Below are 114,297 nucleotides of genomic sequence, written 5' to 3' on the forward strand. Positions count from 1 at the left end.
TGCAAGGCGTACCACGAGCAGGTCCGTGAACTCCTGACCGCCGAGGGCGTCGCGTACGAGGACGACGAGAAGCTGGTCCGCGGGCTCGACTACTACACGCGCACCACGTTCGAGTTCGTCCACGACGGTCTCGGCTCGCAGTCCGCGGTGGGCGGCGGCGGCCGCTACGACGGCCTGTCCGAGATGATCGGCGGCCCGTCGCTGCCGTCCGTCGGCTGGGCGCTCGGCGTCGACCGTACGGTCCTGGCGCTGGAGGCGGAGGGTGTGGAGCTCGAACTCCCCTCCACCACCAGCGTGTTCGCGGTCCCGCTCGGCGACGAGGCGCGCCGTGTCCTCTTCTCCAAGGTGACGGAGCTGCGCCGGGCCGGCGTCTCTGCCGACTTCTCGTACGGCGGCAAGGGCCTCAAGGGCGCGATGAAGAACGCGAACCGCAGCGGCGCCCGCTTCACGATCGTCGCCGGCGAACGCGACCTCGCCGACGGTGTCGTCCAGCTCAAGGACATGGAGTCGGGCGAACAGGAGGCGGTGGCGGTCGAGGAGATCGTGACGGTCCTGAAGGGCAAGCTGGCGTAGCCGGGCCTGTGGGACGGACGAAGGAGCGGGTCACTCGAGTGACCCGCTCCTTCCTGTTCGTGCCCTTCGTCTCGTCTCTGCTCGTGCCGAGTGTGTCGTCATGTCAGGGACCGCCCCGTCGGAGCGAACGCTTCGGGACCGTCGGCCGTACATGCTTATGCCCATCGAACGGTGGACGCACAGGAGCGTGCGGCAGAATAGGGCTGCCAGCAGGCCACCACCTCAAGCGACGGAACGGCGTGATGAGCAGGACGACCACGGCAAGCGACAGTGCCTCTTCGACCGGCGACGACGGAGCGGGCGCTCCCCGCAGTGCCGGGGGCTCCCTGGGTTTCGCGCTGCTTCTGGTGATCACCGGTGCGGCGGGGCTGCTCGCGGCGTGGGTCATCACGATCGACAAGTTCAAGCTGCTCGAGGACCCGAACTTCACGCCGGGCTGCAGTCTGAACCCGGTGGTGTCGTGCGGGAACATCATGAAGAGCGAGCAGGCGGCGGTGTTCGGGTTCCCGAATCCGATGCTGGGGCTCGCGGCCTACGCGGTCGTGATCTGTGTGGGGATGAGCCTGCTGGGGCGGGCGCGGTTCCCGCGCTGGTACTGGCTGACGTTCAACGCGGGCACGCTGTTCGGGGTCGGGTTCTGCACGTGGCTGCAGTTCCAGTCGCTGTACCGGATCAACTCGCTGTGCCTGTGGTGCTCCTTGGCGTGGGTCGCCACGATCGTCATGTTCTGGTACGTGACGTCGTTCAACGTGCGCAACAAGTTCCTGCCCGCGCCGTCCTGGCTGCGGTCGTTCTTCGGCGAGTTCACGTGGGTCCTTCCCGTGCTGCACGTCGGGATCATCGGGATGCTGATCCTGACCCGCTGGTGGGACTTCTGGACCAGCTGACAGGCGGCCTGGGCCCTGCTTCACGGGGCCGGGCGGGATTGTCAGTGGGGTGACATAGGGTTTCGACGTGGAGCCCGACCTGTTCACCGCCGCAGCCGAAGACCGCCAGGAGAAGGACCCGTCCAGCAGTCCCCTGGCCGTCCGGATGCGCCCGCGCACCCTCGATGAAGTAGTCGGCCAGCAGCATCTGCTGAAGCCGGGCTCACCCCTGCGCCGTCTCGTGGGGGAGGGCGATCGAGCCCACGGCGGGTACAGCCCTGCCGGGCCTTCGTCGGTGATCCTCTGGGGCCCGCCGGGCATCGGTAAGACGACCCTCGCGTACGTCGTCTCCAAGGCGACGAACAAGCGTTTCGTGGAGCTCTCCGCGATCACCGCGGGCGTCAAGGAGGTACGGGCCGTCATCGACGGCGCCCGCAGGGCGCTCGGCGGCCACGGCAAGGAGACCGTCCTCTTCCTCGACGAGATCCACCGTTTCAGCAAGGCCCAGCAGGACTCCCTCCTGCCGGCCGTCGAGAACCGCTGGGTCACGCTCATCGCGGCGACGACCGAGAACCCGTACTTCTCGATCATCTCGCCGCTCCTGTCCCGCTCCCTGCTCCTCACCCTCGAATCACTCACGGACGACGACCTGCGCGCACTGCTCCGGCGGGCGCTCACCGAGGAGCGCGGTCTCGGCGGCGCGGTCACGCTCCCCGACGAGGCCGAGAGCCACCTGCTGCGCATCGCGGGCGGCGACGCGCGCCGGGCTCTCACCGCCCTTGAGGCGGGCGCGGGTTCGGCCCTCGCCAAGCAGGAGAAGGAGATCACCCTCCAGACCCTGGAGGAGTCCGTCGACCGCGCCGCGGTCAAGTACGACCGGGACGGCGACCAGCACTACGACGTCGCGAGCGCCCTGATCAAGTCCATCCGCGGCTCCGACGTGGACGCCGCCCTGCACTATCTGGCCCGCATGATCGAGGCGGGTGAGGACCCCCGTTTCATCGCCCGCCGCCTGATGATCTCCGCGAGCGAGGACATCGGCCTCGCCGACCCGACGGCGCTGCCCACGGCCGTCGCGGCAGCCCAGGCCGTCGCGATGATCGGCTTCCCCGAGGCGGCGCTCACCCTCAGCCACGCCACCATCGCTCTCGCTCTGGCCCCCAAGTCGAACTCGGCTACGACGGCGATCGGCGCGGCGATGGAAGACGTACGCAAGGGTCTTGCCGGCCCGGTCCCGGCCCACTTGCGTGATGGCCATTACAAGGGTGCGGCCAAGCTCGGTCACGCGCAGGGGTACGTGTATCCGCACGATGTGCCTGGTGGCATCGCGGCCCAGCAGTACGCGCCGGACGCGATTGCCGGCCGGCGGTATTACGAGCCCACGCGGTACGGGGGCGAGGCGCGGTACGCGGACGTGGTCGAGCGGGTGCGGGAGAGGCTGCGGGGCGAAGGCGGGGGCTGAGCGTGGGCTGCCGGGCGCGGGTGCGCTGTGGGCTGGTCGCGCAGTTCCCCGCGCCCCTTCAGGGCGCTACCTCGGCCTGCGCCACTTCAGGGCACGTACCCCGGTCCGCAGCACACCGGGGCACCCTGTAAACTCTCCGAAGCGCTGCGTCTCGCGTCCGGCCCCGGCCGGCACCACCAGAGCGGGACATGCAGCCGGAACCCCGACGCCGCAAGGCATGGGGATCCAGGAGCGTCGCGCACCGTCGATAGGTGTCGCGGGCAGCCCACCACCATCCCGGCTTCCGGGAAGCGGTCGGTGGGCCACTCGCGTGCTGCACGTATGTGCCCAGACCAGGGAGCGGCTGCCTGCCCCGTCCGCACGGACAAGGCGGGTTTCCCCGGCTGCGGATGCGACCTCCCTTAACCCTGGTGAAGCCGTATCCACACAGAACAATGAGGTGTTTGGTTCATGACGAACCAGTCCCGCCCCAAGGTCAAGAAGTCGCGTGCCCTCGGTATCGCGCTGACCCCGAAGGCCGTCAAGTACTTCGAGGCCCGCCCCTACCCGCCGGGCGAGCACGGCCGCGGCCGCAAGCAGAACTCGGACTACAAGGTCCGTCTGCTGGAGAAGCAGCGTCTGCGCGCGCAGTACGACGTGTCCGAGCGCCAGCTCGTCCGCGCCTACGAGCGTGCCGCCAAGACGCAGCTCAAGACCGGTGAGGCCCTGGTCATCGAGCTGGAGCGTCGTCTCGACGCCCTGGTTCTGCGTTCGGGCATCGCCCGCACGATCTACCAGGCCCGCCAGATGGTCGTTCACGGCCACATCGAGGTCAACGGTGGCAAGGTCGACAAGCCGTCGTACCGTGTCCGTCCCGACGACGTCGTGATGGTCCGCGAGCGCAGCCGCGAGAAGCCGCTGTTCCAGGTCGCGCGTGAGGGTGGCTTCGCCCCCGACGGCGAGATCCCGCGTTACCTCCAGGTCAACCTGAAGGCCCTGGCCTTCCGTCTGGACCGTGACCCGAACCGCAAGGAAATCCCCGTGATCTGCGACGAGCAGCTCGTCGTCGAGTACTACGCCCGCTGATCATCCGGCGGACGTAGCACTTCCTGCGTCTCAGCCCGTCGTCTCCCCGCCCTGCACGGTCGGGGAGGCGGCGGGTTCGCGCGTTTCCGGGCCCGGATGCGCGGCGCGCGGCCCCGGCACCACGGCCGGCCGCGATGCGGTGTCCCGCCCGAGCGCCCGCTGAACCGCCTCCCCGGGCTCAAGGCGCGCCCCGGCGGCGACGAACGACTCGAACCGCGTGTCGCCGAGGATCGCCCGGGCGTCCGACGCGCACCGTTCGTGCGGCGCGTTGTAGTGCGCCGAGCCGAACAGCGGCAGCCCCACCGACGCCCAGATCCGGCCGGCCGCGCCCTGCAGCAGCGCCGCCTCGCGCGCGTCCCCCTCCGACACCGTGACGAGTGCCAGCAGCTCGATCGTCAGGACCGTGCCCAGCAGGTCGTCGAACGTGTCCCCGATGACGAGGCACTCGCGCAGCAGCTGCCGTGCCCGCACCAGATCGCCCTTGGTCCACTCCGCGTACGCCAGGACGTACAGCGCGTACGCCAGCGTCCACCGCTCGCCGTGGTCCTCGCAGATCAGCCGCACGTCCTCGCACAGCTCGACCGCCGTGGCGAGATCTCCCCGGAACGCCACGGCCATCGCCAGCTCGACCTGGCCCATCAGCACGCTGCTGTTCAGCTCACCGATCTCCCGGTAGCCGGCGAGGGCCGTCCGCAGGAGTTCCTCGGCGCGCGGCAGATCGTCCGTGACCAGCGCCAGGCAGCCCCTGCGGTGCTCCGCGTACGCGACCGCCGTGGCGTCGCCGACACGTTCCGCCTCGTCGCGGCACTCCTGGAGCGCGGCCAGCGCGGGCACCGTGTCGCCCTGGAGGATCGCCACATAGCCGAGCACCCACAGCGCCTTCAGCCGGGACCTGGCGAAGTCACCGTCCTCGCTCTCGGCGTCGAGCTCCACACTGCGCTCCAGCCAGTGCCGACCCTCCGACAGACGGCCGCAGCCCGCCCAGAAGAACCACAGCGTGCCCGCGAGGTACTGCCCCAGATGCGTCTCGCCCGGCTCCGTCAGACAGAACTCCAGCGCGGCGCGCAGATTCGGCAGCTCCGCCCCGATCTGCGCCGCCACCTGCGCCTGCCGCGGCGAGAACCAGTCCAGCTCGCACCACGTGGCGAGGCCCATGTACCAGTCGCGGTGACGGCGCCGCATCCGCGCGGTGTCGCCCGACGCCTCCAGCCAGTCCGCGCCGTACGCCCTGACCGTGTCGAGCATGCGGTAGCGCACCACGGAGCCCGCCTCCTCGCGGATCACCACGGACTGCGCGATCAGCCCGGACAGCACATCGAGGACCGCTTCGGCGTGCAGCCCGTCCCCACTGCACATGTACTCCGCCGCGTCCAGGTCGAACTGCCCGGAGAACACCGAGAGCCGCGCCCACAGCAGTCGCTCCTGCGCCGTGCACAGCTCATGGCTCCAGCCGATCGCCGTCCGCAGCGTCTGATGCCGCGGCAGCGCCCCGCGCGCGGCGCCCGTCAGCAGCCTGAACCGGTCGTCGAGCCGGTCGAGCAGGTCCGCGGGCGACAGCGCCCGCAGCCGCCCCGCCGCCAGTTCCACCGCGAGCGGCAGACAGTCGAGCCGCCGGCACACCTCGACGACGACCGTCCTGTTCCCGTCGTCCAGGGCGAAGCCGGGCAGCAGCGCGGCGGCCCGGTCGGCGAAGAGCTCCGCCGCGTCCGCCGTACCGAGCGGCGCCAGCGGGAAGACACGTTCCCCTGCGACGGACAGCGGCCTGCGCCCCACCGCGAGGATCCGCAGCCCCGGCGCCGCACCGAGCAGTTCGGTGACGAGTGAGGCGCACGCGTCGACGAGATGCTCGAACCCGTCGATGACAAGCAGGAGTTGACGCTGTCCGAGGTGGTCGAGAAGGACCTCGCGCTGCGGGCGGCTCGTGTGGTCGGTCAGTTCGAGGGCCGCGGCGAGCGCGTACTCGGCCAGGTGCGGCTCGCGCACCGTGGCGAGGTCCACCCGCCGGACGGCGTCGCAGCCCAGGCGTTTTGCGGCCAGGGCCGCCGATCTCGCGGCGAAGCGGGACTTGCCGACTCCGCCGGCACCGGTCACGGTGACCAGGCGGGCCGCATCAAGAGCCCGCGTGAGCTCCGCGAGTTCATCGGCCCGGCCGACGAAGCGGTTGAGCTCGAGGGGGAGGTTGCCGGGCGGGGTGGAACCCTCGGGCCCGTCGGCTGGGCGCAGTTCGCGTCGCATGAGGTACGGAGCGTACTCATGCGTAAGCACTCCGTACAATCGGTACGCGTAACTCCGCCCGCGGTGAGAGGTAATCCGGTACGGAGCGCGGACCCCGGCGCGATAGGCTCGGGAGACGACTTTTCGATGTTCAGGAAGCGGTGCTAAGTGTCCGGTGGAGAGGTGGCCGGGATCCTGGTGGCCGTCTTCTGGGCGATCCTGGTCTCCTTCCTCGCGGTGGCTCTGGCGAGGCTGGCCCAGACGCTCAGGGCGACCACCAAACTCGTGGCGGATGTGACCGAGCAGGCGGTCCCGCTGCTTGCCGACGCCTCCGCGGCCGTGCGTTCCGCGCAGACGCAGATCGACCGGGTCGACGCCATCGCGTCGGACGTCCAGGAGGTCACGTCGAACGCGTCGGCGCTGTCCTCCACCGTCGCCTCCACCTTCGGTGGCCCGCTCGTCAAGGTGGCCGCCTTCGGCTACGGCGTGCGCCGGGCGATCGGCCGCAAGTCCACGGGTGCCTCCGCAGCCGAAGCGCCCGCCAAGCCGTCCCGCCGTACCGTGATCGTGGGCCGCGCCGTCCCGTCGGCGCGGCGCAGCAAGCAGGCCACGCGCAACAACCGGAATAAGAGGGACTGACGCAGCGATGTTCCGCCGTACGTTCTGGTTCACCGCGGGCGCAGCCGCCGGCGTTTGGGCCACCACCAAGGTCAACCGCAAGCTGAAGAAGCTGACGCCGGAGAGCCTCGCCGCGCAGGCCGCGAACAAGGCGATCGAGGCGGGCCACCGCCTCAAGGACTTCGCCCTCGACGTCCGCGAGGGCATGGCCGAGCGCGAGGCCGAACTCGACGACGCACTGGGTCTCAACGCCCCGGTGGACGCCGAACTCCCCGCGCAGCGCCGCTCCGCCGGCATCGACAGTCACGTGAAGAACAACCCCAAGTACCTCGAGAACACGACGTACTCGTACAACCGGAATGAGGACCACTGATGGAGTCGGCTGAAATCCGCCGCCGCTGGCTGAGCTTCTTCGAGGAGCGTGGCCACAAGGTCGTGCCCTCGGCGTCGCTCATCGCGGACGACCCGACTCTGCTGCTCGTCCCCGCTGGCATGGTCCCGTTCAAGCCGTACTTCCTCGGCGAGGTCAAGCCGCCCGCCCCGCGCGCCACATCCGTGCAGAAGTGCGTGCGCACGCCGGACATCGAAGAAGTCGGCAAGACCACGCGCCACGGCACGTTCTTCCAGATGTGCGGCAACTTCTCCTTCGGCGACTACTTCAAGGAAGGCGCCATCAAGTACGCCTGGGAGCTGCTCACCAGCTCCGTGGCGGACGGTGGTTACGGCCTCGACCCGGAGAAGCTCTGGATCACGGTCTACCTCGACGACGACGAGGCCGAGCGCATCTGGCACGACGTCGTCGGCGTGCCCAAGGAGCGCATCCAGCGCCTGGGCAAGAAGGACAACTTCTGGTCCATGGGCGTCCCCGGCCCCTGCGGCCCGTGTTCCGAGATCAACTACGACCGCGGCCCCGAGTTCGGCGTCGAGGGCGGCCCGGCCGTCAACGACGAGCGGTACGTGGAGATCTGGAACCTGGTCTTCATGCAGTACGAGCGCGGCGCCGGCATCGGCAAGGAGGACTTCGAGATCCTCGGTGACCTGCCGTCGCAGAACATCGACACCGGTCTCGGTCTCGAGCGTCTCGCCATGATCCTGCAGGGCGTACAGAACATGTACGAGACGGACACCCTGCGCGTCGTCATGGACAAGGCCACCGAACTCACCGGTGTCCGGTACGGCGAGAAGCACGACACCGACGTGTCGATGCGTGTGGTCGCCGACCACATGCGCACCTCCGTGATGCTCATCGGCGACGGCGTCACCCCCGGCAACGAGGGCCGTGGCTACGTCCTGCGCCGCATCATGCGCCGCGCCATCCGCAACATGCGCCTCATGGGCGCCACCGGTCCGGTCGTCAAGGACCTCGCCGACGTCGTGATCGACACGATGGGCCAGCAGTACCCGGAGCTCATCACCGACCGCAAGCGCATCGAGACCGTCGCCCTCGCCGAGGAGGCCGCCTTCCTCAAGGCCCTCAAGGGCGGCACGAACATCCTCGACACCGCCGTCATCGACACCAAGGCCGCGGGCGGCACGGTCCTCGCCGGCGACAAGGCGTTCCTGCTCCACGACACCTGGGGCTTCCCGATCGACCTCACCCTGGAGATGGCCGCCGAGCAGGGCCTGTCCGTGGACGAGGACGGCTTCCGGCGCTTGATGAAGGAGCAGCGGGAGCGCGCCAAGGCCGACGCCCAGGCCAAGAAGACCGGTCACGCCAACGTCGGCGCCTACCGCGAGATCGCCGACTCCGCCGGCGCCACCGACTTCATCGGCTACACGTCGACCGAGGGCGAGTCCACGATCGTCGGCCTGCTGGTCAACGGCGTCTCCTCCCCGGCCGCCTCCGAGGGTGACGAGGTCGAGGTCGTCCTCGACCGCACCCCGTTCTACGCCGAGGGCGGTGGCCAGATCGGCGACACCGGCCGCATCAAGCTGGACAACGGCGCGGTCATCGAGATCCGCGACTGCCAGAAGCCCGTCCCGGGCGTCTACGTCCACAAGGGCGTCGTCCAGGTCGGCGAGGTCACCGTCGGCGCCCCGGCCCAGGCCGTCATCGACATCACGCGCCGCCGCTCCATCGCCCGCGCCCACTCCGCCACGCACCTCACGCACCAGGCGCTGCGCGACGCCCTCGGCCCGACGGCCGCCCAGGCCGGTTCCGAGAACCAGCCGGGCCGCTTCCGCTTCGACTTCGGTTCCCCGTCCGCCGTGCCCACGGCCGTGATGACGGACGTCGAGCAGAAGATCAACGAAGTGCTCTCCCGGGAGCTGGACGTCATGGCCGAGGTCATGAGCATCGACGACGCCAAGAAGCAGGGCGCCATCGCCGAGTTCGGCGAGAAGTACGGCGAGCGCGTCCGCGTCGTCACCATCGGCGACTTCTCCAAGGAGCTGTGCGGCGGCACGCACGTGCACAACACCGCCCAGCTCGGCCTGGTGAAGCTGCTAGGCGAGTCGTCCATCGGCTCGGGCGTCCGCCGCATCGAGGCCCTCGTGGGTGTCGACGCGTACAACTTCCTCGCCCGCGAGCACACGGTCGTCAACCAGCTGACCGAGCTGCTCAAGGGCCGCTCGGAGGAGCTGCCGGAGAAGGTCTCCACGATGCTCGGCAAGCTGAAGGACGCCGAGAAGGAGATCGAGAAGTTCCGCGCGGAGAAGGTCCTCCAGGCCGCCGCCGGTCTCGCCGCCGGCGCCACCGACGTACGCGGGATCGCGCTCGTCACCGGCCAGGTCCCGGACGGCACCGGCGCCGACGACCTGCGCAAGCTGGTCCTCGACGTGCGTGGCCGCATCCAGGGCGGACGCCCGGTCGTGGTGGCCCTGTTCACGACGGTCAACGGCAAGCCGCTGACGGTCATCGCCACGAACGAGGCCGCCCGTGAGCGCGGTCTGAAGGCCGGCGACCTGGTCCGCACGGCCGCCAAGACCCTCGGCGGCGGCGGTGGCGGCAAGCCGGACGTCGCCCAGGGCGGCGGCCAGAACCCGGCCGCCATCGGTGACGCCGTGGCCGCCGTCGAGCGACTCGTCGCGGAAACCGCCTGATGCGACGCGGCCGCCGCCTCGCGATCGACGTCGGGGACGCCCGGATCGGGGTCGCCTCGTGCGACCCCGACGGGATCCTCGCCACGCCGGTGGAGACCGTGCCGGGACGCGATGTCCCGGCCGCCCACCGGCGGCTGAGGCAACTCGTGGAGGAGTACGAGCCGATCGAGGTCGTCGTCGGACTCCCTCGCTCCCTCAAGGGGGGCGAGGGTCCGGCCGCGGCCAAGGTCCGCGCGTTCACCCAGGAGCTGGCCGCCGGGATCGCCCCCGTCGGCGTGCGGCTGGTGGACGAGAGGATGACCACAGTGACGGCCGGTCAAGGGCTGCGCGCCTCGGGCGTGAAGTCCAAAAAGGGCCGGTCTGTCATCGACCAGGCGGCCGCCGTCATCATCCTCCAGCAGGCACTGGAGTCCGAACGGGCGTCAGGTAAAGCTCCGGGCGAGGGCGTCGAAGTGGTCATCTGATCGCGATACGGTAACGTTCCGCGCGACCGGCGGCGTTCGAACAGCTGCCGCACAGCATCAAGAGGCGGACCGGTTGCCCTGCCACCCAGAAGCGGCCGCCGCCTCGCGGCTTGTAGGGGATCGATGACTGAGTATGGCCGGGGCCCTGGCTCCGAACCGTGGCATCCCGAGGACCCGTTGTACGGGGACCAGGGGTGGGGGCAGCAGGCCGCCGACGGCCGACCTGCCTACGGCGGCCAGGGGCAGTACCACCCTCAGCAGCCGCAACAGCATCCTCAGGCTCAGCAGCAGCCGCAGCAGTACGGAGGCGAGTGGGGCACCGGTCAGCACGACCAGTACGGCCAGCAGCAGTACGGGGGCGGTCAGCAGTACGGCGGTCAGTCGCAGGGTGGCGGTCAGCAGTACGGCGGCCAGTCGCAGGGTGGTGGCTGGGAGACCGGTCAGCACGGCCATGTCCCGTACAACGCCGACCCGGTGGACCCGTACGGCGGTCCGCAGCAGCCTGTCGCGTACGGCGGTGAGCAGCCGGATCTCTACGGCACCCCCGACGCGTACCCGCCGCCGCAGCCGCCCGGCCGGCGCGGGGCCGCCCCGGAAACGGACTGGGACCCGGGCCCCGACCAGGGTGAGCACGCGTTCTTCGCCGGTGGCGGCGATGACGACGGCGACGACGATTACGACGACCCGCGTGACGAGGGCAGCCGGCGCAGCCGCGGCGGCAAGAAGCCGAAGAAGCGGCGCAGCGGATGCGCCTGCCTGGTCCTCACCGTGATCTTCGCGGGCGGCGTCGGCGGCGTCGGCTATTTCGGCTATCAGTTCTATCAGGACCGTTTCGGATCGGCGCCGGATTACGCGGGGTCCGGAAATGGCGAATCCGTTTCCGTGGACATTCCCAAGGGCGCGGGCGGCTATGTCATCGGGCAGCGCTTGAAGGACGCGGGCGTCATCAAGAGCGTGGACGCCTTTGTCTCGGCGCAGGAGCAGAATCCGCGGGGCAAGTCCATTCAGGACGGCGGATACACGCTCGAGAAGGAAATGTCGGCCGCAAGCGCGGTCGAGATGATGCTCAACCCGAGCAGCCGGAACAACCTGATCATTGCCGAGGGCCGCCGTAACGTGTGGGTCTACGAGCAGATCGACAAGCGGCTCGGCATCGCGAAGGGCACGACGCAAAAGGTCGCGAAGAAGGACTACAAGAAACTCGGACTGCCCGCCTGGGCCATGAACGAGCCGAATGTGAAGGACCCGCTGGAAGGGTTCCTCTACCCGTCCAGCTACGGCGTCGCCAAGGGCGGAAAGCCCGAGGCGGTCCTGAAGCAGATGGTGTCGCGGGCGACCGAGAAGTACGAGGCCTACGGCGTCGAGAAGAAGGCCAAGAGCCTCGGCCTCGACAGCCCGTGGCAGCTGATCACGGTGGCGAGCCTCGCGCAGGCCGAGGGCACGAGCCACGACGACTTCCGCAAGATGGCAGAGGTCGTCTACAACCGCCTCAAGCCCGGCAACGAGCAGACGAACGGAATGCTGGAGTTCGACTCCACATACAACTACGTCAAGAACCAGAGCAAGATCGACCTGAGCCTCACCGCGCTGCGCAAGTACGACAACCGCTACAACACGTACTACTACAAGGGCCTGCCGCCCGGGCCGATCGGAAACCCGGGTGAGGAAGCCCTGAAGGGCGCCGTCAACCCGACCAGTGACGGCTGGTACTACTTCATCTCGATGGACGGCAAGACCAGCGAGTTCACCAAGACGAACGAGGAACACCAGAAGCTGGTCGACAAGTGGAACGCGTCGAGGAAGAACTGATGCCGGCAATCAGAAGGGCGGCCGTACTCGGGTCGCCCATCGCCCACTCCCTTTCCCCGGTGCTGCACCGCGCCGCCTACGAGGAATTGGGCCTGACGGACTGGTCCTACGACCGCTTCGAGGTCGACGAGGTCGCCCTGCCCGACTTCCTGGCCGGGCTCGGGCCCGAGTGGGCGGGCCTCTCGCTGACCATGCCGCTGAAACGCGCCGTGATCCCGCTGCTGGACACGATCAGCGACACGGCCTCCTCCGTCGAGGCCGTCAACACGGTCGTCCTCACCGAGGACGGGCACAAGGTCGGCGACAACACCGACATCCCCGGCATGGTCGCCGCCCTCGCCGAGCGCGGCATCGACAAGGTCGAGTCCGCCGCGATCCTGGGCGCGGGCGCCACCGCGTCCTCCGCGCTCGCCGCCCTGTCGCGGGTCTGCGCCGGTGAGATCGTCGCGTACGTCCGCAGCGACGCGCGCGCGGCCGAGATGCGGGAGTGGGGCGAGCGGCTGGACGTGGACGTCACGATCGGGCAGTGGTCGGACGCGGCGCGTGCCTTCACCGCGCCGCTGGTCGTCGCCACGACGCCCGCCGGGACCACGGACACCCTCGCCGCCGAGGTCCCCGAACGGCCCGGAACCCTCTTCGACGTCCTCTACGACCCCTGGCCGACGCAGCTCGCGGCCCGCTGGTCCGGGTACGGCGGAGCGGTCGTCAGCGGGCTCGACCTGTTGGTGCACCAGGCCGTCCTCCAGGTCGAGCAGATGACGGGGCGCGCCCCGGCGCCGCTCGGTGCGATGCGCCGGGCGGGGGAGCGGGCGCTCGCCGGCTGACCCGGGCCGCGTCCGTCCCGGCGTCCGTCTGATGGACCGGGGGCCGGGTCGGGTGCGCGGACGTGGGAGGATCGGGGTGGCGGGCCAGGGCCGCGCACCCGGCCGCGCCATCGCAGTTCGAGGCGCGAGCAAGAGGAGCACCGTTGAGCAGGTTGCGCTGGCTGACCGCTGGGGAGTCCCACGGACCCGCACTTGTCGCGACGCTGGAGGGACTTCCCGCCGGCGTGCCGATCACCACGGAGATGGTGGCGGACCACCTGGCCCGGCGGCGGCTCGGCTATGGACGCGGCGCGCGGATGAAGTTCGAGCGCGACGAGGTGACCTTCCTCGGCGGCGTGCGCCACGGCCTGACCATGGGTTCGCCGGTCGCGGTCATGGTGGGCAACACCGAGTGGCCCAAGTGGGAGCAGGTCATGTCGGCCGACCCGGTCGACCCCGAGATCCTCGCCGACCTGGCACGCAACGCGCCGCTGACCCGGCCCCGCCCGGGTCACGCCGACCTCGCCGGCATGCAGAAGTACGGCTTCGACGAGGCCCGGCCGATCCTGGAGCGCGCCTCTGCCCGCGAGACGGCGGCCCGCGTCGCGCTCGGCGCCGTCGCCCGCTCCTACCTCAAGGAGACGGCCGGCATCGAGATCGTCAGCCACGTCACCGAGCTGGCGAGCGCCAAGGCGCCCTACGGCGTCTACCCGACCCCGGCCGATGTCGACAAGCTCGACGCCGACCCGGTGCGCTGTCTGGACGCGGACGCGTCGAAGGCGATGGTCGCGGAGATCGACCAGGCCCACAAGGACGGCGACACCCTCGGCGGCGTCGTCGAGGTCCTCGCCTACGGCGTGCCGGTGGGCCTCGGCTCGCACGTGCACTGGGACCGGCGTCTGGACGCCCGCCTCGCGGGGGCCCTCATGGGTATCCAGGCCATCAAGGGCGTCGAGGTCGGCGACGGCTTCGAGCTCGCCCGCGTGCCCGGCTCCAAGGCGCACGACGAGATCGTGAGCACGGACGAGGGCATCAAGCGCACGTCGGGCCGCTCCGGCGGCACCGAGGGCGGCCTCACCACCGGTGAACTGCTGCGTGTGCGCGCCGCGATGAAGCCCATCGCGACGGTCCCGCGCGCGCTCGCCACCATCGACGTGGCGACCGGCGAGGCCACCAAGGCCCACCACCAGCGCTCCGACGTGTGCGCGGTCCCGGCCGCCGGCATCGTCGCCGAGGCCATGGTCGCGCTCGTGCTCGCCGACGCCGTCGCGGAGAAGTTCGGCGGCGACAGCGTCCCCGAGACCCGGCGCAACGTGCAGTCGTACCTCGACCACCTCCAGATCCGGTGACCGGCCCGCTGGTCGTACTCGTCGGCCCGATGGGCGTCGGCAAGTCCACGGTGGGGGAGCTCCTCGCCGAGTGGCTCGGCTGCCCCTACCGGGACACCGACGCGGACATCGTGGCCGCCCAGGGCCGCCCCATCGCGGACATCTTCGTGGACGAGGGCGAGGCCCACTTCCGCGCACTCGAACGGCAGGCCGTGCGCGAAGCCCTCGCCGAGCACCCGGGTGTGCTCGCGCTCGGCGGCGGAGCGATCCTCGACGAGTCGACGCGCGCGCTGCTGGCCCCGCTCCCCGTCGTCTATCTGTCGATGGACGTCGAGGAGGCGGTCAAGCGGACCGGCCTCAACACCGCCCGTCCGCTGCTCGCCGTCAACCCGCGCCGCCAGTGGCGCGAGCTGATGGAGGCCCGCCGCCACCTGTACACCGAAGTCGCCCGCGTCGTCGTACCCACCGACGACCGCACCCCCGAAGAGGTCGCTCGCGCGGTCCTCGACGCCCTGGAGTTGAAGAAGGCATGACCGAGCAACAGGTGACCCGGATCCAGGTCGGCGGCACGGCCGGTACCGACCCGTACGAGGTCCTCGTCGGACGTCAGCTCCTCGGCGAACTCGGCGGCCTGATCGGCGACTCCGCCCAGCGCGTCGCGATCATCCACCCGGAGGCGCTCGCCGAGACCGGTGAAGCGCTGCGCGGCGACCTCGCCGACCAGGGCTTCGAGGTCGTCGCCATCCAGGTGCCCAATGCCGAGGAGGCCAAGACCGCAGAGGTCGCCGCCTACTGCTGGAAGGCGCTCGGCCAGTCCGGCTTCACCCGCACCGACGTCGTCGTCGGCGTGGGCGGCGGCGCCACCACGGACCTCGCCGGGTTCGTGGCCGCGACGTGGCTGCGCGGGGTGCGCTGGATCGCCGTGCCGACCACCGTGCTCGGCATGGTGGACGCGGCCGTCGGCGGCAAGACCGGGATCAACACCGCCGAGGGCAAGAACCTCGTGGGGTCCTTCCACCCGCCGGCCGGCGTGCTCTGCGACCTCGCGGCCCTCGACTCGCTGCCGGTCAACGACTTCGTGTCCGGGCTCGCGGAGATCATCAAGGCCGGCTTCATCGCCGACCCGGCGATCCTCGACCTGATCGAGTCCGACCCCGAGGCGGCGCGCTCCCCGCAGGGCCCGCACACCGCCGAGCTCATCGAGCGCTCCATCAAGGTCAAGGCCGAGGTCGTCTCCGGCGACCTCAAGGAGTCGGGCCTGCGCGAGATCCTCAACTACGGGCACACCCTCGCGCACGCCATCGAGAAGAACGAGCGGTACAAGTGGCGGCACGGCGCCGCCGTTTCCGTCGGCATGCACTTCGCCGCCGAACTCGGCCGTCTCGCCGGACGCCTGGACGACGCGACCGCCGACCGGCACCGCACCGTCCTCGAGTCCGTCGGGCTGCCCCTGAGCTACCGCTACGACCAGTGGCCCAAGCTCCTGGAGAACATGAAGGTCGACAAGAAGTCCCGTGGCAACCTGCTGCGGTTCATCGTCCTCGACGGCCTCGCCAAGCCGACGGTCCTCGAAGGACCCGACCCGGCCGTGCTCCTCGCGGCGTACGGCGAAGTGGCCGAATAGCTCCCGCCTTCGGGCACTTCGCGACCTCCCCGGCCGTTCACACAACGGCGGCCGGGGAAGGTACCGTTCGGTAGCGCCTTGTTCGCTGGCGCCAGTTGCCTGTACGAGACGGAGTCGCACCGGATGCAGCACGGAGTGGGTTCGCCGCTGCCGCCGCCCCCTCAGCCGGGGCACGGACCGGCCGCCGGCTGGTCCCAGGCCGGGCATCACACGGGCGCCCACCCGGGCCCCGGACCGGCGGGTCCGCCACCGCCTGCCCCCGGCTTCGCCGGCCCACCCGGCCCCTCGGGCCCGGCACCGCACGCACCCGCGCCGCCCGCCCCGCAGCCGGCCCCGCACACCCAGCCTCCGCAGGGCCGGCCCCCGTACCCGGGCGTCCCTCAGCACGCCCCCCAGCAGTCCCCGCAGCCCCCCTCGCGGGACACCACGGGCCATGTGCAGCTCCCGCCGGGCGGCCCCGTCGCCATGCCGAGCCCGCCGCCCGCCGCGGGCACCGCCGACGCCACCGCCACGACGCTCGCCGTCCTGCTCATCGGCCCCGCCGGCGCGGGCAAGACGAGCGTCGCCAAGTACTGGGCGGACCAGCGCCGCGTCCCCACGGCTCACATCAGCCTCGACGACGTACGCGAGTGGGTGCGCTCCGGATTCGCCGACCCGCAGTCGGGGTGGAACGACCACTCCGAGGCCCAGTACCGCCTCGCCCGCCGCACCTGCGGCTTCGCCGCGCGCAACTTCCTGGCCAACGGCATCTCCTGCATCCTCGACGACGCCGTCTTCCCGGACCGTCCGGTCGTGGGCCTCGGCGGCTGGAAGCGGCACGTGGGTCCCGGCCTGCTGCCCGTGGTGCTGCTTCCCGGCCTGGAGATCGTCCTCGAGCGCAACGCGGAACGCAGCGGGAACCGCCGCCTCACGGATGAGGAAGTCGCCCGCATCCACGGCCGCATGGCCGGCTGGTACGGCTCGGGTCTGCCCATCATCGACAACTCCCAGATGGACGTGCCCACCACGGCCCGCGTCCTCGACGACGTCCTCGCCCGCTCGATCGCGAGCCCGCCCCAGTGGTAGCGGGCCGCGCGGAGCACCCTGGAGAGGCCACCTCGCCGCCCGTCCGGACGCGCTGACCAGGCCGCGCATCTCTGTCACTCGTACGCTCGATTCATGTCAGAGGTGTACGCGGCCCGTAGGGACCGGCTGAGGGAGCGCGCTGCGGCGGGCGGCAGTGCCGCCGCCCTTGTCTCGCGCCCTGCCAACGTTCGCTATCTCGCGGGTGCGGCGCCCCACGGCGCCGTACTCCTGCTGGGCAAGGGCCCCGGTGCCGAAGACGACGTCCTGATGTGCCGGGTGGCGCCCAGCGAGCAGCCGGCCGAGGGGCGGCCCGACGAGTCGCTGCGCGTCCAGGTGCTCGACGCGCCGGGCGGGGACCCCGCCGTGGTCGCCGCCGGCGTCGCGCTGACCCTCGGGGCGGATTCGCTCGCCGTCGAGGAGCACCATCTGACCGTGGCCAGGCACCGGGCGCTCGGCTCCGTGGCGCCCGGGCTGCGGCTCGGCGACCTGGGCAGCGCCGTGGAGCAGCTGCGGCTCGTCAAGGACGAGGACGAGATCTCCTGTCTGCGCATCGCCGCCGAGATCGCCGACCAGGCCCTCGGTGAACTGCTCGAATCGATCCTCGTCGGCCGTACCGAACGCCACCTCGCCCTGGAGCTGGAGCGCCGCCTCGTCGACCACGGCGCCGACGGCCCCGCCTTCCCGACCTCGGTCGGCACCGGGCCGAACTCGGGCCGCGGCGCCCACCGCCCCACCGATCGCCGCGTGGAGGAGGGCGACTTCCTCTCGGTCTGCCTCGGTGCCGCCTACCGCGGATACCGCTGCGAGATCGGCCGTACGTTCGTCATCGGGACCTCGCCCGCGGACTGGCAGATCGACCTGTACGACCTGGTCTTCGCAGCCCAGAGGGCCGGCCGGGAGAGCCTCGCACCCGGCGCCGAGTGCCGCGAGGTGGACCGCGCGGCACGCCACGTACTGGACTCCGCGGGGTACGCGGACGGCCTCTCACAGCTCACCGGACACGGTGTCGGACTCGAAATCGACGAGGAGCCGCAGTTGGCCCCCGCGGCCATGGGTAAACTGGACCTTTGTGTGCCGGTCACCGTCGAACCGGGGGTCCACCTCCCGGGCCGGGGCGGTGTCCGGATCGATGACACGCTCGTCGTGCGCCCCGAGGCGGACGGCGGGCCCGAGCTACTCACCATTACGACCAAGGAGCTGCTCGCGCTGTAAGGCGCGCGTGCCCGGGGTCGTCCATCGTCAGTCCAGGAGATTCCGCAACCGTGGCTTCCACGAACGACCTCAAGAACGGCCTGGTGCTCAAGCTCGACGGGGGCCAGCTCTGGTCCGTCGTCGAGTTCCAGCACGTCAAGCCCGGCAAGGGCCCTGCCTTTGTGCGCACCAAGCTCAAGAACGTGCTCTCCGGGAAGGTCGTCGACAAGACCTTCAACGCCGGCGTCAAGGTCGAGACGGCCACGATCGACAAGCGCGACATGCAGTTCTCCTACATGGACGGCGAGTACTTCGTCTTCATGGACATGGAGACCTACGACCAGCTCATGGTCGACCGCAAGGCCGTCGGCGACGCCGCCAACTTCCTGATCGAGGGCTTCACCGCCTCCGTCGCGCAGCACGAGGGGGAGGTGCTCTTCGTCGAGCTGCCGGCCGCCGTCGAGCTCGTCGTCCAGGAGACCGAGCCGGGCGTCCAGGGCGACCGCTCCACCGGTGGCACCAAGCCCGCCACGCTGGAGACCGGCCACCAGATCCAGGTGCCGCTCTTCATCACCACGGGCGAGAAGATCAAGGTCGACACCCGCACGAGTGACTACCTCGGCCGGGTGAACAGCTAACCGTGGCTGCTCGCAACACGGCCCGCAAGCGCGCCTTCCAGATCCTTTTCGAGGCAGACCAGCGCGGAGTCGACGTCCAGACGGTCCTCGCGGACTGGATCCGGCACTCCCGGTCCGACACCCGGCAGCCGCCGGTCAGCGAGTACACGATGGAGCTGGTCGAGGGATACGCGCGCAAGACCGCGCGTATCGACGAGCTCATCTCGCAGTACGCCGTTGGGTGGACGCTGGACAGGATGCCGGTCGTCGACCGCAACATCCTGCGCCTGGGCGCCTACGAGCTCGTCTGGGTCGACGACACCCCGGACGCCGTGGTGCTCGACGAGGCCGTGCAGCTCGCCAAGGAGTTCTCCACGGACGACTCCCCGGCCTTCGTCAACGGGCTTCTGGGACGCTTCAAGGACCTGAAGCCGACGCTGCGCCGCGACGAGGCGTAGCAGGCAGGCAGCGACAGCCATCAGGCCCGGAGCGGAACACTGATTCAGTGTTCCGCTCCGGGCCTGATGCGTTCCTGGGACGACGTCAGGGCACAAAACGCCGGAGGGGCAGGCCGCGAAAACGCGGGCCCGCCCCTCCGGCGTGACGTTTCTGCCGACTTCTGTCCGTCAGAGGTCGTCGTGTGCGACGGCGCGACGCGCGTCGGCGTCCAGGACGCCCCAGCTGATGAGCTGCTCGGTGAGGACCGAGGGCGACTGGTCGTAGATGACGGCGAGGGTGCGCAGGTCGTCCTGGCGGATCGAGAGCACCTTGCCGTTGTAGTCGCCGCGCTGGGACTGGATCGTCGCCGCGTAGCGCTGCAGGGGGCCCGCCTTCTCCGGCGGGACGTGGGCCAGGCGCTCCAGGTCGAGAACGAGCTTCGGCGGGGGCTCGGCCGCACCGCCCGGCGTGGTGCCCGGCAGGAGCTCCTGCACCGGCACCCCGTAGAAGTCCGCCAGCTCGGCGAGGCGCTGCACGGTCACGGCACGGTCGCCGCGCTCGTACGAACCGACCACGACCGCCTTCCAGCGTCCCTGGGACTTCTCCTCGACACCGTGGAGGGAAAGGCCCTGCTGGGTGCGGATGGCGCGGAGCTTGGCCCCGAGCTGTTTGGCGTATTCGCTGGACATATAGCTCCCGGACGCTGTATCAACGTGCGGCTCCGCCGCGTGGCTGGTAACTCACTGTGAGGTTACGCAGCGTTACTTGGCTGCGTCAAGCCGAGTGGTCCGTTACCGACCTTCCCTCGGAACGGCGTGTCTCGCACCTCCAGGGTGGTGATCAGTGGCGTTGCGGGCCTGGTACCGTGGATGGCGCAAATCCGACGTCCTTTAAGGTCCGTCCCGTGAGGCGGAGAAGGGGGTCCGTTTTTTATGGACATCAGCAGCTCCGATGAGGCACGCCCCGTACTCGAGGGCCCCGACATCGCGCGGGTACTGACCCGCATCGCTCACGAGATCGTCGAGCGCGCCAAGGGCGCCGAAGACGTCGTGCTCCTGGGCATTCCCACCCGCGGCGTCTTCCTGGGCCGCCGGCTCGCGGACAAACTCGAAGAGATCACCGGACGCAAGATCCCGGTCGGCTCCCTCGACATCACCATGTACCGCGACGACCTGCGCATGCACCCGCCGCGGGCGCTGGCCCGCACGGAGATCCCCGCCGACGGCATCGACGGCCGCCTCGTCGTCCTCGTCGACGACGTGCTCTTCTCCGGCCGCACCATCCGCGCCGCACTCGACGCCCTGAACGACATCGGGCGCCCCCGCGCCGTGCAGCTCGCGGTCCTCGTCGACCGTGGCCACCGCGAACTCCCCATTCGCGCCGACTACGTCGGCAAGAACCTCCCCACGTCGCTGCGGGAGACGGTCAAGGTCCAGCTCGCCGAGGAGGACGGACGCGACTCCGTGCTGCTCGGCGCCAAGCGGACCGCTCCGGCCGGCGAGCAGTAGCCACCCTCAGTCGACCCTGAGGGTGCTGCCGCGCGCCCGTATGCCCGAATACTCCTGAACTTTCCTACGGAGCCTCCCCGATGATGCGACACCTCATCTCGGCCGCCGACCTCACCCGCGACGACGCCGTCCTCATCCTCGACACCGCCGAGGAGATGGCCCGGGTCGCCGACCGGCCGATCAAGAAGCTGCCCGCCCTGCGCGGCCGCACGATCTGCAACCTCTTCTTCGAGGACTCGACGCGCACCCGGATCTCCTTCGAGGCCGCCGAGAAGCGCCTCTCCGCGGACGTCATCAACTTCGCCGCCAAGGGATCCAGCGTCTCCAAGGGCGAGTCCCTCAAGGACACCGCGCAGACCCTGGAGGCGATGGGCGTCGACGCCGTCGTCATCCGGCACGGCGCCTCCGGCGCGCCCTACCGCCTCGCCACCTCGGGCTGGATCGACGCCCCGGTCATCAACGCGGGCGACGGCACCCACCAGCACCCCACGCAGGCGCTCCTCGACGCGTTCACGATGCGCCGCCGCCTGGTCGGGCGCGACGCCGGACTCGGCAGGGACCTCGAGGGCAAGCGCATCACGCTCGTCGGGGACGTCCTGCACAGCCGCGTCGCCCGCTCGAACGTCGACCTGCTGCACACCCTCGGCGCCGAGGTCACCCTCGTCGCCCCGCCGACCCTCGTCCCGGTCGGCGTCGAGACCTGGCCCTGCGAGGTCTCGTACGACCTCGACAGCACCCTGCCGAAGTCCGACGCCGTCATGATGCTGCGCGTCCAGCGCGAGCGGATGAACGCCGCCTTCTTCCCGACCGAGCGCGAGTACTCGCGTCGCTACGGCCTGGACGGCGACCGCATGGCGAAGATGCCCGAGCACGCCATCGTGATGCACCCGGGCCCGATGGTCCGCGGCATGGAGATCACCGCCGAGGTCGCCGATTCCGACCGCTGCACGGTCATCGAGCAGGTCGCCAACGGCGTCTCCATCCGCATGGCCGTCCTGTACCTGCTTCTGGGCGGCAACGAGCCCGCCGTCACCCACACCCGTACCGAGGAGAAGTAAGAACCATGAGCAAGATCCTTATCCGAGGTGCGAAGGTGCTCGGCGGCGAGCAGCAGGACGTCCTGATCGACGGCGCCGTCATCGAGGCGGTCGGCACCGGCCTGTCCGCCGAGGGCGCCCAGGTCGTGGAGGCCGGCGGCAAGGTGCTCCTGCCTGGTCTCGTCGACCTGCACACCCACCTGCGCGAGCCCGGCCGCGAGGACTCCGAGACCGTCCTCACCGGTACCCGGGCGGCCGCCTCCGGTGGCTACACCGCCGTGTTCGCCATGGCCAACACCTTCCCGGTCGCCGACACCGCCGGCGTCGTCGAGCAGGTCTACCGGCTCGGCCAGGAGTCCGGCTACTGCGACGTGCAGCCCATCGGCGCCGTCACCGTCGGCCTGGAAGGCAAGAAGCTCGCCGAGCTCGGCGCCATGCACGAGTCCGCCGCCGGCGTCACCGTCTTCTCCGACGACGGCAAGTGCGTCGACGACGCGGTGATCATGCGCCGCGCCCTGGAGTACGTGAAGGCCTTCGGCGGCGTCGTCGCCCAGCACGCCCAGGAGCCCCGCCTCACCGAGGGCGCCCAGATGAACGAGGGCATCGTGTCGGCGGAGCTCGGGCTCGGCGGCTGGCCCGCCGTCGCCGAGGAGTCGATCATCGCCCGCGACGTACTGCTCGCCGAGCACGTCGGCTCCCGCGTGCACATCTGCCACCTGTCCACGGCCGGCAGCGTCGAGATCGTGCGCTGGGCCAAGTCCCGCGGCATCGACGTCACCGCCGAGGTCACCCCGCACCACCTGCTCCTCACCGACGAGCTGGTCCGCTCGTACAACCCCGTCTACAAGGTCAACCCGCCGCTGCGCACCGAGCGCGACGTGACGGCCCTGCGCGAGGCGCTCGCCGACGGCACGATCGACATCGTCGCCACCGACCACGCCCCGCACCCGCACGAGGACAAGGACTGCGAGTGGGCCGCGGCCGCCATGGGCATGGTCGGGCTCGAGACCGCCCTGTCCGTCGTGCAGCAGACGATGGTCGAGACCGGGCTGCTCGACTGGGCCGGCGTCGCCGACCGCATGTCCGTCAAGCCCGCGCAGATCGGCGGCGCCAAGGGCCACGGACGGCCCGTCTCGGCAGGTGAGCCCGCGAACCTGGTCCTGGTCGACGCCGATTACCGTGGAGCCGTGGACCCCGCCGGCTTCGCCTCGCGCAGCCGCAACACGCCCTACGAGGGGCGTGAGCTGCCCGGGCGCGTCACGCACACGTGGCTGCGGGGCAAGGCCACGCTCGTCGACGGGAAGCTCGCGTGACACGACTGACGCAACCACTGGCAGTGCTCGCCGCCGAACAGAAGTCGGCGGACGTGACGGACTGGCCCGACCGGATCGGCTGGATCGTCGGGCTGCTCCTCCTCATCGCGCTCGTCTACTGGCTGATGCGCCAGGGCTGGAAGTGGCGCGGCACCCTCCAGGGCGACCTGCCGCCGCTCTCCACCGCGCCGTCCGCGCCCGGTCCGGCCAGACTTGAGCTGAGCGGCCGTTACCACGGCTCCACGACCGCGGGGCAGTGGCTCGACCGCATCGTGGCGCACGGCCTAGGCACCCGCAGCCGCGTCGAGCTCACGCTCACGGACGCGGGTCTGGACGTCGTACGCCCCGGGGCCACGGACTTCTTCATCCCCGTCGCACAGCTGCGCGAGGCCCGGCTCGACAAGGGCATCGCCGGCAAGGTCCTCACGGAGGGCGGTCTGCTGATCGTCACCTGGAGGCACGGGGACAAGCTGATCGACTCCGGCTTCCGCTCCGACCACGCCGCGGAGCAGGCCGAGTGGGTCGAGACCCTCAACAACATGATCGACACCAGCAGTACGAGCAGCACCAACAGCACGACCATCACGACGGAAGGCACCGCACGATGACGACCTCCACCCGGGGAGCCGCCAACGCTCCCGCCGTACTCGTCCTGGAGGACGGCCGCATCTTCCGCGGCCGCGCCTACGGGGCCGTGGGGGAGACCTTCGGCGAGGCGGTGTTCAACACCGGCATGACCGGTTACCAGGAGACGCTGACCGACCCGTCGTACCACCGGCAGGTCGTGGTGATGACCGCCCCGCACGTCGGCAACACCGGCGTGAACGACGAGGACCCCGAGTCGAAGCAGATCTGGGTCGCGGGCTACGTCGTGCGGGACCCCGCGCGCGTGCCCTCCAACTGGCGCTCCCAGCGCTCGCTCGACGAGGAGCTGCGCAAGCAGGGCGTCGTCGGCATCAGCGGCGTCGACACCCGCGCCCTCACCCGCCACCTGCGCGAGCGCGGCGCCATGCGCGTCGGCATCTTCTCCGGCAACGCGCTGCCCGACGCGGGCACGATGCTCGCCGAGGTGCGCCAGGCGCCCGAGATGAAGGGCGCGAACCTCGCCGCCGAGGTCGCCACCAAGGAGACGTACGTCGTCCCCGCGATCGGTGAGAAGAAGTTCACCGTCGCCGCCGTCGACCTCGGCATCAAGGGCATGACCCCGCACCGGATGGCCGAGCGCGGCATCGAGGTGCACGTGCTGCCCGCGACGGCCACGGCCGAGGACATCTACGCGGTCCGGCCCGACGGCGTGTTCTTCTCCAACGGCCCGGGCGACCCGGCCACCGCCGACGGCCCCGTCGCGGTCATGCGGGAGGTCCTCTCCCGTAAGACCCCGCTGTTCGGCATCTGCTTCGGCAACCAGATCCTCGGCCGTGCCCTCGGCTTCGGCACCTACAAGCTGAAGTACGGCCACCGCGGCATCAACCAGCCGGTGCAGGACCGCACGACCGGCAAGGTCGAGGTCACCGCGCACAACCACGGATTCGCCGTCAACGCCCCGCTCGACAAGGTCTCCGACACCCCCTTCGGCCGCGCCGAGGTCTCCCACGTCTGCCTGAACGACCAGGTTGTCGAGGGGCTCCACCTCCTCGACCAGCCGGCGTTCAGCGTCCAGTACCACCCCGAGGCAGCGGCGGGCCCGCACGACGCGGCCTACCTGTTCGACCGCTTCGTAGAGCTCATGTCTGAAAAGGGAGCCCAGCGTGCCTAAGCGCACCGATATCCAGTCCGTCCTGGTCATCGGTTCCGGACCGATCGTCATCGGCCAGGCCGCCGAGTTCGACTACTCGGGCACCCAGGCCTGCCGCATCCTGCGCGCCGAGGGCCTGCGGGTCATCCTCGTGAACTCCAACCCGGCGACGATCATGACCGACCCGGAGATCGCCGACGCCACGTACGTCGAGCCGATCACCCCCGAGTTCGTCGAGAAGATCATCGCCAAGGAGCGCCCCGACGCGCTCCTGCCCACCCTCGGTGGCCAGACCGCGCTCAACACCGCGATCTCCATGCACGAGAACGGCGTCCTCGAGAAGTACGGCGTCGAACTCATCGGCGCCAACGTCGAGGCCATCAACAAGGGCGAGGACCGCGACCTCTTCAAGGGCGTCGTCGAGGCCGTCAACGCCAAGATCGGCCACGGCGAGTCCGCCCGCTCGGTCATCTGCCACACCATGGACGACGTCATCAAGGGCGTCGACACGCTCGGCGGCTACCCCGTCGTCGTCCGCCCCTCCTTCACGATGGGCGGCGCGGGCTCCGGCTTCGCGCACGACGAGGAGGAGCTGCGCCGCATCGCCGGCCAGGGCCTGACCCTGTCTCCCACCACCGAGGTGCTCCTGGAGGAGTCCATCCTCGGCTGGAAGGAGTACGAGCTCGAGCTGATGCGCGACAAGAACGACAACGTCGTGGTCGTCTGCTCCATCGAGAACTTCGACCCGATGGGCGTCCACACGGGTGACTCGATCACCGTCGCCCCGGCGATGACGCTCACCGACCGCGAGTACCAGCGTCTGCGCGACATCGGCATCGCGATCATCCGCGAGGTCGGCGTCGACACCGGCGGCTGCAACATCCAGTTCGCGATCGACCCGACCGACGGCCGGATCATCGTCATCGAGATGAACCCGCGCGTCTCCCGGTCCTCGGCGCTCGCGTCGAAGGCCACCGGCTTCCCGATCGCGAAGATCGCCGCCAAGCTGGCCGTCGGCTACACGCTCGACGAGATCCCGAACGACATCACCGAGAAGACGCCGGCCTCCTTCGAGCCGACGCTCGACTACGTGGTCGTGAAGGCCCCGCGGTTCGCCTTCGAGAAGTTCCCGTCCGCCGACTCCACCCTCACCACCACCATGAAGTCGGTGGGCGAGGCCATGGCGATCGGCCGCAACTTCACCGAGGCGCTCCAGAAGGCGCTGCGCTCCCTGGAGAAGAAGGGCAGCCAGTTCACCTTCGTCGGCGAGCCCGGCGACAAGGCCGCGCTCCTCGAAGAGGCCGTCCGCCCGACCGACGGCCGCATCAACACCGTCATGCAGGCCATCCGCGCCGGCGCCACCCAGGAAGAGGTCTTCGAGTACACGAAGATCGACCCCTGGTTCGTCGACCAGCTCTTCCTCGTCAAGGAGCTCGCCGACGAGCTGGCCGCCGCCGAGCGCCTCGACGTCGACCTGATTGCCGAGGCCAAGCGGCACGGCTTCTCCGACGCCCAGATCGCCGAGATCCGCGGCCTGCGCGAGGACGTCGTCCGCGAGGTGCGCCACGCGCTCGGTGTCCGCCCGGTCTACAAGACGGTCGACACCTGCGCCGCCGAGTTCGCCGCGAAGACCCCGTACTTCTACTCCTCGTACGACGAGGAGAGCGAGGTCGCGCCGCGCACCAAGCCCGCCGTGATCATCCTGGGCTCGGGCCCCAACCGCATCGGCCAGGGCATCGAGTTCGACTACTCCTGCGTCCACGCCTCCTTCGCCCTGAGCGACGCCGGCTACGAGACGGTGATGGTCAACTGCAACCCGGAGACCGTGTCCACGGACTACGACACCTCCGACCGCCTGTACTTCGAGCCGCTGACGCTCGAGGACGTCCTGGAGATCGTCCACGCGGAGTCCCTCGCGGGCCCGATCGCGGGCGTCGTCGTCCAGCTCGGCGGCCAGACCCCGCTGGGCCTGGCGCAGGCGCTCAAGGACAACGGCGTACCGGTCGTGGGCACCTCGCCCGAGGCCATCCACGCCGCCGAGGACCGCGGCGCCTTCGGCCGCGTCCTCGCCGAGGCGGGCCTCCCCGCCCCCAAGCACGGCACCGCCACCACCTTCTCCGAGGCCAAGGCCATCGCCGACGAGATCGGCTACCCGGTCCTCGTCCGCCCGTCGTACGTCCTCGGCGGCCGCGGCATGGAGATCGTGTACGACGAGACCCGCCTCGCCTCGTACATCGAGGAGTCCACGGAGATCTCCCCGTCCCGCCCCGTGCTCGTCGACCGCTTCCTCGACGACGCGATCGAGATCGACGTGGACGCGCTCTACGACGGTCACGAGCTCTACCTCGGCGGCGTCATGGAGCACATCGAGGAGGCCGGCATCCACTCCGGCGACTCGGCGTGCGCCCTGCCCCCGATCACGCTGGGCGGCTTCGACATCAAGCGCCTGCGCGCCTCCACCGAGGCCATCGCCAAGGGCGTCGGCGTCCGCGGCCTGATCAACATCCAGTTCGCCATGGCCGGCGACATCCTGTACGTCCTCGAGGCCAACCCCCGCGCCTCGCGCACCGTCCCCTTCACCTCGAAGGCGACCGCGGTGCCGCTCGCCAAGGCCGCCGCGCGCATCTCGCTCGGCGCGACCGTGGCCGAGCTGCGCGCGGAGGGTCTGCTCCCGAAGACCGGCGACGGCGGCACGCTGCCGCTGGACGCGCCGATCTCCGTCAAGGAGGCCGTGATGCCGTGGAGCCGCTTCCGCGACATCCAGGGCCGCGGCGTGGACACCGTCCTCGGCCCGGAGATGCGCTCCACCGGCGAGGTCATGGGCATCGACTCGGTCTTCGGCACGGCGTACGCCAAGTCGCAGGCCGGCGCGTACGGTCCGCTGCCGACGAAGGGCCGCGCGTTCATCTCGGTCGCCAACCGGGACAAGCGCACGATGATCTTCCCGGCGCGCGAGCTCGTCGCCCACGGCTTCGAACTGCTCGCCACGTCCGGCACCGCCGAGGTGCTGCGCCGCAACGGCATCAACGCCACGGTGGTGCGCAAGCTCAGCGAGGGCGAGGGCCCGAACGGCGAGAAGACCATCGTCCAGCTCATCCACGACGGCCAGGTCGACCTCATCGTCAACACCCCGTACGGCACGGGCGGCCGCCTCGACGGCTACGAGATCCGTACGGCGGCGGTGGCGCGCAGCGTCCCGTGCCTGACCACGGTGCAGGCTCTCGCGGCCGCCGTACAGGGCATCGACGCCCTCAACCACGGTGACGTGGGCGTCCGTTCACTCCAGGAACACGCGGAACACCTGACCGCGGCCCGCGACTAGCAGCCCACAGAGGGGGACATCGGAAACGGTGTCCCCCTCCGTGTGAGCACCCCGTGTGAGGACACCACCCACGATGTACAAGCTCTTCTTCCACCTCGTCTTCAAGCGCATGGACCCCGAGAAGGCCCACTACCTGGCCTTCCGCTGGATCCGCCTCGCGGCCCGCGTCCCCGTGCTCCGCACGTTCGTCGCCGCCGTCCTCGCGCCCCGCCACAAAGAGCTGCGCACGGAGGCCCTCGGCCTGCGGATGCACGGCCCCTTCGGGCTCGCCGCCGGCTTCGACAAGAACGCCGTCGCGGTCGACGGCATGACGATGCTCGGCTTCGACCACATCGAGATCGGCACCGTCACGGGCGAGCCGCAGCCCGGCAACCCCAAGAAGCGCCTGTTCCGCCTCGTGCCGGACCGCGCGCTGATCAACCGCATGGGGTTCAACAACGAGGGTTCCGCGGCCGTGGCGGACCGCCTGGCGGCCCGCAAGGCCGTCTTCAGGACGACGGTCGGCGTGAACATCGGCAAGACCAAGGTCGTGCCCGAGGAGGAGGCGGCCGCCGACTACGTGAAGTCGACCGAGCGGCTCGCCGCCCACGCCGACTACCTCGTCGTGAACGTCTCCTCGCCGAACACGCCCGGCCTGCGCAACCTCCAGGCCACCGAGGCGCTGCGCCCGCTCCTGACCGCCGTGCGCGAGGCCGCCGACCGCACCGTCACCTCGCGCCGCGTCCCCCTCCTGGTGAAGATCGCCCCCGACCTCGCCGACGAGGACGTCGACGCCGTCGCCGACCTGGCGGTGGAGCTGGGTCTCGACGGGATCATCGCCACGAACACCACCATCGCGCGCGACAGTCTCGGCCTGGCCTCCGACCCGTCCCTCGTGAAGGAGACCGGCGGCCTGTCCGGCGCACCCCTCAAGGCACGCTCCCTGGAGGTCCTCAGGCGCCTCTACGCGCGCGTGGGGGACCGGATCACCCTGGTGGGCGTCGGCGGCATCGAGAACGCCGAGGACGCCTGGCAGCGCATCCTCGCCGGCGCCACCCTCGTCCAGGGCTACAGCGCCTTCATCTACGAGGGCCCCTTCTACGCCCGCACCATCCACAAGGGCCTCGCCGCCCGCCTGAACACCTCGCCGTACGCCACCCTCGCCGACGCCGTCGGCGCCGACGTGAAGAAGGCCCACGCATGACGGTTCTCGAACCCTTCGGCGCCCGCCTGCGCCGCGCCATGGACGAGCGCGGCCCCCTGTGCGTGGGCATCGACCCGCACGCGGCGCTCCTGTCGGCCTGGAGCCTGAACGACGACATCGACGGCCTGGAGCGCTTCACGCGGATCTCGGTCGAGGCGCTCGCCGGCACGGTCGCCGTCGTCAAGCCGCAGTCGGCGTTCTTCGAGCGCTTCGGCTCGCGCGGCGTCGCCGTCCTGGAGCGCGCCGTCGCGGACCTGCGCGCCGCCGGCACGCTGGTGGTCATGGACGCCAAGCGCGGCGACATCGGCTCCACCATGGCCGCGTACGCGGAGACCTTCCTGCACAAGGACTCCCCGCTCTTCTCGGACGCCCTCACCGTCTCGCCGTACCTCGGCTACGGGTCCCTGAAGCCGGCCGTCGACCTGGCCCGCGAGTCCGGCGCCGGACTCTTCGTCCTCGCCCTGACCTCCAACCCCGAGGGCGGCGAGGTCCAGCACGCCGTACGCGCCGACGGGCGCAATGTGGGCGCGACGATGCTCGCGCACCTCGCCGAGGAGAACGCGGGCGAGACGCCCATGGGCTCCTTCGGCGCGGTCGTCGGCGCGACGCTCGGGGACCTGTCCTCGTACGACCTGGACATCAACGGTCCGCTCCTGGCCCCGGGCATCGGTGCGCAGGGCGCGACTCCGGCGGACCTGCCGGCCGTCTTCGGCGCGGCCGCGCGCAACGTCGTCCCGAACGTCAGCCGCGCCGTTCTGAAGGCGGGCCCCTCGGTCGCCGCCCTGCGCGACGCGTCGGTCCGCTTCGCCGACGAGGTCCGCGCGGCGGTCGCCGCCGGCTGACCCGATCCGGTGACGGATTCGCGGCTGTTCGAGGTGCTGAGAGGTGCCGCCGAGGTGCGAAAAGGGTCCTCGCGAGGGCTCGCGGGAGCCTCCTTGACCATTCCGTGATGTTTCAACGGGGCCTCGGGGAGGGGCTCGCACAGGGATCCGGGCAGAAATCCGGGGCTATATGTCTGTAATGTCGGGCTCGACGGAGGCTGACCAGGACTTTTCGTCTGTTCTCGCTGACTCAGGCGGTCCTGGCCGCTAGTCTCCGTCGAGTGGGGGCACCTCCCACGCTCTCAAGTCAGTGGGGGAGAAACGGGCGAGCCCATCGCTCGTTGCTCCCCAGGTGAGGGGCGACTAGGTTCCTCACCGGTCCGTATCCGACAGTTCGACATCCGAGGTGACGTAGGCGTGGCTCTTCCGCCCCTTACCCCTGAACAGCGCGCAGCCGCGCTCGAAAAGGCCGCCGCGGCTCGCCGGGAGCGGGCCGAGGTCAAGAATCGACTCAAGCACTCCGGCGCCTCGTTGCACGAGGTCATCAAGCAGGGTCAGGAGAACGACGTCATCGGCAAGATGAAGGTCTCCGCCCTCCTCGAGTCCCTCCCCGGCGTGGGCAAGGTCCGTGCCAAGCAGATCATGGAGCGGCTCGGAATTTCCGAGAGCCGCCGTGTGCGTGGACTCGGTTCCAACCAGATCGCGTCCCTGGAGCGCGAGTTCGGCAGCACCGGCGCTTAGTTCCGCGGGTCCGGACCGACTGGTCCGGGCACTACGGGACAGCTGGAATAATCGCTGCATGAGTGAACGTCCGCGGCTGACCGTGCTCTCCGGCCCCTCCGGGGTCGGCAAGAGCACGGTCGTCGCTCATATGCGCAAGGAACACCCCGAGGTCTGGCTGTCGGTTTCGGCCACCACCCGCAAGCCGCGCCCCGGCGAGAAGCACGGTGTCCACTACTTCTTCGTCACCGACGAGGAAATGGACAAGCTGATCGCCAACGGCGAGCTGCTGGAGTGGGCCGAGTTCGCGGGCAACCGGTACGGGACCCCGCGCCGGGCCGTCCTGGACCGTCTCGAGTCGGGCGAACCCGTCCTCCTCGAGATCGATCTCCAGGGCGCCAGGCTCGTCCGCGAGTCGATGCCCGAGGCGCAGCTGGTCTTCCTCGCCCCGCCGAGCTGGGAGGAGCTGGTCCGTCGGCTCACCGGCCGGGGGACCGAGGCCCCCGAGGTGATCGAGCGCAGACTCGCGGCCGCCAAGGTCGAGCTCGCAGCCGAATCGGAGTTCGATACGACCCTGGTCAACACCTCCGTCGAGGACGTGGCCCGTGAGCTGCTAGCCTTGATGAGAGTTGTTTGATCTTCGATCTATTTGTGATCTCGAATTCCGCCGGAGCAATCCCGCGTTTCCTTGATCACATGTGATCTTCAATCCCATCGGAAGGCAGAGAGTGTCCTCTTCCATTACCGCGCCCGAGGGCATCATCAACCCGCCGATTGATGAGCTGCTCGAGGCGACCGACTCGAAGTACAGCCTCGTGATCTACGCCGCCAAGCGCGCGCGTCAGATCAACGCGTACTACTCGCAGCTCGGTGAGGGCCTGCTCGAGTACGTCGGCCCGCTGGTGGACACCCACGTCCACGAGAAGCCGCTCTCGATCGCGCTCCGTGAGATCAACGCGGGGCTGCTGACGTCCGAGGCCATCGAGGGCCCGGCTCAGTAAGCAATCAGTTTTTCTCGGCCACAGGCCCGGCAGCGCGACTGTCGGGCCTGTGGTGTGTCATGGAGTCGTACGCCTCCGAGGGGAGTCGTACGTTCCCGAGTGCGGGAATCCGAGTGCGGGGAGGCACGGACCGTGGACAAGCCCAAGGTCGTTCTGGGGGTCAGTGGCGGAATCGCCGCCTACAAGGCGTGCGAGCTCCTGCGCCGGCTGACCGAGTCGGGGCACGACGTACGCGTCGTGCCGACGGAGTCCGCCCTGCACTTCGTGGGCGAGGCGACCTGGTCGGCGCTGTCCGGCAACCCCGTCTCGACCGAGGTCTGGGACTCCGTCCACGAGGTCCCGCACGTGCGCATCGGCCAGCAGGCCGACCTGGTGATCGTCGCGCCCGCGACCGCCGACATGCTCGCCAAGGCCGCGCACGGCCTCGCCGACGACCTCCTCACGAACACGCTCCTGACCGCCCGCTGTCCGGTCGTCTTCGCCCCCGCCATGCACACGGAGATGTGGGAGCACCCGGCGACGCGGGAGAACGTGGCCACGCTCCGCCGCCGCGGCGCCCTCGTCATCGAGCCCGCCGTCGGCCGCCTCACCGGCGTCGACACGGGCAAGGGCCGCTTCCCCGACCCGGTGGAGATCTTCGAATTCGCCCGTCGGGTCCTCGCGCGCGGCGATCTGGCGACCACCCAGGACCTCGCCGGGCGGCACGTCGTCATCAGCGCGGGCGGCACCCGCGAGCCCCTCGACCCGGTCCGCTTCCTCGGCAACCGCTCCTCGGGCAAGCAGGGTTACGCCCTCGCCCGCACAGCGGTCGCCCGCGGCGCCCGCGTCACCCTCCTCGCGGCCAACGCGACGCTGCCCGACCCGGCCGGCGTCGACGTCGTCCACACAGGGACGGCGGTAGAGCTGCGTGAGGCCGTCCTCGAGGCGGCGCCGGAGGCGGACGTAGTGGTCATGGCGGCGGCCGTGGCCGACTTCCGCCCCGAGACGTACGCCACAGGGAAGATCAAGAAGAGGGACGGGCAGGAGCCGGAGCCCATCGCCCTGGTCCGTAACCCGGACATCCTCGCCGAGCTCTCGGCGGACCGGCCGCGCCCCGGGCAGCTCGTCGTCGGCTTCGCCGCGGAGACGGACGACGTCCTCGCCAACGGCCGCAAGAAACTGGCCCGCAAGGGCTGTGACCTGCTCGTGGTCAACGAGGTGGGGGAGCGCAAGACCTTCGGCTCCGAGGAGAACGAGGCCGTTCTGCTCGGTGCGGACGGCAGCGAGGTCCCGGTCCCGTACGGTCCGAAGGAAGTGCTCTCCGACACGATCTGGGACGCTGTCGCCCGGCTGCTGCCCATCGGCGACGCGCGGGCCGTGGAACGGATCTACGACGGCGAGTGAATGCCGCTTTCGCTCCAGCGGAGGTCCCGAACTGCACGAATCTCTTACAATTCGGACATGTTCGCCTCTTCCTAAGAGCGATCGTCGTACCGCAGAATGCAGTGCCGCTGGTCACAGCGCTCCCAAGTGGCGAGACACGTGGTCCAGCGGCCGACACCGACCGATAAACTGGTCGAGGACAACGCCGGGCGCAGCTCCCGGCCGTCCGCAAATGATCAGCCAGCAGCCGCTGCAACCACAGGGAGCGTTGTGTCCCGTCGCCTGTTCACCTCGGAGTCCGTGACCGAGGGTCACCCCGACAAGATCGCTGACCAGATCAGCGACACCATTCTTGACGCGCTTCTGCGGGAGGACCCGACCTCCCGGGTCGCCGTGGAGACGCTCATCACCACGGGCCTCGTGCACGTCGCCGGTGAGGTCACCACCAAGGCGTACGCGCCGATCGCGCAGCTCGTGCGCGAGAAGATCCTCGAGATCGGCTACGACTCCTCGAAGAAGGGCTTCGACGGCGCCTCCTGCGGCGTGTCGGTGTCCATCGGCTCGCAGTCCCCCGACATCGCCCAGGGCGTCGACACGGCGTACGAGTCGCGTGTCGAGGGGGCCTCCCGCGGAGACGAAGAGGACGAGCTCGACAAGCAGGGTGCGGGCGACCAGGGCCTGATGTTCGGCTACGCGTGCGACGAGACGCCCGAGCTGATGCCGCTCCCGATCCACCTCGCGCACCGCCTCTCGCGGCGCCTGTCCGAGGTGCGCAAGAACGGGACGATCCCGTACCTGCGCCCCGACGGCAAGACCCAGGTCACCATCGAGTACGACGGCGACAAGGCCGTCCGCCTCGACACGGTCGTGGTCTCCTCCCAGCACGCGTCGGACATCGACCTCGAGTCGCTGCTCGCCCCCGACATCCGCGAGTTCGTCGTGGAGCACGTCCTGAACCAGCTCATCGAGGACGGCATCAAGCTGGACACCGAGGGCTACCGGCTTCTGGTGAACCCCACCGGCCGCTTCGAGATCGGCGGCCCGATGGGCGACGCCGGCCTGACCGGCCGCAAGATCATCATCGACACGTACGGCGGCATGGCCCGCCACGGCGGCGGCGCCTTCTCCGGCAAGGACCCGTCCAAGGTCGACCGCTCGGCCGCCTACGCGATGCGCTGGGTCGCCAAGAACGTCGTCGCGGCCGGCCTCGCCACCCGGTGCGAGGTCCAGGTCGCGTACGCGATCGGCAAGGCCGAGCCGGTGGGCCTCTTCGTCGAGACGTTCGGCACGGCCGCGGTGGACACCGAAAAGATCGAGCACGCGATCACCGAGGTCTTCGACCTCCGCCCCGCCGCGATCATCCGTGACCTCGACCTGCTCCGCCCGATCTACGCGCAGACCGCCGCGTACGGCCACTTCGGCCGCGAGCTTCCCGACTTCACGTGGGAGCGCACGGACCGCGTGGACGCGCTGCGCAAGGCCGCGGGCCTCTAAGCGGGACCCCGCGGCGGACGACGCCCGCACGTGAACGGCCCTGGACCGGTTCGGTCCGGGGCCGTCGCGCGTCGTCGCCCCCATCGCGGCGGCCGCTGTCAGTGGGGTCTGGTAGGAATTTGGCTGTGAGCAGCGAGAACGGGCAGGGCGACGGCGGTGGTGAGGGTGCGCCGCCCGAGCAGCTTGCGCTGATCCGGGAGAGTGTGCGGCAGGCCAAGGTGCCGCGGGCCAAGCCGCGTACGTGGCGGGGGGCCGCGCTGGCCAAGGAGCTGCCCGTGGCCCGGGTGCTCGTCGACAAGGGCGTGCTGCACCTCGACCGGTACTTCGACTACGCGGTGCCCGAGGAGCTTGACGCCGACGCGCAGCCGGGGGTGCGGGTGCGGGTGCGGTTCGGCGCCGGGAAGCACTCCGTGCGCGGCGGACGCCGCGAGGGGGGCGGGCTGATCGACGGGTTCGTCGTCGCGCGGGTCGCCGAGTCCGCGTACCAGGGGCCGCTGGCCGCCCTCGCGCAGGTCGTGTCGCCCGAGCCCGTGCTCGGGGAGGAGCTGCTCGGCCTCGCCCGCGCCGTCGCCGACCGGTACGCGGGAAGCCTCGCCGACGTGCTCCAGCTGGCCGTCCCGCCGCGGAACGCGCGCGCCGAGAAGAAACCGTCGCCCGAGCCGCTCCCGCCTCCGCCGTCGCCGGACGCGGGGAGCTGGCGGCGGTACGAGCGCGGGCCGGGCTTCCTGGACACTCTCGCGTCCGGCGGCGCGCCCCGGGCCGTGTGGAACGCGCTGCCCGGACCCGAGTGGGCCGACGAAGTGGCGCGCGCCGTCGCCGCGACCCTCTCCGGTGGGCGCGGGGCCCTGGTCGTGGTCCCCGACGGGCGGGCGGTCGCGCGGGTCGACGCCGCGCTGAGCGCCGTACTCGGCGAGGGACGGCATGCGGTGCTGACCGCCGACGCGGGTCCCGAGAAGCGGTATCGCGAGTGGCTCGGGGTGCGGCGCGGGTCGGTGCAGGCGGTCGTGGGGACGCGGGCCGCGATGTTCGCCCCCGTGCGGGACCTGGGGCTCGTGGTCATATGGGACGACGGGGACACCAGCCATGCGGAGCCGCATGCTCCGCAGCCGCACGCGCGCGATGTGCTGCTCTTGCGAGCGGCGCACGACAAGTGTGCTTTCTTGCTGGGAAGTTGGAGCTGCACGGTCGAGGCCGCGCAGCTCGTCGAGAGCGGTTGGGCCGCGCCCCTCATCGCTGGGCGTGAGCAAGTACGGGGCGCCGCACCCCTCGTACGGACCGTGGGGGACGGGGACCTCGCGCGCGACGAGGCGGCGCGGGCCGCGCGACTGCCGACGCTCGCGTGGCAGGTGGTGCGGGAAGGGCTGAAGAGCGGGCCGGTTCTGGTGCAGGTGCCGCGGCGCGGATACGTGCCGCGGCTCGCGTGCGAGCGGTGCCGCGAGCCCGCGCGCTGCCGCCACTGCGCCGGGCCCCTGGAGGCGAGCGAGGGGACCGCCGCCCTCACGTGCGGCTGGTGCGGGCAGGAGGAGAGCGCCTGGCAGTGTCAGGAGTGCGGGGGGTTCCGGCTGCGGGCACAGGTCGTGGGGGCGCGCAGGACGGCGGAGGAGCTGGGGCGGGCTTTTCCGGCGGTGCCGGTGCGCACGTCCGGGCGGGAGCAGGTTCTCGACACGGTGCCGGGGGCGCCGGCCCTGGTGGTGAGTACGCCGGGCGCGGAGCCGGTGGCCGAAGGCGGGTACGCGGCCGCGCTGCTGCTCGACGGCTGGGCGATGCTGGGCCGCCCCGACCTGCGGGCGGGGGAGGACGCGCTGCGGCGCTGGATCGCGGCGGCCTCGCTGGTCAGACCGCAGGGGACGGGCGGCACGGTGGTGATCGTGGCCGAGCCGACGCTGCGTCCCGTGCAGGCGCTGGTGCGGTGGGACCCGGTGGGGCACGCCGTGCGGGAGCTCTCCGAGCGGGCCGAGCTCGGCTTTCCTCCGGTGTCGCGGATGGCGGCGGTGTCGGGTGCGCCCGAGGCGCTCGCCGGGTTCCTGTCGGCGGTGGAACTGCCGGGTGACGCCGAGGTGTTGGGCCCTGTCCCGGTGCCGGACGCGGCGCCGGGACCGTCACGCCGTCCCGGTGCGCCGCCGCCGGGGGAGCACTGGGAGCGCGTCCTGGTCAGGGTCCCGCCCGGCAGCGGCGCGGCGCTCGCGTCGGCCCTGAAGCATGCTCAGGCGGCCCGGATGGCCAGGGGCGGCACGGAGCCGGTACGGGTGCGGGTGGATCCGCCGGACATCGGCTGAGGTGGTGGACGCGGCGCAGGTGGCGCACCCGGAGCGGCCGGTGGCAATCGGCCTCTCCGGGCGCTGCCCCGGAACAACGCGGTGCGCCCCAACACACCTCTGCCTCCCCGTATTTGACGATGTGCGGGGAGGCAGACAGCAGGCGAGGTCAGCCGTTGCGCGGGCCGGGGAAGGCCGTCGGGCGGGGGTCCTCGCGGAGCGCCGCGCTGCCCGCGGTCGGCTGCGTGGGCATGGAGCGGGCGGCGGGTACGGACGGGATCGTCGCCGTGCCGATGGGCACGGGGGGCCGTGTCCCCGCCGTCTCCGTGGCGCGCTCGGCCTCGGCCGCCGCCTGCGCCGCGGCCCTGCGGGCCCCGTACCGGCGGTGCACCGCCTGCTTCGTCACCCCGAGCGCGGAGCCCACGGCGTCCCACGAGAAGCCCAGCGAGCGGTCGAAGTCGACGGCGGCGGTCACCAGGGTCTCGACACTGTCGCGCAGTTCCTGGGCCAGGCGAACGGTCGGGGCGGGAGCGCGCCCGTAGACGACGAAGCCCGCGGAGGGGCCGGAGCGGCGCGGACGGTAGACGTTGCCGAGCTGGGCGCTGAGGGTGCGCAGCGCGTCCACCTGCCGGCGGACCCGCTCGATGTCCCGTACCAGGAGGTGCAGGCTGGCCCGTGCCTGGGCGTCGTGGGTTGCGTGGTCGGCCATGAACAAGCCTCTCGAACCGGCGTTGAAACGGATCGGGCCGCATCTGTGGCCCTTGGTTGGTCAACTCTTCCTTGACCAACGCGCCAGTTGGTGAGGGGTCACGCTGGAGGGGCGTATGCGCATATGCGCAGGGCGCGCGTCCCTGCGTACGCCCCCAGGTGCAGGCGGCCCCGAATATCGGAGGGAATGGGCCGGTGGAACGGTCATAGACTGGTGTGCTGCCCGTCAAGTCCCTGCCCCGAGAGGCCGAAAGACACCTATGAAGCTCGTCTTCGCAGGCACCCCCGAGGTCGCCGTTCCCGCTCTGGACGCCCTGATCGCCTCCGACCGGCACGAGGTCGCCGCGGTCGTCACCCGGCCGGACGCTCCCGCGGGCCGCGGCCGCAGGCTCGTCGCCAGTCCGGTCGCCGAGCGTGCGGAGGAGGCGGGGATCGAGGTCCTCAAGCCGGTGAAGCCGCGCGACGAGGCGTTCCTGGCCCGGCTGCGCGAGATCGCGCCCGACTGCTGCCCGGTCGTCGCCTACGGCGCGCTGCTCCCGAAGGTCGCCCTCGACGTCCCCTCCCGCGGCTGGGTCAACCTGCACTTCTCGCTGCTGCCCGCCTGGCGCGGCGCCGCCCCCGTACAGCACGCGATCATGTCCGGTGACGAGATCACCGGAGCGTCCACGTTCCTGATCGAGGAAGGGCTCGACTCCGGGCCCGTCTACGGGACGGTGACGGAGACGGTGCGGCCCACCGACACGAGCGGCGACCTGCTCACCCGGCTGGCCTTCGCGGGCGCCGGACTGCTCTCCGCGACCATGGACGGTATCGAGGACGGCTCCCTGAAGGCCGTGGCGCAGCCCGCCGACGGCATCACGGTCGCCCCGAAGATCACCGTCGAGAACGCCCGCGTGGACTGGGCGGCGCCCGCCCTGCGCGTCGACCGCGTCGTCCGCGGCTGCACGCCCGCGCCCGGCGCCTGGACCGTCTTCCGCGGCGAGCGCCTCAAGCTCATCCAGGCCGTCCGCGTGCCGGAGCGCACCGATCTCGCGCCCGGCGAGCTCGCCGTCGGCAAGAAGAACCTGTACGTCGGGACCGGCTCCTACGCGGTGGAGCTGCTGTGGGTGCAGGCTCAGGGCAAGAAGCCGATGGCCGCGGCCGACTGGGCGCGCGGGGTGCGGATCGCCCCGGGCGAGCGGCTGGGCGGGTCCGACGTAGGCTGAATGGGTTCGAGCCGATACCAGCAGCGGAGCACCTTTGAACGACCAGCCCGGCCGGCGACCCCAGAAGTCAGGTAAGCCCGGTACCCCCGGGAAGCAGGGGAAGCCGTACCGCCGCCCGCAGAAGGACCCGGTCCGCTATCTCGCCTTCGAGGCGCTGCGGGCCGTGGACGAGCGCGACGCGTATGCGAACCTCGTGCTCCCGCCGCTGCTGCGCAAGGCCCGCGAGAAGGAGGGACCCGAAAAGTTCGACGCCCGTGACGCCGCGCTCGCCACGGAGCTGGTCTACGGGACGCTGCGCCGGCAGGGCACGTACGACGCGATCGTCGCCGCCTGTATCGACCGGCCGCTGCGGGAGGTGGACCCGCCCGTTCTCGACGTGCTGAACATGGGCGTCCACCAGCTGCTCGGCACCCGGATCCCCACGCACGCCGCCGTGTCGGCCTCCGTCGAGCTGGCGCGGGTCGTGCTCGGTGACGGGCGCGCCAAGTTCGTGAACGCCGTGCTCCGCAAGGTCGCGCAGGACGACCTCGACGGCTGGGTGGAGAAAGTCGCGCCCCCGTACGACGAGGACGCCGAGGACCATCTCGCCGTGGTGCATTCGCATCCGCGATGGATCGTGTCGGCGCTGTGGGACTCGCTCGGCGGGGGCCGCGCGGGCATCGAGGACCTGCTGGAGGCGGACAACGAGCGGCCCGAGGTCACGCTCGTCGCGCGGCCGGGCCGGACGACCGCGGACGTCGTCCTGGACGAGGTCGGCGAGGAGTCGGCCCTGCCGGGGCGCTGGTCGCCGTACGCCGTGCGGCTAACCGAAGGCGGTGAGCCCGGCTCGCTCGACCCCGTGCGGACCGGCCGGGCCGGTGTCCAGGACGAGGGCAGCCAGCTCGTGGCGATCGCCCTCGCGAACGCGCCCCTGGAAGGCCGCGACGAGAAGTGGCTCGACGGCTGCGCAGGACCCGGCGGCAAGGCGGCCATGCTCGCCGGCCTCGCCTCCGAGCGCGGCGCCGCCCTGCTCGCCGCCGAGAAGCAGCCCCACCGCGCCCGCCTCGTGGCGAACGCGCTCGCGGGCAACCCCGGCCCGTACCAGGTCATCGCGGCCGACGGGACCCGCCCGCCGTGGGGGCCCGGAACCTTCGACCGCGTCCTCATGGATGTGCCGTGCACGGGTCTCGGCGCGCTGCGCCGCCGGCCCGAGGCGCGCTGGCGGCGGCGCCCCGAGGACCTGGAGGGCTTCGGTCCGCTCCAGCGCTCGCTGCTGACCACCGCCCTCGGCTCCGTCCGGGTGGGCGGCGTCGTCGGCTACGCGACCTGCTCGCCGCACCTCGCCGAGACCCGCGCGGTCGTGGACGACGTCATGAAGCACCACCCCGGCGCCGAACTCATCGACGCGCGCCCTCTGCTGCCCGGCGTACCGGCGCTCGGGGACGGCCCCGACATCCAGCTCTGGCCGCATCTGCACGGCACGGACGCGATGTATCTGGCCCTGATCCGGCGCACCGCCTGATCCGGACGGCACCGCCTGACACGGACACACGGCCGACCGCCGGTCCCGCGCGCCTTCAGGTGCCGGGGCCGGCGGCCTTTCCGGTCTCGCGGATCCGGCTCCCTCACCATGGCACCGGGGCGCTGGAGCGGCATCCGGGAAGCGAGACAGGTCTGGACCGGGGGGAGCAACCGGCGCCGGGCATGGCAGTCTTGGGTCATGGCCGTGCAGATCAACCCCAGCATCCTGTCCGCGGACTTCGCCCGCCTTGCCGAGGAGGCAAAGGCCGTCGAGGGCGCCGACTGGCTCCATGTCGACGTCATGGACAACCATTTCGTCCCGAACCTGACCCTCGGGGTGCCGGTCGTGGAGTCCCTGGCGCGGGCCACGGACATCCCGCTGGACTGCCATCTGATGATCGAGGACGCCGACCGCTGGGCCCCGCAGTACGTCGAGGCCGGCGCCGGCTCCGTCACCTTCCACGCGGAGGCCGCGGCCGCCCCCATCCGGCTGGCCCGCGAGATCCGCGCCAAGGGCGCCCGCGCCTCCATGGCGCTCAAGCCGGCGACCCCCATCGAGCCGTACGAGGACCTGCTCCCCGAGCTGGACATGCTGCTGATCATGACCGTCGAGCCGGGCTTCGGCGGGCAGGCCTTCCTGGACCTCATGCTGCCGAAGATCCGCCGGACCCGGGAGCTGATCAGCAAGCACGGCCTCGAGCTCTGGCTTCAGGTCGACGGCGGCGTCTCGGCCTCCACCATCGAGCGCTGTGCGGAGGCGGGCGCCGACGTCTTCGTCGCCGGCTCCGCCGTCTACGGCGCCGCCGACCCCGCCCAGGCGGTACGTGCACTGCGCACGCAGGCCGAGACGGTGTCGGCCGCCGCGGCCTGGGCATGCGGCCACTGAGCCACGGGAACGTGAACGCCGCCCATCAGGGCAGATCAAGTCCGCCACATCTGCAAGGATGAACGGCGAGTCCAGGTTGTGAACAGCAGTGAGGAGATCGCCGTGTCGGCACTGTCGCCGGGTCGCTCAGCGATGCGGATGGGACCCGCGGAGCTGGTGCAGGCGGCGGCCATGGCCCGCCGCTTCTATCTCGAGGGCAAATCCAAGATCCAGATCGCCGAGGAGTTCGGCGTGAGCCGCTTCAAGGTGGCCAGGGTCCTGGAGACCGCGCTCGAACGTGATCTCGTACGCATCGAGATCCGCGTACCGGCCGAGCTCGACGCGGAGCGCTCCGACGCGCTGCGCGCCCGCTACGGCCTGCGGCACGCCGTGGTGGTCGAGTCCCCGGCCGAGGCCGAGGAGTCGCCCGACCCCGAGAACCTCGGCGAGGTCGCGGCCGACCTCCTGGGCGAGCTGGTCTCCGAGGGCGATGTGCTCGGCCTTGCGTGGGGCCGGTCGACCATCCACATGGCGGCCGCGCTCGACCGGCTGCCGCCCTGCACGGTCGTGCAGCTCACGGGCGTGTACGACGCCGGGACCGCCGAGCGCGGCTCCGTAGAGGCCGTGCGGCGTGCCGCCCAGGTCTCCGGCGGCGAGGCCCACCCGATCTACGCCCCGATGCTGCTGCCCGACCCGGCCACCGCGGCCGCGCTGCGCAGCCAGACGGGCATCGCCCGCGCCTTCGAGTACTTCGACAAGGTCACGGTCGCCTGCGTCTCCATCGGCTCCTGGGAGCCCGGCATCTCCACCGTCCACGACATGCTCAGCGATGAGGAGCGGGCCCACTACGCCTCGCTCGGCGTCGCCGCCGAGATGTCCGCGCACCTCTTCGACGCCGAGGGCCGCCGCGTCGGCCGTGACCTGGGCGAGCGGTGCATCACGGTCGAGGCGGACCGTCTGCGGCGCATACCGGAGGTCGTCGCCATCGCGGGCGGCCAGCGCAAGGCCGCCGCGATCGACGCGGTGCTGAGGTCGGGGCTCGTCACCAGCCTGGTCACGGACACGGCCGCCGCGGACTTCCTGCTCACCGCGGGCCCCACGCCCAAGCCGGCGCTGAACCGTGCCGACCCGGACGGCGTCTGAGGCCCCGGTCCCGTCGCGCGGCGCTCACGTCGTGTGCCGCGCTCACCGGAGGCGGCTGTGGCAGCATCGGCGGCATGCTGCCGCGGCTTCTCACCCGCTTCCTCACCCTCCTCCCGGGGGCGCTGCTCGTCGCCCTCGCCCTGCTGGTCACCGGGTGCTCCGCACAGGACACGCAACAGGACACACGGGCCGCCCCGGGCCGCTCCACGCCCGCCTGGGCGCGGGGCATGGCCACGGTCCCCGAATCCCGGCTCCCCGCACAGGCCCGTACGACCCTCGGCCTCATCGACAAGGGCGGGCCGTTCCCGTACGCCAAGGACGGTTCCGTCTTCGGGAACTTCGAGCGGGAGCTGCCCCGGCAGAGCCGCGGCTACTACCACGAGTACACCGTCCCCACCCCCGGCGAGCGGGACCGCGGCGCCCGGCGCATCGTCACGGGGCAGAGCCACGAGACGTACTACACCGATGACCACTACGAGTCGTTCAAGGCGGTGCTGAGATGACCGGAGGTCCTCCCGACAGGATCCGTGTCCTCGACCTCGAAGGCGTCAAGGACAAGGCCGGGTTCATGGACCGGTGCGTGCGCGACCTGGAGCTGCCGGACTGGTTCGGCCGCAACTGGGACGCGCTGTTCGACGTCCTGACCGATGTCTCCTTCTGGCCCGACGGCAGGGACCAGGCGCTGCTCCTGTCCGTCGTGGGCTGGCGGGCCTACGCCAGTGCCAGGCCCGAGGACTGGGAGACCGCGCTCGATGTGTTCACCGACGCGGTCGACCGCAGGCGTGGCCGGGATCCGAGGCTCGTGATCGCCCTGACCCTTGGAGGATCCGACCACGCCCCCTCCCGACCGCCTGTGTAATCGTCCGTGGGCATGTGGTAGTGGCGGCATGGGACACTGAAGTACGTGCTTTTCCCCCACGGGCTGACCTGCCCGGGGGCCACCTCTGATCGACTGGGATGAGCAGCACGTGCGTTTCCTCAACGACATCCAGCCTGCGTACGACCTGACCTACGACGACGTCTTCATGGTGCCGAGCCGCAGCGCCGTGGGTTCCCGTCAGGCGGTCGACCTCGCTTCCCCCGACGGCACCGGCACCACGATTCCGCTGGTCGTCGCGAACATGACCGCGATCGCCGGGCGCCGCATGGCCGAGACCGTCGCCCGCCGCGGGGGCCTCGTCGTCATCCCGCAGGACATCCCGATCGAGGTCGTCACCGAGGTCATCTCCTGGGTGAAGACCCGCCACCTGGTCCTCGACACCCCCATCGTCCTCGCCCCGCACCAGACCGTCGCTGACGCGCTCGCGCTGCTGCCCAAGCGCGCGCACAACGCGGGCGTCGTCGTGGACGAGGAGCAGCGGCCCGTCGGCGTCGTCACGGACGCCGACCTGACCGGCGTCGACCGGTTCACGCAGCTGACCGAGGTCATGTCCAAGGACCTGCTCCTGCTCGACGCGGACATCGACCCGCGCGACGCGTTCAACAAGCTGGACCACGCCAACCGCCGCTACGCCCCCGCCGTTGGGCCGGACGGCCGTCTCGCGGGCATCCTGACCCGCACGGGCGCCCTGCGCGCGACGCTCTACACCCCGGCCACCGACGCGAACGGCAAGCTTCGCATCGCCGCCGCCGTCGGCATCAACGGCGACGTCGCGGGCAAGGCCAAGCTGCTCCTCGACGCCGGCGCGGACACCATCGTGGTCGACACCGCGCACGGCCACCAGGAGTCGATGATCTCCGCGATCAAGGCCGTCCGCGGCCTCGACCCCCAGGTGCCCATCGTCGCGGGCAACATCGTCGCCGCCGAGGGCGTCAAGGACCTCATCGAGGCCGGCGCCGACATCATCAAGGTCGGCGTGGGCCCCGGCGCCATGTGCACGACGCGCATGATGACCGGTGTCGGCCGGCCGCAGTTCTCCGCCGTCCTGGAGTGCGCCGCCGAGGCGAAGAAGTACGGCAAGCACGTGTGGGCCGACGGCGGCGTCCGTCACCCGCGCGACGTCGCCATGGCGCTCGCCGCCGGCGCGTCGAACGTCATGATCGGCTCCTGGTTCGCGGGCACGTACGAGTCCCCGGGCGACCTCCAGCACGACGCCCAGGGGCGCGCGTACAAGGAGTCCTTCGGCATGGCCTCGGCTCGCGCCGTCAGGAACCGGACCTCCGAGGAGTCCGCGTACGACCGCGCACGCAAGGCGCTGTTCGAGGAGGGCATCTCCACCTCGCGCATGTTCCTCGACCCGCAGCGTCCGGGCGTCGAGGACCTGATCGACTCGGTCATCGCGGGCGTCCGCTCCTCCTGCACCTACGCGGGTGCCAACTCCCTCGCGGAGTTCGAGGAGAAGGCCGTCGTCGGCATCCAGTCCGCCGCCGGTTACGCGGAGGGCAAGCCGCTGCACGCCAGCTGGAGCTAGCCGCTCCGCCGCAGGATCCGGCCCCGCGCCCCCTTCTGGGGGCGCGGGGTTCTGCTTTTTCCGGCAGGAACGCACGCAACGGACGAAACGGACCGCGCAACGTTCGTCCGCACCCGCGCGCACCACGCAACGTTTGTGCGCGCATACGCAAGGTTGCTGCATTACAGCTGGGAACAGAAACCCTTTAGAGTCAACCGCTGTACGTGGCGTGGCGGGGACGGCCTGCTCGGCGGTCCCCGGTCTGTGCGGGCTGTCGTTGCTTGTTGTCCCCGGTGCGCGCCCACCTGACCGGCAGCGATGAAGGAGCCAGCCCGTGCTCGACCACGGCGCACCACCGCGCACCCGAACAACCGAGACCCCCACCCCGGGCCTCGGCGCCAGGCTGATGCGGCGCAAGCCGGTGGAATCCCTGGTCGCGGAGGGTGGCCAGGGCGAAGGCGGCAGTCTGCGCCGCTCGCTCGGCATGTGGCAGCTGACCATGATCAGCATCGGGGCCACGCTCGGCACCGGCATCTTCGTGGTGCTCGGCGAGGCCGTCCCGAAGGCGGGCCCCGCGGTCACCCTGTCGTTCGTGATCGCCGGTCTCACGGCCCTCTTCTCGGCGCTCTCGTACGCCGAACTGGCCGGGACCATACCGGTCGCGGGCTCCTCCTACTCGTATGCGTACGCAACGATGGGTGAGTTGATCGCCTGGATCTGCGGCTGGTGTCTGGTCCTCGAGTACGGCGTGTCGGTCGCGGCCGTCGCCGTCGGCTGGGGCGAGTACCTGAACGAGCTCCTGGACGGCACGATCGGCGTCACGATCCCCGACGCCCTGTCCGCGCCCCCCGGCGACGGCGGCATCTTCAACCTGCCGGCGCTGATCGTCGTGCTCCTCGCGATGGCGTTCCTGCTCGGCGGCGCCCGTGAGTCCGCCCGCGCCAACACGATCATGGTCGCCGTCAAGATCGTGGCGCTGCTGCTGTTCTGCGCCATCGGCATCAAGGGCTTCCAGTCCGGCAACTACGAGCACTTCATGCCGCTCGGCATGGCCGGAGTGAGCGCGGCCGGCGCGACGCTCTTCTTCTCGTACATCGGCTTCGACGCCGCCTCGACGGCCGGCGAGGAGGCCAAGAACCCGCAGCGCGATCTGCCGCGCGCCATCATGCTCTCCCTCGTGATCGTCACCGCGCTGTACGTCCTCGTGGCCGCCGTCGCCGTCGGCGCGCGCCCCTGGAAGCAGTTCAACGACTCCGAGGCCGCCCTGGCCGGGATCATGAAGGACGTCACCGGGCAGTCGTTCTGGGCGACGCTGCTCGCCGCCGGCGCCGTCATCGCCATCGCGTCCGTCGTGCTGACCGTGCTCTACGGCCAGACCCGCATCCTGTTCGCGATGTCCCGCGACGGCCTGGTGCCCAAGGTGTTCTCGAAGGTCCATCCGAAGACCGGCGCACCGCGCGCCAACACGGTGATCGTCTCGCTGTTCTGCGGTGTCCTCGCCGCCGCGATCCCGCTCGGCCAGCTCGCCGACGCGACCAGCATCGGCACGCTCTTCGCGTTCGCCCTGGTCAACATCGCGGTCGTGGTCCTGCGCCGCACACGCCCCGACATGAAGCGCACCTTCCGCGTGCCGCTCTCGCCGATCCTGCCGACGCTGGGCTTCGGCTTCTGCGTCTGGATGATGGGCAGCCTGTCCACCGTCACCTGGGTGGTCTTCGGCGTGTGGATGGCCGTCGGCCTCGTGTTCTACTTCCTTTACGGGGCCCGTCGCTCCCGACTCGCCTCCGCGCCTGCCCAAGAGAAGTGAACCACCTGCCTTGCTGAACGATCTCGACGAACGCATCGTGCACGCCCTCGCCGAGGACGCCCGCCGCTCCTACGCCGACATCGGCCAGATCGTCGGCCTGTCCGCGCCCGCCGTCAAGCGGCGCGTGGACCGGCTGCGGGCCACCGGAGCCATCACGGGTTTCACGGTGAGGGTCGACCCGGCCGCGCTCGGCTGGGAGACCGAGGGGTTCATCGAGATGTACTGCCGCCGCAACACCTCGCCCGAGGCCATCAAGCGCGGCCTCGAGCGGTACCCCGAGGTCGCGTCCGCGTCCACCGTCACCGGTGACGCGGACGCGATCGTCCAGGTCTTCGCCTCGGACATGCGGCACTTCGAGCGGGTCCTGGAACGCATCGCGGGGGAGCCGTTCGTGGAGCGGACCAAGTCGGTGCTCGTCCTGTCGCCGCTGATGCGGCGCTACACGTCGGGCTCGCCCGCGTAACACCGCACTTCGTGGGGCCACCCTGTACGGGCCGCGACCGCGAGCTCACCCGGGCGCGCAACAAATCGCCGTCAGTGGCCCTTGGGGCGCAACGGATCGTAACGGAAGACGCAACAGTCCCGTCTTGTCCCGCCGGCGCGGGGAAACGTACCGTCTTATCCGTTCCTCCTCCCCGTTTCGCACGCTCACTAGGACGCCCATGCCGCCGTTGCGCACCGCCCTGCTCCAGAGCTCCGGCCGCCCCGGGTCCGTCGACGAGAACCTCAAGGTGCTCGACGACGCCGCGGGCCGCGCCGCCGCGACCGGAGCCCGGCTCCTGGCGGCCCCCGAGATGTTCCTGACCGGGTACGCGATCGGCGACGACGTGGCCCGCCTCGCCGAGCCCGCCGACGGGCCCTCCGCGCAGGCCATCGCCGAGATCGCGGCCCGGCACGGCGTCGCCGTGGCCTACGGCTACCCGGAGCGCGACGGGGAGCTGGTGTTCAACTCGGCCCAGCTGATCGCCCCCGACGGCACCCGCCTTGCGAACTACCGCAAGACCCACCTCTTCGGCTGCTTCGAGCGCGACTCGTTCACACCCGGCGACCAGGCCGTCGTCCAGGCCGACCTCGACGGTGTCCGCATCGGCCTCATGATCTGTTACGACGTCGAGTTCCCGGAGAACGTGCGCGCGCACGCCCTGGCCGGCACCGACCTGCTCCTCGTACCGACGGCCCAGATGCACCCGTACCAGTTCGTCGCCGAGTCCGTCGTCCCCGTGCGGGCCTTCGAGAACCAGATGTACGTCGCGTACGTCAACCGGGTCGGCCAGGAAGGCGAGTTCGAGTTCGTCGGGCTCTCCACGCTCGCCGGCCCCGACGGTGTCGCCAGGGCGCGCGCCGGCCGCGGCGACGAGCTGATTTGTGCCGACGTCGACCCCGCCTTCCTGGCCGCGTCCCGTGAGGCCAACCCGTACCTCAGCGACCGCCGCCCGGGCCTGTACACGCCGCTGATCTGAGCCCCGAGCCGCCGCCCCGAACCTTCAGTACCTCAGTTCCCGCAAGGAGTCCGTACCCCATGACGTCCACGGTGCCCAACGCCGTCCAGCACACCGACGCGCAGCCCCCCATCACGATGTTCGGGCCGGACTTCCCGTACGCGTACGACGACTACCTCGCGCACCCCGCGGGCCTCGGCCAGATACCGGCGACCGAGCACGGCACCGAGGTCGCGGTCATCGGCGGCGGCCTGTCCGGCATCGTCGCCGCGTACGAGCTGATGAAGATGGGCCTCAAGCCCGTCGTGTACGAGGCGGACGAGATCGGCGGCCGGCTGCGCACCGTCGGCTTCGAGGGCACCCCCTCCGAGGCCGCCGGGCTGACCGCGGAGATGGGCGCGATGCGTTTCCCGCCGTCGTCGACCGCGCTCCAGCACTACATCGACCTGGTGGGCCTGGAGACGCGGCCCTTCCCCAACCCGCTCGCCCCCGAGACCCCGTCGACCGTCGTCGACCTCAAGGGCGAGTCCCACTACGCCAACACCGTCGACGACCTGCCGCAGGTCTACCGCGACGTCATGAACGCGTGGAACGCCTGCCTCGAAGAGGGCGCCGACTTCTCCGACATGAACCAGGCCATGCGGGAGCGCGACGTGCCGCGCATCCGCGAGATCTGGTCGAAGCTCGTCGACAAGCTCGACAACCAGACGTTCTACGGGTTCCTCTGCGACTCCGAGTCCTTCAAGTCCTTCCGGCACCGCGAGATCTTCGGGCAGGTCGGCTTCGGCACCGGCGGCTGGGACACCGACTTCCCGAACTCCATCCTGGAGATCCTGCGCGTCGTCTACACCGAGGCCGACGACCACCACCGCGGCATCGTCGGCGGTTCCCAGCAGCTCCCGCTGCGCCTGTGGGAGCGCGAGCCGGAGAAGATCGTCCACTGGGCGTACGGCACCTCGCTCGCCGAGCTGCACGACAGCGGGAAGCCGCGCCCGGCCGTGACCCGGCTGCACCGCACCGCGGGCAACCACATCACGGTCACCGACGCCTCCGGCGACATCCGCACCTACCAGGCGGCGATCTTCACCGCCCAGTCCTGGATGCTGCTGTCCAAGGTCGCGTGCGACGACTCGCTGTTTCCGATCGACCACTGGACGGCGATCGAGCGCACCCACTACATGGAGAGCTCGAAGCTCTTCGTGCCGGTCGACCGGCCGTTCTGGCTGGACAAGGACGAGGTCACCGGCCGGGACGTCATGTCGATGACGCTCACCGACCGCATGACGCGCGGCACCTACCTGCTGGACGACGGCCCGGACAAGCCGGCCACCATCTGCCTGTCGTACACGTGGTGCGACGACAGCCTGAAGTGGCTGCCCCTGTCGGCGAACGAGCGCATGGAGGTCATGCTCAAGTCGCTCGGCGAGATCTATCCCAAGGTCGACATCAGGAAGCACATCATCGGTAACCCGGTGACCGTGTCCTGGGAGAACGAGCCCTACTTCATGGGCGCGTTCAAGGCGAACCTGCCGGGCCACTACCGCTACCAGCGCCGCCTGTTCACGCACTTCATGCAGGACCGCCTCCCCGAGGACAAGCGGGGCATCTTCCTCGCGGGCGACGACATCTCCTGGACCGCGGGCTGGGCCGAGGGCGCCGTGCAGACCGCGCTCAACGCCGTCTGGGGCGTGATGCACCAGCTCGGCGGCGCGACGGACGGCACGAACCCCGGCCCCGGCGACGTGTACGACGAGATCGCTCCGGTCGAGCTGCCCGAGGACTGACGGGCGTGCGGGCGCCGGCAGACGCCGGGGCCCGCACCGCTCAGACCCCGGCCTCGCGCGCCGCCGTGTACACCTCGGCCGCGACATCCGTCAGCTCGTCCGCGTCACGGACGAGGCCCTGGAGGTCGATCAGCATCTCCTCGAGGCCCACCGCGCTGTGCGCGACCAGGTCCTCGACGATCTGCGCGACGCTGCCCTGGAACGGGCGGCGGTCGTCGCCCTTGTACGCGTCCCGCGTGTAGACCGTGTTCACCCGCAGCACGCTCTGGATCGGCTCCTTGCGGCCGCGCTCCTCGGCCAGTTCCCGCAGATTCCGCCACTGCTCGGCGAGCTGCTCGGCGCCCGCGGCCCCCGGCATCCAGCCGTCCGCGCGGTCCACGAGCCGGCGCGCGGCCTTCGGGCTGTTCGCCGGCAGGAGCACCGGGATCGGCCCGGCGGGCTTCGGCCCCACCACGGACGGTGCGATCGTCGTCAGCTCGCCCTCGTAACTGACCGGGTCGGGGCCCCACACGGCCTCGAACACGTCGAGCAGCTCGTCCAGGACCTGGCCACGCTTCTCGAACGGGGCCACGGACGCGGCCGCGTACTCGTCGTGGGACCACCCCGTGCCGATGCCCGCGACGACGCGGCCACCGCTCGCCGCGTCCAACGAGGCAAGCGCGCGCGCCAGTTGGAACGGCACGTGCAGAGGGCCGACGAGCACGCTCGTGCCGAGCCTGGCCCGCTCGGTGACGGCGGCGGCCAGAGTGAGGGAGACCAGCGGGTCGGCGACCGAGCGGTACTGGTCCGGCCAGGGCAGGCCCGGGACCCCGTACAGGCCCTGGCGGGCGGGCTCGGGGAACAGGATCCGCTCGAAGACCCACAGGCTCTCGTAGCCGATCTCCTCGGCGGCGCGGGCCACCGCCGGGATGTCGCGCCCGATGTCGTACTGCTTCATCTGGGGGAGGCTGAGGCCGAGTCGGGTCGCCATGCCGGTGCTCCTTCGCGTTCGCATCTGGGATCGCTCGCGTAACTCCTCGTCAACGTACAGCGATGACGAGGGAGTTCCGCGGCGAAGGCGGACGCGTGGCCGGATCAGTCCGGCAGAGGTGTGAGCATCATGCGGCCGACCAGCCCGACTGAGGTGTCGAGGCGCCGGACGAACTCCTCCGTGACGTCCGGGAATTCACGAAGCACCCACAGGGCGCGGGCCGCCGCCCATGCGCCGTCCCTGGCGCGCTCCAGGCTCCAGGAGCCGAGCAGATGGGTGAGGGGATCGGCGATCTGGAGCAGATCGGGGCCCGGCATCAGATCTTCGCGGATGCGCTCCTCCAGCGAGACGAGGAGATCGCCCACGCGGTCGAACTCATCCTCCACGTCGGCCGGTTCGCAGCGAAGCGTACGGCAGGTGTCCACGACGGCGAGCGCCAGATCGTGGCCGATGTGCGCGTTGATGCCCGCGAGCGCGAACTGCAGGGGGCGTACGCCCGGATGGCGCCGGTACTGGAGCAGCGGGCGCCAGCAGGCGGGCGGACGGTGGTCGGGGGAGCGGGTCTCGACGGCTGCCAGATAGCGCTCGGCGAAGCGAACATCCAGCGTGGTCGCGGCTTCGGCGTCGGCGAACCGGCCGCCGTCGATGTGCCGGTCGACCTCTTCCGTGACGGACAGATAGACCCGGTTGAAGACGGCCACGCCGTCGCAGGCGGGCCAGGACGCGGCCAGCTCACGCATCCGGGCCACCACGGCGTCGACCCCGCGCGCGGCGGGCGTGCACTTCGCGAACCGTTCCAACTGCGCCATGGGGGCAGGTTCTCAAGCCTAGGCTGGCGCGCGTGCCGCCAGGCCGGGGGCTTCCCCAGAACGAGGGAACGGGCCGGGCACCGTGCGTGGGGGGAAGGGGAGAACAGCGTGTCAGGCTTACGTGCGCAGCGACTGGCCGAGCGTCGCGCCGAGCGCCGGGGCGCCGCCCGCCGGGGGGCCATGGCGGCGGCCGCGTCGCTGGTCGCGGCGGTCGGCACGGTCGCCGGGATGGTGTCGACGCTCGACGGGCCCGAGGGCGGCGATGTGGCGCGGCCCCGGGTGACGCGGTCGCCCGGCCTGCTTCCGCTGCCGGCCGTACCGACCGCGACATCCGCCTCGGCCTCGCCCGGCGCGTCGCCCTCCCCGTCGGATGCGAAGACGCCGAAGAAGAAGCCGAAGCCCACTCCGAGCGCGTCCACCGGACGGCCCGTGGCGCCCGCCTCCACACGCCTGTACCGGCACACCGACTCCCAGGTGATCGACTGGGTCAGGGCCCACCGCTCGGACCCGCGGCGCCCCCTCATCGAGTCCCGGATCGCCGACCGGCCCGCCGCCGTCTGGTTCGCCGACTTCACGCCCGGCACCATCACGTCCCGGGTGCGCGCGGTGACGTCGAGTGCGGAGCGCGAGGGCCGGGTCCCGGTGCTCGTGCCGTACGCGATACCCGAGCGCGACTGCGGGGGCGCGTCCGAGGGCGGGGCGCCGGACATCGCCGCGTACGACAGCTGGTCGCGGAAGTTCGCGGCGGGCCTCGGCTCCGGCGAGGTCGTCGTGATCCTCGAACCCGACGCGCTCTCCCAGACCGAGTGCCTCTCCGGCGGGCAGCTCGCCGACCGGTACGCGGCGCTGGCCCGCGCGGGCCGCGCTTTCAAGTCCGCGAACCCCAGCGCCCGGGTGTACTACGACGCCGGGCACTCCGACTGGAACCCCGCCGGTACCCAGGCGGCCCGGCTGCGAGCGGCGGGCGCCGCGTCGCCCGCCTCGTCGGACGGCATCTTCACGAACGTCTCCAACTTCAACCGCACCTCCGCCGAAGTGGCCTACGCCCGCCGGGTCCTGGCGGCGATGGGCGGTCCGCCGTCCCTGGGCGCCGTGATCGACACCAGTCGCAACGGCAACGGCGCCCCGGCGAACGGCGCGTGGTGCGACCCCTCGGGCCGCAAACTGGGGCAGGCGCCGACCCTGCGCACCGGGGAGCGCGGGATCGACGCCTACTTGTGGGTGAAGCTGCCGGGGGAGTCGGACGGCTGCAGGGGCGAGCCGGGATCGTTCGCCCCGGACTACGCCTACGACTTGGCGGACTGACCGCCGGAAGCATCGCCGGCCGCTTCGTCGTACGAAGAGGTCCCCTCGTCGAGCAGGGGCTCCTGCGTCTTGAGATGCGCGGGAGCCATGGCGCGCAGCGCGTGGTAGCCGGTGATGACGACGAGCGTGCCGAGGGCGATGCCGCTCAGCGAGAAGTTGTCGGTGAACTTCAGGGAGACATTGCCGATGCCGATGATGATGCCCGCCGCGGCCGGCACCAGATTCAGGGGATTGCGCAGGTCCACCCGGGCGTTCATCCAGATCTGCGCGCCGAGCAGGCCGATCATGCCGTAGAGGATCACGGTGATGCCGCCGAGGACGCCCCCCGGGACGGCGGCCACGATCGCGCCGAACTTCGGGCACACGCCGAAGAGCAGGGCGAAACCGGCGGCCGCCCAGTACGCGGCGGTCGAGTAGACGCGGGTCGCGGCCATCACGCCGATGTTCTCGGAGTACGTGGTGTTGGGCGGGCCGCCGACCGCGGTGGAGAGCATGGAGCCGACGCCGTCGGCGGAGATCGCGGTGCCGAGCTTGTCGTCGAGGTTGGCCCCGGTCATCTCGCCGACGGCCTTGACGTGTCCGGCGTTCTCGGCGATCAGCGCGATCACGACGGGCAGCGCGACGAGGATCGCCGACCACTGGAACGACGGGGCGTGGAAGGAGGGCAGGCCGATCCATTCGGCCTTGCCGACGCCGGACAGGTCCAGGCGCCAGTGGTCGACGGCCTCGGCACCGCCGGACACGGAGTGGATCCGGCCGAAGATCCGGTCGAACACCCAGGAGATGCCGTAGCCGAAGAGCAGCCCGAGGAAGATCGCGATGCGGGACCAGAAACCGCGCAGGCACACCACGGCCAAACCGGTGAACAGCATGACGAGGAGCGCGGTCCACTGGTCCTGCGGCCAGTACGTCGACGCCGTCACCGGCGCGAGGTTGAAGCCGATCAGCATGACGACCGCGCCGGTGACGACCGGCGGCATGACGGCGTGGATGATCCGTGCGCCGAACTTCTGGACCGCGAGCCCCACCAGGAACAGCGCGGCGCCGACCACGAACACCGCTCCGGTCACCGTGGCGCTGGACCCGCCCTGTGCCCGGATCACCGCGGCGACGCCCACGAAGGAGAGCGAGCAGCCCAGGTAGCTGGGCACGCGGCCACGGGTGGCGAGCAGGAAGATCACGGTCGAGACGCCGGACATCATGATCGCGAGGTTCGGGTCGAGGCCCATCAGGACGGGCGCCACGAAGGACGCACCGAACATCGCGACGACGTGCTGGGCGCCGAGCCCGAGCGTGCGCGGCCAGGTGAGCCGTTCGTCCGGGTGCACGACGTCGCCCGGAGCCGGGGTGCGCCCGTCGCCGTGGAGTTTCCAGCGCACACCGAGGTCCATGTGAGTTCTGCTTTCTGTGGTGCTTTTGTGGCTCGAAATGATCGCCGCCATGTTAATGCGCCGTAAGGCCACTTTCGCGCCACGCCCGGCGGCACCGATCTCATCCATGAATCCCTGCCGGAGGCATTGTCACGCCCACCTCGGCGCCCTACGCTCGCACGGCTCGCTCCATGAACGTCGTTCAGATATGTGATGGGAGTTGTGATGCGTGCCCGATCCCGTGTGCGTCTCGGTGCCCTGCTCACCGCGGCGGCCGCCCTCGCCGCCGTGACCGCCGTCCCCGTGTCGGCCCAGTCCGCGACGACCGGCGTGAGCGCCCCGCGTACCGCCGTCCTCGACGGCGAGCGCCTGCTGCGGACCAAGCAGCACCTCGACCACGGCGACCCGCAACTCAAGCGCGCGGTCCGGGACTTGACGGCCCACGCCGACACCTGGCTGGACCAGGGCCCCTGGACCGTCGTCGACAAGCCGAAGCCCGCACCCGGCGGCGACGTCCACGACTATCTGAGCCAGGCCCCCTACTGGTGGCCCTCACAGACACCGACCGCCGACAACCCCTGGGGCTGCCCCTACGTCCAGCGCGACGGCCAGCGCAACCCCGAGGTCGACACCGGGACCGACCGCCAGGACGTGGAGAAGGTCTTCGACTCGACGTACGACCTCGCCCTGGCCTGGTTCTACACAGGCCGCAAGGAGTACGCGGAGAAGGCCGCCACCGTCCTGCGCACCTGGTTCCTCGATCCGGCCACGCGCATGAACCCGAACCTGGACCACGCTCAGTTCATCCCCTGCAAGTACGACGGCCGGGCCATCGGCATCATCGACTTCTCCCAGTCGTACACCAGCGTCACCGACGCCGTCGCCCTCCTCGGCACGGGTGCCCCCGGCTGGTCGAAGGGCGACCGCTCGGCGATGGGGGAGTGGAACAAGGACTTCCTCGGCTGGCTCGTGAACAGCGACTTCGGCAAGCAGGAGGGCGCCGCCGAGAACAACCACGGCACGTTCTACGACCTCCAGGTCGCCGCCCTCTCCTACGCGACCGGCGACACCGCCCTCGCCCGCCGGACCGTCCTCGACGCCCGCACCAAGCGCATCGCCCCGCAGATCGCGGGCGACGGCAGCCAGCCGCAGGAGCTCGCCAGAACCCGCAGCTGGCACTACTCGACCTTCGACCTGGTCGCCTACACCCGGCTCGCCGCGATCGGGCGGCACGTGGGCGTGGACCTGTGGTCGTACCGGGGCCCGGACGGGCAGAGTCTGTTCAAGGCCGTCGACTATCTGCTGCCCGCGGCCACCGGGGCGACGGCGTGGCCGCACCCCGAGCTGGAGTTCCACCGGTTCGCGGCGAGCGACGTCGTGCACGCGGCCGCCGACGCCGGGAGCGCGGCGGCGAAGCGGGCGGTCCCGGATCTGGAGGCGCCGCCCGGCGGGGACCTGTGGGCGCTGCGCCCGGCGGCCGAGCAGCTCGACTCGATCGCGGGCTGAGCGGGTCGCGTCACACCCCGGCCCGGCCGGCTGAGCGTTTGCTTAGTCAAAGGTCGTACGATGGGGCTCTTGTACGTACCGCACCAGGAGCCCCACCCGTGACCGCCGAAGCCCTCGCCCGCCCCGCCCAGTCCCACGGCCGGCTCGTCCCCGTCGCCGTCCACTTCGACGACCTCGACGCGCTCGGCCTGCTCCACAACGCCCGCTACCCGGTGATGGTCGAGCGGGCCTGGACCGCGCTGTGGGCGGAGCGCGGCCTCGTCTTCGAGGGTGACTGGGTGGCGGCCGGCGACTTCTGCAACGCGGTCAAGGAACTGCGCATCACGTACGACGCGCCGGTCGACCGACCCGGCGCGTACGCCGTGCACCTCTGGCTCGACCGGCTCGGCACCACCGGCCTGACGTACGGCTTCCGCTTCTGCTCGGCGGACGGTGGGACGACCTACGCCCACGGCACCCGCGTGCTCGTCCGCCTCGACCCGGCCACCCTGCGCCCCGCCCCCTGGAGCGAGATGTTCAGGACCCTTGGCCGTGAGCTCCTGCGCCCGCAGGACTGACGTCGGCCTGCTTCGTCCGCGTGCGGTCCCCCGTGCGCAGCACCCCCGCGAACACCGCGAGCCCGCACGCCAGGAACGTCACCAGACCGAACGACACCACCAGGCTCGTCGCGTCGGCGACCGTCCCGATCGCGGAAGGGGCGATGAGGCCCGAGGTGTACGTGATGGTGGCGACACCGGCGATGGCCTGGCTCGGATTCGGCCCGCTGCGACCCGCCGCCGCGAAGGCGAGCGGCACGACGACCGCGATCCCGAGGCCCATCAGGCCGAATCCGGCCATCGCGACCACCGGGTTCGGCGCCACCACGACGAGCAGTCCGCCGAGCGCGGCGCCCACCCCGCCGACCCGCACGGTGCGCACCGCGCCGAACCGGTCCACGATCCTGTCGCCGGCGAGCCGCGCCACGGCCATCGTGAGCGTGAACGCGGTGGTGCACGCGGCCGCGAGTCCGGCGGACGTGTCGAGGACGTCCCGCAGATAGACCGCCGACCAGTCCAGGCTCGCCCCCTCGGCGAAGACGGCGCAGAAGCCGACAGCGCCGATCAGCAGCGCCGACCTGGGCGGCAGCGCGAAGCGCGGCGGCGGCTCCTCGTCCTCCGTGGGGCGCAGGTCCAGCACGCCATTGCACGCGATGAAGCCCACGACCGTGAGGGTCGCCGCGGCGAGCAGGTGGTGCAGCCGGGCGTCGGAGCCGAGGTGCGCGGCCAGCGTGCCGGCCGCCGAACCGATGAGGGCGCCCACGCTCCACATGCCGTGCAGGCTGGACATGATCGACCGGTCGAGGCGGTTCTCGACCTCGACGCCCAGCGCGTTCATCGCCACGTCCGACATGCCCGCCGACGCGCCGTACGCGAAGAGAGACACACACAGCACGAGCAGATTCGGCGCGAGCGAGGGCAGGATCAGCGCGAGCGTCCACAGGGCCAGCAGCCCGCGCAGCGCCGTGCGCGCGCCGAACCGGTGGCTCACCCAGCCCGCGAGCGGCATCGCCACCGAGGCGCCGAGCGCGGGGAAGGCGAGCGCGAGTCCCAGCTGGCCGGCGCTGACCCCCGCGTGCTCCTGGATCCAGGGCACCCGGGTCGCGAACGACCCGGTGACCGCTCCATGGACGCAGAAGACGGCCGCGACCGCATGGCGGGCGCGCTTCAACTCCCTTGTCCCGTAACCGACTTCACTCATCCGGCGTGCCCCTCCCGATACCGTCCCCAGGCTGCTGGCGTAAACTATCAGGAACCCTGCCTGATAAATAGTCGGTTTCCCAGCGGTCTCCCCGTACGGCCCCGGTCCCGGCAGCGAAGGCGATCTGGAAGGATCCGCGCCATGCCCGCATCACCGAGTACCGCCAGGGCCATCAACGACCGGCTCGCACTGCGCCTCCTCCAGAGCGAAGGGCCCCTGACCGCCGGGCAGTTGAAGGAACTCACCGGCCTGTCCCGGCCCTCCGTCGCCGACCTCGTCGAGCGGCTCACGGCCCAGGGCCTGATCGAGGTCGTCGGGGAAGCCGGCGCCCGGCGCCGCGGCCCCAACGCCAAGCTCCACGGGATCGTCTCCGGACTCGCCCATCTCGCCGCGCTCGACGTCCGCACCGAGGGCGTCACCCTCACCGTCGCCGACCTGGTGGGCACGGTCCTCGCCGAGGCGTCCGCGCCCATCGACGACGAGGAGGGCACCGGCCCCGCCGTCGAACGGGCCGTCGCCCTGGTCGAGCGCACCGCGAAGGAGGCGGGCGCCGAACGCCTGCACACCGTGGGCATCGGCGCGCCCGGCCTCATCGACCCCGTCACCGGCGAACTGCGCGACTCGTCGGGCCTGCCCGAGTGGCACCGCCGCCTCGTCGCCGCCCTCCACGAACGCCTGCCCGCCCGCGTCCTGGTCGAGAACGAGACCAACCTCGCCGCCCTCGCCGAACAGCGCGACGGCGCGGCCCGCGACCGCGACACGTTCGCCCTGCTCTGGCTCGGCCACGGCATCGGCGCCGCGGTCGTCCTCGACGGCGTCCTGCGCCGGGGGGCCTCCGGCGGCACCGGCGAGATCGGCTTCCTGCCCGTGCCCGGGACGTCCGGACTCCCGTCCGCGACCGGGTGCGACGGAGGCTTCCACTCCCTGGCCGGATCCGCCGCCATCGCCGAACTCGCCCGTGCGCACGGCCTGGTGGGCCCGACGGCCGCACCGGGGGAGCCGGCCGCAGCGGCGCTCGTGCGTGAAGCGGTGCGGGCGGAGCCCGGGACTCCCGCCGCCCGCTTCCTCGACGCGCTCGCCGACCGGCTCGTCCTCGGCGCCGCCTCCGTCGTCGCCGTCCTCGACCCCGGCTGCCTCGTCCTGGGCGGCGAGGTCGGCCGCGCTGGAGGCGACCGCCTCGCGACCCTGGTCGCCGACCGCCTTGCCGCCATGTCCCCCCTGCCCACCGAGGTACGGGCCGGCGCACTCGGCGGCGCCGCGGTGCTGCGGGGAGCGCTGCTCATGGCGCGGGACGGGGCCCAGGACGACCTCTTCGCGCCGACGGACCGCTGAACCCCGCGCACGCACGCCGGTCAGCTCGCGGGGAACCGCCGCGCGAGGAACTCCTCGAACGTGCCCTTGCCCACTGCCCGCTCGGGCGTCAGATGCCCGCCGTCCCGCATGCCCTTGTACGTCTTCCCGGCCAGGCGCACCTCGACGAGCGGCCGGCGCCGATGGCTCGCGCGCAGGTAGGCGCGGGCCAGATCCGGGGCCGTACGCACCTCGGGACCACCCATGTCCGCCACGCGCCCCGCAGGTGCGCCCGTCGCCAACTCCGCCAGGCGGTCGGCCACTTCGGCGACCTCGACCGGCTGGTCGGCGACCCCCGCGGGAAGGAGCATCACCGGCAGCTTGGCCAGCGCCTGAAGTCCCTGGAACACCAGGTCGTGGAACTGCGTCGTGCGCAGCACCGTCCAGCCGAGACCCGACTCCTCGACCAGCTTCTCGACCGCGTGCTTGGACTTGTAGTAGCCGAGCGGCACCCGGTCCACGCCCACGATCGAGATGTACAGCAGATGCGCCACCCCGGCCCGCCCCGCGGCCTCGATCAGATGTCCGGCCGCCTTCTCGTCACCGCCGCGCGGCGTGCTCGCGCAGTGCACGATCGCGTCCACACCCGCGACGGCCTTGTCGAGTCCGGGGCCGCCCTCGCGCAGGTCCACCGCGTACGGCCGCGCGTGCCGGCTGAGCACGCGCACCTCGTGCCCGCCCGCGCGCAGCCGCTCGGCGACGAGCCTGCCGAGCGTTCCCGTGCCGCCGGTCACCAGGATCGTGGTCATCGCAGTTCAGCTCCTTCGTACACCGGACGCTCCACGGTGGAACGTCCCTCGCCAGGTGAGACCGGTGACGGCGCGAAAATGTGACATCGTCCGCGAGGTGCCTCAGGATTCCGCCGGCACGCCGCCCACCTCGGCGGTTGCGATGGTCACGCTCCCACCCCTGGCGGAGGGGGGCGCCCGGAACGCTGGGCGAGTCCCCGCACACGGCCTGTGAGCCAGCCCACAGCCGATCACCCGTTTGGCCCATGCGGGGACGTGGCACACTGGCCCTGTACCAGAAGCAGCGCACTCCGGGGTCGGTGAAAGTCCGAACCGGCGGTTACAGTCCGCGACCCGGCCGCTTCCAGCGGCCGGTTGACCAGGTGAAATTCCTGGACCGACGGTTAAAGTCCGGATGGGAGGCAGTGCGCGGCGGGCGGGCATTCGTGCGCGCCGCCGTCTGTTGCGACGTGTCCTCAGTGACAGGTCTCATGCGGCGTCGGCCTCGGTGTCCTCGCCCGTACGTTCTGTCGCCTGTCGCGACAGTGCCCCGGAGTCCGTGCCCGAAGAGGCAGGAGGACCCGGTGGCCCCCACTTCCGCAGTGCCCGCCCGGCGAGCAGCCGTGCGCCCGCACGCGTCCTTCGCTCCTTCAGGAATCCCCGCCGGCCCTGAGGCGTTGCGCCTCACCGCCACCCTTGTCGGCCCCGCGGCCCCTGCAGCGAAGGAGCACTGAAGTGTTCACCGGAATCGTCGAAGAGCTGGGCGAGATCACTGCCGTCGAGGAACTCGGCGACGCCTCCCGCTTCAGGCTGCGCGGCCCCGTCGTCACGGAAGGGGCCCGGCACGGCGACTCCATCGCCGTCAACGGCGTCTGTCTGACGGTCGTGGAGCACGAGGGCGACGAGTTCACCGCCGACGTCATGGCGGAGACCCTCGACCGGTCGAGCCTCGGCGCCCTCGCGGTCGGCTCCCGGGTCAACCTGGAGCGCCCCACCGCCGTCGGCGCCCGCCTGGGCGGACACATCGTGCAGGGCCACGTCGACGGCACGGGCAGCATCGTCGAGCGCAAGCCGTCGGAGAACTGGGAGATCGTCAAGGTCTCGCTCCCGGCGCACCTCGCGCGCTACGTCGTCGAGAAGGGCTCCATCACCGTCGACGGAGTGAGCCTCACGGTCGTCGACGCGGGCCCCGACTACTTCACCATCAGCCTCATCCCCACCACCCTCGCCCTGACCACGCTCGGCCTCAAGCAGGCCGGCGACCCGGTCAACCTCGAGGTCGACGTCATCGCCAAGTACGTCGAGCGGCTGCTCGGCGACCGTGCCCAGGAGGCGACCAAGTGAGCCTGAACTGGCTGAACTCCGAGGCGTTCACGCTCTTCGGCCAGCACATCATGTGGTCCGACATGATCGGCAACACCGTCGGTCTGGTCGCCCTCGCGCTCGGCTGGCGCCGCTCGATCTGGACCTGGCCCGCGCAGCTCGTCTCCGGCCTCATCCTCCTCACGGCCTTCGCCACCGCCCACCTCTCGGGCAGCGCGGGCAAGCAGCTCGTGGTCATCGTCGTCGCCGCGTGGGGCTGGTGGCAGTGGAACCGCGGCAAGGGGCAGGCCCAGGACGGCTCCCTCGCCGTCCGGTTCGCCACCTGGCGCGAGCGCGGCTACCTGCTGGGCGCCGCCGCACTCGGCACCCTGGCGGTCGGCGGCCTGTTCACCGCATTCCCCACACTGTCGTGGGACCCCTGGCCGGACGCGTACATCTTCGTCGGCACGATCGTCGCCATGTACGCCCAGGCGCGCGGCATGGTCGAGTTCTGGTTCGCCTGGCTGCTCGTCGACCTGGTGGGCGTACCGCTGAACTTCGCCAACGGATTCGCCTTCTCCGGTTTCGTCTACGTGATCTACGGCGCGCTCGTCCTGTGGGGCATGCGTGACTGGTGGCTGCGGTCCCGCTCGGCCTCGCAGCCCGCCCTGGAAGGAGCACCGGCATGACCTCCCACCCGTCTCCCACCACCGCCCTCGACGAGGCGCTGCGCGCCGCCCCTTCAGGCGCCAGCGTCTGGTACAGCACCTCGCACGACGAGGACACCTCGGACCTGTCGCTCGACCCCGTCGAGCAGGCGATCCGCGACATCGCGAACGGCCGGCCCGTCGTGGTCGTCGACGACGAGGACCGCGAGAACGAGGGCGACCTCGTCATCGCGGCCGAGAAGGCCACCCCCGAGATCGTCGCCTTCATGATGAGCGAGTGCCGCGGCCTGATCTGCGCTCCCATGGAGAACGACGAGCTGGAGCGCCTCCAGCTGCCGCAGATGGTCGAGAACAACACCGAGTCGATGCGCACGGCCTTCACGGTCTCCGTCGACGCGGGCCCCGCGCACGGCGTGACCACCGGCATCTCCGCCGCCGACCGCGCCACCACGCTCCAGCTCCTGGCCGGCGGCACCGCCGAGGCCGGCGACTTCGTGCGGCCGGGCCACATCTTCCCGCTGCGCGCCAAGGACGGCGGCGTCCTGGCCAGGAACGGCCACACCGAGGCCGCCGTCGACCTCGCCCGGCTCGCGGGCCTGCGCCCCGCCGGCGCGATCGTCGAGATCGCGGGCGAGGACGGCACGATGCTGCGCCTGCCCGAGCTCATCCCGTTCGCCCGCAAGCACGGCCTGACGATCATCTCCATCGAGGACCTGATCGCCTACCGCCGCTCCTCGGAGCCGACGGTCCGCCGCGAGGCCGAGGTCAATCTGCCCACCGCCTTCGGCGACTTCACCGCGTACGGCTACCGCTCCACGGTCGACGGCGTCGAGCATGTCGCCCTCGTCCACGGCGAGATCGGCGACGGCGAGGACGTCCTCGTCCGGGTCCACTCCGAGTGCCTCACCGGCGATGTCTTCCACTCGCTGCGCTGCGACTGCGGCCCCCAGCTGGAGGAGTCCATGCGGCGCATCACCGAGGAGGGGCGCGGCATCGTCGTCTATCTGCGCGGCCACGAGGGGCGCGGCATCGGCCTGCTCTCCAAGCTGCGCGCCTACGAGCTTCAGGAGCGCGGCCGCGACACGCTGGACGCCAATCTGGAACTCGGCCTGCCTGCCGACTCGCGGGACTACGCGGCGGGCGCCCAGATCCTCGAGGACCTCGGCGTGCGCGGCCTGCGCCTGCTGACCAACAACCCCGACAAGACCGACGCGCTCGTGCGGCACGGCCTCAAGGTCGTCGTCCGCGAGTCCATGCCGGTCCAGGCGGGCGAGCACAACCTCCGTTACCTGCGCACCAAGCGGGACCGGATGGGCCACGACCTGCCCTGGCTGGACGCCCCCGCGTCCACGACCTGCGCGAACCAGTAGCCCGTACCCCTTTCAGACGACATACCGCACACCGAACACAGCACCACACAAGCACTGAGGAGCAACGTGAGTGGCAAGGGCGCACCCGAACTGTCCGTACGCAACTGCGGTGACCTGCGCGTCGCCGTCATCGCGGCGCAGTGGCACGAGAAGGTGATGGACGGCCTCGTGGACGGCGCCCTGCGCGCGCTGCACGAGCTGGGCATCGACGAGCCGACCCTCCTGCGGGTCCCGGGCAGCTTCGAGCTCCCCGTCGTCGCCAAGGTCCTCGCGGGCCGCGGCTACGACGCGATCGTCGCCCTCGGAGTCGTCATCCGCGGCGGCACACCGCACTTCGAGTACGTGTGCCAGGGCGTCACCATGGGGCTCACCCAGGTCACCATCGACACCGGCGTGCCCGTCGGCTTCGGCGTGCTGACCTGTGACACGGAGGAGCAGGCCCTCGACCGCGCCGGGATCGAGGGCTCGAACGAGGACAAGGGCCACGAGGCCGTCACCGCGGCGGTCGCCACGGCGGCCACACTGCGCTCGGTCAGCGAACCCTGGCGCTGAGTGGCCGGGCGCACCCCGTAGTCTTAGGGCCATCATGGCGAACAAAACCTTCGAAGAGCTCTTCGCCGAGCTTCAGCTCAAGGCCAAGAACGGCGACCCCGCGACGTCCCGCACCGCCGAACTGGTGGACAAGGGCGTCCATGCCATCGGCAAGAAGGTCGTCGAGGAGGCCGCCGAAGTCTGGATGGCCGCCGAGCACGAGGGCAAGGAGGCCGCTGCCGAGGAAATCTCGCAGCTGCTGTACCACGTCCAGGTGATGATGGTCGCCCGGGGCATCTCCCTCGACGACGTCTACGCCCACCTCTAGAGCCGGCGCCGGTTCACCGCCGCACGCGGCACGCCCCTCTTTCACGTCTCTCACGCAAAGGAATCCGACCTCATGCTGCGCATCGCCGTCCCCAACAAGGGTTCACTGTCCGGACCTGCGTCGGCGATGCTCCATGAGGCCGGATACCAGCAGCGCAAGGAGTCCAAGGAGCTCGTCCTCGTCGACCCGGACAACGAGGTGGAGTTCTTCTACCTCCGGCCCAAGGACATCGCGATCTACGTGTCGTCGGGCAAGCTCGACATCGGCATCACCGGCGAGGACCTGCTGATCGACTCCGGCGTCAACGCCGAGGTCATCCTGCCGCTCGGCTTCGCCCGCTCCACGTTCCGCTTCGCCGCCAAGCCGGGCACGGTCTCGGGTCTCGAGGACCTCGCGGGCAAGACGATCGCCACCTCCTACGAGGGCATCGTCGGCAAGCACCTCGCCGAGTCCGGCGTCGACGCGTCCGTCGTCCACCTCGACGGCGCCGTCGAGACAGCCATCGAGCTGGGTGTCGCCCAGGTCATCGCGGACGTCGTCGAGACCGGCACCTCCCTGCGCAATGCGGGCCTCGAGGTCTTCGGCGAGCCGATCATGAAATCCGAGGCCGTCGTGATCCGCCGCTCCGGCGCGGCCGGCGAAGAGCCCAAGGTCCAGCAGTTCCTGCGCCGTCTCCAGGGCGTCCTGGTCGCCAGGACGTACGTGATGATGGACTACGACTGCCGCGCCGAGCACCTGGAGCAGGCCGTGGCCCTCACCCCGGGCCTCGAGTCGCCCACCGTCTCGCCCCTGCACAACGAGGGCTGGGTCGCCGTCCGTGCGATGGTCCCCGCCAAGGACGCCCAGCGCATCATGGACGACCTGTACGAACTCGGCGCGCGGGCCATCCTGACCACGGCCATCCACGCCTGCCGCCTTTGAGGACCGCAGTCATGTCCGAAGTCCCCACGCTGCCCGTCACCTTCCGGCCGGCCCGCACCCGGGCCGTCCTGCTCGGCCTCGGCGGAGCGATGTTCGTCACTCTCACGGCCATCGCCCTCATGCTGGGCGGTCTCAACCCGGGCGACCGCCTCACCTTCGTCTTCACCGGGGCGCTCCTCGCCGGCGCGCTCGTCCTGCTCGCCCGGCCCAGGATCGTGGCGGACGACGAGGGCGTCACCGTCGTGAACATCGCCCGCAGCCGCCGCCTGGCCTGGGCGGAGATCGTCCAGGTCACCCTGCGGCCCGGCGACCCCTGGGTGTTCCTCAACCTCAGCGACGGCACGAGCCTGGCCGCCATGGGCATCCAGCCCGCCATGGCCAAGGAACGTGCCCTCACCGACGCGCGTGCCCTGCGCGCCCTCACCGAGGCCCGTTCTGTAGTTTCCGGGGGCTCCGGGCGATCCGGGGAACTTCAGGGCTGACTCAGGGCCGCACGCCCTGACGCTTCCGCCCCTGTCTTGATTAATCTGTTGGCGGGGCGCGCGCACATCGCCGCCCCGCCCCCGAAGACGGGTCCGCCAGGGCCCCGGGGGTTTCCTGCTACCCGAGGAGTGACTCCCTCCGGCGATGGACGGTTCGTCCTGCAGTACATGCGCCGCCCCCTCCCGACATAGCGCGACCGAATTGCGCGTTGTGTGCGCGGAGGCGGCGGCATGACCATCCCCTTGTTGCTCCTCGGAGCGGCATTCCTGCTGATTTTGGCCAACGGCTTCTTCGTGGCGGCCGAGTTCGGCCTCGTCACGGTGGAGCGCGCCGACGCCGAGAAGGCAGCCGCCGACGGCGACCGACGGGCCCGTACCGTCGTGAACGCCCTCAAGGAGCTGTCCTTCCAGCTCTCCGGCACCCAGCTCGGCATCACCATCACCTCGCTGGTCGTCGGCATGCTCGCCGAACCGGCGCTCGCGAAGCTGCTCGCGGGGCCCTTCACCGCCGCCGGCGTCCCGGAAGGCGCCGTCGGAGGCGTCTCCGTCGTCATCGGCATGCTGCTGGCCTCCGCTCTGCAGATGGTGATCGGTGAGCTGGTGCCGAAGAACTGGGCGGTGTCCAAGCCGCTCCAGGTCGCACGGTTCGTCGCGGGCCCCCAGCACGCGTTCTCGCGCCTCTTCCGGCCCGTGATCGCCCTGCTCAACGCCGTGGCCAACCGCGCCGTACGCGCCCTGGGCGTCGAGCCCGCCGACGAGCTGGCCTCGGCCCGCACCCCCGGCGAGCTCGTCTCCCTGGCCCGGCACTCCGCACAGGCGGGCACCCTGGAGCAGGACACGGCGGACCTGTTCGTCCGCACCCTGTCCCTGGGAGAGCTCACCGCCCAGCACGTCATGACGCCGCGCGTGAAGGTCAGCGCGCTCCAGTCCTCGGCGACCGCCGAGGACGTCGTCAACCTCACGCGCGCCACGGGCCTCTCCCGCTTTCCGGTCTACCGCGAGCGGATCGACGAGATCGTCGGCATGGTGCACCTCAAGGACGCCCTCGCGGTGCCCGCCCACGACCGGCTGCGCACCCCCGTGAGCCGCATCGCCCAGGCCCCGCTGCTCGTCCCGGAGACGCTGCCCGTGCAGCCCCTCCTGGAGCGCCTGCGCAGCGAGCAGCCCATAGCCGTCGTCGTCGACGAGTACGGCGGCACGGCCGGGGTCGTCACCCTGGAGGACATCGTCGAGGAGCTCGTCGGCGAGGTCCGCGACGAGCACGACCGCCTCGACCTGCCCGAACTCGCGGTCGCCCCGTCCGAGGACGGCCGTCCCGCGTGGGACGCCGACGGCAGCTGCCGGGTCGACATCCTGCGCCGCATAGGACTCGACGTACCGGAAGGCCCGTACGAGACCGTCGCCGGTCTCGTCGCCGATCTGCTCGGCCGGATCCCCGCGCCCGGCGACCGGGCCGAGCTGCCCGGCTGGCGGCTCGCGGTGCGTCAGGTCGACCACTACCGCGCGGAGCGCGTCCGGATCGTACGGACCGCGGACGCCGCCCAGCCGGCGGAGGCCGCCCGATGAGCGCGCTCCAACTGTTCTTCGCCCTGCTCCTCGTACTGGCCAATGGTTTCTTCGTCGGCGCCGAGTTCGCCCTCGTCTCCGTGCGCCGCAGCCAGATCGAGCCCATCGACAACAAGCGGGCCCGCCAGGTCCTGTACGGCCTGGAGCACCTGCCGCAGATGATGGCGGCGGCCCAGTTCGGCATCACCGTCTGCTCGTTGACGCTCGGCGCGGTCGCCGAGCCGACGGTCGCCCATCTGCTGGAGCCGCTCTTCGAGGCGATGCACCTGCCCGAGGGAATGATCCACCCCCTCGGCTACGCCATCGCACTCGCCGCCGTCGTCAGCCTCCACCTCGTCATCGGCGAGATGATCCCGAAGAACCTCGCGATGGCGGCGCCGGAGAAGACCGCGCTGTGGTTCAGCCCCGGCCTCGTCGCCTTCGCCCGGCTGTGCCGGCCGGTCACCGTCGCCCTCGGCGCCTGTGCCCGGCTCGTGCTCAAGCTGTTCGGGGTCGAGCCGCGGGACGAGGTCGAGGCGGTCTTCACCAGCGTGCAGCTCGGCCGGCTCGTCGAGGACTCCGGACAGGCGGGGCTGCTCGAACCCGAGGCGCAGGAACGCCTGGAGGACGCCCTGGAGCTGGGCTCGCGCCCGGTCACCGACGTCCTGCTCGACCGGTCGTCCCTCGTCACGGTCGGCCCCTCCGTCACCCCGGGCCAGGTCATCGAGCTGACGGGCCGTACGGGATACTCCCGCTTCCCGGTCTGCGCGGAGGGGGGCGCCTTCATGGGCTATCTGCATGTGAAGGACGTCCTCGACCTGATCGACTCGGCGGACCACGACCGCGCGGTGCCGCAGCAGATCTGGCGTCCCATGACGACGCTGCGCGCCGAACTCCCGCTCGACGACGCCCTGACGGTGATGCGCCGCGCCGCGACGCACCTCGCGCAGGTCGCCGACGCCTCGGGCCGGGTCCTCGGCCTGGTGGCCCTGGAGGACGTCCTGGAGATGCTCGTCGGCGAGGTCCGTGACCCCGCGCACCGGGACGCTCCGGCGCCCGGGGCCAGGGTCGCGGAGCCGCGGGCCGAGGCGCCGGAGGAGGCGCTGGCCGGCTGACAGGCGCACATGGCGAAGGGGCGGGTCCCGTATCGGGCCCGCCCCTTCGTCATGTCACATCGCGGACGGATCCTGGGGCCCGCGCCCCGAGAGGACCTCGCCGTACGCCTGCATCAGATCGGGCAGCCGCAGTGTCGACAGGTCGTCCCGCGTCGGCGTCGTCGTGTAGCCCGTCAGCCGCAGGTCCCGGTAGGCGCACGACTTCTCGTACAGCGTCCGCAGGAAGCGGCCGTTGCCGAGCTCGTCGATCCAGCCCTGGTCGACGACGTGCCCGCTGATGGAGCGCAGCTCGTCGAGGGCCTCCTCGTCCCACACGTCACCGTTCTCCGCGGCGAGCACCTCGCCGATCGCGGTGAGTTCGAGGGGCCGGTACGAGGGGAAGTCGACCCGTGTCGTGAAGCGCGAGGACAGTCCGGGGTTCGCCGCGAGGAGGCGGTCCATGCCCTCCGGGTAGCCCGCGAGGATCACCACCAAGTGGTCCCGGTTGTCCTCGGCGCGCTTCAGGAGCACCTGGAGCGCCTCGTCGCCGTACGCGTCTCCCTTGCCATAGCCCGAGTTCGACAGGGCGTACGCCTCGTCGACGAAAAGGACGCCGCCGATGGCCGAGTCGATCAGTTCGTTCGCCTTCACGGCCGTCTGGCCCAGATACTCGCCGACCAGGTCGGCGCGCTGGGCCTCCACGAGATGGTCGCCGCCGAGCAGCCCGAGCGCGTAGAAGACGCGGCCCAGGATGCGGGCCACGGTGGTCTTGCCGGTGCCGGAGGGGCCCGAGAAGACGAAGTGCCGTTTCGGCGGCTGCACGGGCAGGCCCTGCCCGGTCCGCAGGCGCGCCATGTTCAGCTGCGCCGACAGCGCCTTCACCTGGCGTTTCACGGGTTCCAGGCCGACCATCCGCTCCAGCTCGGCGAGTGCCTCCTCGAGGAGCGCGGGGTCGGCGGGCCCGGTGGGCAGCTGCGGCGTGATCGGTACGACGGCCTTCTCGCGGACCGCGTCGGTCTCGGCGGGCACCGCGCCGGGCGGCGGCAGATCGGGCTCGCTCACCTTCAGGTCCCGGCCGTCGCCCTCGTACAGCGGGTCCATCGACTCGGAGCCGTCCAGCATGTCCTGGCCGAGGCCGGTCATGGTGAGGGGACTGAGGTCGGTGCCGTCGCCGAAGTCGCCGTAGCCGTCGCCCTCGGCGATGGCCGCGAGGCGGGCCGAGGTGTCCATGAAGGCGGGGTCCACGCGGTGCACGGCCCGGTACAGGGGGAGCGCGGCGGCGGAGCGGCCGGTGCCCTCGTGCGCGCGGGCCAGCCAGTAGCGCAGCTCCTTGCGCTGGGGCTGCTCGCTCCGGCAGCGCATCAGCGCCGCGGACAGCAGCGGCTCGGCCTGCCCGTACATCTCCAGGCGCACCCGGGCCATCCCGCCGAAGAGGCCGGCCTCGATGCCGAGGAGCCCGTCGTCGAGCAGCGGATCGGTGTGCCGGACCAGCTGCTCCCAGTCCTTGACGAGGTAGGCACGGCAGGCGTGCAGGAACCGCACTTGCGGATCGGCGTCCACGCGCGGCAGCGTCGCCAGCGCCCCGTCCAGGTCCGGGACATGGCGCCCGTCGAGCCAGTGCGACGCGTGCGCGAGGAGCAGATCGCGCGGCCGCTCCAGGACGGGCTGCACCCACCAGCCCAGCCAGTACCAGGAGTTGAGGGTGCGCCGGTGCCGGGTGCGCTGCTCGCCGAACCGGTCGCGGTGCCGGAACATGCGCAGCAGAGCCGTCGTCGTGTCGATGCGTAACGCGTGCAGCCCCAGCCAGCCGTCGGCCATGCCGGGATCCATCCGGACCGCGGCCCGGAACTCCTCCTCGGCCTGCGGATAGGCGCCCATGGTGTAGGCGTCCACGCCACGCACCCAGGCGAGGTCGGCCGGGCCGGGCGAGCCCTGTGTGCCGAAGTCCATCACGTCCCCCACAAACCGTGCCCCCGTGGTGCGCCGCCGGGCCGGTGCCCGCCGGCTCCTGCGCCGAACCGATGTGCTGTGGACGGGAGTTGTCACGGTGCGGGCCGCGAGCCGTCCGTAGGCCGCACCGAAAGGCATCGTACCTGCGCAGGAGTCGTCGGCCGAGGGCGCCGCAGGGCCGGATCCAAGGCGGACGGCGCAGGTGGGGGCGGAGCCGGACGGTGACCGAGGGTGAACGAAACGGGGCTCACCGCACCCCTGAAAGCGTGAACTGGGCAGAACGAAGCCCCCGATCACGGGGGAACAACCGGGGGCTTCGCGTCTGCGGGCGACCCCGTAAGGCCGCACATTCAGAACGTAAGTCCTGTACGGCCCCTCGGTCAAGCCGAGTTGAGGCACTCGCCGAAACTGGCGGAAGGCGTCTCAGGAGCGTTCAGCGCGCTGCCGACGGGCCCTCACGGTGAGTGACGGAAGGCGTCGGAAGTCCGGTCCCGGGAGGCATCTCACGTGCCTCGTAGCCCTGGGGACACTCTCGTACCAATGTCTGAGCGAAGGGGCGCGAGGGGTCGTCGGCGAAGTGCGCGCGCTCCGCACGGATCCAGCCGTCCCAGAACTCCCTCTGCGCCGGTCCGTCCCGCCGCCGCCCTCGTTCCCAGGACACCTCCTCGGGCGTGTCCATCCACAACAGCCCCGCGAGGAAAGGCCGCACGGCCCGCCGGCCCGCGCCCACGCCCTCCATCAGGACCACCGGCGCGGGCGCCAGGGCGCGCGGGGTGCCGAAGCTGCGGGCGTTCCAGTCGTACGGCTCGTACCGGGCGCTCTCGCCGCGGGAGAGCGGATCGATGACCTGCTCGCGCAGCCGCGCCGTCCAGTCGAAGAGGGCGTCGTGGCTGGCGAGATCGTCGAGGTGCAGGACGGGCGCCTGCCCGAGCGCCTCGGCGAGCCGGGCGGCGAACGTCGACTTGCCGGAGCCCGCGTGGCCGTCGACGGCGACCAGCCGGACCGGGCCGCAGGAGGGCGGCAGGGCCCGCAGGGTCGCGGCGAGCCGGGGGAGCGGGAGGCGCTGGAAGGTCATCGCCCGCAAGGGTACGGGAGGTGCCCGGCCGGTTCCCCGCGCGCCGCCGCAGGTCATGCCAGTGGTACAGGCCAATATTGGTAGCGATGACAGGCCCGGAAACGCTGGTGGAAGTCAGCGGGTACCGGCCATAGTTGGCGCACTGTCGTGCACCTCACCCGCCCCTTTACGGATATCTCGTCGACTGGGGGAGCCCCGCCCATGACCCGACCCGAACCTCTGTCCCGCAGAACCCTGCTCGCCGCCGCCGCGGCCACCGCGGGCGCAGCGGCGCTCGCCACGACGGCGGGCACCGCCGTCGCCGGCACCGGCGCCCCGGCGCGCGCTCACGTGGCCCCGCGCCTTGTGGACAACCACGCCTGGACCTCGTACTCGGACTGGCGCTCCGGAACGGAGGCCGGCACCCGCGCGGTAGCCGGGGCTCGCCCCGGGCTCACGCTCGCGACCCCCGAGGGCCGCACCGATTACACGGACCCGCACACAGGCAAGACCGCCACCTGGGAGTACGGCCGGTGGACCTCCCCGGCGCACCGCCTGTCGGTGCCCGCCACGGAGGTCATCGCCTCCTGGAACGCGCGGACACCGGCCGGTACCTGGATCCAGATCGAGCTCCAGGGCACTTACTCCGACGGCGCGGAGACGCCCTGGTACGTGATGGGCCGCTGGGCCGCCGGCGACCAGGACATCCGGCGGACCTCCGTCGACGACCAGACGGACGGCAAGTCCAGTATCTGGACGGACACCTTCTCCATCGACGACGCGGCCTCGGGCCTGCGCCTCGTCTCGTACCGCCTGCGGCTGACCCTGTACCGCGCTCCGGGCTCCAAGGCCTCGCCCCTCGTGTGGCGGCTCGGGGCCATGGGCTCCGACGTGCCCGACCGCTTCTCGGTCCCGGCCTCGACGCCGGGGCTCGCCAAGGAGCTGGACGTTCCGCGCTTCTCGCAGAACGTCCACGCGGGCCAGTACCCCGAGTACGACAACGGCGGCGAGGCCTGGTGCAGCCCCACGTCCTCGCAGATGATCATCGAGTACTGGGGCCGCAAGCCCTCCGCGGACGACCTGTCCTGGGTCAACCCGGACTACGCGGACCCGGAGGTCTGCCACGCGGCCCGCTTCACGTACGACTACCAGTACGAGGGCTGCGGCAACTGGCCCTTCAACGCGGCCTACGCGGCGACGTACAAGGATCTCCAGGGAGTCGTCACGCGGCTCGGTTCGCTCGGTGATCTGGAGACCCTGATCGCGGCGGGGATCCCGGCCATAACGTCGCAGTCGTTCCTCAAGGAGGAGCTGACAGGCGCGGGTTACGGGACGTCCGGACACCTCATGACGGTGATCGGTTTCACCGCGGACGGCGACGTGATCGCCAACGACCCGGCGTCGCCGAGCGACACGGCCGTGCGCCGCGTCTACAAGCGGGCGGAGTGGGAGAAGATCTGGCTCCGTACCAAGAGGTACAACGCCACCGGCAAGGTCGTGTCCGGCACCGGCGGCGTCTGCTACCTGTACTTCCCGGCCCACCCGACCCCGAAGCAGCGCAGCGCGCTCGAGGCGGTCGGCGTCCGCTGAGGAACCTGCCGCGGCCCCTCCCCGCGCGAGGGAGGGGCCGCGGCAGGCGTCGGGCCTGGCACTGCCCCGGTGTCACCGATGTGAGACGGGCGATGCCACGGCGTAGTTGTGCGTGACCAAGCTCTCGTCCACAACCGGCCGAGGCGGTGGCATGGTGGACGGGTCAGTGGGGGGATGCCACTGCCGGACGACCTCAGCGAGATGCCATGACCGCGACCACCGCCACGAACCGCGCCGCCCGGACCCGCACCGGCGGCCCCAAGGACAACGGCCCCAAGATCCTGGAGCACGTCCTCGGCTGGACCTTCGTCGTGGTCCTCGCCATGTTCGTCACGCAGGCCGGACTGATGTGACCCGGCTCTCCCCGGCGCGCGTGAGGCCCTGACGCGACGCGCGAAGGGGCGGGGGACGCCGCGCATCCCCCGCCCCGAGTGCCGTACCCGAGCGGCTAGTTGATCGCCTTGATCAGCTCACCGTTCGTCGTGTCACCGCTGAGCTCCCAGAGGAACGTGCCCCCGAGGCCCTGCTGGTTCTTGTAGTCCATCTTCCCGGCGATGGTGGCCGGGGTGTCGTAGCTCCACCAGTTGTTGCCGCAGTACGCGTACGCGGTGCCGCCGACCGTGCCCGTCGCCGGGCACTTCGACTTGAGCTCCTTGTAGTCGTCGATGCCCTGCTCGTACTTGCCGGCCGCCGGGCCCGTCGCCGTGCCGCCGGGCGCCGCCTGCGTGACGCCGGTCCAGCCGCGCCCGTAGAAGCCGATGCCGAGCAGCAGCTTCGACGCCGGGACGCCGAGGCCCTTGAGCTTGGTGATGGTGGCGTCGGTGTTGTAGCCCGCCTTCGGGATGCCGCTGTACGAGGTCAGGGGCGAGTGCGGGGCGGTCGGCCCCTGCGCGTCCCAGGCCCCGAAGTAGTCGTACGTCATCGGGTTGTACCAGTCGACGTACTGGGCGGCGCCGGCGTAGTCGGTGGCGTCGATCTTGCCGCCGTCGGAGGCGTCGGCCGGGATCGCGGACGTGACCAGCGCGCTGGGGCCGAACTTCGAACGCAGCGCGCTCATCAGGTTCTTGTAGGCGTCGCGCCCGCTCGTGTCGCAGGACAGGCCGCAGGCGTTCGGGTACTCCCAGTCGATGTCGATGCCGTCGAAGACATCGGCCCACTTGGAGTTCTCGACCAGGTCGTAGCAGGACTGGGCGAAGGCGGCCGGGTCCTTGGCCGCGTCGGTGAACCCGCCCGACCAGGTCCAACCGCCGAAGGACCAGAGGATCTTGAGGTTCGGGTGCAGCTTCTTCAGCTTGAGCAGCTGGTTGAAGTTGCCGCGCAGCGGCTGGTCCCAGGTGTCGGCGACGCCGTCCACCGCCTGGTCGGCGGTGTACGCCTTGTCGGTCGCGGCGTAGGAGTCGCCCATCGCGCACTTACCGCCGGTGACGTTGCCGAAGGCGTAGTTGATGTGCGTGAGCTTGTCGGCCGAGCCCGACGTCTCGATGTTCTTGACGTGGTAGTTCCGGTCGTAGACACCCCATTCGGTGAAGTAGCCGACGACCTTCGAACCGGCCGCGGCTTGCTGGGGGCCGGCGTCGTTCAGCGCTGCGGCGGTGCCCGCGGAGGCGAGCAGTCCGGCGCCGAGGACGGCGCAACACGCGGCGGACAGGAGCGCCCGGAAGGAGGCGCGGGGACGGTGCGGTCTGAGCATCGTGTCTCCTCGTGGGGGAGGGGAGCGTGGGGGGATTTGCTGTGGACCTCGGGGGCGTCGTCACGCGATCCGTGTCACGAGTCTTTGGCATGAACGCGTTAAGACGTTGCAGGGAACCTTAGGAGGACTAGACCAGTGGGGTCAATGGTGCGGACCAATGTGCTCGGCTTCCGGTGCGGGCTCCGGAAGCCGCCGGTGAGGGTTCGGCGCAGGCCGCGGCCGCCTCGTCGGCGTCTTTTCGGTATCTTTAAAGTAAGCGGTCGTTAACTGGTGACTGGCCGCCGTCGAACGGGCATACTCAACGGGCCGCAGCCGCTGGTCAGCGCTCGTCCGAGACCCGGAAGGGTGCCCTCGGCGGCGGCTCGAACACGGCGCCGCCGCACACCCCGCGCGCGACCGCCGCAGTGCCCGACAGGGAGGAGAGCGTCGATATGCCCGACCGCGCCCCGCAGCCGGTGGACCGTCAACTGCCCACGGACGAGGCCCGGGATCTGTTCTCGCTCGTACGTGAGCTCGTGCAGCGCGAGATCGCCCCGAGTGCGGCCGAGGAGGAGGACGCCGGACGCTTCCCGCGCGAGACGTTCTCACTGCTCTCCGAGTCGGGCCTGCTCGGCCTCCCCTACGACTCCGGCTTCGGCGGCGGTGACCAGCCGTACGAGGTCTATCTCCAGGTTCTCGAGGAGCTCGCCGCCGCTCGGCTCACGGTCGGCCTCGGCGTCAGTGTCCACTCGCTGGCCTGCCACGCACTGGCCAATTTCGGCAACAAGGAGCAGCGGGCGGAGCATCTGCCCGCCATGCTCGGTGGCGGCCTCCTCGGCGCGTACTGCCTGTCCGAGCCGTCGTCGGGATCGGACGCCGCGTCCCTGCGGACCAAGGCCGTCCGCGAAGGCGACGACTGGGTGATCACCGGCACCAAGGCATGGATCACGCACGGCGGCATCGCCGACTTCTACACCGTCCTGGCGCGCTCCGGCGGCGAGGGTGCGCGTGGCATCAGCGCGTTCCTGGTCCCGGGCGACGCGGAGGGGCTGAGCGCGGCGGCGCCCGAGAAGAAGATGGGGATGAAGGGCTCGCCCACGGCGCAGGTTCACTTCGACGGGGTGCGCGTGAGCGACGCGCGCCGGATCGGCGACGAGGGCCAGGGCTTCGCGATCGCGCTCTCCGCCCTCGATTCCGGGCGGCTCGGCATCGCGGCCTGCGCGATCGGCGTGGCCCAGGCGGCCCTCGACGAGGCCCTCGCGTACGCCACGGGGCGTGAGCAGTTCGGGCGGCCCATCGCCGACTTCCAGGGCCTGCGCTTCATGCTCGCCGACATGGCCACGCAGATCGAGGCCGGCCGCGCGCTCTATCTGACGGCGGCCCGCCTGCGTGACGCGGGCCGGCCCTTCTCCAAGCAGGCCGCCATGGCCAAGCTGATGTGCACGGACACGGCGATGAAGGTCACCACGGACGCCGTCCAGGTGCTCGGCGGGTACGGCTACACGGCCGACTTCCCGGCCGAGCGCTATATGCGCGAGGCCAAGGTGCTCCAGATCGTGGAGGGCACCAATCAGATCCAGCGCATGGTCATCGCCCGGCACCTCGCCGGTCCTGAAACCCGCTGAACTGCCCGGCTCCGACAGGGGACGCCGTCAGCCGGGCCCACTCCGGATCGTGGCGTCCCGGCAGGGTCTTGCCGCGGTCGGCCCAGTGGCTGACCAGGGCGCGGTAGATCGGCGGGTCCGGGGGCGCCGGGCGCTCCGGGGGCGGCGGCTGGGGAACCGATTCTGCGGTGGTGGGGACCAGGAGGCGGCGGCGACGGCCGGTGGCGCTCTGCGTAAGGGGCATGCCCGGGCCAACGCGCCCGCGCCGGGCAGGTCACCGTCCGGGACATGGGGGCGTGAGTTCTAGGGCCTTTCGTTTGGGTCGGGCTGGATCAGGGTCGGCCCCGCGCCCGGCCTGATCCGGCCATTGCCGTGTCCGGGTCGGCGCACGCATCTGGCTCCGGCGGCTCAGCTGACGTACCGTCAACTCCGCCGCCGCCGGGGGCCGCACCCCTCCGGGCGACGTCAACCGCCGTACGCCCAGGGAGGAAACGCGTGGCAGACGACCGCCCCGTCGCACTCGACGAATACCCGGTCCATCAGGTGCCGCTGTCCATGAAGCACGTCGCGACCGGTGACCGCAACGCCTACGACCGGTGCATCTTCCATCTCGTCGACCCCACCGGGGAGTTCCTGCTCATCCTCGGCCTCGGTGTCTACCCGAACCTCGGCGTCATCGACGCGTACGCGACCCTGCGCGTCGGCGACACCCTCCACGCGGTCCGAGCCTCCGACGCCCTGCGCGAGGACGCCCGCATGGAACTCGCCGTCGGCCCGCTCCGGATCCACGTCGAACGCCCCTTGAAGGACTTCGTCCTGAGCTGCGCGGCCGATCCGGACGACCCCGGCGGACTCTCGTACGAGATCAACTGGTCGGCGGCCTTCCCGGCCCTCTGGGAGCCCCACCACACCCAGCGCCGCGGCGGCCGCCTCACCCTTGAGGGCAGGCGCTTCGTGCAGGCCGGGCGCTGTGACGGCCGGCTCCGCGTCGGCGGGCGCGAGGTGTCCCTAGACGGCTGGACCGGCACCCGCGACCGCAGTTGGGGCGTGCGCCCGGTCCCCGGCGAGGAGGGCGGCCGGCTCGCCGAGGAGAACAGGACCGAGGGCTTCCACTGGATCTGGTCACCGGTCCGCTTCGACGACCGCTTCCTGATGGTGATCGTCCAGGAGGACGCGGACGGCTACCGCACCCTCAACGACGCCACCCTCGTCCGCGACGGCCACCCGGACCTCCAACTCGGCTGGCCCCAGGCCGACATCACCTACCGGAGCGGCACCCGCCACCCCGAGAGCGCCGTCGTCCACCTCACCGACCCGCTGTCCCGCAAGCCCGTGGAACTCGGCGTCGAGATCCTCGCCTCGTCCCCGCTGGCCGTCGGCGCCGGATACCCGCCGGCGGACGACTGGCAGCACGGCACCTGGCGCGGCCGCGACTGGACCGACCGCCGCAGCTACGACCTCTCCGACCCCGCAGCCCACCCGCTGGCCGCCTACGGCGTCATCGACCACGCGGCGCGCTTCACCCTGGACGGACAGGTCGGCCACGGCATCTTCGAGCACGGAAGCTTCGGCAGGCACGACGCGAGCGGCTTCACCGGCTACGACTCCGTGGCGCCCTGAAAGGAGCCTGCGATGGCGACAGCACCCAGACCGCGCACCAGCACCCGCGACCCGGAGGAGGTGTCCCGAAGGCTCACGTCCTGGCTGGCCGCCCGGCTGCCGGGCGCCGAAGCGGTGAACGTGACCGTCCCCGAGTCCAACGGCATGTCCAGCGAGACCCTGCTGTTCGACATCGAACACCCCGAACCCCCGGTCCGCGCCTGCGCGTTGAGGCTCGCCGCCGACCCGTCCGCGTACACGATCTTCCCGGACTACGACATGCCGCGGCAGTACCGCACGATGCGGCTCGCCGCCGATCGGACGGGGCTGCCGGTGCCGCGCGTGCTGTGGCTGGAGGAGGATCCCCGGCCGCTGGGCGCTCCGTTCTTCGTGATGGAGCGCGTCGCGGGCCGTGTACCGCCGGACGTCATGCCCTACACATATGAGGGCAACTGGCTGCACGCCGCGACGGACGCCGAGCGCGCACGGCTCCAGGACGCGACCGTGCGGCTCATCGCCCGGCTGCACGACGGAGTCCCGGCGTCCGAGGCCGAGTTCCTCGCCGCACCCGGAAAGGGCAGCGCACTGCGCCGCCACGTCGAGGCCCAACGCGCCTACTACGCCTGGGTGGTGGACGGACTGCCGCCGTCACCGCTCATCGAGAGCGCCTTCGACCGGCTCGCCGAACTCTGGCCCGCCGACGAGGGCGAACCCGTCCTCAACTGGGGCGATGCCCGCATCGGGAACATCATCTACGACGGCTTCGAACCGGCCGCCGTGCTCGACTGGGAGATGGCGGCCCTGGCCCCGCGCGAGGTCGACCTCGGCTGGACCGTGTACCTGCACCGCTTCTTCCAGGACCTGACCGAGAGCTTCGGGCAGGCCGGCCTGCCCGGCTTCCTGCGCCGCGAGGACATCGAGCGCCGCTACGCCCAACTCACCGGCCACGCACCGCGCGACATGGACTTCCACACCCTGTACGCCGCCCTGCGCCACGCCATCGTGATGCTGCGCGTCGCCTACCGGCAGGCGTACTTCAAAGAGGTGGCCGTGCCGGACGATCCGGACACACTGATCCTGCACCACGCCAGTCTGCGGGCCATGGTGCAGGGCAGTTACTGGAGCTGAGGCGTCGTCAGGCGGCTGCGGGCCGCGCCTGCTCGGGGACGCGCAGCGGGCGCGAACCCGGGCCGCCCACGTGCGAGAAGGGCTGCATCCGCCAGTCAAGGCCCTGAGGGAGCGTCAACAGGAGGGCGGTGTCCTGCTCCTGAGCCTTCGTCGAGTCGTCGGCGGGCCGGGCGTCGGCCGCCGGGCGGCCCGTGCCGGCGCAGACCGTGAGGCCGAACGGGTTCCACGGCGAGGCGCACAGCGCGTGCTCGGGCAACTGGTCCTCGTCGGCGAGCAGCGCGATCGGCTGCGCGCAGTCCGGGCAGAACACCCGGTACATCTCGAAGGTGTCGTACTCGTCGAACGCGTCGATGCCGGTGTCCGCCGGTTCGACACCCTCCGGCTCGGGCTCGATCGCCGGCTGCTGCCGACTGCGGGCAGGACGACCGGGACGCTTCACATTCTGCATGGGACTCTCCCCCTCGGGTGGGCCGACAAGGCGCTGCGGCCTCGACCACAGCAAGCACTTCCCGTCCCGTCGTGGGGGTAATCGTGGCACGCGTCTGGACACGGTTCGACAGGTGTGGTCTTCGTCACATGCCGATTGCGGACGCCCGGCGGCAGGTAGGCGTATCCGCCCCCATGGCCCGCTCGGGTATCCCCGGGGATCAAGGGCCCTGTAGGTTCTGCGCCATGGAGGAGCTCGACCGACAGATCGTGCAGCTGCTCGTCAAGGACGGGCGGATGAGCTACACCGACCTGGGCAAGGCCACAGGCCTGTCCACGTCCGCGGTGCACCAGCGCGTGCGCCGACTCGAACAGCGCGGGGTCATCCGCGGCTATGCCGCGGTCGTCGACCCCGAGGCGGTCGGCCTGTCGCTCACCGCCTTCATCTCGGTGAAACCGTTCGACCCCAGCGCCCCCGACGACATCGCGGAACGCCTCGCGGGCGTCCCGGAGATCGAGGCGTGCCACAGCGTCGCCGGCGACGAGAACTACATCCTCAAGGTCCGCGTGGAGACCCCGCACGACCTGGAGAACCTGCTGGCCCGGGTGCGCTCCCTGGCCGGCGTCTCCACCCGCACGACCGTGGTCCTCTCCACGCCGTACGAGGCACGGCCGCCCCGCGTCTGACCGACGCGGGTCCGGCCGCTGCGGGCCCCCGGGTGCGGCCCGGGGGCACGAACGCGGGAAACTGTCCCCATGAGTACGACCCCCACGCCGCCCGCACCGGCCGAGTCCCGCACCTTCCTTCTGCGCGGTGGCGACGTCCACAGCCCCGCCGACCCCTTCGCCACGGCCATGGTCGTCGAGCGGGGGCACGTCGCCTGGGTCGGCTCCGAAGGCGCGGCAGACGCGTTCGCCGAGGGGGTCGACGAGGTCGTCGACCTCGAAGGCGCCCTCGTCACTCCCGCGTTCACCGACGCCCACGTCCACACCACGTCGACGGGGCTCGCCCTGACCGGCCTCGATCTCAGTGCGGCCCGCACCCGGGGCGAGGCGCTCGCCCTCGTCCGCGCCCACGCGGCCGCCCGCCCCACGGACCGGATCCTCCTCGGCCACGGCTGGGACGCCGCCCGCTGGCCCGACGGCGCGCCCCTCACCCGCGCCGAGCTCGACGAGGCCACCGGCGGCCGCCCGCTCTACCTCTCGCGCATCGACGTCCACTCGGCCGCTGTCACCACGGCCCTGCTCGACCTCGTCCCCGGCATCGCGGACCGCCCCGGATTCACCCCCGACGGACCCCTCACCCGCGACGCCCACCACGCCGTCCGCGCCGCCGCCCACGCCGCCGTCACCCCGCAGCAGCGCACGGAGGCCCAGCGCGCGGCCCTGCGGCACGCGGCCTCCCTGGGGATCGGGTCCGTGCACGAGTGCGGCGGCCCCGACATCTCGTCCGAGGACGACTTCACCGGCCTGCTGCGGCTGGCCGCCGAGGAGTCCGGCCCCCGGGTCGTCGGCTACTGGGCCGACCGGGACATCGACCGGGCCCGCGCGCTGGGCGCCGTCGGCGCCGCCGGTGACCTGTTCGTGGACGGCTCCCTCGGCTCGCACACGGCCTGCCTGCACGAGCCGTACGCAGACGCGGCCGCCGGGCACACCGGCACCTCCTACCTGGACGCCCACGCCGTCGCCGCCCACGTCGTCGCCTGCACCGAGGCGGGGCTCCAGGCGGGCTTCCACGCCATCGGGGACGCCGCGGTGACCGCCGTGGCGGACGGCGTGCGCGCCGCCGCCGAGAAGGTCGGCCTCGCCCGTGTCAGGGCCGCGCGGCACCGTGTCGAGCACGCCGAGATGCTGTCGCCGGAAACCATCGCCTCCTTCGCCGAGTTCGGCCTCACCGCTTCCGTGCAGCCCGCGTTCGACGCCCTGTGGGGCGGCGAGGACGGCATGTACGCGGACCGCCTCGGCGCTGAACGGGCCCGCGCCCTCAACCCGTTCGCCGCGCTCCTGCGCGCCGGGGTCCCGCTGGCCTTCGGCTCCGACAGCCCCGTCACCCCGCTCGACCCGTGGGGCACGGTCCGCGCCGCGGCCTTCCACCGCACGCCCGAGCACCGGGTGTCCGTGCGGGCCGCGTTCACCGCGCACACCCGCGGAGGCTGGCGCGCCGTGGGCCGGGACGACGCGGGAATCCTGGTCCCGGGCGCCCCGGCGGACTACGCCGTGTGGCGCACCGAGGAGCTCGTCGTCCAGGCGCCGGACGACCGTGTCGCGCGCTGGTCGACCGACCCGCGCTCCGGGACGCCCGGTCTCCCCGATCTCACGCCGGGGGCCCAACTGCCGCTCTGCCTGCGCACGGTGGTCGGCGGGCGGACCGTGTACGTAGGGCCGGACGAGTGATGTAGGCACGCGCAGTACCGCCGACAGCGGTCCGCCGCACGCTCGCGCGACCTGCGGGTCCTCGGCGCTGACCAGGTGGTTTCCTCAATCACCGCAGATCAAACGGGTGTTGACAGCTGGGCGCGGTCGCCGGGTAGGTTCGGCCGGGTCCACCACTGGACGTCCGACCGGGGAACCTCCGCGCAGTCGATGAACGCCGCTGGGTCATGGGGCGGTGTGCCGCACCAGCACACCGCCACTGGGAGCCAGGCCCAGCACCCGCGCCATGGGGCGCTGGAACGTTCCGGCCGGATGGGGGTCCCTCCCTGCTCCGCGGGAGCACGGGGGAAGGTGCGACCCGGGTGGGGCCCGGACGCTCAGTAGACAACGGCTCTCGGTAGACCCGCAGCCAGCGGTCCCAGGCCGGCCCGAAGGGCACCGGGCCCCGATCCCGCAGTCCCGCGCAGGGCGCCTTACCAGCGCCGACAGGCACCCTCGCTATGGTGGTCCCCTCGTACAGGAGTCTTAAGGGGAAGCTGTGAAAGACGGCGGTGGGCGGCAGTTCGGCCCTCTCGGTACGGCGCTGGTGATCATCCCGACCTACAACGAGGCGGAGAACATCAAGTCGATCGTCGGCCGGGTGCGCGCGTCCGTGCCCGAGGCGCATGTCCTCGTCGCCGACGACAACAGCCCCGACGGCACGGGAAAGCTCGCCGACGAGCTCGCCTCGGGCGACGAGCAGGTGCGGGTCCTGCACCGGCAGGGCAAGGAAGGCCTCGGCGCGGCCTATCTCGCGGGCTTCCGCTGGGGCCTCGAGAACGGCTACGGCGTCCTGGTCGAGATGGATGCCGACGGCTCCCACCAGCCCGAGGAGCTGCCCCGGCTGCTGACCGCGCTGAAGGGCTCCGACCTCGTGCTCGGCTCGCGCTGGGTGCCGGGCGGACGGGTCGTCAACTGGCCCAGGTCGCGCGAGTTCCTCTCCCGGGGCGGCAGCACGTACTCGCGGCTGCTGCTCGACGTGCCGATCCGGGACGTCACCGGCGGCTTCCGCGCCTTCCGCCGCGAGACCCTCGAAGGCCTCGGGCTCGGCGAGGTCTCCTCGCAGGGCTACTGCTTCCAGGTCGACCTCGCGCGCCGGGCGGTCAAGGCCGGCTATCACGTCGTCGAGGTGCCCATCACGTTCGTGGAGCGCGAGCTCGGCGACTCCAAGATGAGCCGTGACATCGTCGTCGAGGCGCTGTGGCGGGTCACCGCTTGGGGCGTGGGGGAGCGCATGGGCCGTGTGATCGGCCGCAAGTAGGCCTGAGCCGCAGCCTCCGTCGATCTTGATCTCCCGCTTACGCCACTCGGGCCGGGGCCCAGGCACACTGGGGGCATGACCACTGGCACACCGCCCCCTTCGCGCCCCGCCACGCCCCGGCGTTCCCGGGTCCGTACGTTCCTGCCGCTCGGTATCGCCGCGTGGCTGGTCCTGGAGATCTGGCTGCTGACCGTGGTGGCGGGCGCGGCCGGCGGGTTCACCGTCTTCCTGCTGCTGCTCGCCGGGATCGTGTCCGGCGCCGTCGTCATCAAGCGCGCCGGGCGCCGGGCCTTCAAGAATCTGAGCGAGACGCTGCAACAGCAGCAGGGCGGCGCGGTCCCGGCAGGCGGGCAGCGCTCCGGGGGCAACGGTCTGCTGATGCTGGCGGGCCTGCTCCTGATGATCCCCGGCCTGATCTCGGACGCCCTGGGTCTCGTCCTGCTCGTGCCGCCCGTCCGTACGGCCCTGAGCCGCTACACGGAGCGGACCATCGAGCGGAAGATGCAGTCGGCCACCCCCGGGACCTTCGGCGACGCGTTCCAGCAGGCGCGGATGCACCGGCCGGACGGCACGGTCATCCAGGGCGAGGTGATCAAGGACGATGAGCGGCCCGCACAGCGCCCCGACGCGGGTCCGCGCCCCCCGATCGCTCCCTGAGCCCGGGCGGGGCTCAGAAGCTCACTGAGCCCCGCCCGGCGCCGGACATGCGAAAAGCCGTGGGCCGGACACACAAGATGTGTGTCCGGCCCACGGCTCTGTTCAGTCGCGCTCCCGCTGCTCCCGAGGGATCAGGCGGACTTGCGGCTGTCGCGCGGATGCACCGCGATGTTCATGGCGCCCGATCGGAGAACGGCGAGCCGCTCCTCGAGGACCTCTTCGAGCTCCTCGCGAGTGCGCCGCTCCATCAGCATGTCCCAATGTGTACGCGCGGGCTTGGCCTTCTTCTCCTCAGGGCCGTCACCGTCGACTAGGAGTGCCTGGGCCCCGCAGACCTTGCACTCCCACTCCGACGGAATTTCGGCCTCCACCGAGAAGGGCATCTCAAAGCGATGTCCCTTCTCGCATGCGTACTCCACGGCCTGGCGCGGGGCCAGGTCGATGCCGCGGTCCGTCTCGTAGCTGGTCACTACCAGGCGTGTACCGCGAAGAGCTCGCTCACTCATGAATCGTGCCTCCCGGGCTTGTCGCCCACAGGACAGGTGTCGCTGTCGTCGTCATCCGGTCAACGTCCGGTCGGCGGTAAAGATTCCCGGTTCCGGGTCATGCGTCGCCGTCGTAGCCGCCCCTTGTTGTACCCACCGGCGCCCGGTTTGTCACATCTGCCAGCAGATGTCACCCAGCGGTTTGCGATATTGACGTGCAGTAACGGTACGCCTGGCAGGCCAAACGCGTACACTACCGGCCTTTGGCCCCAGGTGCTAAATCCGGGTGGGTACGGGATTTCCCGCGTCGCGCACCGCCTGCCTCACCGGAACCCGGGCAAGCAGTGCAAAGCCGATCATGAAGAACGCCACCAGGGACACGATCGCGTCCCTATAACTGCCGGTCAGCTGGTACGCGAGGCCGAAAACGAGCGGTCCGAGCCAGCTCATTCCCCGGTCGCTCATCTCGTACGCGGAGTAGTACTCGGCCTCCTTGCCGGCCGGCACCAGATGCGAAAACAGGGAACGGGACAGCGCCTGCGTCCCGCCGAGGACGAGCCCGATGCCGGCCGCCAGCGCGAAAAACCACACCGGCGCCCCCGACGGCAGGAAGTAACCGGCCCCGATCGTGACCGTCCAGGCGATCAGCGAGCCGAGAATCGTGTTCTTCGCGCCGTACGTGCGGGCGAGGCGCCCCATCGCGAGCGCCCCCGCCACGGCCAGGACCTGGACCAGCAGCACCGCCACGATCAGCGTCGACTGGTCGAGGCCGAGCTCCTCCGAGCCGTACACGGACGCCTGCGAGATCACCGTCTGGATGCCGTCGTTGTAGACCAGATAGGCGAGCAGGAAGGACAGCGTCAGCGGGCGGCGGCGCATGTCGCGCACGGTCGAGGCCAGCTGACGCCAGCCGGGCACGGCGGATGCCTCGCCGTCGACGGGTGCCGTGCGCCGGTCCCGCAGGCGCCGCAGCGGTACGAGCGTGAACGCGCCCCACCACACGCCCGCCGAGGCCAGGCAGATCCGTACCGCCGTCGACTCGGAGACACCGAAGGAGTCGTGGCCGGAGTACAGGACGAGATTCGCCACGAGGACGAGCGCCCCGGACGCGTAGCCGAACGCCCAGCCGCGCGAGGAGACCGCGTCGCGTTCCTCAGGGGGCGCGATCTGCGGCAGATAGGAGTTGTAGAGCACCATCGACATCGCGAGCGAGGCGTTGGCGACGACCAGCAGGAACCCGCCCAGCAGATAGCGGTCCCCGTCCAGGAAGAACATCCCGGCGGTCGCCGCCGCCCCGAGATAGGCCGAGATCGCGAGCAGCGGCTTCTTGCGTCCCGTACGGTCGGCGGCCGCGCCCGCGAGCGGCATCACCAGGATCGAGACGATCACCGAGGCGGAGACGGTGTACGCGAAGAAGGCGCCGGCCCGGACCGGAATCCCCAGGGGGTGCACGAAGCCGTCCGCGTCCGCCGCCGACTTGGCGACCGCCGTCAGATACGGCCCCAGGAACACCGTGAGGACGCTCGTCGAGTAGACCGAGCACGCCCAGTCGTAGAAGTACCAGCCGCGCTGCTCCCGGCGCCGCTGCGCCGCGTCGTCGCCCGCTGTCTGCGCCCGCACGGTGTCGCTGCCCACCCGCGCCCCCTCGCTGTCCCCGTGTCCGGACGCCGCCGGCGAGCCGTCAGGTCCAGGCTCCCCGGTCCTTGAGCACGTCACGCAGCGTCTCGATGTGATCGGTCATGATGCCATCCACGCCGAGGTCGAGGAGTTCACTCATCTGTGCGCGGTCGTTGACCGTCCACACATGGACCTGGAGCCCGCGCGCGTGGGCCGCGCGGACGAAGCGGCGGTCGACGACACGTATCCCCGAATGGGCCACGGGTACTTGGGCGCACACCGCCGAGTCCCGCAGCGCCGCGGGCAGCCCGAGGGACCGCAGCCGCAGGCCGAGCACGCCACGCGTGCCGTACGACGTGGCGAGGCGGGGGCCCGCGAGGGACTGGGCCCTGGCGACCCTGGCCTCCGAGAACGAGCCGACGCAGACGCGGTCCCAGGCGTCCGTGCGGCCGATCAGGTCGAGCAGCGGGAGCAGTGCGGGCTCGGCCTTGACGTCCACGTTCCAGCGCACGTCGGGGAAGGTCTCCAGGAGTTCCTCGAAGAGCGGCACCGGTTCGCGGCCCGCCACGCGCGCGTGGCGCACGTCGCTCCAGGGCAGGTCCGCTATGCGGCCCGCCGCGTCCGTGACCCGGTCGAGCGTCGCGTCGTGGAAGGCCACGAGCGTGCCGTCGGACGTGGCGTGCACATCGGTCTCGATATAGCGGTAGCCGAGGTCCACGGAGCGCCGGAACGCCGCCATCGTGTTCTCCAGGCCGTCGGCCGTCCCGCCGCGGTGGGCGAAGGCCAGCGGTCCGGAACGGTCCAGATACGGATGGCGTACGCGCGTGGTCACCCTGGAAGTATCGCCCCTTCGGGTGACGCGCCGGCAACGGAAGTGGGTGCCTCGGGCGGCGCGGGGGCGGCGAAGACCTTCAGGAACACCTGGGCCAGCGGGCCGATCGCCACGGCGTACAGGAGGGTGCCGACGCCGATGGTGCCGCCGAGGGCGAAGCCCGTCGCCACCACCGCGATCTCGATCGTCGTGCGCGCCAGCCGGATCGAGCGCCCGGTACGCCGGTGCAGACCCGTCATCAGGCCGTCGCGCGGGCCGGGTCCGAAGGAGGCGGCTATGTAGAGGCCCGTCGCCGCGCCGTTCAGGACGATCGCCGCAGCCATCAGCGGGATCCGGATCCCCAGGGCGTGCACATCGGGGACGACGGCCAGCGCGCCGTCCATCGCGATGCCGACCACGAAGACGTTCGAGACGGTGCCGAGGCCGGGGCGCTGCTTGATGGGGATCCACAGGAGCAGCACCAGGGCGCCCACGATGATCGACACAACCCCGATGGAGAGCCCGGTGAGTTCGGCGAGGCCCTGGTGGAGCACGTTCCACGGCTCCAGACCGAGCCCCGCCTCCACGAGGAGACCGGAACTCACGCCGTACAGCGCCAGGCCGACGTAGAGCTGGAAGAGGCGCCGGGTGAGACCGGGGCCGGGTGGCGTGGACGACGCGGACAAGTGGAGCCCCCTGTGGTGGTAGTGGCTTGTCGCATGACACTCTGTGGCTTGGGAACACAGGCCAACCATGGCCAATTCGGGGAAGGTGGACTGGACTCCATGGCTCAGTGGACTTCGGCGGTCGGCGCGGCCCAGCTCGCCCGGCTGCTCACCTCCCAGCAGACGCGCCCCCCGGGCCCCGGCAGCCGCCGCCCGCCCGCCTACCGCGCCCTCGCCGACGGCATCCGCCTCCTGGTCCTCGAAGGGCGTGTGCCCGTCGCGGCGCGGCTGCCCGCCGAGCGCGAGCTCGCCGTCTCCCTGGCCGTCAGCCGCACGACCGTCGCCGCCGCCTACGAGGCGCTGCGCGGCGAGGGGTTCCTCGAATCGCGCAGGGGAGCGGGCAGCTGGACGGCCGTACCGGCCGGAAACCCGCTGCCCGCGCGCGGCCTGGAGCCCCTGCCGCCCGAGGCGCTCGGCTCGATGATCGACCTCGGCACCGCGGCCCTGCCCGCCCCCGAACCCTGGCTGACCCGCGCCGTCCAGGGCGCGCTCGGTGAACTCCCGCCCTACGCGCACACCCACGGCGACTACCCGGCGGGCCTGCCCGCCCTGCGCGAGATGCTCGCCGAGCGCTACACCGCCCGCGGCATCCCGACCATGCCCGAGCAGATCATGGTGACCACCGGCGCGATGGGCGCGATCGACGCGATCTGCCATCTGTTCGCGGGCCGCGGCGAGCGCATCGCCGTCGAGTCGCCCTCGTACGCCAACATCCTCCAGCTCATGCGCGAGGAGGGCGCCCGGCTCGTCCCGGTCGCCATGGCCGAGGGACTCGCGGGATGGGACCTCGACCGCTGGCGGCAGGTCCTGCGCGACGCGGCGCCCCGTCTCGCCTACGTCGTCGCCGACTTCCACAACCCCACCGGGGCGCTCGCCGACGAGGACCAGCGCAGGCAGCTCGTCGACGCGGCGCGCTCGGCCGGCACGGTGCTCGTCGTCGACGAGACCATGACCGAACTCCACTTCGACCACGACCTGGACATGCCCCGCCGCGTCTGCGCGTTCGACCCGGCGGGCTCCACCGTCATCACGGTCGGCTCGGCGAGCAAGGCGTTCTGGGCGGGCATGCGCATCGGCTGGGTCCGGGCGGCGCCCGACGTGATCCGCAGCCTCGTGGCCGCGCGCGCCTACGCCGACCTCGGCACGCCGGTCGTGGAGCAGCTGGCCGTGAACTGGCTGCTCAGCACCGGCGGTTGGGAGGAGGCCGTTCAGCTGCGCCGCAGCCAGGCCCGGGACAACAGCACGGCGCTGGTCGCCGCGCTGCGCCGCGAGCTGCCCGACTGGGAGTTCGACGTGCCGGTCGGCGGTCTGACGCTGTGGGTGCGTGCCGGAGGCCTGTCGGGGTCGCGGCTCGCGGAGGTCGGCGAACGCGTCGGCGTACGGGTCCCCTCGGGGCCCCGCTTCGGGGTGGACGGCGCCTTCGAGGGCTATGTGCGGCTGCCGTTCACGGTCTCCGGGGCGGTCGCCGACGAGGCTGCGGTGCGGCTCGCGGCGGCGGCGCGCCTGGTGCGGGAAGGCGGAGCGTCCGGGGCGGAGCCGCCGCGGACGCTCATCGCATAGGGCCGGTGGGGCCCGGCCGTCACCCCTCGGCGGCGACCGTCTGCACCGTACCCACCGCTTCCACGGCGTGGACCGGCTCGGCCGCTTCGACCGGCTCGGGCTCGGGGCTGTCGTCGCCAGGTGCCGTCCGCTGCGGGAGCAGCCCGAGCACCGCCTGCCGGTGCGCGTCACTCGTCGCGTCGTCGTACGGGTCGGGGGTGGCCGGCACCTGGAGGCGGTGGACGGCGCCCGCGCCGAGGCGCGCGTAACCCCGTCCGGCGGGGACGTCCGGGGTGGGCGTCGTGTGGGGCGCGACCCCGAGGACGTCCTCGATCTGGTCGTACGTGGCCGGGCCGAGCACCACGCGCGCGCGGGTGTGCTGACAGACGGTGTCGGTCAGGGAGTCGAGGCTGTCGAACTGGTCCGCCACGACGACCGTGACGTTGGCCGCGCGCCCGTGCCGCAGGGGCACCTGGAGCAGGGTCTGCGGGTCCTTGCGCCCGTCGGCCGCGGCCAGATGACCGAGGACGCTGGGCCGGTCGAGCAGGATCCACAGGGGGCGGCGGGTGTCGTCCGGCGCGGGGTGGCCGGCCTGGCGCGCCCGGTTCGCGGCGATCAGGCGCCGCTCCGTCTCGTGGGCCGCCCATTCCAGGCTGGCCAGCGCGCCGGCGAGCCCGCACTCGACGGCCAGGACACCGCTGCGTCCGGTGAGGCACGCGTAGTCGCCCGTTCCGTTGCCCTCCACGATGAGGACGTCACCGTGCTGGAGGGCCTGGAGCGCGATCGAGCGCAGGAGTGAGGTGGTCCCGCTGCCGGGGTGGCCGACGGCGAGGAGGTGCGGCTCGGTGGAGCGCATCCCCGTACGCCAGACGACGGGCGGTACGTCGCGCCGCTCGTCGCCGTCACCGAGGGGCAAGGTCCGCTGGGTGCCGCTCGCGTCGGTGAAGCCGAGGACCATTTCGCCCGGTGCCGTGACGAATCGCTGGGCGGCGATGTCGGTGGGCAGCGGGGGCATGACGGTGACGGTCAGCTGGTTGCCCTCCTCGTCCCACTCGAAGTGGTACTCGCGGCCCCGGCCCGACTTGGCGTGCAGGAGCTGTTCGATACGGGCGCGGGAGTCGGCCTCACCGTCCGGGAAGTACGCCGGGTAGTGCAGCACGATGCGTGAGACGCGCCCGTCGTCGTCGAAGTCGTACGACTCGAAGGCCTTTTCCCACTCTCCGCCGTGGGCGAAGAGCGGGTTCGGGTCCTCTGGGACGGAGAAGTACGGGACGAGCGCCTCGTAGAGCGCGGTGAGCCGCTTGACCTGGGAATCGTCGGGACCGGTCGGCGCGGGCGGCGTCTGGTCCCGGCCCTTCCACGCGGCCGCTGCCATCAGGGTGATGAGCGCCAGCAGCGGCCCGTACGGAATCAGCACCACGACCAGCACCACGGCCGCCACCAGGAACAGCAGCGGTCCGCGCCGGTCCTTGGGGGTGTCGGCCCACTTGTGCCGCCCGGCGGATGCCAGGCGGCCCAGGCCCTTGGTGATCGTGATCAGGGGATGGAGTACGTCGACGGCCCCGTCGGCTGCCGTCCGTGCCAGTTCCCGGCTCCGGGCGATGGGGGCGCTGCCATTGCTCAGAATGCGGGGGAGGGGGCGCCGGGCCACGTCTGTCTCCTGAAGTCACGTGCGAGGGGGGAGGGGGTCAGAACTTGATCCCGCCGAGCAGGCTGGCCAGGCTCGCGCCGCCGGCCTTGATGCTCGGGGCGATGGCGGTGCCCGCGAGGTAGAACCCGAAGAGGGCGCAGGTCAGGCCGTGCGAGGCTTTGAGTCCGTCTTTGCGGAAGAAGAGGAAGACGATGATTCCGAGCAGCACCACGCCTGAGATGGACAGGATCATTTGAGTTCTCCTGGTTGATGGGGACAGTCACCATGAGTCCTTCCAGGATCACAGCATGTATCTATACGATAAAAGGTGCAAATGGGTGGAATATTCTTGATTTCACCCGTTCGGCAGGCGCCCCGTGAGCCTCCTGGGCGTGCGCTGTTCGGCCGTCAGGGCTCTTCGTGATCTTTGCCTCGGTCCGCGCCGCTCATGTGCCGAACCGGGCAGTACTCTGTCGATTCACTCGTACGGCCGCACGGTCGTAGCACTCCGTATACGCAAAGGCGGTCTGTTCCGATGAGCGAAGTCCCCGACCCCGAGGTCGTGGAACTGGCTACCAAGATCTTTGATCTTGCGCGCCGGGGTGAGAGCGAACAGCTCGCTGCCTATGTCGACGCCGGCGTGTCCCCGGACCTCACGAACGACCGTGGCGACTCCCTGGTGATGCTCGCCGCCTATCACGGGCACGCCGAGGCGGTCCGCGCGCTGCTCGCCCGCGGCGCCGACGCCGACCGGGCCAACGACCGGGGCCAGACCCCGCTCGCGGGCGCCGTCTTCAAGGGCGCGGACGACGTGATCCGGGCCCTGCTCGACGGCGGGGCCGACCCGGAGGCGGGAACTCCGTCGGCGGTCGACACGGCCCGCATGTTCGGCAGGGCGGAGCTCGTGGAGCTCTTCGGCACTTCCTGAGACACCGCCATTGACCAGGCAGAACGGGGGAGCAGGAAATGTGGTCGCGGCGAGAAGAACCGCTGGGTCATCATGACGACGTGATTCACGGACGCGACGGCGGGGCAGATGGTGCCACACCGCGTGGGCCGTGAACGGTCCGATGCGGACCACGGACGAGAGGCAGAGGAAGATGGTCTACAGCAAGCAAGAGACGGCGGGCGCCCCGCGGTGTTGTCGCGCGGCCAGGTAGTGCGGTTCCCCCGGTTGCGTCGACGCTTGATGTGAGGCTGTTTCCCATGTTCGATCCGGTCATAGCGCCCAGCGGTACGCTGCTCGGCCTGCTGCAGAGGGGCCGCGGCGACGGCACCCTGCACGCGTTGACGGCGCCGCGCGCCGAAGCGCTCGCGGCTCTGAATCACTGTGTGCTGAGCGACCCCCGCCACGACTGGCAGGTGGAGAACCGCTCGCTCTACTACGCCCGTCTCTACCTCGACCTCCACGGAGAGCTGGGGGAGATCGAGCGCCACCTCTTCGACCCCGACGACGTCCTCGACACGGACGAGTCACGCACGGGCCTCGCGCTCGCGGTCCTCGGCCACCTCGCCTCGTACGGCAGGCGCGACGCCCTGGAGCTGCTGCGCCGCTACGCCGCCTTCGGGTCCAGCTGGGCCTGGGCGCTCGACGAGCTGGCCCTGCGCGACGACGACGCGGGGCTGCGCGTGCTCGCCGCCCCCATCCTCGACAGATTCCCCGAGGGCCCCGAGGGCGACGCCGAACTCGCCGCCGCCGTGCGCGACGCCTATGAACCGCGTCCCTGGCGGCTGTGGGCCGACGACCCCAGGGAAGCCATCGGCGCCCGCGTGCGCGCCGCCCAGGAACGCGGCTCCTTCGACCAGTGGCAGCGCCAGATGCGCCCCGCCGGGCCACGCCCCGGCTGGAGCGTGCGGGCCGTCTTCGACTGGGCCCAGGAAGGCCTCGAACGCGGAGTCGTCCTGTACGTGCCCGCCGCGCGCTGCCTGACCGCCGTCGCCGGACCCGACGACAGGGCCGAGATCGTCCAGGCCGCGCTCACCGGGCACGACGGCGCCCGGAGCACGGCCCTGCGCTATCTCGCCGACACCCATGATCCCGACGTCCTCGATCTGATCGAGGCCGCCGTGGAGAGCCCCTCGCACGCCGTGGTGGACGCCGCCCTCGACGCCTTCGAACGCATGCGGACGGCCGACTCCCTGGAGCGCGCCCGCCGCTGGGCCCCCAGGCCCGACGCCCTCGGTGCCGCCGCGGGACGTATGCTCGCCTGCCGCGGCGGAGCGAAGGACGCCGAACCGGTCCTGGCCGCACTGCGCGAGGCGGTGCGCGGCGAAGGCGCCGACGCGCCGACCCTGTGGCCCCTGGTCGACGGGGCGGGACGCCTCGGCATCACCAGCGCCGCCCCCGTTCTGCGCCACGTCTACAGAGAGACCGCCTCGTCCCACCTGCGCGGCCACGCCGCCAGGGCCCTCGCCGCCACCGACCCCTCCTTCGCCGCGGGATTCGCCGTCGAATGCCTGTGGGACTGCGAGGAATCCACCCGCGAAGTCGCCGCGCGCCACGCGGAGACAGGCGACGCGCGCGTCGTGGACCAGCTCAGGAGACTCGCCGCCGACCCGGCCGAGGAGGCCGAGGTGCAGACCGCGGTGCGCAGCAGAATAGGCCCGGACGCGACGGCTTTGTGACCGGCGGCTTTCCGGGAGGCAACGCGCGATGGACGCTGCCTCCCGGCCGTCGGCGAGCGAGGGCCAACGCTCATGGGACGTTCCTCGCCAGGAAAGATCCACGTTGACGTGCCCACGCTCGACGCGACGACAACACCGGTATGCGTGTCGTCATCGTCACCGAGTCCTTTCCCCCCGACATCAACGGTGTGGCTCACTGCGCCCTGCAGACCGCCCGGCACCTCGCCGCGCGCGGTCACGACCCCCTCGTCATCGCCCCGGCCACCGCGCCGGGCCCTGACACCGACACCGATGCCCCCTGCCCCGTCGTAAGGGTGCCCTCCCTGCCGCTGCCGGGCTACCCGCAGGTCCGGGTGGCGCTGCCGAGCCGCCGGGTCGCGGCGGCCGTGGCAGCGCACGGCGCCGAACTCGTCCATCTGGCCAGCCCGTTCATCCTCGGCGTGCGCGGCATGGCCGCCGCCTCACGGCTGCGGATCCCCGCCGTCGCCGTCTACCAGACCGACCTCGCCGGTTACGCGCGTACGTACATGGGGGCAGGTGAGGCCACCGCGTGGCGGCGGATCCGCAGCGTCCACGGTGCCGCCGACCGCACACTCGCCCCGTCCAGCGCCGCCGTGCACGACCTGGAGGTGCACGGGGTGCCCCGCGTGCGGCTCTGGCCGCGAGGGGTGGACACCGTCCGCTTCCGGCCCGACCTGCGCGACGAAGCCCTGAGGCGCGAGCTCGCGCCCGACGGCGAGCTGATCGTCGGCTATGTGGGCCGGCTCGCCCCCGAGAAACAAGTCGACCTGCTGGCCGGCGCGTGCGCCCTCGACGGCGTGCGCGTGGTCATCGTCGGCGACGGCCCCAGCGAGCCCGGCCTGCGCGAGGCACTTCCCGGCGCCGTCTTCCTCGGCCGCCGCACCGGCGCCGAACTCGCCCGCATCTTCGCCTCGTTGGACATCTTCGCCCACACGGGCCCCTACGAGACGTTCTGCCAGACCGTGCAGGAGGCCATGGCCAGCGGCGTCCCGGTGATCGCGCCCGCCGCCGGAGGGCCGCTGGACCTCGTCGCACACGGCCGGACCGGGCTCCTCGTCGCACCCGGAGACGCGGCGGCCGTACGCGACGCCGTCTGGTCGCTCGCCGCTGACCCGCTGCGTCGCCTCGCCTACGGGGCGGCCGGCCGCAGCACGGTCGAAGGGCGGACCTGGGCGGCCGTCGGCGACCAACTCGTCGGCCACTACGGAGAGATCCTCGACGCGCGGACGGCGGTGGCGGCATGAGCGGGCTGCGGATCGTACGTCTCGCCAACTTCGTCGCGCCCTCCTCGGGCGGACTGCGCACCGCCCTGAGGGAGCTGGGGGCCGGCTACCGCGCCGCCGGGCACGAGCCCGTCCTGATCGTTCCGGGGGAGCGGGCCGGCGAGCACGACAGCACGCAGGGCCGCGTCATCAGGCTGCCTGGGACGCTGCTTCCCGGCACCGGCGGCTATCGCGTCCTCACCGACCGGCGGCGCGTGACCGAACTGCTCGAACGCCTCGCGCCCGACCGGATCGAGGTGTCCGACCGCACGACGCTGAGGTGGACGGGGGAGTGGGCGCGGCGCGCCCGGGTCCCCGCCGTGATGGTGTCCCACGAGACGGCCGACGGGGTCCTGCGGACCTGGGGCCTTCCCGAGAAGCTCGCTCTGCGCGCCGCCGACGCGCTCAACTCCCGCACAGCGCACGCCTACGCGCGCGTGGTGTGCACGACCGAGTACGCGGAGCGCGAGTTCATCCGCATCGGGGCGCGCAACGTCGTACGCGCCCCGCTCGGCGTCGATCTGGAGCGGTGCCGTCCGAGCCTGTGGGACCCGGCCGTGCGGGAGCGCTACGCGCGCGTGGGTGAGGTGCTGCTCGTCATGTGCTCGCGTCTCTCCGTGGAGAAGCGGCCCGGCACCGCGCTCGACGCCCTGGCCGCGCTCCGTCGCCGCGGGACGCAGGCGGTGCTCGTCGTCGCCGGGGACGGGCCGTTGCGGGCCCGGCTCGAACAGCAGGCGCGCGCACGGAGGTTGCCGGTGACGTTCCTCGGGCACGTGGCAGACCGCGGGCATCTCGCGGCGTTGCAGGCCGCCGCCGACGTGTGTCTCGCGCCGGGGCCCGCGGAGACGTTCGGGCTCGCCGCGCTCGAGGCCATGGCCTGTGGCACTCCCGTCGTCGCCAGCGCGTCGTCGGCGCTGCCCGAGGTCGTGGGCCCCGCCGGGGGAGTCGCGCAGGACACCGGCGAGGCCTTCGCCGTCGCGGTCGATGAGCTCGTCGCGCGGCCCAGGGAAGAACGCCGGGAGGCGGCACGCGCGCGTGCCGAGTGCTTCGGGTGGGGCGCCGCGGTGGATGCCTTCCTGCAGGCGCATGACGCGGTACGGGTCACGGCCGACGTGCCGCGCCGGACGGCCGCCGACGTGTCTCTCCTGGGGACGGCCGACGTGCCTGTACGGGTGACCGGGCGGGATGCCGTATGAGCGAGGTCCTGCGGTTCGTCGCCCTCGGTGACTCCCTCACCGAAGGGCTCGGCGACCCGGTCGGCGACGGCTGGCGCGGCTGGGCCGCGCTGCTCTCCGCCGGGCTCGCCCCGGACGGCATACCCGTGGAGTTCCACAACTTCGCGGCGAGCGGCGCCCAGACGCATGACGTCCTCGCCCGTCAGATGCCGCAGGCCCTCGCCCTGCGGCCCGACATCGCCTCCGTCCTCGTCGGCGTGAACGACACCCTGCGCCGCACGTTCGACATCCACGCCGTGGCCGCCCGCCTCGACCATGTGTACGCGGCGTTCACCGAGCAGGGCGCGGTCCTGCTCACGGCGTGCCTGCCCGACCCCGGCACCATGCTGGGGCTGCCCGGTCTTCTGGGGCAGCCTCTCGCGAGGCGCCAGCAGGCGGTGAACTCGGTCGTCCACGCCCTGTCCGAGCGCTACGGCGCCGTGCATCTGCACGCGGCCGAGGGGGCATGGGTCGCCGACCGTGCCATGTGGAGCGCGGACCGGCTGCACCCCGGCGAACGGGGGCACCGGATGCTCGCCGCGCGGTTCCACGCCCTGCTCGCGGCCGACGGGCGCGCCCAGGGCACACCGCCGTCGCAGCAGCCCGAACGGCCCGCGCCCACGCGCTCGGCGAGCCTGTTGTGGCTCGCCACGGCGGGTACGGGCTGGGTCGCACGACGGTGCACCGACCTGCTCCCCCAGCTCCTCACCCTCGCCGCGGACGAACTGCGCCACCGGGCCCGCGGCACCAGCGCCCGCCTCGACCTGCGGGCATCCAGCTCGGTGGTCTCGGCGCTCGCGGCGCTGGCGGCCGTGGAACAGGCGGACGCGGCGTGAGGAGCGGACGGCGGGTGAGGTGACGTGGTGAGGAGCGGGTGGGGCCACCACACGACGGTGGCCCGCTGGCCGACGGTCGCTGTGGGGTCTCCCGTCAGCGGCCCGCCGCCAGGACAAAACGGACCGGCGTGCCAGGGGTCGCCTGTGCCGCGGCGGGCAGGTCTGCCTGGCGTACGACGGCGACCACGGGATAGCCGCCCGTCGTCGGGTGGTCGGCGAGGAACACGACCGGCCTGCCGTCCGGCGGTACCTGTACGGCCCCCAGGACCATTCCCTCACTGGGGAGTTCCCCCTCCGACGCCCTGAGCAGAGGCGGGCCCTCCGTGCGCAGGCCGATGCGGTTGCTCGCCGACGACACGCGGTACGCGCGCGTGGTCAGCGTGCGCAGGGACGCCGCCGTGAACCAGTCCGCGCGCGGCCCGAGCGAGATCCGCAGCACCAGTTCGCGGGGCGGCCCCGGCTGCGGGGCCACGTCCACGCGCGCGTGCGCCGACGGCACCGTGCCCAGGGGGAGCACCGTGCCGTCCGCGAGGGGGGCGGGTCCGAGCCCGGAGAGCAGGTCGGTCGACCGGCTGCCGAGGACCGGCTCGACGGCCACCCCGCCGGCGAACGCCGCGTAACTGCGTACTCCGCAGAGCGCGGGTCCGAGGTCGAGGAGCGCCCCGGCCGGGACCCGTACCGGCGCGCCCCAGGCGACCGGACGCCCGTCCACCGTCACCGCGCACGGCGCTCCCACCACGGCCACCGTCACATCACAACGCGGCCGTACGGCGCATCCGTTGAGGGTGGTCTCCAGGACGGCGGCCTCGCGCGCGTTGCCGACGAGCCGGTTGGCGAGGCGGGCCGCCGGGAGGTCGAGCGCGCCGGAGTGCGGCACCCCGAGATGCGCGTGCCCGGGCCGGCCCTCGTCCTGCACCGTGGTCAGCGCTCCGGCCCGGACGACGGCCATGGCACGGTCCGTCACGCGGCCACCTCCGGCACGAAACGGACCCGGGTCCCCGGAGCGAGGAGCGCGGCGGGCACGCGCGCGTGGTCCCACAGCACGGTGTCCGTCGTCCCGATCAGCTGCCAGCCGCCGGGCGACGAGCGCGGGTACACACCCGTGTAAGGCCCCGCGAGCGCCACGGAGCCCGCGGGGACGGACGTGCGCGGCGTCGTCCGGCGCGGCACGTCGTAGCGGGCCGGCAGCCCCGTCAGATAGCCGAAGCCGGGCGCGAACCCGCAGAAAGCTACGCGGAATTCGGCCTCCGCGTGGATCCGCGGCACTTCCTCGACAGCAACGCCCCACAGCGCGGCGACGTCCGCCAGGTCGGGACCGTCGTAGCGGACGGGGATGTGCACGGCGCCGTCCCCGCGAGGAGGCAGCGGCGGGAGCTCCCAGTGGGGCAGCTGCGCGGCGAGCCGGCCGGCGGGCTCGTCGAGGCCGTCGAGGAGGACCGTGCGGGCCGCGGGCACGATCTCGCGTACGCGCAGCTCGCCCGCGGCGCGGCGGCGCAGCAGCTCGGCGTGGAGCGCCGCGGCCTCCTCGCCTCCGGAGACCTCGACGAGCAGCGCCCGGTCGCCGACCGGAAGGGCCCTCATGCGAAGGCCTCCACCCGGACTCCCGCCGACTCCAGCCGCGCCCGCACCCGTCGGGCGAGGTCCACCGCGCCCGGGGTGTCCCCGTGCAGGCACAGGGACCGCGCGCGTACGGAGATCCGCTCGCCGCCGTGCGAGGCGACCGTGCCGAAGCGGGCCAGGCCGACGGACCGCTCGACCACGGACTCGGGGTCCGTCACCACGGCGCCCTCGCTGCCTCGCGGCACGAGCGTGCCCCGCGCGGTGTAGGCCCGGTCCGCGAACGCCTCGCTCACCACGGGCAGTCCGGCCTCGCCGGCCACCTCCAGGAGACGTGCCCCTGGCAGCCCGAGGACGGGCAGGGTGTCATCCGCGAGGCGGACGCCGTCGACGACCGCGCGGGCCTGTTCCTCGTCGTGGACGACACGGTTGTAGAGCGCTCCGTGCGGCTTGACGTAGGCCACGCGCGTGCCCGCCGCGCGCGCGAAGACCTCCAACGCGCCGATCTGGTACGCCACTTCGGCCGCCAGCTCGTCGGGCGGCACGTCCATGGCGCGCCGCCCGAACCCGGCCAGATCCCGGTACGAGACCTGGGCGCCGACCCGGACACCGCGCTCGGCCGCGAGGGCGCACACGCGGCGCATCGTGGCCGCGTCCCCGGCGTGGAAGCCGCAGGCCACGTTGGCGCTCGTGACGACGGACAGGAGCTGCTCGTCGTCGGTCAGGCGCCAGCGGCCGAAGCCCTCGCCGAGGTCGGCGTTCAGGTCGATGGTCACGGTCGCAGGCGGGGCCTGCGTGGTCAGTGAGGTCATGGAACCCTCTTCTTCCGGTGGGGTGTCGCGGGATCAGGCGACGCGGTACTTCTCGTCGCGCGCGTCGGTCAGGAACATCCGGCCGGGCGCGTGCGTGATGGCGAACGGCGGCCGGGAGGCCATCACCGCGGCCTGGGGAGTGACGCCGCACGCCCAGAACACCGGGATGTCGCCCTGCTGCGCGGCCACGGGATCGCCGAAGTCCGGCCGCCCGAGATCCTCGATGCCGAGCCCGGACGGCTCACCGCAGTGCACCGGGCTGCCATGGACGGCGGGCAGCAGCGCGCTCTCCCGGATCGCCGCCGCGAGATGCTCCGGCGGGACCGGGCGCATCGACACCACCATCGGCCCCTGGAGCCGCCCGGCGGGCCGGCACTGGCGGCTGGTCGTGTACATCGCGACGTTGACACCCTGTTCGATGTGTCGCATCGGCACACCGGCCTCGGACAGCGCCCACTCGAAAGTGAAGCTGCACCCGATGAGGAACGACACGAGGTCGTCGCGCCAGTGGCCGACGACGTCCGTGGGCTCGTCGGTCAGCTCGCCGTGCTCCCACACCCGGTAGCGCGGCAGGTCCGTACGCAGATCGGCGCCGGGAGCCAGCGGGGTGGTCCAGGCGCCCGCGTCCGTGACGTCCAGTACGGGACAGGGCTTGGGATTGCGCTGGCAGAACAGCAGCATCTCGTAGGCCCAGTCGGCGGGGACCGCGATGAGGTTGGCCTGCGTGTGGCCGCGCGACCAGCCCGCGGTCGGCCCCGAGGCGCCGGCGCGGATGCGGGCGCGGGCCTCGGCCGGGCTCCACGCGTGCGCGTGGCTGTCGACGGGTTCTGTGCCGGTCGGGGGTGAGTCAGGAGTGACGGTCTCCGTGGCGCGGTCCTGCGTGCGGTTCACAGGAGCTCCCTTCCGCGGGTCTCGGGCAGCCCGAAGAGGGCGATCACAGCGAGTGCGTACCCCACCGCACCGAAGATCAGGGCGCCCCCCACACCCCAGCTGTCGGCGAGGTACCCGACGAGCGTGGGGAAGACCGCTCCGACGGCACGCCCGGTGTTGTACGTGAAGCCCTGTCCCGTACCGCGCACGGCCGTCGGGTAGAGCTCGCTGAGGAACGAGCCGAAGCCGCTGAAAATCGCCGACATACAGAAGCCGAGCGGGAAACCGAGCACAAGGAGAAGGCCGTTGGACCCGTCGGGAATGCTCGTGTAGGCGGCGATGCTCCCCGCGGACAGCACCGCGAAGAGCGTGATGTTCCGCTTACGACCGAGACGGTCGGTGAGGTAGCCCCCGGTCAGATAGCCGGCGAAGGCGCCGGAGATCAGGAACGTGAGATAGCCGCCCGTGCCGACGACGGTCAGGCCGCGTTCCGTCTTGAGGTACGTGGGCACCCAGGTGGCGAGCGTGTAGTAGCCGCCCTGGACACCCGTCGACAGGAGGACGGCGAACAGGGTGACGCGCCGCAGGCCCGGAGCGAAGATGGCCGAGAAGGAGCCCTTCTGCGCACTCGTGCCCAGCTGTTCGGTCGCCTTGGGGGCGTCGTGCACCCGGCGCCGTACCCACAGGACGAGGAGCGCGGGGAGCGCCCCGGTCCAGAACATCACGCGCCACGCGAGGTCGTCGCCGAGGAACTGGAACACCAGGGTGTAGACGACCGCGGCGAGTGCCCAGCCGACCGCCCACGCGCTCTGCACCGCGCCCAGGGTGCGGCCGCGGTTCCTGGCCGTGGCGTACTCGGCGACGAGGATCGCGCCGACCGCCCACTCGCCGCCGAAGCCGAGGCCCTGGAGGGCGCGGAAGACCAGCAGTGTCTCGTAGTTGGGGGCGAAGCCGCAGGCCACGGTGAAGACCGCGTACGTGATGACCGTGATCAGCAGGGCCTTCACGCGGCCGATGCGGTCCGCCACCACCCCGGCGACCGCGCCGCCGACCGCGGAGACGACGAGCGTGACCGTCGTCAGCAGGCCGGTCTGGCCGCTGTCGAGACCGAAGTACGCGGCCAGCGCGACCATGCTCAGCGGCAGCGTGAAGTAGTCGTACGAGTCGAGCGCATAGCCGCCGAAGGCGCCTGTGAACGCGCGCCGGCCGCGCGGGCCGAGATCGCGCAGCCAGCCGAACGCGCCCTCGGAGGACGGGAGTTCACCAGTGCGTGCGGGGGAGTCGGTCACGGTCGCGTCGGGCGGTGGGGTCGTGCTCATGGGCACCTCGCAGGAGGGGATTGGGTGCTTCCTGAGTGAGCTGAACCGATGGGCGCGGTCCGTACGGGGAACAGCGCCTGTCCGCCAAGGTAGAGGATCGTTGAACGATCCCTCAATACCCATGTTGTTTCGTTCTGGTATCTGCGCTTGAATTCGGGCGTGGCCGAACTGAACGGACTGGCGGACGACCGCGCGCTCCTGGGGCGCACCAGCACCGCCGAGCGCGTGGCGGACATCCTCAGGAGCCGCATCGCGGAGGGGTACTTCCCGCCCGGGACGCGCCTGTCGGAGGACAGCATCGGCGGTGCGCTCGGCGTCTCGCGCAACACGCTGCGCGAGGCGTTCCGGCTGCTCACCCACGAGCGGCTCCTCGTGCACCAGCTCAACCGCGGCGTCTTCGTGCGCGTGCTCACCGTCGAGGACGTCGAGGACATCTACCTCACGCGACGCCTCGTCGAGTGCGCCGTCGTACGCGGCCTCGGCCGGCCCCCGTACGACCTCGGCGCCGTGGCCGACGCGGTCGCCGACGGGCACCGCGCCGCGCAGGCACGGGAGTGGAAGGGCGTCTCCACCGCCAACATCCACTTCCACCGGGAGCTCGTGGCCCTCGCGTGCAGCGCGCGGACCGACGAGTTGATGCGCAGCGTCTTCGCCGAACTGCGCCTCGCGTTCCACGTCGTCGACGACCCCCGCCGCCTGCACGAGCCCTATCTCGCCCGCAACAAGGAGATCCTCGAGACCCTGGAGGCGGGGCGCCGCGACGACGCCGAGCGGCTGCTCGCCCAGTACCTCGACGACTCCCGCGAGGGACTGGTCGACGTGTACGGCCGACGGGTCGCGGAGGGCGAGCGGCCGGACGCCTGACAGTCACCGTTCCCGGCGGCACGGGGGTCGGGGGGGGCGTGCGGTGCGGGCGGTCGCTTCTGCGCCGTTTCGACCGTTGTCAGACCTAGGACCTAGTCTGTGCTCCGTGACTTCGCCTGCCACCACGGAATCCGTTCCGCCCCAGCTCAGCGCGGGGCCGCGGCCCGCACCGGGCCCGGCCGCCGACGAAGGGCTCGCGCGCCGCCTTCGCGCGCTCGCCTGCACCGCGCCGCTGCACGACCTCGACGTGCGCAAGGCCAATCTCGCGGGCGAGTACTCCGGATACGGCATGGCCGAGGTGGCGCTCTCCGCCATCGACCTCGTCACACTCAACATGGACTTCGACACGGGCGCCGACCACGAGCAGATAGTGGCCAGGCTCATCCCCCGCGTCGGCGCACAGGCCCCGCAGCGCCCCGCCGCCGAGCACGAGCGCGTGGCCCGCTGGGTCCTGGAGAACCTGATCAACGTCGGCAGCGTCGACCGCGGCTTCCGCGCCGTGTACGGCACGTTCGCGCCCGACGGCTCCTATGTCCGCAGGGACTACGACTTCAAGCTGATCGAGGAAGTCGCCGGCTACGGGGGCGGCGTCTACCTCCGCACCACCGACGAAGCGGTCAACGTCCTCGTGGGCGCCCTCGACACCGACGTCACCAGCGCCCAGATCGCCGCCGAGGTGAAGCTGGAAGTGCTGATCAACCGCGGCCGTCTCGCCGACGCCCAGCTCGCCGCCGAGCAGGCCAGGTACCGGACGGTGCAGTACTCCGAGACCCTCCGAAGGGCCCTGGACGCGACCCGGAGGAACGTCCGAGCGGTGGACTGGCTGAACGCCGTCCCGGACATGATCGCCGAGGCGCTCGACCACGTCGCCGACCGGTACCGCCACGAGAACGCGATCCTCACGAACATCCGCAAGGCCCGCGACGAGTCCGAGGACCCCGAGCACAAGCGGCGCGCCGCCGAGCTCGTCGACATCGTCAAGGACTGCATCCGCCGGCACACACAGCTCCAGTCCCGCCTCCTCGAAGCGGGCCCCCTGTTCCGCGCCGAGCAGGACCGGCAGGCCTTCGCGACCCCGTCCGCGCGCACGGGCCTCGACCTGTACGGGCAGCTCGTCGCGCCCCTGCTGCCGCTGCCGGTCGAGCAGGCGAGCCGTGTCACCGACGCGTTCTTCGCGCGCGGGACGGGCCTGCGCACGCCCGTGTCCGTACGGGTCGGGGACCTGATCGACATACTGCTGACGCCGCCCCAGGAGCGGGAGCACCTCGGCGTCGAGATGCCGGAACCCGACCTGATCGCGACGCCCGACGACAGCCGGTTCAGCGAGGAGCAGCTGGCGAGCGCCATGGAGCTGCTCGACCTTCCCTCCGACGCGCCGCGCCGGCTCTCCGGACTGCTCGCCGAGGCGCGCCGCCGCGACCCCGAACTGCCTTATCTGGTCGCCCTGCTGTCCGTCCACGCGGCCAGCCCGCCGGTCGGCACGGCCTACCGGCAGGGCGAGGAGAAGCTGCTGTTCGCCGTGGACGACGGCACCGAGCTCGACGACCCGGAGTTCGGCGGCGCCGACCTCATCGTCGGCACGGCCCTCCTGGACGCCGCGGGCATGGTGGCCGACCGGACGGAGGCCGCGTAGTGCCGATCGCATCGCACCGGGCCCCACTGCCGCGCGTCGCTGACACCGACGTACACCCGAGCCTCGCCGCAGACCCGACCAAGGAGCACCAGCCGTGACCGATCACCCCGCAGAGCACGCCGCGTGGGGCGAGGCGGAGCCCTCGCAGGCTCCGGCGGCCGGCGCGCCCGTCACCCCGGCCGACGCCGCCGACGCGGCCCGCCTCGTGGCCTTCGGCCTCCAGCCCAAGCTGCAGCCCGCCCGCGACCAGGAGTACGCCGAGCTGCTGCGCCGCTACCGCGAGGACCCGCCGTTCGCGCGGCTCGCCGACGCCGTCGCCGCCGGGCTCGGCCTCGTCGTCCTGGAGGTCTCCACGCGCGCGGGGATGGCCGTGACCGCCGCCGAGGACTCCGTATTCGCCGTGCGGATGGGCGACTACGCGCGCCGCACCTCCGCCGACGGCAGCGACCGCTTCCTGCACGGCCTCGCCCACCTCTCCGTCGCCGCGATGGCGTTCCCGCGCCCCGAGGACCTCGCCGACGACGGCTACATCGGCCGCGTCACGGTCAACGGCGTGGACGCCTTCGTCCGCCAGGCCTGCCGCCGCCTGGAGGAGCGCGCCGAGGAGCGGGGCGAGAACACCGACCCGGCCTCCGACGCCCCGGGCCTAGAGGCCGCGTGGCGCATCTGGGCCAGGCGCAGCTCGACCGGCGCGACGAAGGATGCGCGCCGCCTCGCCGGATCCACCACCGGCATCGTCGCCAAGGCCGTCGCGTTCCTCACCGACTCCGGGTTCCTGCAGAGAACGGGCGACGACTCGGGCGGCACCTACCGCACCACGGCCCGCTACCAGCTCCAGGTCCGCGACCTGGCCGGCACCGCCGCCCTCTCCGAGTTGGCGGACCTCGGCATCGTGCCCGTCACGGACGGCTCCGCGAGCCTCCTGCCGCCCGCGGACGAGGACGACGGGGAGCTCGTGGCCGACGCGGGACTCCCGTTCCACTCCTGACCGGCCACGCGCCACCGCCCCACGACGCACCGCCTCACCGACTTACTACGACGAGAGTCCGCCGCCATGTACGAGCTGTCCCGGATTCGCCTCTACTCCATCGGGCCCGCCGGTGCGCGCTACGCCGACACCGTCCTGGACCTGCGGGGCGTCGGCGAGCCCGTGCCCGACCCCGCGCCCACCCAGGCGGAGTTCTTCGAGGACGAGCCCGTCGGGCTGCCGCGCCGCCCCGCGCCCGCGGGCGTGCTCTTCCTGGAGAACGGCGGCGGCAAGTCGGTCCTCCTCAAGCTGATCTTCTCCGTGATGCTGCCGGGTCACCGGAACACGCTCGGCGGCGCCAGCTCCGGCGTGCTCCGCAAGTTCCTGCTCGCCGACGACTGCGGGCACGTGGCCCTGGAGTGGCAGCACACCCTCACGGGCGAGTGCGTAGTCGTCGGCAAGGTCAGCGAGTGGCGGGGCCGGCAGATCTCGAACGACCCGCGCAAGTTCGCCGAGGCCTGGTATTCGCTGCGGCCCGGGCCCGGCATGAGCCTGGACTCGCTGCCCGTCGCCGAGTCCTCGGCCGTACGGTCCTCGGCCGAGGGCGTCTCGGGTGCGCAGGGGCGGCGGCGGACCATGAAGGGCTTCCGGGACGCGCTGACCGACGCGGGCAAGGCGTACCCGCACCTCGAAGTGCACTGGGAAGAGATCCACGACCGGTGGAACGAGCACCTGGGCGACCTCGGCCTCGACCCCGAACTCTTCCGCTACCAGCGCGAGATGAACGCGGACGAGGGTGAGGCCGCCGGCCTCTTCGCCGTCAAGAAGGACTCCGACTTCACCGACCTGCTCCTGCGAGCCGTCACCGACACCCGGGACACGGACGGGCTGGCCGACCTGGTCAGCGGGTTCGGCAACAAGCTGGGGCGGCGCGCCGAGCTGATCGCCGAACGCGAGTTCACCGCCGGCTCCGTGGACCTCCTCGGCCGTATCGTGGACGCCGCGGACACCCGGGCACGCGCGCGTGACGTGCACGCCGGAGCCGAGCGCCGCACCCGCACCCTGGCCCGCAGGCTCGCCGCCCGCGCCGCCCTGGAGCGCGGCCGCGCCGCCGACCTCGCCCAGCAGGTCACCGCTGCCGCGCACACCGTCGGCGAGGCGGAGCAGGCCCGCGGCCGCAGCGCCCTGATCGCTTCCGAACTGGCGTACCGGCACGCCTCGTTGGCGCTCGCCGGAGCCGAGAAGGCCGCCGCGGCGCAGAAGCGTGAGCTGGCCGACGCGCGCACCCTGCACGCGGCGTGGCAGGCCGCCGAGGCCGTCCTGCGCCACCGCGCCGCCGCCGACCGCTCCGCGCGCGTGGCCGTCGCCATCCGCGAGGCCGAGCGGGACGCCGCCCCGGCCCTCGCCGCCCGCGCCAAGGCCGCCGCCGACCTCGTACGCGCCCTGCACGCCGCGGCCGAGAGCGCCGAGCAGCTGGCCAACGAGGGTGAGGAGCGTTCCGCCGCGCTCCAGGAGGCGGGCGAGACCGCCCACCGCGACGCGACCGTCGCCGCGACCGAGGCGCAGCGCGCCCGCAGTGAGGTCGGGCACCTGCGGCAGCGGCTCTCCGAGGTCGAACAGGAGACCGCCGAGGCGGTACGGGCCGGCTGGCTCGACGACACGGCGCCGGACGCCGACCCCGCGCGCGCGGCGCTCGCCGCGAGCGACGCGGAGAAGACCACGGTCGCGGCCTGGGACACGGCGCGCGACGCCGCACGGCGCGCGAGCGAGCACGCCCGGGAGACGGCGGGCGCCGAGGCCCGCGCCGAACTCACCGCGGCCCGCGCCGCGGACGCCGCCACGGCCGCCGAGCACGCGTACGGGGCCGAGCACCGCGCCGCCGGTTCCCTCGCGCGCGAAGAGCGCGTCGCGGAGCTGCTCGGACTGACGGGGGTCCCCGGGATCCCCGCCGCAGGGGTGCCCGCACCCCGGGGCGCGGCGGCCGACGGAGCCTCGACCGGGCACGCGCGCATGGCGACCGTCACCCGCGACTTCAGCGAAACGCCGCTCACGGCCGAGGAGCTGGACCGCGCGGCCGACGACCTCAAGGCGCTGCTCGACGACGGCGTCGCCTCCGCCGAACGCCAGCTCTTCGACCTGCGCACGGCCGCGGCCGACGACGCCCGCATCCTCGGCGCGCTCGGCGACGGCGGACTCCTGCCGCCGGGACCCGACGTCCTCGCCACCGTCGAGTTCCTCGGCGAGCACGGCATCCCCGCCCTGCCCGGCTGGCGCTACCTCGCCCAGGCCGTCGACCCCGCGGATCACGCGCGCGTGCTCGCCGCACGCCCCGAGCTCGTCGACGGCGTCGTGATCACCGACCCCGACACGCACGCCCGGGCCCGCGAGGCACTCGCCGGCGCCGCCCTGCTGCCCCGCTCCGCCGTCGCCGTCGGCACGGCGGCCGCCCTGCTCGCCCCGACACCCCACGAAGAGACCGGTGGCAGCGGCGTCTCCGGTGTATTCCTCGTGCCGCCGAACCCGGCGATGCACGACGAGCACGCCGCCGACGAGGAGCGGCAGGCGCTGCGCACCCGCGCGACCGAGCGCGACGAGGAGATCCGCGCCCTGGCCGCCCGGCTCTCCAAGGACCGGGAGCTCGCCGCCCGTATCGGCTCCTGGCGCACCGGCTGCCCGGACGGACGCCTCGCCGAACTGGCCGCCGCCGCGCAAGAGGCACGTGCCTTCGCCGATGAGACCGAGGCCGAGCTCGCCGAGGCCCGCGCCGTCCGCGCCGAGGCCGAAGAGACCGCGGTCGAGGCGACCCGCGTACGCGACGAGCGGCAGGACGCGGCCCAGCGCGCGCGGCGCGTCGCGGACGCCCTCGCGGGTCTCGCGTTCCGGCTGCGCGAGCGCGCCGGCTGGCAGGCCAAGGTGCGCGAACTCGCCGACGAGGCCGTCGAGTCGGAGGCACGCGCCCAGACCTGCCTGGAGCGCGCCCGCTCCGCCGACGAGGACCGCAGGGCGGCACAGCGCGCCGCCGACGACGCCCGCCGAACCGCCCGCGCCCTGCGCGCCGAACGCGCGGAGATCGCCGGCGCCCCCGACGACGTACCGGCGGACCCGGAGCAGCCTGCCCCCAAGACGCCGAAGCCGTCGCTGCCCGCGCTGCGCGAGGCGTACCGCGCGGCCTCCCAGGTCTACGAGAAGGTCGGCGTCGGCGCCGACCTGCGCGCCGAGCAGGCACGCGCGGAGAGCGACGAGAGCGCCGCGCTCGCCGAGCTCGACCGGCTCAGCAACAAGGTCCGCACCCGCGCGGCCCAGCTCCTGGAGTCCCCGGACGGCTCCGACGGACCGTCACGGCAGGCCGCCGCGGCCCGCGCCGACGAGCTGGTTCAGCTCCTGGAGGCCCGCGTGTCCACCGCGAGCGAGCAGCTCGGACGCCTGCGCGGCGAGGCCGAGCGGCACGCGCCCGAGGACGGCGACGACGCCCACACCGAGCTGCCCGACGACCTCGTCCCCACCGGCGCCGAGCACGCCCAGACGCTCCTGCGCACCGCAACGGGCGAACTCGCCGCGCGCACCGAGGCGTTGACCGTGGCCCGCGCCGCCCACAGTGAACTCCTCGACTCCCACCGCGCCGCCGAGGACGCGACCGGCGGCTTCGAGGAGACCGCAGCGCTCCTCAAGGACCTGCTGCGCGAGCATCCCGACCGGCACGAGAGCGAGCAGGACGAGCCCGAGCCCTACCCCGGCACCCTCGTAGAGGCCCGGCACGCGGCGGCCGAGGCCCGGCGCTCCCTGCGCGGCTGCGCCGCCGACCTGTCCGCCGCCGAGGCTGCCGTGCGCGACGCGAGCGACATCCTCGTACGGCACGCGAACGCCACCCGCTACGAGCAGGTGCGCACGCCGGCCCGGCAACAGATCCGCGAGCTGCCCGCCTCGTCGCTGCCGGAGCACGCGCAGAAGTGGGCGGACGCGTTCGCACCCCGGCTGCGCGTACTCACCGACGAGCTGGAGCAGTTGGAGCGCAACCGCGACTCGATCGTGGACCGGCTGCGCGGGCTCGTCGAGTCGGCGCTCGCCACACTGCGGTCCGCCCAGCGCCTGTCCCGCCTCCCGGAGGGGCTCGGCGAGTGGTCGGGCCAGGAGTTCGTGCGCATCCGCTTCGAGGAGCCCGACCAGGCGACCCTCGTGGAGCGGCTCGGCGAGGTCGTCGACGAGGCGACCCGCGCCGCCGTCAAGAAGAACTCCGACCTGCGCCGCGACGGCATGTCCCTGCTCCTGCGCGGGGTCGGCGCGGCGCTCCAGCCCAAGGGCATCGCCGTCGAGATCCTCAAGCCGGACGCCGTGCTGCGCGCAGAGCGGGTCCCCGTCGGACAGATGGGCGACGTGTTCTCCGGCGGCCAGCTCCTCACCGCGGCCATCGCCCTGTACTGCACGATGGCCGCCCTGCGCTCGAACGACCGGGGCCGCGACAAGCACCGGCACGCGGGCACGCTGTTCCTCGACAACCCGATCGGCCGCGCCAACGCCACGTACCTGCTCGAACTCCAGCGGGCCGTGTCGGACGCGCTCGGCGTGCAGCTCCTGTACACCACCGGCCTGTTCGACACGACGGCACTCGCCGAGTTCCCGCTGGTCATCAGGCTGCGCAACGACGCGGACCTCAGGGCCGGGCTGAAGTACATCAGCGTCGAGGAGCACCTGCGGCCGGGCCTGCCGCAGCAGGACCCGGCCGAGGAGACCGTGCACGGGGAGATCACGGCAACGCGCATGTACAAGCGTCCCGCGAACCAGCCCGGTTAGGGGGTGCCCGGCCCTGATCCGCCGGACACCCACTGGAGAGGCAGTCGCATCAGGCGTCCGCGCGCAGCAGATCGGCGCACTTCTCGCCGATCATCATCGTCGTGATGCACGGATTGACGGTGACGAGGTCCGGCATCACGGAGCCGTCGGCGACGCGCAGGCCCTCGGTCCCCTTCACGCGCAGCCGCGCGTCCAGCGGGGCCGAGGCATCGTCGTCCGCACCCATCTTCACCGTGCAGGCCGGGTGGTAGACGGTGTTGTGCGTCTTGTGGATGTAGTCGAGCAGCTCGTCGTCGGTGCGGACATCGGGCCCGGGGGCCAGCTCCGCGCCCGCCCAGCCGCCGAGCGCGGGCTGCTGCGCGATGCGCCGCGCCAGCTTCAGCCCGTACGTCATCACGCGCGCGTCGTGTTCGTGCGTGAAGTACCGCGGGTCGACGAGCGGCTTGTCCCGGTAGTCGCGGGTGCGCAGCCGCACGGTGCCGCGTGACTTCGCGCGTGTCACGTTGGGCGTGAGGCAGAAGGCGTTCTCCGACGTCGGATAGCCGTACCGCGCGGTGTTCATGTCGAAGGGCACGGAGCCGTAGTGGAACATCAGGTCGGGCCGGTCGAGGCCGGGCTCGGTGTCGTAGAAGATGCCTGCCTCCCACCACTGGCTGGACGTGGTGGTCATCGGCTGCTTCGCCTCCCACATGATCACGCCCTCGGGGTGGTCCTGGAGGTTCTCGCCGACCCCGGGGGAGTCCACGAGCACGTCCACGCCCCTGTCGCGCAGATGACCGGCCGGGCCGATCCCGGACAGCATGAGGAGCTTGGGCGAGTCGATGGAGCCGCAGGAGAGGACCACCTCGCGGCGGGCCCGCACCGTCCTGGTGTGGATGAGGTCGGGGTCGAGGTACTCGGCGCCCACGCAGCGCCGGCCCTCGAAGACGAGCCGCTTGGCCCGCACCCCCGTCCGCACGGAGAGGTTGGGCCGCTTGCCCATGACCGGGTGGAGATAGGCGACCGAGGACGACTGGCGGATGTTGTTCTCGTCGGAGTTGATCTGGAACCAGTTGGCGCCGCGCACCACCGTGCGGCCCGTGTTGAACGGCGTGGTCGGGATGCCCGCCTCGGCGCAGGCCGCCAGCAGCGCGCTGCCGCACGGGTCCGCGCCCTTGAGGGAGCGCAGCTTCACCGGGCCGGAGCGGCCGTGGTGGTCCCCGGGGGCGTCGTTGTTCTCCAGGCGCTTGTAGAGCGGGAACACGTCGGCCGCCCCCCAGCCCGTGCACCCCGCCGCGGCCCAGTCGTCCAGATCCTCGGCCGGCGCCCAGAAGGCGATGCACGAGTTGTGGGACGAGCAGCCGCCGAGGACCCTGGCGCGCGCGTGGCGCATGAAACTGTTGCCGCTGGGCTGGGGCTCGACCGGGTAGTCCCAGTCGTATCCGGAATCCAGCAGGGCCATCCAGCGGTCCAGTTGAAGCACGTTGTCGTCGCCGACGTCGCTCGGTCCCGCCTCCAGCACGCACACGCTGACGGACGGGTCCTCGGACAGGCGCGCCGCGACGACGTTTCCGGCGGTGCCTCCGCCGACGACGACGTAGTCGAAGACATCAGAGTTCACGGGCTGGTTCACGGGTGGTGACCTCCTCCAGGGCAACGGAGTCGTCGGACGGGGCGGGCTCGGCCGCGTGTTCGGCGAGGACACCGGTGCGGTGTCGCTGGACGAACCAGTAGTAGGCGAAGCCGCCGCCCGCGATCACGGCGATGAACAGGACGGCGCCCCAGCGCAGATACCAGTGGTAGGGGGCGGCGGCGTTGTAGACGGCCGAGCGCGGCCAGATCAGGTTGAGCGTCATGGCGCCGCCCCACAGCACGGCGATGATGTTGACGGGCAGCCCCCAGCGGCCGAGGGAGAACTTCCCGTCACCCGCCGGCTGCCACGTGCCGCGCAGGCGGGCCACCAGCATGGGGCCGGTGACCAGCAGATAGGCGAGGTAGATCATGATGATGCCGATGCTGGTGACCACGGTGAAGATCTGCGGCTGGCGGATGTTGACGACCAGGATCGCGAGCGCCAGTACGCCGATGACCACGGCCGGCACGACCGGCGTTCTGAAGCGCGGGCTGACGCGGCCGAGGACCGACGACGCCGGCAGATTGTTGTCGCGCGACATCGCGAAGGCGAGGCGGATCGCCGCGGTGTGCACGGCGAGCGCGCACACCGTGACCGCGATCAGCACGCACCACAGCATCGCCTTGCCGGCCGTCGGGCCGAGTACGTCGAGGACGACGTACTGCAGGCCGTCCGTCGACAGCTTCTCGCCGGTCAGGCTCGACACGCTCATCAGGGCGAGCAGCAGGATCAGCCCGCCGAGGACGAACGAGGCGACGATCGCGCGGATGATGGCGCGCGGCGCGCCCCGCGTCGGGTCGAGGGACTCCTCGCCGAGCGAGGCCGCCGTGTCGAAGCCGTACATCACGTACGCGGAGGCCAGCGACGCGACGAGGAACGCGCTCAGGTAGCCGAAGGGCTGGCCGTGGCCCGCCCCGGCCGTGTGGGTCACGACCTGCGGGCCGCGCACGATGTGCACCGCGAACAGCACGATCAGGACGACGGTCGCGATCAGTTCGAGGAAGACGCCGGCCGTGTTGATGGTGGCCATCAGCTTCACACCGAAGGCGTTGACGAGCGTGGTGAAGAGGATCAGTACGGAGGCCAGGACGACGGCGTTGGTCGCGACGTCGTACGGGCCGGTGCCGTCCCCGACGAACTGGAAGGCCGACGAGATCTGCGGCAGCGTCAGCTGGTAGGCGAGCGCGACGGCCGCGATCGACACGACGGAGGCGAGCAGCATCATCCAGCCGGCGAGCCAGCCGATGTGCGGATTGCCCACCTTCTTCGCCCAGTTGTAGACGGAACCCGCGACGGGATAGCGGGCGGCGAGTTCGGCGAAGCACAGGGCGACCATGAACTGGCCGCAGAACACCATCGGCCAGGACCACCAGTACGCCGGGCCGCCGTTCGCGAATCCGAAGTAGAAGAGCTGGAAGGTGCCGGTGAGGATGGAGATGTAGCTGATGCCCGCGGCGAAGGTGTGGAAATTGCCCAGCGTGCGCTTGAGTTCGGGCCGGTAGCCGAACTCGGCGAGTTCCGCGTCGTCCCCGCTCCCTTGCTTGCCCTCGTCCTGGCTCATGACGGCTCACCGTCCCCCGAACACTCCGGCGGCGCGTCGAACCAGCCCTGTGCCACCGGCCGCGTATTGCGCCAGATGTGCTTGGTCTCGCGGTACTCGGCGAGCCCAGAGGGGCCAAGCTCGCGCCCGGTGCCGGACTGCTTGCAGCCGCCCCACTCCGCCTGCGGCACGTACGGGTGGTAGTCGTTGATCCAGACCGTGCCGAGGCGCAGGGCTCCCGCGACGCGCGCGGCCTTCGCCTCGTCGCTCGTCCAGACGGCTCCCGCGAGCCCGTAGATCGTGTCGTTCGCGAGCCGCACCGCACCCGCCTCGTCGGTGAACCGCTCGACGGTCAGGACCGGGCCGAAGGACTCCTCCTGCACGACGGACATGCCGCTCGTGCACTCGTCGAGGACGGTCGGCAGATAGTAGAAGCCCTGTTCGTACGCGGCCGGACGCGGCCGTCCACCGCCGCAGCGCAGCACCGCCCCCTCCTCGATGCCCCGTGCGACATACGCCTCGACCTTGGCGCGGTGCGCGGCCGAGATCAGCGGCCCCGTCTGGGCGTCCTCGTCGAACGGGCCGCCCAGCCTGATGAGTTCGGCGCGCCGCACGACCTCGTCGACGAAGCGGTCGTGCAGCGAGCCCTCCACGAGGAGTCGCGCGCCGGCCGAACACACCTGCCCCGAGTGCAGGAACACGGCGGTGAGCGCCATGTCGACGGCCGCGTCGAAGTCGGCGTCCGCGAACACGATGTTCGGGTTCTTGCCGCCGAGTTCGAGGGCGACCTTTTTGACGGAGCCCGCCGCGGCGGCCATGAGCAGCCGTCCGGTCCGCAGACCGCCCGTGAACGACACGAGGTCCACGTCCGGATGGTCGCCGAGCGGCGCGCCCGCCTCCGGGCCCGCGCCGAGGACCAGATTGGCGACACCCGCGGGCAGCCCCGCCTCGTCGAGCAGCCGCATCAGGTGGATCGCCGTGTGCGGGGTGAGCTCGCTCGGCTTCAGGACGAAGGTGTTCCCGGCCGCGAGCGCCGGAGCGACCTTCCACGCGGTCTGCAGGAGCGGGTAGTTCCACGGGGTGATCAGACCGCACACGCCGACCGGCTCGTACACGACCCGGCTCTCGGCGCCCTCGGTCCCCGTCTCGACGACGCGTCCGGTGTCGGCGGCCGCGAGCCGCCCGAAGTAGCGGAAGCAGTTCGCGATGTCGTCGATGTCGTACGCGCTCTCGACCAGCCGCTTCCCGGTGTCCAGGGACTCGGCGCGGGCCAGCGCGTCCTTGTCGCGCACGAGCAGGTCCGCGACGCGCAGGAGCAGGTCGCCGTGCTCGGCCGCCGACATCCGGGGCCACGGGCCTTCGTCGAAGGCGTGGCGGGCAGCGGCGATCGCGTCGGCGGTGTCCTTGGCCCCCGCCTCGTCGACCACGGCGACGAGCGAGCCGTCGGCGGGGCAGCGGATCTCACGGGTCCGCTCCTCGCGGGCGGCGGTCCACACGCCGCCGATGAACAGGTCAGGCATGTGCACCGCCCAGCTTCGAGGTCAGCCATTCATGGAAGATCCCGATGTGGTGCTCGGTCGGGACGAGCACGCCGCCGCGCCGGTAGGCGCGCGAGCCCATCGCCGGCTGGGTCCGCTCACAGGCCTCGAAGTCCTGGGCGTTGACCCGGTGGAACAGCTCCACGGACTTGGAGACGTCGGCCCCGGACTCGATGACCCCGGGCGCGTACAGCCAGTCGCACTCGACGACCGTGCGGTCCTCGGCCAGCGGGAACATCCGGTGCAGGATCACATGGTCGGGGACGAGGTTGATGAAGACCGTCGGCCGCACGGTGATCGCGTAATAGCGGCGGTCCTGGTCCTCGGCGACCTCGGGCAGCCGGCCGAAGCCCTCGCTGCCGTCGACGGTGAAGCCCTTCACGCCGTCCCCGAACTCGGCGCCGTGGCCCACGTAGTACTGGGCGGCGTAGCCGTTCGCGAACTCCGGCAGGACCTCGGTCAGTTCGGGGTGGATCGTCGCGCAGTGGTAGCACTCCATGAAGTTCTCGACGATCAGCTTCCAGTTGGCCTTCACGTCGTACGTGATGCGCTTGCCGAGAGCCAGATCCTGGGTGCGGTACCGCTCGATCGAGGCCGTGTCGCCGAGCCGCTCGACGGCGTCACCGATCACCGTCTCCTCGAAGGAGGGCGGCTCGTCCGCCAGGCTGACCCAGGCGTAGCCGAGCCACTCGCGCAGGGCGACCTTGACCAGGCCGTACTCGGTACGGTCGACGTCCGGCATCTGCACGAGGTTCGGCGCGGCGATGAGCTTGCCGTCGAGGTCGTACGTCCACGCGTGGTACGGGCACTGGAGGTTGCGGCGGACCTGGCCGGACTCCTCCGTGCACAGGCGGGCGCCGCGATGGCGGCAGACATTGAGGAAGGCCCGCAGTTC

General features: G+C 71.7%; 101 protein-coding genes and 1 riboswitch (2 of these 102 only partly in view). Of the genes, 74 read left to right on the forward strand and 27 right to left on the reverse strand.

Annotated features, from left to right (window positions below):
• The 4 genes from hisS to rpsD form a co-directional block, all read left to right on the forward strand.
• On the forward strand, window positions 1–573 hold the 3' portion of the coding sequence (hisS, locus tag ACWIGU_RS35880; protein ID WP_454405851.1) for a histidine--tRNA ligase. Its footprint begins 690 nt before the window's first position; the window shows 573 of its 1,263 coding nt (coding positions 691–1,263); its start codon lies off the left edge, out of view; the stop codon is at window positions 571–573.
• A 242-nt stretch (window positions 574–815) separates the two neighbouring features.
• Window positions 816–1,460 carry a vitamin K epoxide reductase family protein gene (locus tag ACWIGU_RS35885; protein ID WP_454405852.1) on the forward strand — a complete coding sequence of 215 codons (645 nt, stop codon included), beginning with the start codon at window positions 816–818 and terminating at the stop codon, window positions 1,458–1,460.
• A gap of 67 nt (window positions 1,461–1,527) precedes the next feature.
• Entirely contained in the window at window positions 1,528–2,901 is a 1,374-nt protein-coding gene (locus ACWIGU_RS35890) for a replication-associated recombination protein A (RefSeq protein ID WP_454405853.1), read from the forward strand.
• 450 nt (window positions 2,902–3,351) lie between these two features.
• On the forward strand, window positions 3,352–3,966 hold the full coding sequence (rpsD, locus tag ACWIGU_RS35895; protein WP_100597404.1) for a 30S ribosomal protein S4: 615 nt from the start codon (window positions 3,352–3,354) through the stop codon (window positions 3,964–3,966).
• Window positions 3,967–3,996: 30 nt separating this feature from the next.
• On the opposite strand, the gene ACWIGU_RS35900 is transcribed toward rpsD, so the two are convergent.
• Window positions 3,997–6,201 carry an ATP-binding protein gene (locus ACWIGU_RS35900; RefSeq protein ID WP_454405854.1) on the reverse strand — a complete coding sequence of 735 codons (2,205 nt, stop codon included), beginning with the start codon at window positions 6,199–6,201 and terminating at the stop codon, window positions 3,997–3,999.
• 147 nt (window positions 6,202–6,348) lie between these two features.
• Between ACWIGU_RS35900 and ACWIGU_RS35905 the strand changes: the two genes are divergently transcribed.
• From ACWIGU_RS35905 to nusB, 13 genes are all read left to right on the forward strand, one after another.
• On the forward strand, window positions 6,349–6,819 hold the full coding sequence (locus tag ACWIGU_RS35905; RefSeq protein WP_454405855.1) for a DUF948 domain-containing protein: 471 nt from the start codon (window positions 6,349–6,351) through the stop codon (window positions 6,817–6,819).
• 7 nt (window positions 6,820–6,826) lie between these two features.
• Window positions 6,827–7,171: a DUF6167 family protein gene (locus ACWIGU_RS35910; RefSeq protein ID WP_454405856.1), complete on the forward strand. Its 345-nt coding sequence runs from the start codon at window positions 6,827–6,829 to the stop codon at window positions 7,169–7,171.
• A complete protein-coding gene (gene alaS / locus ACWIGU_RS35915) occupies window positions 7,171–9,840 on the forward strand; it encodes an alanine--tRNA ligase (RefSeq protein WP_454405857.1) in 2,670 nt (889 codons plus the stop codon). The genes ACWIGU_RS35910 and alaS overlap by 1 nt, the downstream gene beginning before the upstream one ends.
• On the forward strand, window positions 9,840–10,304 hold the full coding sequence (gene ruvX / locus ACWIGU_RS35920) for a Holliday junction resolvase RuvX (protein WP_454405858.1): 465 nt from the start codon (window positions 9,840–9,842) through the stop codon (window positions 10,302–10,304). The genes alaS and ruvX overlap by 1 nt, the downstream gene beginning before the upstream one ends.
• Window positions 10,305–10,427: 123 nt before the next feature.
• Window positions 10,428–12,113, forward strand: a complete 1,686-nt coding sequence (gene mltG / locus ACWIGU_RS35925) for an endolytic transglycosylase MltG (RefSeq protein WP_454405859.1) — start codon at window positions 10,428–10,430, stop codon at window positions 12,111–12,113.
• Complete coding sequence (locus tag ACWIGU_RS35930; protein ID WP_454405860.1) at window positions 12,113–12,937, forward strand: shikimate dehydrogenase; 825 nt, start codon at window positions 12,113–12,115, stop codon at window positions 12,935–12,937. The genes mltG and ACWIGU_RS35930 overlap by 1 nt, the downstream gene beginning before the upstream one ends.
• A gap of 143 nt (window positions 12,938–13,080) precedes the next feature.
• On the forward strand, window positions 13,081–14,265 hold the full coding sequence (gene aroC, locus ACWIGU_RS35935; protein WP_356272251.1) for a chorismate synthase: 1,185 nt from the start codon (window positions 13,081–13,083) through the stop codon (window positions 14,263–14,265).
• Window positions 14,262–14,777 carry a shikimate kinase gene (locus ACWIGU_RS35940; protein WP_454405861.1) on the forward strand — a complete coding sequence of 172 codons (516 nt, stop codon included), beginning with the start codon at window positions 14,262–14,264 and terminating at the stop codon, window positions 14,775–14,777. Before aroC ends, ACWIGU_RS35940 begins: the two co-directional genes overlap by 4 nt.
• Complete coding sequence (gene aroB / locus ACWIGU_RS35945; protein ID WP_454405862.1) at window positions 14,774–15,868, forward strand: 3-dehydroquinate synthase; 1,095 nt, start codon at window positions 14,774–14,776, stop codon at window positions 15,866–15,868. The genes ACWIGU_RS35940 and aroB overlap by 4 nt, the downstream gene beginning before the upstream one ends.
• Before the next feature lie 123 nt (window positions 15,869–15,991).
• Window positions 15,992–16,933: an AAA family ATPase gene (locus ACWIGU_RS35950; RefSeq protein WP_454405863.1), complete on the forward strand. Its 942-nt coding sequence runs from the start codon at window positions 15,992–15,994 to the stop codon at window positions 16,931–16,933.
• A gap of 93 nt (window positions 16,934–17,026) precedes the next feature.
• Window positions 17,027–18,145: an aminopeptidase P family protein gene (locus tag ACWIGU_RS35955; RefSeq protein WP_454405864.1), complete on the forward strand. Its 1,119-nt coding sequence runs from the start codon at window positions 17,027–17,029 to the stop codon at window positions 18,143–18,145.
• A 50-nt stretch (window positions 18,146–18,195) separates the two neighbouring features.
• Window positions 18,196–18,762, forward strand: coding sequence for an elongation factor P (gene efp / locus ACWIGU_RS35960; protein ID WP_127828530.1), 567 nt, complete (start codon window positions 18,196–18,198; stop codon window positions 18,760–18,762).
• Between the two features lie 2 nt (window positions 18,763–18,764).
• The gene (gene nusB, locus ACWIGU_RS35965; RefSeq protein WP_100597416.1) at window positions 18,765–19,199 is read left to right on the forward strand and encodes a transcription antitermination factor NusB; all 435 of its coding nucleotides are present in this window, start codon (window positions 18,765–18,767) and stop codon (window positions 19,197–19,199) included.
• 168 nt (window positions 19,200–19,367) lie between these two features.
• Here nusB and bldD read toward each other — a convergent pair whose 3' ends face one another.
• Window positions 19,368–19,868, reverse strand: coding sequence for a transcriptional regulator BldD (gene bldD, locus ACWIGU_RS35970; protein ID WP_100597417.1), 501 nt, complete (start codon window positions 19,866–19,868; stop codon window positions 19,368–19,370).
• A gap of 243 nt (window positions 19,869–20,111) precedes the next feature.
• Here bldD and pyrR point away from each other — a divergent pair, with 243 nt between their 5' ends.
• The 14 genes from pyrR (at window position 20,112) to ACWIGU_RS36040 (ending at window position 36,951) form a co-directional block, all read left to right on the forward strand.
• Complete coding sequence (gene pyrR / locus ACWIGU_RS35975) at window positions 20,112–20,687, forward strand: bifunctional pyr operon transcriptional regulator/uracil phosphoribosyltransferase PyrR (protein WP_100597418.1); 576 nt, start codon at window positions 20,112–20,114, stop codon at window positions 20,685–20,687.
• Between the two features lie 80 nt (window positions 20,688–20,767).
• Window positions 20,768–21,745, forward strand: coding sequence for an aspartate carbamoyltransferase catalytic subunit (locus ACWIGU_RS35980; RefSeq protein WP_454405865.1), 978 nt, complete (start codon window positions 20,768–20,770; stop codon window positions 21,743–21,745).
• 5 nt (window positions 21,746–21,750) lie between these two features.
• Window positions 21,751–23,037 carry a dihydroorotase gene (locus tag ACWIGU_RS35985; protein WP_356272234.1) on the forward strand — a complete coding sequence of 429 codons (1,287 nt, stop codon included), beginning with the start codon at window positions 21,751–21,753 and terminating at the stop codon, window positions 23,035–23,037.
• Window positions 23,038–23,042: 5 nt separating this feature from the next.
• Window positions 23,043–23,645 (forward strand): PH-like domain-containing protein, encoded by a 603-nt coding sequence (locus ACWIGU_RS35990; RefSeq protein ID WP_454405953.1) that lies wholly within the window; start codon window positions 23,043–23,045, stop codon window positions 23,643–23,645.
• Window positions 23,642–24,793 (forward strand): glutamine-hydrolyzing carbamoyl-phosphate synthase small subunit, encoded by a 1,152-nt coding sequence (gene carA / locus ACWIGU_RS35995; RefSeq protein ID WP_454405866.1) that lies wholly within the window; start codon window positions 23,642–23,644, stop codon window positions 24,791–24,793. Before ACWIGU_RS35990 ends, carA begins: the two co-directional genes overlap by 4 nt.
• Window positions 24,786–28,094, forward strand: a complete 3,309-nt coding sequence (carB, locus tag ACWIGU_RS36000) for a carbamoyl-phosphate synthase large subunit (protein WP_454405867.1) — start codon at window positions 24,786–24,788, stop codon at window positions 28,092–28,094. Before carA ends, carB begins: the two co-directional genes overlap by 8 nt.
• A 73-nt stretch (window positions 28,095–28,167) precedes the next feature.
• Entirely contained in the window at window positions 28,168–29,277 is a 1,110-nt protein-coding gene (locus ACWIGU_RS36005; protein WP_454405868.1) for a quinone-dependent dihydroorotate dehydrogenase, read from the forward strand.
• A complete protein-coding gene (gene pyrF / locus ACWIGU_RS36010; protein WP_454405869.1) occupies window positions 29,274–30,119 on the forward strand; it encodes an orotidine-5'-phosphate decarboxylase in 846 nt (281 codons plus the stop codon). Before ACWIGU_RS36005 ends, pyrF begins: the two co-directional genes overlap by 4 nt.
• A 396-nt stretch (window positions 30,120–30,515) precedes the next feature.
• The gene (locus ACWIGU_RS36015; protein WP_026246651.1) at window positions 30,516–30,839 is read left to right on the forward strand and encodes an integration host factor; all 324 of its coding nucleotides are present in this window, start codon (window positions 30,516–30,518) and stop codon (window positions 30,837–30,839) included.
• A 58-nt stretch (window positions 30,840–30,897) separates the two neighbouring features.
• Window positions 30,898–31,455 carry a guanylate kinase gene (gene gmk / locus ACWIGU_RS36020; RefSeq protein WP_356272221.1) on the forward strand — a complete coding sequence of 186 codons (558 nt, stop codon included), beginning with the start codon at window positions 30,898–30,900 and terminating at the stop codon, window positions 31,453–31,455.
• 91 nt (window positions 31,456–31,546) lie between these two features.
• Entirely contained in the window at window positions 31,547–31,819 is a 273-nt protein-coding gene (gene rpoZ / locus ACWIGU_RS36025; RefSeq protein ID WP_005319902.1) for a DNA-directed RNA polymerase subunit omega, read from the forward strand.
• A gap of 132 nt (window positions 31,820–31,951) precedes the next feature.
• The gene (gene coaBC / locus ACWIGU_RS36030) at window positions 31,952–33,202 is read left to right on the forward strand and encodes a bifunctional phosphopantothenoylcysteine decarboxylase/phosphopantothenate--cysteine ligase CoaBC (protein WP_454405870.1); all 1,251 of its coding nucleotides are present in this window, start codon (window positions 31,952–31,954) and stop codon (window positions 33,200–33,202) included.
• A gap of 249 nt (window positions 33,203–33,451) precedes the next feature.
• The gene (gene metK, locus ACWIGU_RS36035; protein ID WP_454405871.1) at window positions 33,452–34,675 is read left to right on the forward strand and encodes a methionine adenosyltransferase; all 1,224 of its coding nucleotides are present in this window, start codon (window positions 33,452–33,454) and stop codon (window positions 34,673–34,675) included.
• Window positions 34,676–34,800: 125 nt separating this feature from the next.
• Entirely contained in the window at window positions 34,801–36,951 is a 2,151-nt protein-coding gene (locus ACWIGU_RS36040; RefSeq protein WP_454405872.1) for a primosomal protein N', read from the forward strand.
• 148 nt (window positions 36,952–37,099) lie between these two features.
• Here the strand turns inward: ACWIGU_RS36040 and ACWIGU_RS36045 are convergent, their stop codons facing one another.
• Entirely contained in the window at window positions 37,100–37,639 is a 540-nt protein-coding gene (locus ACWIGU_RS36045) for a hypothetical protein (protein ID WP_454405873.1), read from the reverse strand.
• Between the two features lie 259 nt (window positions 37,640–37,898).
• Here ACWIGU_RS36045 and fmt point away from each other — a divergent pair, with 259 nt between their 5' ends.
• From fmt to ACWIGU_RS36100, 11 genes are all read left to right on the forward strand, one after another.
• The gene (gene fmt, locus ACWIGU_RS36050; RefSeq protein ID WP_454405874.1) at window positions 37,899–38,843 is read left to right on the forward strand and encodes a methionyl-tRNA formyltransferase; all 945 of its coding nucleotides are present in this window, start codon (window positions 37,899–37,901) and stop codon (window positions 38,841–38,843) included.
• A 34-nt stretch (window positions 38,844–38,877) separates the two neighbouring features.
• The gene (locus ACWIGU_RS36055) at window positions 38,878–40,344 is read left to right on the forward strand and encodes an RsmB/NOP family class I SAM-dependent RNA methyltransferase (RefSeq protein ID WP_454405875.1); all 1,467 of its coding nucleotides are present in this window, start codon (window positions 38,878–38,880) and stop codon (window positions 40,342–40,344) included.
• A gap of 198 nt (window positions 40,345–40,542) precedes the next feature.
• Complete coding sequence (gene rpe / locus ACWIGU_RS36060; protein ID WP_100597433.1) at window positions 40,543–41,229, forward strand: ribulose-phosphate 3-epimerase; 687 nt, start codon at window positions 40,543–40,545, stop codon at window positions 41,227–41,229.
• 78 nt (window positions 41,230–41,307) lie between these two features.
• On the forward strand, window positions 41,308–42,351 hold the full coding sequence (locus tag ACWIGU_RS36065; protein WP_326776733.1) for a sugar-binding transcriptional regulator: 1,044 nt from the start codon (window positions 41,308–41,310) through the stop codon (window positions 42,349–42,351).
• A gap of 74 nt (window positions 42,352–42,425) precedes the next feature.
• On the forward strand, window positions 42,426–42,854 hold the full coding sequence (locus ACWIGU_RS36070) for a ribonuclease domain-containing protein (RefSeq protein WP_454405876.1): 429 nt from the start codon (window positions 42,426–42,428) through the stop codon (window positions 42,852–42,854).
• Entirely contained in the window at window positions 42,851–43,210 is a 360-nt protein-coding gene (locus ACWIGU_RS36075) for a barstar family protein (protein WP_454405877.1), read from the forward strand. Before ACWIGU_RS36070 ends, ACWIGU_RS36075 begins: the two co-directional genes overlap by 4 nt.
• 109 nt (window positions 43,211–43,319) lie before the next feature.
• Window positions 43,320–44,762: a GuaB1 family IMP dehydrogenase-related protein gene (locus ACWIGU_RS36080; protein WP_454405878.1), complete on the forward strand. Its 1,443-nt coding sequence runs from the start codon at window positions 43,320–43,322 to the stop codon at window positions 44,760–44,762.
• A gap of 313 nt (window positions 44,763–45,075) precedes the next feature.
• Window positions 45,076–46,548, forward strand: coding sequence for an amino acid permease (locus ACWIGU_RS36085; protein WP_454405879.1), 1,473 nt, complete (start codon window positions 45,076–45,078; stop codon window positions 46,546–46,548).
• Window positions 46,549–46,558: 10 nt separating this feature from the next.
• Complete coding sequence (locus ACWIGU_RS36090) at window positions 46,559–47,011, forward strand: Lrp/AsnC family transcriptional regulator (RefSeq protein ID WP_127828554.1); 453 nt, start codon at window positions 46,559–46,561, stop codon at window positions 47,009–47,011.
• Window positions 47,012–47,210: 199 nt separating this feature from the next.
• The gene (locus tag ACWIGU_RS36095) at window positions 47,211–48,008 is read left to right on the forward strand and encodes a carbon-nitrogen hydrolase family protein (protein ID WP_454405880.1); all 798 of its coding nucleotides are present in this window, start codon (window positions 47,211–47,213) and stop codon (window positions 48,006–48,008) included.
• 59 nt (window positions 48,009–48,067) lie between these two features.
• Window positions 48,068–49,771: a flavin monoamine oxidase family protein gene (locus tag ACWIGU_RS36100; protein ID WP_454405881.1), complete on the forward strand. Its 1,704-nt coding sequence runs from the start codon at window positions 48,068–48,070 to the stop codon at window positions 49,769–49,771.
• 40 nt (window positions 49,772–49,811) lie between these two features.
• On the opposite strand, the gene ACWIGU_RS36105 is transcribed toward ACWIGU_RS36100, so the two are convergent.
• Window positions 49,812–50,741 carry an LLM class F420-dependent oxidoreductase gene (locus ACWIGU_RS36105; RefSeq protein ID WP_454405882.1) on the reverse strand — a complete coding sequence of 310 codons (930 nt, stop codon included), beginning with the start codon at window positions 50,739–50,741 and terminating at the stop codon, window positions 49,812–49,814.
• Window positions 50,742–50,845: 104 nt separating this feature from the next.
• On the reverse strand, window positions 50,846–51,550 hold the full coding sequence (locus ACWIGU_RS36110; protein ID WP_454405883.1) for a DUF5995 family protein: 705 nt from the start codon (window positions 51,548–51,550) through the stop codon (window positions 50,846–50,848).
• A 180-nt stretch (window positions 51,551–51,730) separates the two neighbouring features.
• Here ACWIGU_RS36110 and ACWIGU_RS36115 point away from each other — a divergent pair, with 180 nt between their 5' ends.
• Window positions 51,731–52,855, forward strand: coding sequence for a glycoside hydrolase family 6 protein (locus ACWIGU_RS36115; protein WP_454405954.1), 1,125 nt, complete (start codon window positions 51,731–51,733; stop codon window positions 52,853–52,855).
• Here ACWIGU_RS36115 and ACWIGU_RS36120 read toward each other — a convergent pair.
• The gene (locus tag ACWIGU_RS36120; protein ID WP_454405884.1) at window positions 52,837–54,246 is read right to left on the reverse strand and encodes a uracil-xanthine permease family protein; all 1,410 of its coding nucleotides are present in this window, start codon (window positions 54,244–54,246) and stop codon (window positions 52,837–52,839) included. The genes ACWIGU_RS36115 and ACWIGU_RS36120 overlap by 19 nt on opposite strands.
• Window positions 54,247–54,450: 204 nt before the next feature.
• On the opposite strand from ACWIGU_RS36120, the gene ACWIGU_RS36125 reads away from it, so the two are divergent.
• Window positions 54,451–55,731: an alginate lyase family protein gene (locus tag ACWIGU_RS36125; RefSeq protein ID WP_454405885.1), complete on the forward strand. Its 1,281-nt coding sequence runs from the start codon at window positions 54,451–54,453 to the stop codon at window positions 55,729–55,731.
• 98 nt (window positions 55,732–55,829) lie between these two features.
• Window positions 55,830–56,288, forward strand: coding sequence for an acyl-CoA thioesterase (locus ACWIGU_RS36130; protein ID WP_454405886.1), 459 nt, complete (start codon window positions 55,830–55,832; stop codon window positions 56,286–56,288).
• On the opposite strand, the gene ACWIGU_RS36135 is transcribed toward ACWIGU_RS36130, so the two are convergent.
• Window positions 56,248–57,468, reverse strand: coding sequence for an MFS transporter (locus ACWIGU_RS36135; protein ID WP_454405887.1), 1,221 nt, complete (start codon window positions 57,466–57,468; stop codon window positions 56,248–56,250). The genes ACWIGU_RS36130 and ACWIGU_RS36135 overlap by 41 nt on opposite strands.
• Window positions 57,469–57,609: 141 nt before the next feature.
• On the opposite strand from ACWIGU_RS36135, the gene ACWIGU_RS36140 reads away from it, so the two are divergent.
• Window positions 57,610–58,800 carry an ROK family transcriptional regulator gene (locus tag ACWIGU_RS36140; protein ID WP_454405888.1) on the forward strand — a complete coding sequence of 397 codons (1,191 nt, stop codon included), beginning with the start codon at window positions 57,610–57,612 and terminating at the stop codon, window positions 58,798–58,800.
• Window positions 58,801–58,820: 20 nt separating this feature from the next.
• On the opposite strand, the gene ACWIGU_RS36145 is transcribed toward ACWIGU_RS36140, so the two are convergent.
• A complete protein-coding gene (locus ACWIGU_RS36145; RefSeq protein WP_454405889.1) occupies window positions 58,821–59,567 on the reverse strand; it encodes an SDR family oxidoreductase in 747 nt (248 codons plus the stop codon).
• Between the two features lie 281 nt (window positions 59,568–59,848).
• A riboswitch (FMN riboswitch) is annotated at window positions 59,849–59,979 on the forward strand.
• 302 nt (window positions 59,980–60,281) lie between these two features.
• Here ACWIGU_RS36145 and ACWIGU_RS36150 point away from each other — a divergent pair.
• From ACWIGU_RS36150 to ACWIGU_RS36190, 9 genes are all read left to right on the forward strand, one after another.
• Window positions 60,282–60,890: a riboflavin synthase gene (locus ACWIGU_RS36150; protein WP_100597450.1), complete on the forward strand. Its 609-nt coding sequence runs from the start codon at window positions 60,282–60,284 to the stop codon at window positions 60,888–60,890.
• Window positions 60,891–60,892: 2 nt separating this feature from the next.
• Complete coding sequence (locus ACWIGU_RS36155) at window positions 60,893–61,537, forward strand: nicotinamide mononucleotide transporter family protein (protein WP_326778742.1); 645 nt, start codon at window positions 60,893–60,895, stop codon at window positions 61,535–61,537.
• Window positions 61,534–62,886: a bifunctional 3,4-dihydroxy-2-butanone-4-phosphate synthase/GTP cyclohydrolase II gene (locus ACWIGU_RS36160; RefSeq protein ID WP_454405890.1), complete on the forward strand. Its 1,353-nt coding sequence runs from the start codon at window positions 61,534–61,536 to the stop codon at window positions 62,884–62,886. Before ACWIGU_RS36155 ends, ACWIGU_RS36160 begins: the two co-directional genes overlap by 4 nt.
• A gap of 66 nt (window positions 62,887–62,952) precedes the next feature.
• Window positions 62,953–63,438, forward strand: a complete 486-nt coding sequence (gene ribH / locus ACWIGU_RS36165) for a 6,7-dimethyl-8-ribityllumazine synthase (RefSeq protein WP_100597452.1) — start codon at window positions 62,953–62,955, stop codon at window positions 63,436–63,438.
• A 34-nt stretch (window positions 63,439–63,472) separates the two neighbouring features.
• Window positions 63,473–63,745 (forward strand): phosphoribosyl-ATP diphosphatase, encoded by a 273-nt coding sequence (locus ACWIGU_RS36170; protein WP_100597453.1) that lies wholly within the window; start codon window positions 63,473–63,475, stop codon window positions 63,743–63,745.
• 72 nt (window positions 63,746–63,817) lie between these two features.
• Window positions 63,818–64,666: an ATP phosphoribosyltransferase gene (hisG, locus tag ACWIGU_RS36175; protein WP_454405891.1), complete on the forward strand. Its 849-nt coding sequence runs from the start codon at window positions 63,818–63,820 to the stop codon at window positions 64,664–64,666.
• Between the two features lie 11 nt (window positions 64,667–64,677).
• Entirely contained in the window at window positions 64,678–65,148 is a 471-nt protein-coding gene (locus ACWIGU_RS36180; protein WP_454405893.1) for a PH domain-containing protein, read from the forward strand.
• A 231-nt stretch (window positions 65,149–65,379) separates the two neighbouring features.
• A complete protein-coding gene (locus tag ACWIGU_RS36185; protein WP_454405894.1) occupies window positions 65,380–66,714 on the forward strand; it encodes a hemolysin family protein in 1,335 nt (444 codons plus the stop codon).
• The gene (locus ACWIGU_RS36190) at window positions 66,711–67,808 is read left to right on the forward strand and encodes a hemolysin family protein (RefSeq protein ID WP_454405895.1); all 1,098 of its coding nucleotides are present in this window, start codon (window positions 66,711–66,713) and stop codon (window positions 67,806–67,808) included. The genes ACWIGU_RS36185 and ACWIGU_RS36190 overlap by 4 nt, the downstream gene beginning before the upstream one ends.
• Window positions 67,809–67,862: 54 nt before the next feature.
• Here ACWIGU_RS36190 and ACWIGU_RS36195 read toward each other — a convergent pair whose 3' ends face one another.
• Entirely contained in the window at window positions 67,863–69,737 is a 1,875-nt protein-coding gene (locus ACWIGU_RS36195; protein WP_454405896.1) for an AAA family ATPase, read from the reverse strand.
• Between the two features lie 433 nt (window positions 69,738–70,170).
• A complete protein-coding gene (locus ACWIGU_RS36200; RefSeq protein ID WP_454405897.1) occupies window positions 70,171–70,812 on the reverse strand; it encodes a uridine kinase family protein in 642 nt (213 codons plus the stop codon).
• Between the two features lie 201 nt (window positions 70,813–71,013).
• Between ACWIGU_RS36200 and ACWIGU_RS36205 the strand changes: the two genes are divergently transcribed.
• Together ACWIGU_RS36205 and ACWIGU_RS36210 are read left to right on the forward strand one after the other, a co-directional pair.
• Window positions 71,014–72,381: a peptidase C39 family protein gene (locus ACWIGU_RS36205; protein ID WP_454405898.1), complete on the forward strand. Its 1,368-nt coding sequence runs from the start codon at window positions 71,014–71,016 to the stop codon at window positions 72,379–72,381.
• Between the two features lie 206 nt (window positions 72,382–72,587).
• Window positions 72,588–72,734 carry an SCO1431 family membrane protein gene (locus ACWIGU_RS36210; protein WP_107489218.1) on the forward strand — a complete coding sequence of 49 codons (147 nt, stop codon included), beginning with the start codon at window positions 72,588–72,590 and terminating at the stop codon, window positions 72,732–72,734.
• A 95-nt stretch (window positions 72,735–72,829) separates the two neighbouring features.
• Here the strand turns inward: ACWIGU_RS36210 and ACWIGU_RS36215 are convergent, their stop codons facing one another.
• Window positions 72,830–74,071 (reverse strand): glycoside hydrolase family 18 protein, encoded by a 1,242-nt coding sequence (locus tag ACWIGU_RS36215; protein WP_454405899.1) that lies wholly within the window; start codon window positions 74,069–74,071, stop codon window positions 72,830–72,832.
• A 431-nt stretch (window positions 74,072–74,502) separates the two neighbouring features.
• Here ACWIGU_RS36215 and ACWIGU_RS36220 point away from each other — a divergent pair, with 431 nt between their 5' ends.
• The 3 genes from ACWIGU_RS36220 to ACWIGU_RS36230 all read left to right on the forward strand — a co-directional run bounded on the left by ACWIGU_RS36220 (window position 74,503) and on the right by ACWIGU_RS36230 (window position 78,381).
• Window positions 74,503–75,675 carry an acyl-CoA dehydrogenase family protein gene (locus ACWIGU_RS36220; protein ID WP_454405901.1) on the forward strand — a complete coding sequence of 391 codons (1,173 nt, stop codon included), beginning with the start codon at window positions 74,503–74,505 and terminating at the stop codon, window positions 75,673–75,675.
• A 474-nt stretch (window positions 75,676–76,149) separates the two neighbouring features.
• Window positions 76,150–77,274 carry a hypothetical protein gene (locus ACWIGU_RS36225; protein ID WP_454405902.1) on the forward strand — a complete coding sequence of 375 codons (1,125 nt, stop codon included), beginning with the start codon at window positions 76,150–76,152 and terminating at the stop codon, window positions 77,272–77,274.
• Window positions 77,275–77,286: 12 nt separating this feature from the next.
• The gene (locus ACWIGU_RS36230; protein ID WP_454405903.1) at window positions 77,287–78,381 is read left to right on the forward strand and encodes a phosphotransferase family protein; all 1,095 of its coding nucleotides are present in this window, start codon (window positions 77,287–77,289) and stop codon (window positions 78,379–78,381) included.
• Between the two features lie 7 nt (window positions 78,382–78,388).
• Here the strand turns inward: ACWIGU_RS36230 and ACWIGU_RS36235 are convergent, their stop codons facing one another.
• Window positions 78,389–78,829 (reverse strand): hypothetical protein, encoded by a 441-nt coding sequence (locus ACWIGU_RS36235; RefSeq protein WP_454405904.1) that lies wholly within the window; start codon window positions 78,827–78,829, stop codon window positions 78,389–78,391.
• A 224-nt stretch (window positions 78,830–79,053) separates the two neighbouring features.
• Between ACWIGU_RS36235 and ACWIGU_RS36240 the strand changes: the two genes are divergently transcribed.
• From ACWIGU_RS36240 to fxsA, 4 genes are all read left to right on the forward strand, one after another.
• Complete coding sequence (locus tag ACWIGU_RS36240; protein ID WP_100597468.1) at window positions 79,054–79,494, forward strand: Lrp/AsnC family transcriptional regulator; 441 nt, start codon at window positions 79,054–79,056, stop codon at window positions 79,492–79,494.
• A gap of 69 nt (window positions 79,495–79,563) precedes the next feature.
• Window positions 79,564–81,201: an amidohydrolase gene (locus ACWIGU_RS36245; RefSeq protein ID WP_454405906.1), complete on the forward strand. Its 1,638-nt coding sequence runs from the start codon at window positions 79,564–79,566 to the stop codon at window positions 81,199–81,201.
• Window positions 81,202–81,718: 517 nt separating this feature from the next.
• Complete coding sequence (locus ACWIGU_RS36250) at window positions 81,719–82,480, forward strand: polyprenol monophosphomannose synthase (RefSeq protein ID WP_454405907.1); 762 nt, start codon at window positions 81,719–81,721, stop codon at window positions 82,478–82,480.
• Window positions 82,481–82,555: 75 nt separating this feature from the next.
• Window positions 82,556–83,137: an FxsA family membrane protein gene (gene fxsA / locus ACWIGU_RS36255; protein ID WP_454405908.1), complete on the forward strand. Its 582-nt coding sequence runs from the start codon at window positions 82,556–82,558 to the stop codon at window positions 83,135–83,137.
• 131 nt (window positions 83,138–83,268) lie between these two features.
• On the opposite strand, the gene ACWIGU_RS36260 is transcribed toward fxsA, so the two are convergent.
• The 4 genes from ACWIGU_RS36260 to yczE form a co-directional block, all read right to left on the reverse strand.
• On the reverse strand, window positions 83,269–83,643 hold the full coding sequence (locus ACWIGU_RS36260; protein WP_164314920.1) for an RNA polymerase-binding protein RbpA: 375 nt from the start codon (window positions 83,641–83,643) through the stop codon (window positions 83,269–83,271).
• 255 nt (window positions 83,644–83,898) lie between these two features.
• Window positions 83,899–85,257, reverse strand: a complete 1,359-nt coding sequence (locus ACWIGU_RS36265; RefSeq protein WP_454405909.1) for an MFS transporter — start codon at window positions 85,255–85,257, stop codon at window positions 83,899–83,901.
• A gap of 46 nt (window positions 85,258–85,303) precedes the next feature.
• Window positions 85,304–86,071 (reverse strand): glycerophosphodiester phosphodiesterase, encoded by a 768-nt coding sequence (locus ACWIGU_RS36270; protein ID WP_454405910.1) that lies wholly within the window; start codon window positions 86,069–86,071, stop codon window positions 85,304–85,306.
• Window positions 86,068–86,736, reverse strand: coding sequence for a membrane protein YczE (gene yczE / locus ACWIGU_RS36275; protein ID WP_454405911.1), 669 nt, complete (start codon window positions 86,734–86,736; stop codon window positions 86,068–86,070). The genes ACWIGU_RS36270 and yczE overlap by 4 nt, the downstream gene beginning before the upstream one ends.
• Before the next feature lie 99 nt (window positions 86,737–86,835).
• On the opposite strand from yczE, the gene ACWIGU_RS36280 reads away from it, so the two are divergent.
• On the forward strand, window positions 86,836–88,335 hold the full coding sequence (locus tag ACWIGU_RS36280; protein WP_329575515.1) for an SCO1417 family MocR-like transcription factor: 1,500 nt from the start codon (window positions 86,836–86,838) through the stop codon (window positions 88,333–88,335).
• 19 nt (window positions 88,336–88,354) lie between these two features.
• Here ACWIGU_RS36280 and ACWIGU_RS36285 read toward each other — a convergent pair whose 3' ends face one another.
• A complete protein-coding gene (locus tag ACWIGU_RS36285) occupies window positions 88,355–89,965 on the reverse strand; it encodes a hypothetical protein (protein ID WP_454405913.1) in 1,611 nt (536 codons plus the stop codon).
• 37 nt (window positions 89,966–90,002) lie between these two features.
• Window positions 90,003–90,197, reverse strand: a complete 195-nt coding sequence (locus ACWIGU_RS36290) for a hypothetical protein (RefSeq protein ID WP_356272133.1) — start codon at window positions 90,195–90,197, stop codon at window positions 90,003–90,005.
• 282 nt (window positions 90,198–90,479) lie between these two features.
• Here ACWIGU_RS36290 and ACWIGU_RS36295 point away from each other — a divergent pair, with 282 nt between their 5' ends.
• The 5 genes from ACWIGU_RS36295 to ACWIGU_RS36315 all read left to right on the forward strand — a co-directional run bounded on the left by ACWIGU_RS36295 (window position 90,480) and on the right by ACWIGU_RS36315 (window position 95,902).
• Window positions 90,480–90,872: an ankyrin repeat domain-containing protein gene (locus tag ACWIGU_RS36295; RefSeq protein WP_454405914.1), complete on the forward strand. Its 393-nt coding sequence runs from the start codon at window positions 90,480–90,482 to the stop codon at window positions 90,870–90,872.
• Between the two features lie 278 nt (window positions 90,873–91,150).
• Complete coding sequence (locus ACWIGU_RS36300; protein ID WP_454405915.1) at window positions 91,151–92,569, forward strand: HEAT repeat domain-containing protein; 1,419 nt, start codon at window positions 91,151–91,153, stop codon at window positions 92,567–92,569.
• A 140-nt stretch (window positions 92,570–92,709) separates the two neighbouring features.
• The gene (locus ACWIGU_RS36305; protein WP_454405916.1) at window positions 92,710–93,834 is read left to right on the forward strand and encodes a glycosyltransferase family 4 protein; all 1,125 of its coding nucleotides are present in this window, start codon (window positions 92,710–92,712) and stop codon (window positions 93,832–93,834) included.
• Window positions 93,831–95,048, forward strand: a complete 1,218-nt coding sequence (locus ACWIGU_RS36310) for a glycosyltransferase (protein ID WP_454405917.1) — start codon at window positions 93,831–93,833, stop codon at window positions 95,046–95,048. Before ACWIGU_RS36305 ends, ACWIGU_RS36310 begins: the two co-directional genes overlap by 4 nt.
• Window positions 95,045–95,902, forward strand: coding sequence for an SGNH/GDSL hydrolase family protein (locus ACWIGU_RS36315; protein WP_454405918.1), 858 nt, complete (start codon window positions 95,045–95,047; stop codon window positions 95,900–95,902). The genes ACWIGU_RS36310 and ACWIGU_RS36315 overlap by 4 nt, the downstream gene beginning before the upstream one ends.
• Before the next feature lie 94 nt (window positions 95,903–95,996).
• On the opposite strand, the gene ACWIGU_RS36320 is transcribed toward ACWIGU_RS36315, so the two are convergent.
• The 5 genes from ACWIGU_RS36320 to ACWIGU_RS36340 are packed head-to-tail and all read right to left on the reverse strand — an operon-like array spanning window position 95,997 to window position 100,460.
• On the reverse strand, window positions 95,997–96,866 hold the full coding sequence (locus tag ACWIGU_RS36320; RefSeq protein ID WP_454405919.1) for a 5-oxoprolinase subunit C family protein: 870 nt from the start codon (window positions 96,864–96,866) through the stop codon (window positions 95,997–95,999).
• Window positions 96,863–97,483: a 5-oxoprolinase subunit B family protein gene (locus ACWIGU_RS36325; protein ID WP_454405920.1), complete on the reverse strand. Its 621-nt coding sequence runs from the start codon at window positions 97,481–97,483 to the stop codon at window positions 96,863–96,865. The genes ACWIGU_RS36320 and ACWIGU_RS36325 overlap by 4 nt, the downstream gene beginning before the upstream one ends.
• Window positions 97,480–98,271: a LamB/YcsF family protein gene (locus ACWIGU_RS36330; RefSeq protein ID WP_454405921.1), complete on the reverse strand. Its 792-nt coding sequence runs from the start codon at window positions 98,269–98,271 to the stop codon at window positions 97,480–97,482. The genes ACWIGU_RS36325 and ACWIGU_RS36330 overlap by 4 nt, the downstream gene beginning before the upstream one ends.
• 33 nt (window positions 98,272–98,304) lie before the next feature.
• The gene (locus ACWIGU_RS36335; protein ID WP_454405922.1) at window positions 98,305–99,162 is read right to left on the reverse strand and encodes a putative hydro-lyase; all 858 of its coding nucleotides are present in this window, start codon (window positions 99,160–99,162) and stop codon (window positions 98,305–98,307) included.
• Entirely contained in the window at window positions 99,159–100,460 is a 1,302-nt protein-coding gene (locus ACWIGU_RS36340) for an MFS transporter (protein ID WP_454405923.1), read from the reverse strand. The genes ACWIGU_RS36335 and ACWIGU_RS36340 overlap by 4 nt, the downstream gene beginning before the upstream one ends.
• Window positions 100,461–100,619: 159 nt before the next feature.
• Between ACWIGU_RS36340 and ACWIGU_RS36345 the strand changes: the two genes are divergently transcribed.
• The 4 genes from ACWIGU_RS36345 to ACWIGU_RS36360 all read left to right on the forward strand — a co-directional run bounded on the left by ACWIGU_RS36345 (window position 100,620) and on the right by ACWIGU_RS36360 (window position 108,712).
• Window positions 100,620–101,324, forward strand: a complete 705-nt coding sequence (locus tag ACWIGU_RS36345; RefSeq protein ID WP_454405924.1) for a GntR family transcriptional regulator — start codon at window positions 100,620–100,622, stop codon at window positions 101,322–101,324.
• A 106-nt stretch (window positions 101,325–101,430) separates the two neighbouring features.
• Entirely contained in the window at window positions 101,431–102,957 is a 1,527-nt protein-coding gene (locus ACWIGU_RS36350; RefSeq protein ID WP_454405925.1) for a hypothetical protein, read from the forward strand.
• Window positions 102,958–103,051: 94 nt separating this feature from the next.
• Window positions 103,052–103,945 (forward strand): hypothetical protein, encoded by an 894-nt coding sequence (locus ACWIGU_RS36355; protein ID WP_454405926.1) that lies wholly within the window; start codon window positions 103,052–103,054, stop codon window positions 103,943–103,945.
• A gap of 66 nt (window positions 103,946–104,011) precedes the next feature.
• Window positions 104,012–108,712: a hypothetical protein gene (locus ACWIGU_RS36360; protein WP_454405927.1), complete on the forward strand. Its 4,701-nt coding sequence runs from the start codon at window positions 104,012–104,014 to the stop codon at window positions 108,710–108,712.
• Window positions 108,713–108,761: 49 nt separating this feature from the next.
• Here ACWIGU_RS36360 and ACWIGU_RS36365 read toward each other — a convergent pair whose 3' ends face one another.
• The 4 genes in view from ACWIGU_RS36365 to ACWIGU_RS36380 are tightly spaced (each overlapping or abutting the next) and all read right to left on the reverse strand, a layout consistent with a single transcriptional unit that may run on beyond the window.
• Window positions 108,762–110,312: a GMC family oxidoreductase gene (locus tag ACWIGU_RS36365; RefSeq protein ID WP_454405955.1), complete on the reverse strand. Its 1,551-nt coding sequence runs from the start codon at window positions 110,310–110,312 to the stop codon at window positions 108,762–108,764.
• A complete protein-coding gene (locus tag ACWIGU_RS36370) occupies window positions 110,302–111,885 on the reverse strand; it encodes an APC family permease (RefSeq protein WP_454405928.1) in 1,584 nt (527 codons plus the stop codon). The genes ACWIGU_RS36365 and ACWIGU_RS36370 overlap by 11 nt, the downstream gene beginning before the upstream one ends.
• Complete coding sequence (locus ACWIGU_RS36375; protein WP_454405930.1) at window positions 111,882–113,384, reverse strand: aldehyde dehydrogenase family protein; 1,503 nt, start codon at window positions 113,382–113,384, stop codon at window positions 111,882–111,884. Before ACWIGU_RS36375 ends, ACWIGU_RS36370 begins: the two co-directional genes overlap by 4 nt.
• Window positions 113,377–114,297: the 3' portion of an aromatic ring-hydroxylating oxygenase subunit alpha gene (locus ACWIGU_RS36380; RefSeq protein ID WP_454405956.1), read on the reverse strand. It continues 195 nt past the right edge of the window; 921 of the gene's 1,116 nt are visible here — the last part of the coding sequence; its start codon lies beyond the right edge, outside the window; it ends in the stop codon at window positions 113,377–113,379. The genes ACWIGU_RS36375 and ACWIGU_RS36380 overlap by 8 nt, the downstream gene beginning before the upstream one ends.

This window comes from Streptomyces sp. NPDC055400, assembly GCF_053644375.1.

What these genes read in the sequence shown, in the direction of transcription:
- ACWIGU_RS36295 (WP_454405914.1), top strand. Translation starts at nt 90,480, where the DNA reads ATGAGCGAAGTCCCCGACCCCGAGGTCGTGGAACTGGCTACCAAGATC.
- ACWIGU_RS36310 (WP_454405917.1), top strand. Translation starts at nt 93,831, where the DNA reads ATGAGCGGGCTGCGGATCGTACGTCTCGCCAACTTCGTCGCGCCCTCC.
- ACWIGU_RS36185 (WP_454405894.1), top strand. Translation starts at nt 65,380, where the DNA reads ATGACCATCCCCTTGTTGCTCCTCGGAGCGGCATTCCTGCTGATTTTG.
- ACWIGU_RS36110 (WP_454405883.1), bottom strand. Translation starts at nt 51,550, where the DNA reads ATGGCGCAGTTGGAACGGTTCGCGAAGTGCACGCCCGCCGCGCGCGGG.
- ACWIGU_RS36170 (WP_100597453.1), top strand. Translation starts at nt 63,473, where the DNA reads ATGGCGAACAAAACCTTCGAAGAGCTCTTCGCCGAGCTTCAGCTCAAG.
- ACWIGU_RS36070 (WP_454405876.1), top strand. Translation starts at nt 42,426, where the DNA reads ATGCTGCCGCGGCTTCTCACCCGCTTCCTCACCCTCCTCCCGGGGGCG.
- ACWIGU_RS36215 (WP_454405899.1), bottom strand. Translation starts at nt 74,071, where the DNA reads ATGCTCAGACCGCACCGTCCCCGCGCCTCCTTCCGGGCGCTCCTGTCC.
- ACWIGU_RS35985 (WP_356272234.1), top strand. Translation starts at nt 21,751, where the DNA reads ATGAGCAAGATCCTTATCCGAGGTGCGAAGGTGCTCGGCGGCGAGCAG.
- ACWIGU_RS36210 (WP_107489218.1), top strand. Translation starts at nt 72,588, where the DNA reads ATGACCGCGACCACCGCCACGAACCGCGCCGCCCGGACCCGCACCGGC.
- ACWIGU_RS36260 (WP_164314920.1), bottom strand. Translation starts at nt 83,643, where the DNA reads ATGAGTGAGCGAGCTCTTCGCGGTACACGCCTGGTAGTGACCAGCTAC.
- rpsD (WP_100597404.1), top strand. Translation starts at nt 3,352, where the DNA reads ATGACGAACCAGTCCCGCCCCAAGGTCAAGAAGTCGCGTGCCCTCGGT.
- ACWIGU_RS36145 (WP_454405889.1), bottom strand. Translation starts at nt 59,567, where the DNA reads ATGACCACGATCCTGGTGACCGGCGGCACGGGAACGCTCGGCAGGCTC.
- ACWIGU_RS36190 (WP_454405895.1), top strand. Translation starts at nt 66,711, where the DNA reads ATGAGCGCGCTCCAACTGTTCTTCGCCCTGCTCCTCGTACTGGCCAAT.
- ACWIGU_RS36005 (WP_454405868.1), top strand. Translation starts at nt 28,168, where the DNA reads ATGTACAAGCTCTTCTTCCACCTCGTCTTCAAGCGCATGGACCCCGAG.
- ACWIGU_RS36235 (WP_454405904.1), bottom strand. Translation starts at nt 78,829, where the DNA reads ATGCAGAATGTGAAGCGTCCCGGTCGTCCTGCCCGCAGTCGGCAGCAG.
- ACWIGU_RS36140 (WP_454405888.1), top strand. Translation starts at nt 57,610, where the DNA reads ATGCCCGCATCACCGAGTACCGCCAGGGCCATCAACGACCGGCTCGCA.
- ACWIGU_RS35955 (WP_454405864.1), top strand. Translation starts at nt 17,027, where the DNA reads ATGTCAGAGGTGTACGCGGCCCGTAGGGACCGGCTGAGGGAGCGCGCT.
- ACWIGU_RS35885 (WP_454405852.1), top strand. Translation starts at nt 816, where the DNA reads ATGAGCAGGACGACCACGGCAAGCGACAGTGCCTCTTCGACCGGCGAC.
- bldD (WP_100597417.1), bottom strand. Translation starts at nt 19,868, where the DNA reads ATGTCCAGCGAATACGCCAAACAGCTCGGGGCCAAGCTCCGCGCCATC.
- carA (WP_454405866.1), top strand. Translation starts at nt 23,642, where the DNA reads ATGACGACCTCCACCCGGGGAGCCGCCAACGCTCCCGCCGTACTCGTC.
- pyrR (WP_100597418.1), top strand. Translation starts at nt 20,112, where the DNA reads ATGGACATCAGCAGCTCCGATGAGGCACGCCCCGTACTCGAGGGCCCC.
- ACWIGU_RS36305 (WP_454405916.1), top strand. Translation starts at nt 92,710, where the DNA reads ATGCGTGTCGTCATCGTCACCGAGTCCTTTCCCCCCGACATCAACGGT.
- ACWIGU_RS36105 (WP_454405882.1), bottom strand. Translation starts at nt 50,741, where the DNA reads ATGGCGACCCGACTCGGCCTCAGCCTCCCCCAGATGAAGCAGTACGAC.
- pyrF (WP_454405869.1), top strand. Translation starts at nt 29,274, where the DNA reads ATGACGGTTCTCGAACCCTTCGGCGCCCGCCTGCGCCGCGCCATGGAC.
- ACWIGU_RS35980 (WP_454405865.1), top strand. Translation starts at nt 20,768, where the DNA reads ATGATGCGACACCTCATCTCGGCCGCCGACCTCACCCGCGACGACGCC.
- ACWIGU_RS36300 (WP_454405915.1), top strand. Translation starts at nt 91,151, where the DNA reads ATGTTCGATCCGGTCATAGCGCCCAGCGGTACGCTGCTCGGCCTGCTG.
- mltG (WP_454405859.1), top strand. Translation starts at nt 10,428, where the DNA reads ATGACTGAGTATGGCCGGGGCCCTGGCTCCGAACCGTGGCATCCCGAG.
- ACWIGU_RS36330 (WP_454405921.1), bottom strand. Translation starts at nt 98,271, where the DNA reads ATGACCTCACTGACCACGCAGGCCCCGCCTGCGACCGTGACCATCGAC.
- gmk (WP_356272221.1), top strand. Translation starts at nt 30,898, where the DNA reads ATGAGTGAACGTCCGCGGCTGACCGTGCTCTCCGGCCCCTCCGGGGTC.
- fmt (WP_454405874.1), top strand. Translation starts at nt 37,899, where the DNA reads ATGAAGCTCGTCTTCGCAGGCACCCCCGAGGTCGCCGTTCCCGCTCTG.
- ACWIGU_RS36120 (WP_454405884.1), bottom strand. Translation starts at nt 54,246, where the DNA reads ATGGACCTCGGTGTGCGCTGGAAACTCCACGGCGACGGGCGCACCCCG.
- ACWIGU_RS36195 (WP_454405896.1), bottom strand. Translation starts at nt 69,737, where the DNA reads ATGGACTTCGGCACACAGGGCTCGCCCGGCCCGGCCGACCTCGCCTGG.
- ACWIGU_RS35950 (WP_454405863.1), top strand. Translation starts at nt 15,992, where the DNA reads ATGCAGCACGGAGTGGGTTCGCCGCTGCCGCCGCCCCCTCAGCCGGGG.
- ACWIGU_RS36095 (WP_454405880.1), top strand. Translation starts at nt 47,211, where the DNA reads ATGCCGCCGTTGCGCACCGCCCTGCTCCAGAGCTCCGGCCGCCCCGGG.
- ACWIGU_RS36200 (WP_454405897.1), bottom strand. Translation starts at nt 70,812, where the DNA reads ATGACCTTCCAGCGCCTCCCGCTCCCCCGGCTCGCCGCGACCCTGCGG.
- ACWIGU_RS36360 (WP_454405927.1), top strand. Translation starts at nt 104,012, where the DNA reads ATGTACGAGCTGTCCCGGATTCGCCTCTACTCCATCGGGCCCGCCGGT.
- hisG (WP_454405891.1), top strand. Translation starts at nt 63,818, where the DNA reads ATGCTGCGCATCGCCGTCCCCAACAAGGGTTCACTGTCCGGACCTGCG.
- ACWIGU_RS36205 (WP_454405898.1), top strand. Translation starts at nt 71,014, where the DNA reads ATGACCCGACCCGAACCTCTGTCCCGCAGAACCCTGCTCGCCGCCGCC.
- ruvX (WP_454405858.1), top strand. Translation starts at nt 9,840, where the DNA reads ATGCGACGCGGCCGCCGCCTCGCGATCGACGTCGGGGACGCCCGGATC.
- ACWIGU_RS36115 (WP_454405954.1), top strand. Translation starts at nt 51,731, where the DNA reads ATGGCGGCGGCCGCGTCGCTGGTCGCGGCGGTCGGCACGGTCGCCGGG.
- ACWIGU_RS35900 (WP_454405854.1), bottom strand. Translation starts at nt 6,201, where the DNA reads ATGCGACGCGAACTGCGCCCAGCCGACGGGCCCGAGGGTTCCACCCCG.
- ACWIGU_RS35930 (WP_454405860.1), top strand. Translation starts at nt 12,113, where the DNA reads ATGCCGGCAATCAGAAGGGCGGCCGTACTCGGGTCGCCCATCGCCCAC.
- ACWIGU_RS36125 (WP_454405885.1), top strand. Translation starts at nt 54,451, where the DNA reads ATGCGTGCCCGATCCCGTGTGCGTCTCGGTGCCCTGCTCACCGCGGCG.
- ACWIGU_RS36370 (WP_454405928.1), bottom strand. Translation starts at nt 111,885, where the DNA reads ATGAGCCAGGACGAGGGCAAGCAAGGGAGCGGGGACGACGCGGAACTC.
- ACWIGU_RS36100 (WP_454405881.1), top strand. Translation starts at nt 48,068, where the DNA reads ATGACGTCCACGGTGCCCAACGCCGTCCAGCACACCGACGCGCAGCCC.
- aroB (WP_454405862.1), top strand. Translation starts at nt 14,774, where the DNA reads ATGACCGAGCAACAGGTGACCCGGATCCAGGTCGGCGGCACGGCCGGT.
- ACWIGU_RS36075 (WP_454405877.1), top strand. Translation starts at nt 42,851, where the DNA reads ATGACCGGAGGTCCTCCCGACAGGATCCGTGTCCTCGACCTCGAAGGC.
- rpe (WP_100597433.1), top strand. Translation starts at nt 40,543, where the DNA reads ATGGCCGTGCAGATCAACCCCAGCATCCTGTCCGCGGACTTCGCCCGC.
- ACWIGU_RS36230 (WP_454405903.1), top strand. Translation starts at nt 77,287, where the DNA reads ATGGCGACAGCACCCAGACCGCGCACCAGCACCCGCGACCCGGAGGAG.
- ACWIGU_RS36240 (WP_100597468.1), top strand. Translation starts at nt 79,054, where the DNA reads ATGGAGGAGCTCGACCGACAGATCGTGCAGCTGCTCGTCAAGGACGGG.
- ACWIGU_RS36045 (WP_454405873.1), bottom strand. Translation starts at nt 37,639, where the DNA reads ATGGCCGACCACGCAACCCACGACGCCCAGGCACGGGCCAGCCTGCAC.
- fxsA (WP_454405908.1), top strand. Translation starts at nt 82,556, where the DNA reads ATGACCACTGGCACACCGCCCCCTTCGCGCCCCGCCACGCCCCGGCGT.
- ACWIGU_RS36315 (WP_454405918.1), top strand. Translation starts at nt 95,045, where the DNA reads ATGAGCGAGGTCCTGCGGTTCGTCGCCCTCGGTGACTCCCTCACCGAA.
- ACWIGU_RS36325 (WP_454405920.1), bottom strand. Translation starts at nt 97,483, where the DNA reads ATGAGGGCCCTTCCGGTCGGCGACCGGGCGCTGCTCGTCGAGGTCTCC.
- ACWIGU_RS36135 (WP_454405887.1), bottom strand. Translation starts at nt 57,468, where the DNA reads ATGAGTGAAGTCGGTTACGGGACAAGGGAGTTGAAGCGCGCCCGCCAT.
- ACWIGU_RS36220 (WP_454405901.1), top strand. Translation starts at nt 74,503, where the DNA reads ATGCCCGACCGCGCCCCGCAGCCGGTGGACCGTCAACTGCCCACGGAC.
- ACWIGU_RS36375 (WP_454405930.1), bottom strand. Translation starts at nt 113,384, where the DNA reads ATGCCTGACCTGTTCATCGGCGGCGTGTGGACCGCCGCCCGCGAGGAG.
- ACWIGU_RS35910 (WP_454405856.1), top strand. Translation starts at nt 6,827, where the DNA reads ATGTTCCGCCGTACGTTCTGGTTCACCGCGGGCGCAGCCGCCGGCGTT.
- ACWIGU_RS36340 (WP_454405923.1), bottom strand. Translation starts at nt 100,460, where the DNA reads ATGAGCACGACCCCACCGCCCGACGCGACCGTGACCGACTCCCCCGCA.
- alaS (WP_454405857.1), top strand. Translation starts at nt 7,171, where the DNA reads ATGGAGTCGGCTGAAATCCGCCGCCGCTGGCTGAGCTTCTTCGAGGAG.
- ACWIGU_RS36180 (WP_454405893.1), top strand. Translation starts at nt 64,678, where the DNA reads ATGTCCGAAGTCCCCACGCTGCCCGTCACCTTCCGGCCGGCCCGCACC.
- ACWIGU_RS36290 (WP_356272133.1), bottom strand. Translation starts at nt 90,197, where the DNA reads ATGATCCTGTCCATCTCAGGCGTGGTGCTGCTCGGAATCATCGTCTTC.
- ACWIGU_RS36160 (WP_454405890.1), top strand. Translation starts at nt 61,534, where the DNA reads ATGACCTCCCACCCGTCTCCCACCACCGCCCTCGACGAGGCGCTGCGC.
- ACWIGU_RS36280 (WP_329575515.1), top strand. Translation starts at nt 86,836, where the DNA reads ATGGCTCAGTGGACTTCGGCGGTCGGCGCGGCCCAGCTCGCCCGGCTG.
- ACWIGU_RS36245 (WP_454405906.1), top strand. Translation starts at nt 79,564, where the DNA reads ATGAGTACGACCCCCACGCCGCCCGCACCGGCCGAGTCCCGCACCTTC.